108 protein-coding genes, 1 tRNA gene and 1 pseudogene (2 of these 110 cut by a window edge) are annotated in these 112,601 nt (G+C 64.2%); 60 read left to right on the top strand and 50 right to left on the bottom strand.

The window, feature by feature from the left end; all coding sequences use genetic code 11:
* From EEB11_RS08580 to EEB11_RS08605, 6 genes are all read left to right on the top strand, one after another.
* Positions 1-365, top strand: the 3' portion of a protein-coding gene (locus EEB11_RS08580; protein WP_135430286.1) for a F0F1 ATP synthase subunit delta. Its footprint begins 196 nt before the window's first position; 365 of the gene's 561 nt are visible here — the last part of the coding sequence; the start codon falls outside the window, past its left edge; its stop codon occupies positions 363-365.
* On the top strand, positions 365-1,903 hold the full coding sequence (atpA, locus tag EEB11_RS08585) for a F0F1 ATP synthase subunit alpha (protein WP_135430288.1): 1,539 nt from the start codon (positions 365-367) through the stop codon (positions 1,901-1,903). The genes EEB11_RS08580 and atpA overlap by 1 nt, the downstream gene beginning before the upstream one ends.
* Positions 1,904-1,923: 20 nt before the next feature.
* Positions 1,924-2,790 carry a F0F1 ATP synthase subunit gamma gene (locus EEB11_RS08590; RefSeq protein WP_135430290.1) on the top strand — a complete coding sequence of 289 codons (867 nt, stop codon included), beginning with the start codon at positions 1,924-1,926 and terminating at the stop codon, positions 2,788-2,790.
* A 17-nt stretch (positions 2,791-2,807) separates the two neighbouring features.
* A complete protein-coding gene (gene atpD / locus EEB11_RS08595; protein WP_135430292.1) occupies positions 2,808-4,250 on the top strand; it encodes a F0F1 ATP synthase subunit beta in 1,443 nt (480 codons plus the stop codon).
* A gap of 10 nt (positions 4,251-4,260) precedes the next feature.
* Positions 4,261-4,647: a F0F1 ATP synthase subunit epsilon gene (locus tag EEB11_RS08600; protein WP_135430294.1), complete on the top strand. Its 387-nt coding sequence runs from the start codon at positions 4,261-4,263 to the stop codon at positions 4,645-4,647.
* Positions 4,648-4,754: 107 nt separating this feature from the next.
* Complete coding sequence (locus EEB11_RS08605) at positions 4,755-5,105, top strand: H-type lectin domain-containing protein (RefSeq protein ID WP_135430296.1); 351 nt, start codon at positions 4,755-4,757, stop codon at positions 5,103-5,105.
* A 9-nt stretch (positions 5,106-5,114) separates the two neighbouring features.
* Here the strand turns inward: EEB11_RS08605 and EEB11_RS08610 are convergent, their stop codons facing one another.
* Positions 5,115-6,473, bottom strand: a complete 1,359-nt coding sequence (locus EEB11_RS08610) for a methyl-accepting chemotaxis protein (RefSeq protein ID WP_167852705.1) — start codon at positions 6,471-6,473, stop codon at positions 5,115-5,117.
* A 138-nt stretch (positions 6,474-6,611) separates the two neighbouring features.
* Positions 6,612-7,631, bottom strand: a complete 1,020-nt coding sequence (locus EEB11_RS08615; RefSeq protein WP_135430300.1) for a ribose-phosphate pyrophosphokinase — start codon at positions 7,629-7,631, stop codon at positions 6,612-6,614.
* 92 nt (positions 7,632-7,723) lie between these two features.
* Between EEB11_RS08615 and EEB11_RS08620 the strand changes: the two genes are divergently transcribed.
* A complete protein-coding gene (locus EEB11_RS08620) occupies positions 7,724-8,317 on the top strand; it encodes a 2-hydroxychromene-2-carboxylate isomerase (protein ID WP_135430302.1) in 594 nt (197 codons plus the stop codon).
* Between the two features lie 4 nt (positions 8,318-8,321).
* On the opposite strand, the gene EEB11_RS08625 is transcribed toward EEB11_RS08620, so the two are convergent.
* The 7 genes from EEB11_RS08625 to EEB11_RS08655 form a co-directional block, all read right to left on the bottom strand.
* On the bottom strand, positions 8,322-9,338 hold the full coding sequence (locus EEB11_RS08625) for a threonine aldolase family protein (protein WP_135430304.1): 1,017 nt from the start codon (positions 9,336-9,338) through the stop codon (positions 8,322-8,324).
* Positions 9,338-9,781: a YcgN family cysteine cluster protein gene (locus EEB11_RS08630; protein ID WP_435531101.1), complete on the bottom strand. Its 444-nt coding sequence runs from the start codon at positions 9,779-9,781 to the stop codon at positions 9,338-9,340. The genes EEB11_RS08625 and EEB11_RS08630 overlap by 1 nt, the downstream gene beginning before the upstream one ends.
* Before the next feature lie 22 nt (positions 9,782-9,803).
* The gene (locus EEB11_RS08635; protein ID WP_135430308.1) at positions 9,804-10,727 is read right to left on the bottom strand and encodes a bifunctional riboflavin kinase/FAD synthetase; all 924 of its coding nucleotides are present in this window, start codon (positions 10,725-10,727) and stop codon (positions 9,804-9,806) included.
* 28 nt (positions 10,728-10,755) lie between these two features.
* Positions 10,756-11,199: a MaoC family dehydratase gene (locus tag EEB11_RS08640; protein ID WP_135430310.1), complete on the bottom strand. Its 444-nt coding sequence runs from the start codon at positions 11,197-11,199 to the stop codon at positions 10,756-10,758.
* A 127-nt stretch (positions 11,200-11,326) separates the two neighbouring features.
* Positions 11,327-12,202 (bottom strand): TIGR01459 family HAD-type hydrolase, encoded by an 876-nt coding sequence (locus EEB11_RS08645; RefSeq protein ID WP_135430312.1) that lies wholly within the window; start codon positions 12,200-12,202, stop codon positions 11,327-11,329.
* Positions 12,203-12,314: 112 nt separating this feature from the next.
* Positions 12,315-13,235: a manganese-dependent inorganic pyrophosphatase gene (locus EEB11_RS08650; RefSeq protein WP_135430314.1), complete on the bottom strand. Its 921-nt coding sequence runs from the start codon at positions 13,233-13,235 to the stop codon at positions 12,315-12,317.
* A gap of 161 nt (positions 13,236-13,396) precedes the next feature.
* Positions 13,397-14,389 (bottom strand): TraB/GumN family protein, encoded by a 993-nt coding sequence (locus EEB11_RS08655; protein ID WP_135430316.1) that lies wholly within the window; start codon positions 14,387-14,389, stop codon positions 13,397-13,399.
* A gap of 186 nt (positions 14,390-14,575) precedes the next feature.
* Here EEB11_RS08655 and EEB11_RS08660 point away from each other — a divergent pair, with 186 nt between their 5' ends.
* From EEB11_RS08660 to EEB11_RS08675, 4 genes are all read left to right on the top strand, one after another.
* Positions 14,576-14,863: a co-chaperone GroES gene (locus EEB11_RS08660; RefSeq protein WP_118149858.1), complete on the top strand. Its 288-nt coding sequence runs from the start codon at positions 14,576-14,578 to the stop codon at positions 14,861-14,863.
* 66 nt (positions 14,864-14,929) lie between these two features.
* Complete coding sequence (gene groL / locus EEB11_RS08665) at positions 14,930-16,573, top strand: chaperonin GroEL (RefSeq protein WP_135430318.1); 1,644 nt, start codon at positions 14,930-14,932, stop codon at positions 16,571-16,573.
* A gap of 136 nt (positions 16,574-16,709) precedes the next feature.
* Complete coding sequence (locus tag EEB11_RS08670) at positions 16,710-17,861, top strand: glycosyltransferase (RefSeq protein ID WP_135430320.1); 1,152 nt, start codon at positions 16,710-16,712, stop codon at positions 17,859-17,861.
* 87 nt (positions 17,862-17,948) lie between these two features.
* Positions 17,949-20,237: a glycosyl hydrolase family 28-related protein gene (locus tag EEB11_RS08675; RefSeq protein WP_135430322.1), complete on the top strand. Its 2,289-nt coding sequence runs from the start codon at positions 17,949-17,951 to the stop codon at positions 20,235-20,237.
* Positions 20,238-20,273: 36 nt separating this feature from the next.
* On the opposite strand, the gene EEB11_RS08680 is transcribed toward EEB11_RS08675, so the two are convergent.
* Positions 20,274-20,759 carry a HugZ family pyridoxamine 5'-phosphate oxidase gene (locus EEB11_RS08680; protein ID WP_135430323.1) on the bottom strand — a complete coding sequence of 162 codons (486 nt, stop codon included), beginning with the start codon at positions 20,757-20,759 and terminating at the stop codon, positions 20,274-20,276.
* A 74-nt stretch (positions 20,760-20,833) separates the two neighbouring features.
* Here EEB11_RS08680 and EEB11_RS08685 point away from each other — a divergent pair, with 74 nt between their 5' ends.
* The 9 genes from EEB11_RS08685 to EEB11_RS08725 all read left to right on the top strand — a co-directional run bounded on the left by EEB11_RS08685 (position 20,834) and on the right by EEB11_RS08725 (position 32,661).
* Entirely contained in the window at positions 20,834-22,492 is a 1,659-nt protein-coding gene (locus EEB11_RS08685) for a SulP family inorganic anion transporter (RefSeq protein WP_135430325.1), read from the top strand.
* Between the two features lie 354 nt (positions 22,493-22,846).
* Positions 22,847-24,811, top strand: a complete 1,965-nt coding sequence (gene acs / locus EEB11_RS08690; protein ID WP_135430327.1) for an acetate--CoA ligase — start codon at positions 22,847-22,849, stop codon at positions 24,809-24,811.
* 15 nt (positions 24,812-24,826) lie between these two features.
* Positions 24,827-25,498 carry an adenylate kinase gene (locus EEB11_RS08695; RefSeq protein ID WP_167852706.1) on the top strand — a complete coding sequence of 224 codons (672 nt, stop codon included), beginning with the start codon at positions 24,827-24,829 and terminating at the stop codon, positions 25,496-25,498.
* 60 nt (positions 25,499-25,558) lie between these two features.
* Positions 25,559-25,816: a DUF4212 domain-containing protein gene (locus EEB11_RS08700; protein WP_135430331.1), complete on the top strand. Its 258-nt coding sequence runs from the start codon at positions 25,559-25,561 to the stop codon at positions 25,814-25,816.
* Positions 25,817-25,826: 10 nt separating this feature from the next.
* A complete protein-coding gene (locus tag EEB11_RS08705; protein WP_135430333.1) occupies positions 25,827-27,773 on the top strand; it encodes a sodium:solute symporter family protein in 1,947 nt (648 codons plus the stop codon).
* A gap of 59 nt (positions 27,774-27,832) precedes the next feature.
* Positions 27,833-29,656, top strand: a complete 1,824-nt coding sequence (locus EEB11_RS08710; protein WP_135430334.1) for a DUF294 nucleotidyltransferase-like domain-containing protein — start codon at positions 27,833-27,835, stop codon at positions 29,654-29,656.
* A 3-nt stretch (positions 29,657-29,659) separates the two neighbouring features.
* Positions 29,660-30,181, top strand: coding sequence for a hypothetical protein (locus EEB11_RS08715; protein ID WP_135430336.1), 522 nt, complete (start codon positions 29,660-29,662; stop codon positions 30,179-30,181).
* Positions 30,182-30,193: 12 nt separating this feature from the next.
* Complete coding sequence (locus EEB11_RS08720; protein WP_135430338.1) at positions 30,194-30,586, top strand: response regulator transcription factor; 393 nt, start codon at positions 30,194-30,196, stop codon at positions 30,584-30,586.
* A 2-nt stretch (positions 30,587-30,588) separates the two neighbouring features.
* Positions 30,589-32,661 carry a 3'-5' exonuclease gene (locus tag EEB11_RS08725; protein ID WP_135430340.1) on the top strand — a complete coding sequence of 691 codons (2,073 nt, stop codon included), beginning with the start codon at positions 30,589-30,591 and terminating at the stop codon, positions 32,659-32,661.
* A 39-nt stretch (positions 32,662-32,700) separates the two neighbouring features.
* Here the strand turns inward: EEB11_RS08725 and EEB11_RS08730 are convergent.
* Positions 32,701-32,776 (bottom strand) — tRNA-Ala (locus EEB11_RS08730).
* A 117-nt stretch (positions 32,777-32,893) separates the two neighbouring features.
* On the bottom strand, positions 32,894-33,226 hold the full coding sequence (locus EEB11_RS08735) for a TIGR02300 family protein (RefSeq protein WP_135430343.1): 333 nt from the start codon (positions 33,224-33,226) through the stop codon (positions 32,894-32,896).
* 135 nt (positions 33,227-33,361) lie between these two features.
* Here EEB11_RS08735 and EEB11_RS08740 point away from each other — a divergent pair, with 135 nt between their 5' ends.
* Together EEB11_RS08740 and EEB11_RS08745 are read left to right on the top strand one after the other, a co-directional pair.
* Positions 33,362-34,060 (top strand): M48 family metallopeptidase, encoded by a 699-nt coding sequence (locus EEB11_RS08740; RefSeq protein ID WP_135430346.1) that lies wholly within the window; start codon positions 33,362-33,364, stop codon positions 34,058-34,060.
* A gap of 33 nt (positions 34,061-34,093) precedes the next feature.
* Positions 34,094-34,744, top strand: coding sequence for a GntR family transcriptional regulator (locus EEB11_RS08745; RefSeq protein WP_118156012.1), 651 nt, complete (start codon positions 34,094-34,096; stop codon positions 34,742-34,744).
* A gap of 18 nt (positions 34,745-34,762) precedes the next feature.
* Here the strand turns inward: EEB11_RS08745 and lpdA are convergent, their stop codons facing one another.
* From lpdA to mdh, 10 genes are all read right to left on the bottom strand, one after another.
* Complete coding sequence (gene lpdA, locus EEB11_RS08750; RefSeq protein ID WP_135430348.1) at positions 34,763-36,151, bottom strand: dihydrolipoyl dehydrogenase; 1,389 nt, start codon at positions 36,149-36,151, stop codon at positions 34,763-34,765.
* Between the two features lie 72 nt (positions 36,152-36,223).
* A complete protein-coding gene (locus EEB11_RS08755; protein WP_135430350.1) occupies positions 36,224-36,619 on the bottom strand; it encodes an MAPEG family protein in 396 nt (131 codons plus the stop codon).
* Between the two features lie 91 nt (positions 36,620-36,710).
* Positions 36,711-37,925, bottom strand: a complete 1,215-nt coding sequence (odhB, locus tag EEB11_RS08760) for a 2-oxoglutarate dehydrogenase complex dihydrolipoyllysine-residue succinyltransferase (RefSeq protein ID WP_245298834.1) — start codon at positions 37,923-37,925, stop codon at positions 36,711-36,713.
* Between the two features lie 87 nt (positions 37,926-38,012).
* A complete protein-coding gene (locus EEB11_RS08765) occupies positions 38,013-40,973 on the bottom strand; it encodes a 2-oxoglutarate dehydrogenase E1 component (RefSeq protein WP_135430353.1) in 2,961 nt (986 codons plus the stop codon).
* Between the two features lie 251 nt (positions 40,974-41,224).
* Complete coding sequence (gene sucD / locus EEB11_RS08770; protein ID WP_135430355.1) at positions 41,225-42,109, bottom strand: succinate--CoA ligase subunit alpha; 885 nt, start codon at positions 42,107-42,109, stop codon at positions 41,225-41,227.
* Between the two features lie 16 nt (positions 42,110-42,125).
* Positions 42,126-42,665 (bottom strand): hypothetical protein, encoded by a 540-nt coding sequence (locus EEB11_RS08775; protein ID WP_135430357.1) that lies wholly within the window; start codon positions 42,663-42,665, stop codon positions 42,126-42,128.
* A 42-nt stretch (positions 42,666-42,707) separates the two neighbouring features.
* A complete protein-coding gene (gene sucC, locus EEB11_RS08780) occupies positions 42,708-43,901 on the bottom strand; it encodes an ADP-forming succinate--CoA ligase subunit beta (RefSeq protein WP_135430359.1) in 1,194 nt (397 codons plus the stop codon).
* Between the two features lie 200 nt (positions 43,902-44,101).
* On the bottom strand, positions 44,102-44,791 hold the full coding sequence (locus tag EEB11_RS08785; RefSeq protein ID WP_135430361.1) for a class I SAM-dependent methyltransferase: 690 nt from the start codon (positions 44,789-44,791) through the stop codon (positions 44,102-44,104).
* Between the two features lie 25 nt (positions 44,792-44,816).
* Complete coding sequence (gene pepT / locus EEB11_RS08790) at positions 44,817-46,058, bottom strand: peptidase T (protein WP_135430363.1); 1,242 nt, start codon at positions 46,056-46,058, stop codon at positions 44,817-44,819.
* A 613-nt stretch (positions 46,059-46,671) separates the two neighbouring features.
* Complete coding sequence (mdh, locus tag EEB11_RS08795; RefSeq protein WP_135430365.1) at positions 46,672-47,634, bottom strand: malate dehydrogenase; 963 nt, start codon at positions 47,632-47,634, stop codon at positions 46,672-46,674.
* A 157-nt stretch (positions 47,635-47,791) separates the two neighbouring features.
* On the opposite strand from mdh, the gene EEB11_RS08800 reads away from it, so the two are divergent.
* A complete protein-coding gene (locus EEB11_RS08800; protein WP_135430367.1) occupies positions 47,792-48,547 on the top strand; it encodes a sulfite exporter TauE/SafE family protein in 756 nt (251 codons plus the stop codon).
* 75 nt (positions 48,548-48,622) lie between these two features.
* Here EEB11_RS08800 and EEB11_RS08805 read toward each other — a convergent pair whose 3' ends face one another.
* Together EEB11_RS08805 and EEB11_RS08810 are read right to left on the bottom strand one after the other, a co-directional pair.
* Positions 48,623-48,814: a CsbD family protein gene (locus EEB11_RS08805; RefSeq protein ID WP_135430369.1), complete on the bottom strand. Its 192-nt coding sequence runs from the start codon at positions 48,812-48,814 to the stop codon at positions 48,623-48,625.
* A gap of 94 nt (positions 48,815-48,908) precedes the next feature.
* Positions 48,909-49,220, bottom strand: coding sequence for a hypothetical protein (locus tag EEB11_RS08810; protein WP_135430371.1), 312 nt, complete (start codon positions 49,218-49,220; stop codon positions 48,909-48,911).
* A 192-nt stretch (positions 49,221-49,412) separates the two neighbouring features.
* On the opposite strand from EEB11_RS08810, the gene EEB11_RS08815 reads away from it, so the two are divergent.
* The 10 genes from EEB11_RS08815 to EEB11_RS08860 all read left to right on the top strand — a co-directional run bounded on the left by EEB11_RS08815 (position 49,413) and on the right by EEB11_RS08860 (position 56,512).
* Entirely contained in the window at positions 49,413-50,267 is an 855-nt protein-coding gene (locus tag EEB11_RS08815; RefSeq protein ID WP_135430373.1) for an HpcH/HpaI aldolase/citrate lyase family protein, read from the top strand.
* Positions 50,268-50,301: 34 nt separating this feature from the next.
* Positions 50,302-50,847 carry an NnrU family protein gene (locus tag EEB11_RS08820; protein WP_135430375.1) on the top strand — a complete coding sequence of 182 codons (546 nt, stop codon included), beginning with the start codon at positions 50,302-50,304 and terminating at the stop codon, positions 50,845-50,847.
* Between the two features lie 13 nt (positions 50,848-50,860).
* Positions 50,861-51,064, top strand: coding sequence for a DUF1737 domain-containing protein (locus tag EEB11_RS08825; protein ID WP_135430377.1), 204 nt, complete (start codon positions 50,861-50,863; stop codon positions 51,062-51,064).
* Positions 51,065-51,163: 99 nt separating this feature from the next.
* Complete coding sequence (locus tag EEB11_RS08830) at positions 51,164-52,216, top strand: MaoC family dehydratase (protein ID WP_354002092.1); 1,053 nt, start codon at positions 51,164-51,166, stop codon at positions 52,214-52,216.
* Between the two features lie 202 nt (positions 52,217-52,418).
* A complete protein-coding gene (sdhC, locus tag EEB11_RS08835) occupies positions 52,419-52,805 on the top strand; it encodes a succinate dehydrogenase, cytochrome b556 subunit (protein ID WP_135430381.1) in 387 nt (128 codons plus the stop codon).
* A gap of 12 nt (positions 52,806-52,817) precedes the next feature.
* Positions 52,818-53,189 (top strand): succinate dehydrogenase, hydrophobic membrane anchor protein, encoded by a 372-nt coding sequence (gene sdhD / locus EEB11_RS08840; protein ID WP_135430384.1) that lies wholly within the window; start codon positions 52,818-52,820, stop codon positions 53,187-53,189.
* A gap of 10 nt (positions 53,190-53,199) precedes the next feature.
* Entirely contained in the window at positions 53,200-55,002 is a 1,803-nt protein-coding gene (gene sdhA / locus EEB11_RS08845; RefSeq protein ID WP_135430386.1) for a succinate dehydrogenase flavoprotein subunit, read from the top strand.
* Between the two features lie 122 nt (positions 55,003-55,124).
* Complete coding sequence (locus EEB11_RS08850; RefSeq protein ID WP_135430388.1) at positions 55,125-55,439, top strand: hypothetical protein; 315 nt, start codon at positions 55,125-55,127, stop codon at positions 55,437-55,439.
* Positions 55,436-55,732, top strand: coding sequence for a hypothetical protein (locus EEB11_RS08855; RefSeq protein WP_135430390.1), 297 nt, complete (start codon positions 55,436-55,438; stop codon positions 55,730-55,732). Before EEB11_RS08850 ends, EEB11_RS08855 begins: the two co-directional genes overlap by 4 nt.
* Positions 55,733-55,735: 3 nt before the next feature.
* Positions 55,736-56,512, top strand: a complete 777-nt coding sequence (locus EEB11_RS08860; RefSeq protein WP_135430392.1) for a succinate dehydrogenase iron-sulfur subunit — start codon at positions 55,736-55,738, stop codon at positions 56,510-56,512.
* On the opposite strand, the gene EEB11_RS08865 is transcribed toward EEB11_RS08860, so the two are convergent.
* Positions 56,481-56,951: a hypothetical protein gene (locus EEB11_RS08865; protein WP_135430394.1), complete on the bottom strand. Its 471-nt coding sequence runs from the start codon at positions 56,949-56,951 to the stop codon at positions 56,481-56,483. The two genes, EEB11_RS08860 and EEB11_RS08865, sit on opposite strands and share 32 nt — an antisense overlap.
* A 121-nt stretch (positions 56,952-57,072) precedes the next feature.
* Here EEB11_RS08865 and EEB11_RS08870 point away from each other — a divergent pair, with 121 nt between their 5' ends.
* The 4 genes from EEB11_RS08870 (at position 57,073) to EEB11_RS08885 (ending at position 59,650) form a co-directional block, all read left to right on the top strand.
* Positions 57,073-57,468 (top strand): BLUF domain-containing protein, encoded by a 396-nt coding sequence (locus EEB11_RS08870; RefSeq protein WP_135430396.1) that lies wholly within the window; start codon positions 57,073-57,075, stop codon positions 57,466-57,468.
* Between the two features lie 3 nt (positions 57,469-57,471).
* Positions 57,472-57,663 (top strand): hypothetical protein, encoded by a 192-nt coding sequence (locus tag EEB11_RS08875; protein ID WP_135430398.1) that lies wholly within the window; start codon positions 57,472-57,474, stop codon positions 57,661-57,663.
* A gap of 127 nt (positions 57,664-57,790) precedes the next feature.
* Entirely contained in the window at positions 57,791-58,765 is a 975-nt protein-coding gene (locus tag EEB11_RS08880; RefSeq protein ID WP_135430400.1) for a glutathione S-transferase family protein, read from the top strand.
* A 24-nt stretch (positions 58,766-58,789) separates the two neighbouring features.
* Positions 58,790-59,650, top strand: a complete 861-nt coding sequence (locus tag EEB11_RS08885; RefSeq protein ID WP_135430402.1) for an urea carboxylase-associated family protein — start codon at positions 58,790-58,792, stop codon at positions 59,648-59,650.
* A 71-nt stretch (positions 59,651-59,721) separates the two neighbouring features.
* On the opposite strand, the gene EEB11_RS08890 is transcribed toward EEB11_RS08885, so the two are convergent.
* The 4 genes from EEB11_RS08890 to EEB11_RS08905 form a co-directional block, all read right to left on the bottom strand.
* Complete coding sequence (locus EEB11_RS08890; RefSeq protein WP_135430404.1) at positions 59,722-60,705, bottom strand: aldo/keto reductase; 984 nt, start codon at positions 60,703-60,705, stop codon at positions 59,722-59,724.
* A gap of 12 nt (positions 60,706-60,717) precedes the next feature.
* Positions 60,718-62,031, bottom strand: a complete 1,314-nt coding sequence (gene glyA / locus EEB11_RS08895) for a serine hydroxymethyltransferase (RefSeq protein WP_135430406.1) — start codon at positions 62,029-62,031, stop codon at positions 60,718-60,720.
* Positions 62,032-62,034: 3 nt separating this feature from the next.
* Entirely contained in the window at positions 62,035-62,736 is a 702-nt protein-coding gene (deoD, locus tag EEB11_RS08900; RefSeq protein ID WP_135430408.1) for a purine-nucleoside phosphorylase, read from the bottom strand.
* A 261-nt stretch (positions 62,737-62,997) separates the two neighbouring features.
* Complete coding sequence (locus EEB11_RS08905; protein WP_135430410.1) at positions 62,998-64,968, bottom strand: protein meaA; 1,971 nt, start codon at positions 64,966-64,968, stop codon at positions 62,998-63,000.
* A 189-nt stretch (positions 64,969-65,157) separates the two neighbouring features.
* On the opposite strand from EEB11_RS08905, the gene EEB11_RS08910 reads away from it, so the two are divergent.
* The 6 genes from EEB11_RS08910 to EEB11_RS08935 all read left to right on the top strand — a co-directional run bounded on the left by EEB11_RS08910 (position 65,158) and on the right by EEB11_RS08935 (position 71,893).
* Positions 65,158-66,504, top strand: coding sequence for a 1-acyl-sn-glycerol-3-phosphate acyltransferase (locus tag EEB11_RS08910; RefSeq protein ID WP_135430412.1), 1,347 nt, complete (start codon positions 65,158-65,160; stop codon positions 66,502-66,504).
* Positions 66,505-66,646: 142 nt separating this feature from the next.
* Positions 66,647-67,939, top strand: coding sequence for a crotonyl-CoA carboxylase/reductase (gene ccrA / locus EEB11_RS08915; RefSeq protein WP_135430414.1), 1,293 nt, complete (start codon positions 66,647-66,649; stop codon positions 67,937-67,939).
* Between the two features lie 259 nt (positions 67,940-68,198).
* A complete protein-coding gene (locus EEB11_RS08920; protein ID WP_135430416.1) occupies positions 68,199-69,743 on the top strand; it encodes an ATP-dependent DNA helicase in 1,545 nt (514 codons plus the stop codon).
* Positions 69,744-69,799: 56 nt separating this feature from the next.
* Complete coding sequence (locus tag EEB11_RS08925) at positions 69,800-70,036, top strand: Lrp/AsnC ligand binding domain-containing protein (protein ID WP_135430418.1); 237 nt, start codon at positions 69,800-69,802, stop codon at positions 70,034-70,036.
* Between the two features lie 98 nt (positions 70,037-70,134).
* Positions 70,135-71,316, top strand: a complete 1,182-nt coding sequence (locus tag EEB11_RS08930) for a glutathionylspermidine synthase family protein (RefSeq protein WP_135430420.1) — start codon at positions 70,135-70,137, stop codon at positions 71,314-71,316.
* A 4-nt stretch (positions 71,317-71,320) separates the two neighbouring features.
* Complete coding sequence (locus EEB11_RS08935; protein ID WP_135430422.1) at positions 71,321-71,893, top strand: DUF1190 domain-containing protein; 573 nt, start codon at positions 71,321-71,323, stop codon at positions 71,891-71,893.
* Between the two features lie 78 nt (positions 71,894-71,971).
* On the opposite strand, the gene EEB11_RS08940 is transcribed toward EEB11_RS08935, so the two are convergent.
* Entirely contained in the window at positions 71,972-73,450 is a 1,479-nt protein-coding gene (locus EEB11_RS08940) for an NAD-dependent succinate-semialdehyde dehydrogenase (protein ID WP_135430424.1), read from the bottom strand.
* Between the two features lie 117 nt (positions 73,451-73,567).
* Between EEB11_RS08940 and EEB11_RS08945 the strand changes: the two genes are divergently transcribed.
* Entirely contained in the window at positions 73,568-74,347 is a 780-nt protein-coding gene (locus tag EEB11_RS08945) for a hormone-sensitive lipase (protein WP_135430426.1), read from the top strand.
* Between the two features lie 16 nt (positions 74,348-74,363).
* Here the strand turns inward: EEB11_RS08945 and pufQ are convergent.
* From pufQ to ubiA, 3 genes and pseudogenes are all read right to left on the bottom strand, one after another.
* Positions 74,364-74,720 (bottom strand): annotated as a pseudogene (gene pufQ / locus EEB11_RS08950) (cytochrome PufQ); the annotation flags it as partial.
* Between the two features lie 14 nt (positions 74,721-74,734).
* Positions 74,735-76,750 (bottom strand): OmpA family protein, encoded by a 2,016-nt coding sequence (locus tag EEB11_RS08955; RefSeq protein WP_245298835.1) that lies wholly within the window; start codon positions 76,748-76,750, stop codon positions 74,735-74,737.
* A 113-nt stretch (positions 76,751-76,863) separates the two neighbouring features.
* A complete protein-coding gene (gene ubiA, locus EEB11_RS08960; RefSeq protein WP_245298847.1) occupies positions 76,864-77,850 on the bottom strand; it encodes a 4-hydroxybenzoate octaprenyltransferase in 987 nt (328 codons plus the stop codon).
* Positions 77,851-77,880: 30 nt separating this feature from the next.
* Here ubiA and EEB11_RS08965 point away from each other — a divergent pair, with 30 nt between their 5' ends.
* The 3 genes from EEB11_RS08965 to EEB11_RS08975 all read left to right on the top strand — a co-directional run bounded on the left by EEB11_RS08965 (position 77,881) and on the right by EEB11_RS08975 (position 80,633).
* Positions 77,881-78,615, top strand: a complete 735-nt coding sequence (locus EEB11_RS08965) for a 16S rRNA (uracil(1498)-N(3))-methyltransferase (RefSeq protein WP_135430432.1) — start codon at positions 77,881-77,883, stop codon at positions 78,613-78,615.
* Positions 78,612-79,178, top strand: coding sequence for a hypothetical protein (locus tag EEB11_RS08970; RefSeq protein WP_245298836.1), 567 nt, complete (start codon positions 78,612-78,614; stop codon positions 79,176-79,178). The genes EEB11_RS08965 and EEB11_RS08970 overlap by 4 nt, the downstream gene beginning before the upstream one ends.
* Positions 79,179-79,286: 108 nt before the next feature.
* Positions 79,287-80,633 (top strand): glutamate--cysteine ligase, encoded by a 1,347-nt coding sequence (locus EEB11_RS08975; protein ID WP_135430434.1) that lies wholly within the window; start codon positions 79,287-79,289, stop codon positions 80,631-80,633.
* A gap of 129 nt (positions 80,634-80,762) precedes the next feature.
* Here EEB11_RS08975 and plsY read toward each other — a convergent pair whose 3' ends face one another.
* Genes plsY through EEB11_RS09000 form a run of 5 tightly spaced genes read right to left on the bottom strand, consistent with a single transcriptional unit; the run spans position 80,763 to position 84,566 of the window.
* The gene (plsY, locus tag EEB11_RS08980; protein ID WP_135430436.1) at positions 80,763-81,368 is read right to left on the bottom strand and encodes a glycerol-3-phosphate 1-O-acyltransferase PlsY; all 606 of its coding nucleotides are present in this window, start codon (positions 81,366-81,368) and stop codon (positions 80,763-80,765) included.
* 6 nt (positions 81,369-81,374) lie between these two features.
* Positions 81,375-82,646 carry a dihydroorotase gene (gene pyrC, locus EEB11_RS08985; RefSeq protein ID WP_135430771.1) on the bottom strand — a complete coding sequence of 424 codons (1,272 nt, stop codon included), beginning with the start codon at positions 82,644-82,646 and terminating at the stop codon, positions 81,375-81,377.
* 26 nt (positions 82,647-82,672) lie between these two features.
* Complete coding sequence (locus EEB11_RS08990; protein WP_135430438.1) at positions 82,673-83,086, bottom strand: hypothetical protein; 414 nt, start codon at positions 83,084-83,086, stop codon at positions 82,673-82,675.
* The gene (locus tag EEB11_RS08995; protein ID WP_135430440.1) at positions 83,083-83,607 is read right to left on the bottom strand and encodes a hypothetical protein; all 525 of its coding nucleotides are present in this window, start codon (positions 83,605-83,607) and stop codon (positions 83,083-83,085) included. Before EEB11_RS08995 ends, EEB11_RS08990 begins: the two co-directional genes overlap by 4 nt.
* Positions 83,604-84,566, bottom strand: a complete 963-nt coding sequence (locus EEB11_RS09000) for an aspartate carbamoyltransferase catalytic subunit (RefSeq protein ID WP_135430773.1) — start codon at positions 84,564-84,566, stop codon at positions 83,604-83,606. Before EEB11_RS09000 ends, EEB11_RS08995 begins: the two co-directional genes overlap by 4 nt.
* 112 nt (positions 84,567-84,678) lie before the next feature.
* Here EEB11_RS09000 and EEB11_RS09005 point away from each other — a divergent pair, with 112 nt between their 5' ends.
* The 4 genes from EEB11_RS09005 (at position 84,679) to EEB11_RS09020 (ending at position 90,993) form a co-directional block, all read left to right on the top strand.
* Entirely contained in the window at positions 84,679-85,500 is an 822-nt protein-coding gene (locus EEB11_RS09005) for a uracil-DNA glycosylase (RefSeq protein ID WP_135430442.1), read from the top strand.
* Positions 85,497-86,039, top strand: a complete 543-nt coding sequence (gene moaB / locus EEB11_RS09010; RefSeq protein WP_135430444.1) for a molybdenum cofactor biosynthesis protein B — start codon at positions 85,497-85,499, stop codon at positions 86,037-86,039. Before EEB11_RS09005 ends, moaB begins: the two co-directional genes overlap by 4 nt.
* 94 nt (positions 86,040-86,133) lie before the next feature.
* On the top strand, positions 86,134-87,627 hold the full coding sequence (locus tag EEB11_RS09015) for an efflux RND transporter periplasmic adaptor subunit (protein WP_135430446.1): 1,494 nt from the start codon (positions 86,134-86,136) through the stop codon (positions 87,625-87,627).
* A gap of 3 nt (positions 87,628-87,630) precedes the next feature.
* Positions 87,631-90,993 (top strand): efflux RND transporter permease subunit, encoded by a 3,363-nt coding sequence (locus EEB11_RS09020; protein WP_135430448.1) that lies wholly within the window; start codon positions 87,631-87,633, stop codon positions 90,991-90,993.
* 12 nt (positions 90,994-91,005) lie between these two features.
* On the opposite strand, the gene EEB11_RS09025 is transcribed toward EEB11_RS09020, so the two are convergent.
* Positions 91,006-91,803: a protein-disulfide reductase DsbD domain-containing protein gene (locus tag EEB11_RS09025; RefSeq protein WP_135430450.1), complete on the bottom strand. Its 798-nt coding sequence runs from the start codon at positions 91,801-91,803 to the stop codon at positions 91,006-91,008.
* A gap of 129 nt (positions 91,804-91,932) precedes the next feature.
* Here EEB11_RS09025 and EEB11_RS09030 point away from each other — a divergent pair, with 129 nt between their 5' ends.
* A complete protein-coding gene (locus EEB11_RS09030) occupies positions 91,933-92,487 on the top strand; it encodes a YqgE/AlgH family protein (RefSeq protein ID WP_135430775.1) in 555 nt (184 codons plus the stop codon).
* Positions 92,488-92,489: 2 nt separating this feature from the next.
* Here EEB11_RS09030 and EEB11_RS09035 read toward each other — a convergent pair whose 3' ends face one another.
* The 10 genes from EEB11_RS09035 to EEB11_RS09080 form a co-directional block, all read right to left on the bottom strand.
* Positions 92,490-94,829 (bottom strand): aldehyde dehydrogenase family protein, encoded by a 2,340-nt coding sequence (locus EEB11_RS09035; protein WP_135430452.1) that lies wholly within the window; start codon positions 94,827-94,829, stop codon positions 92,490-92,492.
* A gap of 4 nt (positions 94,830-94,833) precedes the next feature.
* Positions 94,834-95,826 carry a deoxyribose-phosphate aldolase gene (deoC, locus tag EEB11_RS09040; RefSeq protein WP_435531103.1) on the bottom strand — a complete coding sequence of 331 codons (993 nt, stop codon included), beginning with the start codon at positions 95,824-95,826 and terminating at the stop codon, positions 94,834-94,836.
* 118 nt (positions 95,827-95,944) lie between these two features.
* The gene (locus tag EEB11_RS09045; protein ID WP_135430454.1) at positions 95,945-96,343 is read right to left on the bottom strand and encodes a Na+/H+ antiporter subunit G; all 399 of its coding nucleotides are present in this window, start codon (positions 96,341-96,343) and stop codon (positions 95,945-95,947) included.
* Positions 96,344-96,348: 5 nt separating this feature from the next.
* Complete coding sequence (locus tag EEB11_RS09050) at positions 96,349-96,618, bottom strand: K+/H+ antiporter subunit F (protein ID WP_103334721.1); 270 nt, start codon at positions 96,616-96,618, stop codon at positions 96,349-96,351.
* On the bottom strand, positions 96,618-97,109 hold the full coding sequence (locus tag EEB11_RS09055; RefSeq protein ID WP_135430456.1) for a Na+/H+ antiporter subunit E: 492 nt from the start codon (positions 97,107-97,109) through the stop codon (positions 96,618-96,620). The genes EEB11_RS09050 and EEB11_RS09055 overlap by 1 nt, the downstream gene beginning before the upstream one ends.
* Position 97,110: 1 nt before the next feature.
* On the bottom strand, positions 97,111-98,622 hold the full coding sequence (locus EEB11_RS09060) for a monovalent cation/H+ antiporter subunit D (protein ID WP_135430779.1): 1,512 nt from the start codon (positions 98,620-98,622) through the stop codon (positions 97,111-97,113).
* A complete protein-coding gene (locus tag EEB11_RS09065; RefSeq protein ID WP_135430458.1) occupies positions 98,622-98,975 on the bottom strand; it encodes a Na+/H+ antiporter subunit C in 354 nt (117 codons plus the stop codon). The genes EEB11_RS09060 and EEB11_RS09065 overlap by 1 nt, the downstream gene beginning before the upstream one ends.
* Positions 98,975-101,839, bottom strand: coding sequence for a monovalent cation/H+ antiporter subunit A (locus tag EEB11_RS09070; protein ID WP_135430460.1), 2,865 nt, complete (start codon positions 101,837-101,839; stop codon positions 98,975-98,977). Before EEB11_RS09070 ends, EEB11_RS09065 begins: the two co-directional genes overlap by 1 nt.
* Positions 101,840-102,008: 169 nt before the next feature.
* Positions 102,009-103,241: an ROK family transcriptional regulator gene (locus tag EEB11_RS09075; protein WP_135430462.1), complete on the bottom strand. Its 1,233-nt coding sequence runs from the start codon at positions 103,239-103,241 to the stop codon at positions 102,009-102,011.
* Positions 103,238-103,672: an RbsD/FucU family protein gene (locus tag EEB11_RS09080; protein WP_135430464.1), complete on the bottom strand. Its 435-nt coding sequence runs from the start codon at positions 103,670-103,672 to the stop codon at positions 103,238-103,240. The genes EEB11_RS09075 and EEB11_RS09080 overlap by 4 nt, the downstream gene beginning before the upstream one ends.
* 240 nt (positions 103,673-103,912) lie before the next feature.
* On the opposite strand from EEB11_RS09080, the gene EEB11_RS09085 reads away from it, so the two are divergent.
* The 4 genes from EEB11_RS09085 (at position 103,913) to EEB11_RS09100 (ending at position 107,489) form a co-directional block, all read left to right on the top strand.
* Positions 103,913-104,902, top strand: a complete 990-nt coding sequence (locus EEB11_RS09085) for a sugar ABC transporter substrate-binding protein (RefSeq protein ID WP_245298849.1) — start codon at positions 103,913-103,915, stop codon at positions 104,900-104,902.
* A gap of 132 nt (positions 104,903-105,034) precedes the next feature.
* A complete protein-coding gene (locus EEB11_RS09090) occupies positions 105,035-106,108 on the top strand; it encodes an ABC transporter permease (protein ID WP_135430468.1) in 1,074 nt (357 codons plus the stop codon).
* Positions 106,108-106,884: an ATP-binding cassette domain-containing protein gene (locus EEB11_RS09095; protein ID WP_135430470.1), complete on the top strand. Its 777-nt coding sequence runs from the start codon at positions 106,108-106,110 to the stop codon at positions 106,882-106,884. Before EEB11_RS09090 ends, EEB11_RS09095 begins: the two co-directional genes overlap by 1 nt.
* Entirely contained in the window at positions 106,881-107,489 is a 609-nt protein-coding gene (locus EEB11_RS09100; RefSeq protein ID WP_135430472.1) for a nucleoside triphosphate hydrolase, read from the top strand. Before EEB11_RS09095 ends, EEB11_RS09100 begins: the two co-directional genes overlap by 4 nt.
* A 56-nt stretch (positions 107,490-107,545) precedes the next feature.
* On the opposite strand, the gene EEB11_RS09105 is transcribed toward EEB11_RS09100, so the two are convergent.
* Positions 107,546-108,466, bottom strand: coding sequence for a DMT family transporter (locus EEB11_RS09105; RefSeq protein ID WP_135430781.1), 921 nt, complete (start codon positions 108,464-108,466; stop codon positions 107,546-107,548).
* A 133-nt stretch (positions 108,467-108,599) separates the two neighbouring features.
* On the opposite strand from EEB11_RS09105, the gene ade reads away from it, so the two are divergent.
* The 4 genes from ade to EEB11_RS09125 all read left to right on the top strand — a co-directional run.
* The gene (gene ade / locus EEB11_RS09110) at positions 108,600-110,312 is read left to right on the top strand and encodes an adenine deaminase (RefSeq protein ID WP_135430474.1); all 1,713 of its coding nucleotides are present in this window, start codon (positions 108,600-108,602) and stop codon (positions 110,310-110,312) included.
* A gap of 142 nt (positions 110,313-110,454) precedes the next feature.
* The gene (locus EEB11_RS09115; RefSeq protein WP_135430476.1) at positions 110,455-111,345 is read left to right on the top strand and encodes a LysR family transcriptional regulator; all 891 of its coding nucleotides are present in this window, start codon (positions 110,455-110,457) and stop codon (positions 111,343-111,345) included.
* A gap of 92 nt (positions 111,346-111,437) precedes the next feature.
* Positions 111,438-111,908 (top strand): formate dehydrogenase subunit gamma, encoded by a 471-nt coding sequence (locus EEB11_RS09120; protein WP_135430478.1) that lies wholly within the window; start codon positions 111,438-111,440, stop codon positions 111,906-111,908.
* On the top strand, positions 111,905-112,601 hold the 5' portion of the coding sequence (locus tag EEB11_RS09125; protein WP_135430480.1) for a formate dehydrogenase beta subunit. 821 nt of this gene lie beyond the right edge of the window; the window shows 697 of its 1,518 coding nt (coding positions 1-697); it begins with the start codon at positions 111,905-111,907; its stop codon lies beyond the right edge, outside the window. The genes EEB11_RS09120 and EEB11_RS09125 overlap by 4 nt, the downstream gene beginning before the upstream one ends.

A 112,601-nucleotide genomic window follows, 5' to 3' on the forward strand; every position in this document is an offset into this window, starting at 1 on the left:
CCATTGCTGCGATTGCCGCCAAGATGGGACTGTCGGACCTGACCGCCAAGACGCTGCAACTGATGGCGGCCAAGCGCCGGCTGTTCGTGTTGCCGCATGTTCTGTCGCGGCTCGCGGCCATGATCGCGGAAGAAAAGGGTGAAGTGACGGCAGAGGTTACCTCGGCCACCGCCCTGTCCGATGAACAGGCAAATACCCTTGCCGCCACGCTGAAAGCGCGCGTGGGCAAGGATGTGAAATTGAAAACCGCTGTCGATGAAAGTCTCATCGGCGGTCTTGTCGTCAAGCTCGGCTCCACCATGATCGACACCTCGGTCAAGGCAAAGCTCGCAGCTCTCCAGAATGCAATGAAAGAGGTTGGGTGATGGGAATTCAGGCTGCTGAGATCTCTGCGATCCTGAAAGAGCAGATCAAGAACTTTGGCATGGATGCCGAAGTGGCCGAAGTGGGCCGGGTTCTTTCGGTAGGTGACGGGATTGCCCGTGTGCATGGGTTGGACAATGTCCAGGCTGGCGAAATGGTGGAATTCCCCGGTGGTATCCGCGGGATGGCGCTGAACCTTGAAGTCGACAACGTCGGTGTGGTGATCTTCGGGTCTGACCAGGACATCAAGGAAGGCGATACCGTCAAGCGCACCAAGTCCATCGTGGACGTGCCTGCGGGCAATGCCCTGCTGGGCCGTGTCGTGGATGGTCTGGGCAACCCGATCGACGGCAAAGGCCCGATCGCGGCAACCGAGCGTCGGATCGCCGACGTCAAGGCCCCCGGCATCATCCCCCGCCAGTCGGTGCACGAGCCGATGGCAACCGGTCTGAAGGCCGTTGACGCCATGATCCCGGTTGGTCGCGGTCAGCGTGAGCTGATCATCGGTGACCGTCAGACCGGCAAGACTGCTGTGGCGCTGGACACCATTCTGAACCAGAAGTCCTACAACGAGGCGGCTGGCGACGACGAGTCGAAGAAGCTGTACTGCATCTACGTTGCCATCGGCCAGAAACGCTCGACCGTGGCGCAGTTGGTGAAGAAGCTGGAAGAAACCGGCGCGATTGAATACACCATCGTGGTGGCTGCCACCGCGTCTGACCCGGCCCCGATGCAGTTCCTGGCACCCTATTCGGCAACCGCGATGGCCGAGTTCTTCCGCGACAACGGCCGTCATGCGCTGATCATCTATGATGATTTGTCGAAGCAGGCTGTTGCCTACCGTCAGATGTCGCTCTTGCTGCGCCGCCCGCCAGGCCGTGAAGCCTATCCGGGCGACGTGTTCTACCTGCACTCCCGCCTGCTGGAGCGGTCCTCGAAGCTCAACGCCGATTTCGGTTCGGGCTCGCTGACGGCGCTGCCGATCATCGAAACCCAAGGCGGCGACGTGTCAGCCTTTATTCCGACGAACGTGATCTCGATCACCGATGGCCAGATCTTCCTTGAGACCGAACTGTTCTACCAGGGCATTCGCCCGGCTGTGAACACCGGTCTGTCGGTGTCGCGCGTTGGCTCTTCGGCACAGACCAACTCGATGAAGACCGTGGCTGGCCCTGTGAAGCTGTCGCTGGCGCAGTACCGCGAGATGGCGGCCTTCGCGCAGTTCGGGTCCGACCTCGACGCCTCGACCCAGCAGCTGCTGGCCCGTGGCGCGCGCCTGACCGAGCTGATGAAGCAGAACCAGTACTCGCCGCTGACCAACGCGGAAATCGTCTGCGTGATCTATGCAGGCACTGCAGGCTTCCTCGACAAGGTTGCGGTCAAGGATGTGGGCCGGTTTGAAGCCAGCCTGCTGTCCTTCCTGCGCAACCAGCGCAAGGATATCCTGGACTGGATCACCACGGCTGACCCGAAAATCAAAGGCGCAGATGAGCAAAAGCTGAAAGACGCTATCGCTGAATTCGCCAAAACCTTCGCTTAAGCGTCTGAAAGGACAGGGATATGCCCAGCCTTAAGGACTTGAAAAACAAGATCGCGAGCGTGAAGAACACGCGCAAGATCACCAAGGCGATGCAAATGGTCTCGGCGGCAAAGCTTCGCCGGGCCCAGGACGCTGCCGAAGCGGCACGGCCCTATGCCGAGCGGATGAATGCCGTCATGGCAGGTCTGTCCGCATCGGTGGGCACATCGGAAGGCGCGCCCCGGCTGTTGGCCGGGACGGGCCGTGATCAGGTGCATCTGCTGGTCGTGATGACAGCGGAACGCGGCTTGTGCGGCGGCTTCAACTCGACCATCGCGCGGCTTGCCCGCGTGCGGGCGAACGAGCTGTTGGCGCAAGGCAAGACGGTCAAAATCCTGACGGTCGGCAAAAAGGGTCGCGAACAGCTGCGTCGCGATCTGGAAAGCAACATGGTGGGCCACATCGACCTGAGCGATGTGAAGCGCGTCGGCTATGCCAATGCCCAAGGTATTGCGCGCGACGTGCTGGCCCGGTTTGACGCGGGTGAATTCGACGTCGCGACGATCTTCTACAACCGGTTCCAGTCGGTGATCAGCCAGGTGCCGACGGCACAGCAGATCATTCCGGCCAAGTTCGAAGGGGCCACCACCGGTGCCCTGTACGACTATGAGCCGAGTGAGGAAGCCATTCTGGCTGACCTGCTGCCCCGGGGTGTTGCAACGCAGATCTTTACCGCTCTGCTGGAAAACGGTGCCTCGGAACAGGGGGCGCGGATGAGCGCGATGGATAACGCAACGCGCAACGCAGGCGATATGATCAAGAAGTACACCACGATCTACAACCGCTCGCGTCAGGCTGCGATCACCAAAGAGCTTATCGAAATCATTTCGGGCGCTGAAGCGCTCTGAGGAACTGGAGAAACGACATGGCACAAGCACCGAAAGCAGCTGCCGCGGCGGGCAAGGTGACGCAAGTTATCGGCGCCGTCGTGGACGTGCAGTTCGAAGGCGAACTTCCCGCAATTCTGAACGCGCTGATCACCGACAACAATGGCAAGCCGCTGGTTCTGGAAGTGGCACAGCATCTTGGCGAAAGCACGGTTCGCGCCGTCGCAATGGACGCGACCGAAGGTCTGGTGCGCGGTGCCCCCGTGTCCGACACCGGCAAGCCGATTCAGGTTCCGGTCGGCCCGGCGACGCTGGGCCGCATCATGAACGTGATCGGCGAGCCGGTTGACGAACGTGGCCCGGTCAATGCGGCCGAAACCCGGTCGATCCACCAGCCCGCCCCGACCTTTGCGGAACAGGCCACCGAGAGCCAGATCCTGGTGACCGGCATCAAGGTGATCGACCTTCTGGCCCCCTATACCAAGGGCGGGAAAATCGGTCTGTTCGGCGGTGCCGGCGTGGGCAAGACCGTTCTGATCATGGAACTGATCAACAACATCGCAAAAGTGCACTCGGGTGTGTCGGTGTTCGCCGGTGTGGGTGAGCGGACCCGTGAGGGCAACGATCTTTATCACGAGATGATCGAGTCGGGCGTTATCGATCTGGAAGACCTGACCAAATCGAAAATCGCACTGGTTTATGGCCAGATGAACGAGCCTCCGGGCGCGCGGATGCGGATCGCCCTGTCGGGTCTGACCATGGCCGAACAGTTCCGCGATGAAACCGGCGCAGACGTTTTGTTCTTCGTCGACAACATCTTCCGCTTTACCCAGGCCGGTTCCGAAGTGTCGGCTCTGCTGGGCCGGATCCCGTCTGCCGTGGGCTATCAGCCAACGCTGGCCACCGACATGGGCGCGATGCAGGAGCGCATCACCTCGACCAAAAACGGCTCGATCACGTCCGTGCAGGCCGTTTACGTGCCTGCCGATGACTTGACCGACCCTGCGCCAGCCACGTCCTTTGCCCACCTTGACGCGACGACGGTTCTTGACCGCTCGATCTCGGAAAAAGGGATTTATCCGGCTGTGGACCCGCTGGGTTCCACGTCGCGTCTGCTGGACCCGCTGATCATCGGCGACGAGCATTACACCGTGGCGACCGACGTGCAGAAGGTGCTGCAGCGCTACAAGTCGCTGCAGGACATCATCGCCATTCTTGGCATGGACGAACTGTCGGAGGACGACAAGCTGGCCGTCGCTCGTGCGCGCAAGCTGGAGCGTTTCCTGTCGCAGCCGTTCGACGTGGCGAAAGTATTCACCGGGTCTGATGGTGTGCAGGTTCCGCTGGAAAAGACCATCGCGTCCTTCAAGGCCGTGGTTGCCGGTGAATATGACCACCTGCCGGAAGCCGCCTTCTACATGGTCGGCGACATCGAAGACGTGAAAGCCAAGGCCGCCAAACTCGCTGCCGCTGCGGCGTAAGGGGGGGATCATGGCATTCCAGTTCGACCTCGTCAGCCCGGAGCGGCGCCTTGCTTCGGCGAACGCCACCGAGGTGCAGATCCCGGGTGCCGAAGGTGACCTGACGGCGATGGAGGGGCACGCCCCCACCATCACCACCTTGCGCCCCGGCATTCTGAAGGCGGTCGCCGCTGATGGCACCAAAGCCTTTGTCGTGACCGGTGGCTTTGCCGAAATCACGGCGACCGGCGTTTCGGTTCTTGCCGAACGCGCGGTCCCGGTGGAAGAGGCAACGCCCGCCGTGATGGAAAGCCTGATGGCTGAAGTCCGCGTGGCCGCTGGCGCTTCTGACGACAAGGATGCCGTCGACAAGGCCGTTGCTGACATGATGGCAGCGCGCAGCGCCATCGGGCAATAGCGCGTCGACCCCCGTTGAATTCTGAACAGGCCCCGGCGTAAGCTGGGGCCTGTTCCGCTTTCAGTGGCATTTTTTCAGGGTTTGCGCGCGTCAGAAAGGCCATTTGCATGAAACGGTTTCCATCCGGCAGTATCGGTATCGCTCAGGGGTCTTGCGTGCTGTTTTCCGATTTTGCCGATGGTGGCGTGATGTGGACAGGGGAGGGAGACCGGGAAAGCCGCCATTCTGTGGCGTTTCCACAAGAGTTTCGGCTGCCCCCGGCCGTTCAGGTCAGCATTTCGATGTGGGACACGGATCACCAGACCAATGCCCGCGCTGATCTGACCGCCGAAAATATCTGCCTTGCCGGTTTTGATCTGGTTTTCAAAACCTGGGGGAACACGCGGGTCGCGCGGATCCGGGCGGATTGGATGGCGATTGGTCAGGTGCGCGATGACGACGACTGGGAGATTGACTGATCGGTGCGCCTAGAACCGATAGGCCAGCCGAAGCCCGCCCCAGTGGCGACCTTTGACGCTGATCGGGGCAGAAACATCTTTCATCATCACGAAGTTGCCCCCACCCATATCACGCCGGTAAATCTGCATCAGGAAAGGTGCCGTGGACGTCCCGGCCCCCAGACCTACGCGGTCATCGAAAATGCGTCGATTGCGGCAATTCGCGGCATTCCAGACCGGATCATTGCCCTGAGGGGCCGAAAATTTCCGGTTGTGGGTTGGCAGATAGCCGTCACGCGCCACCGCTGCGCAAAAGACGACCCTTGGGTCTAGCGTCAACATCGATTCTTGCACGGGGGGGAACAACCGGTCGGTCAGACTGGTGTAGGGGGCCATGACCTGGGTCGGGTTGCTGCCGAGGATTGGCCGATAGTCAGACGAAAACAGCATTTGTTGACTGATCTCGCCACCGTCCACGGCGTGTTCCAAGACCTCGCCCAGGCGGGTTGCAGCCACCATTACCGCGTCGATCAGCGGACGGTCTTCCGAGGAACCGCCCAGTTCGAACATGTGTTGCACCATGCGCTCGCTCAGCGTGATCAGGTTTGACACGCGGTGGCGCGCGTCATTTATCATCTGGGTCTGGTCGATGACACCTTTGTAAAGCGACAGGAACGTTGGGCCGAATCCCTGCATGACGCTGCGCATCTGTTGTACACCATTGCCCATTGCGGCAAGTTCCGATCCCGCCACGCTGGCCTGTGTGCCAAGATGCTCCAGCGCCGATCCGGCCGAGGCAAGGTCACGCAATCCGGTTTCGGTCTGACCGACAACACCGTCGGCCTCGGCCCGTAAGGCGGCGATTTCACTGGCCAGAGATCCCACCGTTTCCGAAATCACCCGCGCGGCATTTGTGGTTTGTGCCGAGAGTGCATTGACCGCATCTGCCACCACGGCAAAGCCGCGCCCCCGGTCGCCGGCGCGGGCAGCCTCGTTCTTGGCGTTCATCGCAAGCATATTCACTTCGCGTGCGATGTCGAGGATGCGCGAGTTTGACGCCTGTGTTGCGCGCATCGCCTCATCAATCCGGGCGAGTTGGCCGCCCACACCGCTGACCCAGCCCATGACCTGCTGGCTTGCCCCGATCGCATGATGCAATTGCGCAGTGGATGCCGCCAGCACGTCGATCAGGCTTCCCATCACCGTAGACAGGCGTTCGGTCGTTCCGACCATGGAGGCAGACGCCTGCGACACGCTGCGGGCGCTGTCGCGCACTTCTGTCAACCGTGTGACTTGTTGGGCCGCGGCATCATCGACGCCGTCGAAGAACCCCACCACATCAACGATGTCATGGCCAAGCTGCACAGAGGCGGTGACCATTTCATCCATGATTTTGTCAACACCCCGCCGGGCGGGATGATCGAGGGGCGGCAGAGGAGGACGGTCCTTGATAGGTGCGGCAGTTTCCATGGTGTCCTCGCGGCCAGGGGGCAGATTGCACTCTGACCGATGCCTGTTTCGGCGAGGTTAACCGCGCTGGTACATCCCCTCATAGATCGGAACCAGCGTTTCCGTCTCGAACAGGCTGGACACACTGGTGCCATTCCAGATGTTCAGGATCGCCTGCGCAAACATGGGTGCGGTGGGAACGATGCGGATGTTGGAGGCTGCTGTTGCAGCGGCGCTTTGCTCGATGGAATCGGTGATGACCAGTGATTTCATGACAGAATTCTTGATCCGCTCCACCGCTGGGCCCGACAATACGCCGTGGGTAATGTAGCTGTGTACCTCGGTCGCGCCGTTTTCCATCAGCACTTCGGCGGCCTTGCACAGGGTGCCCGCAGTGTCGCAGATGTCGTCGACGATGATACATTTCTTGCCGGTCACATCACCGATCACGTTCATTTCCGCAATCTCGCCCGCCTTTTCGCGGCGCTTGTCAACGATGGCCAGCGGCGCGTTGATCCGCTTGGCCAGTTCGCGGGCGCGGGCCACACCGCCCACGTCGGGCGAAATGACCATCAGCTGATCCATCTGGCCCTTGAAGTGATGCTCGATATCCAGTGCAAAAACCGGGCTGGCGTAGAGGTTGTCCACCGGAATGTCGAAAAACCCCTGAATCTGCGCGGCGTGCAGGTCAAGCGTCAGCACCCGGTCAACGCCGGCACTTTCGATCAGGTTGGCCACCAGCTTGGCCGAAATCGGGGTGCGGGCCTTGGCGCGACGGTCTTGCCTGGCATATCCGAAATAGGGGATCACGGCGGTGATCCGGCTGGCCGAGGACCGACGCAGCGCATCGACCATGATCAGCAGTTCCATCAGGTTGTCATTGGCCGGGTTCGAGGTTGGCTGGATGACATACATATCCTCGCCACGCACATTCTCGAACACTTCGACAAAGATTTCCTGATCATTGAAGCGTTCGATCCGGGCGTCGACCAGCCCGACGGACATGCCGCGATGCACAGACATGCGGCGGGCGATGGATTTGGCAAGCGGCATGTTTGCATTGCCGGAAATCAGCTTGGGTTCGGTGATGGCGGGCATGGTTGGTCTCCGGGGCCACGGAATCGGATCGTTGACACCGCTTATCACCCGACTAGGGTCTTGCAAACCGATGCAGGGGAAGACTTCGTCAAATGACACAAATCGATTACTTTTTCGCAACCATGTCGCCATATTGCTATCTTGCCGGAACCCGTCTGGAAGAGATTGCCACGCGTCATGGGGCAACAATCTCTTACAAGCCGATCAATCCGATGGCCCTGATGCCGCGCACAGGCGGTCAGGTGCTGGCTGACCGGCATGAAAGCCGTCGTGCCTACCGCCTGCAGGAGTTGCGGCGGCTGCCGCTCAAGCTGGGAATGTCGCTGAACCTGAAGCCTGCCTATTTTCCGACGAATGCCGCCCCGTCTTCCTATGCGATCATCGCTGCGGCGGCGACGGGTGCGGATGTGGGGGCTCTGGTGCATGCGTTTTGTCGTGCGGTCTGGGCGGAAGACCGGGACATCGGCGATGATGCGGTGGTGAAGGACATTCTTGGTGCCAACGGGTTTGACCCCAAGCTGGCTGATTCTGGCCTGTTGATCGGGGCCGAAACCTACGGTGCCAATCTGGAAGAGGCGGTCGCGCGCGGGGTGTTTGGCGTGCCGTTCTATCTGGTGGGTGAAGAGGCGTTCTGGGGGCAGGACCGGCTGGCCGATCTGGATCTGTATCTCTCGGGCAAGCTTTGACGCCTCAGCCGCGAAACGCGGCGAGCAGGGCATCGACATCCCCTGTCGTCGTGGACCACGCGCAGACAAGGCGGCACAAAGAGTCGTCACTCTGGCTGTAGACCGCCCCCGCCGCTTTTGCGCGGGCGTGGGCGGCCGCGGGCAAGCGGGAAAAGATCATGTTGGCGGGGGTTGGGTGCAGGATTTCGGCTGCGGGAAGCTGCGCCAGACCTTTGGCCAGCCGGGCAGACATGGTGTTGGCGTGGCGGGCCATATCAAGCCACAGGTCATCGTGAAACCAAGCCTCGAACTGAGCCGCGACAAAGCGCAGCTTGGAATTCAGATGGCCGGCGCGTTTGCGGCGCAGTTCGGCTTCCCACGCGTGTTTGGGCTTGAACAGCACCACGGCCTCTGCCCCCATCAGCCCGTTCTTGGTGCCGCCAAGGCTGAGCACATCAATGCCCGCGCGCCAGGACAGCTCGGCGGGTGTGGCCCCTGTGGCGGCGAGCGCATTGGCAAACCGCGCGCCGTCCAGATGGGTGGGCAGGTCGTGGCGGCGTGCCACTGCCGTCAGGGCAGAAAGCTCGGCGGCGGTGTAAAGCGTGCCGGCCTCGGTCACATTGGTCAGGCTGACCGCGCCTCGTTGAGCCACGTGGACCGAGCCACCGGTCTGGGTGATGGCCTGTTCCAACGCATCCGGGCTGAGCTTGCCGTGCGGGCCATCAATCAGCGTCAGCTTTGCGCCGCCTGAGAAAAACTCTGGCGCGCCGCATTCGTCTTCGGCGATGTGGGCGTGGCGGTGGCAGAAGGTGGTGGCCCAGGGTGGGGTCAGCAGCGACAGGGCAATGGCATTGGCGGCGGTGCCGGTGGTCAGCAACAGCACTTCGGCCTCTGGGGCTTCGAACAGCACGCGGATGCGGTCGCGCAGGGCATGGGTCGCGGCGTCGTTGCCGTAGGACAGCGCATAGCCCGCATTGACCCGCTCCATCGCGGCAAAGACCGACGGGTGAACCGGCGCGCCGTTATCCGAGGCAAAAAACATCAGGGGGTTTCCTCGATGGTATAATCTTCCCAGTCATCCTCCGACACCTCGAATTCCGGGATCGTCCAGCCCCGTACAGAGGCCCCGGCGGTGTGCGTGCTTTCCGGGTCACCGGTGATCAGCGGGTGCCAGTCGGGCAGGTTTTTGCCTTCATGCAGAAGGCGGTAGGCGCAGGTGCGGGGCATCCAGTAGGCGATCTTCGGCAGGGTCTTGGGCGACAGTTGCACACAGTCTGGCACGAATTGCTTGCGGATCGGGTATTGCATGCAGCGGCAGGTCTCGCCGTCCAGCAGGCGGCAGGCGACGCGGGTGTATTCCACCTCGCCGGTGTCTTCGTATTCGATCTTGTTCAGACAGCACTTGCCGCAGCCGTCACACAGCGCCTCCCATTCCTGAGGCGTCATTTTCGTCAGCGGGATGGTTTCCCAGAACTTCGGACGCATTGGGGGGCCTTGGGGCAAAGGGTTACAGGGCGGCAAGAATGGTGCGGGCCTTATCGCAGTCGGCGGCCATCTGGGTGATCAGGGTGGGCAGGCCGTCGAACTTCAGCTCGGGGCGCAGGTAATCGACAAAGGCGATGGACAGGTGGGTGCCGTAAAGATCACCTTTGAAATCAAAAAGGAAGGTTTCAAGGTTGGGCTGGTTTACGCCGAACATCGGGCGGATGCCAAGACTGGCGGCCCCGTTATAGCTGCCTTTGTGCGGGCCGGACAGCACATCTGCCTTCACCGCATACACGCCATGTTTGGGCAGGTGCAGCCCCGCAACCGACATGTTGGCGGTGGGATAGCCCAGCTCGCGCCCGCGCTTCTCGCCGTGGATCACCTCGCCCTCGATCCGGTGCCAGTGGCCCAGCATCGCCGCCGCGTCGCGCGGGCGGCCGTCAGACAGGGCCGTGCGGATGGCCGAGGAAGAGATCGGCTGGTCGGCGCTAGTGATCAGATCGGCGATGGTGGTCGCAAAACCATGAGCTTTGCCAAGGCTTTGCAGATCACGCGCCATTCCTGCGCGGGCCTTGCCAAAGCAGAAATCGGCGCCCACAACGACATGGCTGATGCCAAGACCCTGCGCCAGCACCTCGCGCACAAATTCCTCGGGGGTCAGCGCCGCAAGGGCTTTGTCAAAGGGGAGTTCATACAGATGCTGCACGCCCAGCTTTGCCAGCCGGTTCAGCCGCGCCTCGGCGTTCATCAGGCGGAAGGGGGGGGCGTCGGGGGCAAACACCTCACGCGGGTGCGGCTCGAAGGTGATGATGCCAAGGGGCGCGGACCCACGCGCAAGGTCGATCACCGCCTGATGCCCCAGATGTACGCCATCGAAATTGCCCATGGCACAAGATGCGCCACGGGCGGATGGGGGAAGCCCCTGCCAGGATCGGTGGATCTGCATTCTACCCCGGTCTGGGGCAGGTGCCCCGTCAGTCGAACTTGCGGCTTGGTGCCAGTACCAGCGCTTCGCCCTTTAGCACCACCGTTTTACCCACAGAGCAATGGGTTTCAAGGGTCACCCGGCGTTTTGCATGGTCGATTGCCGTGACCGTGACCACCGCGTCGACCACATCACCGGGGCGGACCGGGGCCATGAAGCGCAGGGACTGGCCCAGATAGACCGTGCCGTGGCCTGGAAGCTGTTCGCCGATGACGGCAGAGATCAGCCCGGCAGTCAGCATGCCATGGGCGATGCGCCCCGCAAATATGGTGTCCTGCGCGTAGGCATCATCAAGATGTACCGGGTTGCGGTCGGTCGAGACTTCGGCAAACAGCTCGATATCGCGGTCGGTGATCAGCTTTGAAAGGCCGCGGGACATGCCGATTTCAAGGTCTTCGATGCAGATGGTGCCGCGGGGCATATTGTCCAACATCTTGCGATTCCCGTGATTGTGCTGCTATGACATTAGCAAATGCCGCAGTGCAGCGCAATTCCGTTGCGCAAGTTATTTTCGATTATGTCGCATCCGGCGCAATTATGTTACCGTCTTGATCGCGGTGTCAGCGCAGATAGCCGATGGCATAGGTGGCGGAAAGCTGGTGACCGTCCAACCATTTCAGCAGCAAGTCATCGTTCGGATTGTGAAAATCAGGTCCAAATTCCGTCGCGGCGATGCCGCCTGTCACAAATAGCGTGTCCAGCCCTTCACCCAAGCCGCCCTGCACATCGGTATGGACCCCGTCGCCGATGCACAGGATGCGGGCGTCTTCCATCCCCAGCCGTTTGCGGGCCAGATCGTAGATTGGCGGGTGGGGTTTGCCGTAATAGAGCGCCTCGCCCCCCATCTCCTCGTATTCTTTCGCCAAAGCGCCTGCGCAATAAAGCCGCTTGTCGCCCATATCGACGATGATATCGGGGTTTGCGCAGAGCATTTTCAACCCTTTTGTCTTTGCCATCAGCAGCTTGGCCCGGTAATCGTCAGGCGTCTCGGTCAGGTCGTCGGCCAGCCCGGTGCAGACGATGCCGGTGGCCTGGTCCAAGGGCACGCGGGTGATGTCCGCTGTTGCGGTCAGATGGGCCAGATCATCTTCGAAATCGGTAAAGAAGGGTTCATCCCTGGGTGCGCCGATGTGGTGCACGCGCGGCCCCGCGGCACCCGAAAGCATCGCGGCCTGTGTCGCGTCGCCGGAAGAGGCGATGTCATCCCAGGTGTCGCGGGGCAGGCCCATGCCGTCCATCTGCTTGAGAACACTGGATTTTGGCCGGGGCGAGTTGGTGACCAGAATGACCTTGCCGCCCTGCGCGCGGAAGGTTTGCAGCGCCGCGACGGCGGCCGGAAAGGGGGTCACGCCGTTGTGCAGGCAGCCCCAGAGGTCACAGAACAGGGCGTCGTAGCGGCCTGACAGATCGGCAAGGGAGCGGATGATCTGGGTCATTCGGGCGGGGCCTTTCCGGGGGAATCGAAGGTATGATCTGCGTCTGGTTTGCGTATGGCAAACGTATGGCAAGCGTCGGGCTGTGTGTGCGCGACGCCTGCCAGACGTATTTTCAGAGCTTGAGCGCCGGAATGATCTGTTTTTTGCGGCTCATCACGCCGGGCAGCACGACGGTGTCGCCGGTGACGGTGCAGCCGAAGGAGGCTTCGGCCATCTGGCTGACCAGATCGTTGGGCACCAGCAGCGTGGCTTCTTCGCGCAGGATGTCGACGACGAACAGCAGCACCTGATCGGCGCCGTCTTCGCGGGCCACGCCTTCCATCGCGGCCATCAGGCTGGCCTTGCGGTCGAGCACGATTTTCGGCGCGGTGGTTTCCAGCACCGAGACGCGCAGCTCTTTGCCCGCGACAGAGTACTCTTTCGAATCCATCCGCAGCAGTTCGGCATCGGTGAAGGCCGAGACGTCGGATTTGGCTTCGAACATCGCGGTGGCGAGGTCAGAGATCGACACGCCCAGATCGGCGGCCAGCGCCTCGGCCACGGCGCGGTCATGCGCGGTGGTGGTGGGCGAGCGGAATTCCAGCGTGTCGGACAGGATGCACGACAGCATCGCGCCCTTGATCTCGCGCGGGGCCGAGGCGACCGCGTCGCCCATCAGGTCGTGCAGGATGGTTGCGGTGCAGGCCAGCGGGCGGATGGTGATGTCGATCGGGGATTTGGTCTTCAGGCCGCCGACCAGCATGTGGTGGTCGATGATGCCGATGATCTGCGCGTCATTGATCGAGGGCGGCAGTTCGGCGGGGTTGTTGGTGTCGACGATCACCACTTTGTCGGCGGCGGTGACATCGGCGATGATTTCGGGCTTGGTCAGGTTCCAATGGGTCAGCATGAAGGCGGCTTCGGTATTGGGTTCGCCCAGCAGAACCGGTTTGGCCGGGGTATTCTGCACGTTGGACAGATACCACGCCCAGATGATGGGCGAGCCGGTGGAATCGGTGTCGGGGGATTTGTGGCCGAAAACGAGCGTGGTCATGGGGCACCTATGCGCATGGAGTTGGGGCGGCTTATAGGGGGCTGCGCACGGGTTGTCACGGGGTTGACGGTCTGGGGTGCGTGTCTGATCGGGGGCTTGGGTAGGGCGGGGTTCACCCCGCCTTGTGCGTGAAGAATGGCGGGGTGAACCCCGCCCTACCGCTACCGGATCGGGGTCACGGTCCAGCCTTGTTTCTCCAGCAGAAAGGGGATGCCGTGTTGCCCCGGCAGGTGCAGCGCGCCGAAGGCGGCGAGGGTGGGGCCGCGGGCGGCGGCGGCCTCGATCACCGCAATCCAGTTCTGGTTGCGGGTGATCAGCAGGGCCTGTTCCATTCTGGCCAGATCCGCATCGACCTGTTCGGGGGTGTAGCCGGGCATCTGCAGCGAGATGTCGCGCATCAGCTCCCAGATCAGCCGCGATTCGCCTGCGAAATAGGTGTCGGCGAGGGTGGTGATGTAATCTTCGGCCTGATCCTCGATGGCGAGCGAGGCGCGCAGCATGGCGATCTGATCGGCGCGCGAAAAGGTGTCGAACAGGGTGAAGACGGTGTCATGGGGTTCCAGACCCTGCACCGGGATACCGCGCTGTTCTGCGGCGGCGATGATCAGTTTGTCGAGCCCGAGGCTGGTTTGCGCCTGCACCTCGGCCATCATGCACGGGGGCACGGCCAAGAGGACGCTGATGTACCACGGCTGGAACTTTGCCGCCATGAAGCCGGGCATGCCGCGCCGGGTCATGGCCGTGGACAGGGCATCCCATTCGGCAGGCTCCATCAGTTCGGGCAGGGTGCTGTCTTGCATGATGAACAGGCTGGGGTCCTGGGCCACTGCGGCCATCAGGGCGGCCTCTTCTTCGGGTCCGGCTTCGACCAGCAGGGTGGTGGCGGTGTCGAGATGGGGGGTGATGGCGGCGAGCATCTGGTCATGGCGCGGGTCGCCAAGGTGATAGGTGCCGACAAGGGTGATCTGCTGGTCGCCCTTGGTGGCGCGGAACAGGTTGCCCTGATGGAAGGGCTGAAGGGCTGCGGCCTGTTCCAGACGGCTGCGGTCTTCGGCGGGCATTTGCGCAAGCAGGTTGGTGCCGTTGCACGCGGCATGGGCGGGCAGGGCGAGGGGCGCGGCCAGAAGGCACAGCAAGGTCAGTAGGATACGCATGATCTTTCCTTCGGATTTGGCCAAAGGGTGGCAGGCGGGGACGGGGATGCCAAGTAAAAATGCGGGCATCGGGCGGGCGCGCTGTGGTTGACAGGCGGCGCGGTTCCCCCTAGATAGACGTCGTTAGCACTCGCCTTGAGTGAGTGCTAAACGATTTAACCTGGAACCTAAAGGGAGTGTTACCAGATGGCTTTCAAACCGCTGCATGACCGCGTGCTCGTCCGTCGCATCCAAGGCGAAGACAAGACCAAAGGCGGCCTGATCATCCCGGATACCGCCAAGGAAAAACCAGCTGAGGGCGAAATCGTCTCGGTTGGTGAAGGCGCGCGCAAGGATTCGGGCGAGCTGATCGCACCGTCCGTCAAGGCTGGCGACCGCATCCTGTTCGGCAAATGGTCGGGCACCGAAGTGACGCTGGAAGGCGAAGAACTGCTGATCATGAAAGAAAGCGACATCCTCGGCATCATCGCCTGAGGGATGGGTGGCGGGGTGAACCCCGCCCTACCGCTTATCTGTTCAACCCATTGAAGGAGCTACAAAATGGCTGCTAAAGACGTACGTTTTGACACCGATGCCCGCGACCGCATGCTGCGCGGCGTGAACATCCTTGCTGACGCTGTGAAAGTCACGCTGGGCCCCAAAGGCCGCAACGTGGTGATCGACAAATCCTTCGGCTCGCCCCGCATCACCAAGGACGGTGTGACGGTTGCCAAGGAAATCGAACTGGCTGACAAGTTCGAGAACATGGGCGCCCAGATGGTGAAGGAAGTCGCTTCCCGCACCAATGACGAGGCTGGCGACGGCACCACCACCGCGACCGTGCTGGCACAAGCCATCATCAAGGACGGCCTGAAAGCCGTTGCCGCCGGTATGAACCCGATGGATCTGAAGCGCGGCATCGACCTGGCTGTTGTCAAGGTTGTGGCGGCGATCAAGGCTGCTTCGCGTCCCGTCAAGGACAGCGCCGAAGTCGCTCAGGTCGGCACCATCTCGGCCAATGGCGAAGCGGAAATCGGTCGCCAGATCGCTGATGCGATGCAGAAAGTCGGCAACGAGGGTGTGATCACCGTCGAAGAGAACAAGGGTCTGGAAACGGAAACCACCGTTGTCGAAGGCATGCAGTTCGACCGTGGCTACCTGTCGCCTTACTTTGTCACCAACGCTGACAAAATGATCGCCGATCTGGAAGACGCCTACATCCTGCTGCACGAGAAGAAACTCTCGTCGCTGCAGCCGATGGTGCCTTTGCTGGAAGCCGTGATCCAGTCGCAGCGCCCGCTGATCATCATCGCGGAAGATGTTGAAGGCGAAGCCCTTGCCACGCTGGTCGTGAACAAGCTGCGCGGCGGTCTGAAGATCGCTGCTGTCAAAGCCCCGGGCTTTGGCGATCGCCGCAAGGCGATGCTGCAGGACATCGCCATTCTGACCGGTGGTCAGGTGATTTCCGACGATCTGGGCATGAAGCTGGAAAATGTCGGCATCGACATGCTGGGCCGTGCCAAGAAAGTCACGATCAACAAAGACAACACCACCATCGTTGATGGTGCTGGCGACAAGGCCGAGATCGAAGCCCGCGTGGCCCAGATCCGTGCGCAGATCGAGGAAACCACCTCGGACTACGACCGTGAGAAGCTGCAAGAGCGCGTGGCCAAACTGGCTGGCGGTGTTGCCGTGATCAAGGTTGGCGGCATGACCGAAGTCGAAGTCAAAGAGCGCAAGGACCGCGTTGACGACGCGCTGAACGCAACCCGCGCTGCCGTCCAAGAAGGCATCGTGGTTGGCGGCGGTGTGGCGCTGATCCAGGCTGGCAAGGTTCTTGAAGGCCTGACCGGTGCAAACAGCGACCAGAACGCCGGTATCGCCATCGTGCGCCGCGCGCTGGAAGCCCCGCTGCGCCAGATTGCTGAAAACGCTGGCGTCGATGGCGCTGTCGTGGCTGGCAAGATCCGCGAATCCAACGACGTGACCTTTGGCTTCAACGCTCAGACCGAAGAATATGGCGACATGTTCGCATTTGGTGTGATCGACCCGGCCAAGGTGACGCGGACCGCTCTGGAAGATGCAGCTTCGGTTGCGTCGCTTCTGATCACCACCGAAGCCATGATCGCTGACAAACCCACCAAGGAATCGGCTGGCGGCGGCGGCGGCATGGGCGGAATGGGCGGCATGGACGGCATGATGTAAGCTGCGGCTTCCATCATCTGACACGTCGTTTCCGTCAGGAAACGAGGGGCGGTCCGCAAGGGCCGCCCCTTTTTCTTTGTCCGGCCTTGATCTGGCCGGAAAGCCGGGGGATGAAAGCGCGGTTGCCGGAGGTTTGATGGCCCATTTGCTGATGCTTGCGCCCGCGCCTGTGATCCGCCTGAAAGGTGGGCGGCTGCGGCTGGATGTGAAGTATGTCGAGGGCATGCGGGCGCATGACGCGCTGTGGGACGGGGCGGTGTCGGCGGTGGTCTGGGAAGGCGCCGGGGCGGTGCCCTTTGGGGCCGATTATGCGCCGGAGGATCTGGGGTTTGACCTGACGGTGCTGCCTGCGGGGGCACTGGTGCCTGTGGCGGGGGCCGATCTGATTGCGGCGCCTGCCGATATGGCCGGAGTCCTGGCGCTTGCGGGCGGGCCGGTGCCGGTGGTGTTTGTGGTGGAATACACGATTGGCACGCGGCTGCGCATCGTGGCGCTGGACCGCGACCGGGGGCTTTTGCGCAAGGGCTGGTCTGCGCTGTGGAATCTGGCGGTGGAGGCGCGGCGGCGGGCGGCGTTCCGGCGGGCGGCGGGGGTGCAGTGCAATGGCTATCCGGCGTTTGACGCCTATGCGGGCCTTAATGCACGGACCATGCTGTATCTGGATGGTCGGATGCGCACGGCGATGATGGCCACGCCGCAGGAGATGGCGTCACGCGCGGCTCATTGTGGCCCGCTGCGACTGGTGCATTCGGGGCGGCTGGAGCCGATGAAGGGCGCGCAGGATCTGGTGCCGGTGGCGCGCGGGTTGGTGGCGCGTGGGGTGGATTTCACGCTGGATGTGTTTGGGACCGGTGCGCTGGAGGCGGAACTGCGCGCGGGGGCCGAGGGACTGGGCGGACGGTTGCGCCTGCATGATCCGGTGGATTTTGAAACCGTGCTGGTGCCGTGGATGCGGGGAAATGCCGACCTGTTCCTGAGCTGTCACCGGCAGGCGGACCCGTCCTGCACCTATCTGGAAAGCCTTGGTTGCGGGGTGCCGGTGCTGGGGTACGCCAATGAGATGTGGGGACGGATGGCGGCGGAAAGCGGCGGCGGCTGGGCGGTGCCTTTGGGCGACCGGGGTGCGCTGGTCGAGCGGATTGTGCAGCTGGCGGGCAGGCGCGAGGCTGTGACCGCTGCCGCGCGATCGGGGCTAGCGTTTGCGCAAGGCCATGGATTTGAAACGGAATTCGCCCGCCGCATGGCGCATTTCGCGGCCTGTCTGCCGCCGCAGCGTACGGTGGTCTGAGGCCGCATTAACCCATTGTTGATAGCCCTGTCCCTCGCATGGCCGGGGGAAACCGCTGGCCGCTGGGACCAAGCGAGGGTTTAGAACATGAACAAGGCGATTACCGACGGGCTGGTGCTGATGCCGCCGCCATTCTCTGCGGGGTTGAACCTGTGGTCGCGCGAAGACGGGCAGCCGGGGCAGGGGTCTTATGCCGGGCAATCCAACGCGGCTATCGTTCCGGCGGATCAGGATTTCGGCGGCGCGCTGGAGCTGCAAAAGACACAGGCGACGCAGAAGCTGCGCTGCTTTCAGCAGATTCCGATGCAGCCGGGTCTGTATCTGCGGGTGACGGTGCGGATCAAGGGGATTTCAGGGGCCTTGCCCTCGGTGCGGATCGCGGGCTGGGCGGGGCGGTCGAACGGCACCAATGTGCCGGGGGTGGTGCAGACCGGGCCATCGGTGGCGCTGACGCAATACGGGCAGGTGGTGGAGGTGACGGCGATCATCGGGGCGGGGGGCCGTGGTGGCGTGACGATGGCCTGGGGGGCGAGTGCGACCTATGGCCATATCGGGCTGGACCTGACCGGGCCGAATGGTGGGGTGGTGCGGATTGACGATATCGAGATCGAGGATGTCACCGGGATTTACCTGCGCGACATTTTCGATGCGGTGGATGTGCGCGATTTCGGGGCGCGCGGCGATGGGGTGGCGGATGACACGGCGGCCTTTGCCGCCGCCGATGCGGCGGCGCAGGGGCGCACGGTGACGGTGCCCGCGGGCACCTATCTGATCGCGGGGAACCTGACGATCAACAACCCGATCCGGTTTCAGGGCACGCTGACCCAGCCTGCCAATGTGCGGCTGGCGCTGACGCGGAACTATGATCTGGACACCTATACCAGTGCCTTCGGGAATGAGCTGCTGGGCTTTCGCAAGGCGTTGCAGGCGTTGTTCTATTTTACCGATCATGTGGCGCTGGACCTGTCGGATCGCCGGATTGATCTGGTGGAGCCGCTGGATGTGGCGGCGATTGCCGGGCTGACCACATTCGCGCAGCGCCGGTTCCTGACCAACGGCCAGCTGAATGCCGTTGCCGGGCCGGGATGGGATACGGTGGAGGTGACATCGGGGGCCACCTATACCCCGGCCAATCCGAATGCGCTGACGGCAGTGGCCAATATCGCCGCCATTCCGGTGGGGGCGCGGGTCAGCGGCACTGGCGTGGGGCGTGAGGTCTATGTGACCGACAGGAATATCGGCACCAATACGCTGACGCTGAGCCAGCCGCTGTGGGGCGGGGCGGGGACGCGGGTGCTGACCTTTACCCGCTATAAATATCTGCTGGATTTTTCGGGGTTTGAGGATCTGTCGCGGTTCGAGCTGGACCGGCTGGACCTGAACTGCAACGGGCTGTGTTCGGCGGTTATGCTGCCCCGCATCGGGCTGACGCTGACCATCAAGGATTGCGTGTTCAACCGCCCCAAGGATCGCGGCATCACCTCGACCGGGACCGGCTGTCAGGGGCTGATCGTGGATGGCTGCCAGTTCTGGTCGAACGAGCAGCCGATGCTGGCGCAGGACCGCACCACGATTGCGCTGAACGTGAACGCCAACGATGCCAAAATCCGGTCCAACCGGGTGGTGCGCTTTGCGCATTTCATGGTGGCGAATGGCGGTGGCCATCTGATCAGCGGCAACCACTTCTTTCAGGGCGACAACGCGCCCTCGGGCATCCGGCGTGCGGGACTGATCATCACCCAGACGAATCCGCGTGTGACCTTCACCGGAAACTACGTCGACAACTGCTTTATCGAATGGTCGAACGAACATGACGCGGACCCCGATTTCACCACCGGGCTGGGGTTTGGCAACCTGTCGATTGCGGGCAACCATTTCTATGCCAGCGGTGTCGCGCCGTGGTTCCGCTGGATCGTGATCGCGCCAAAGGGGACGGGGCATTTCGTGCAGGGCCTGACCATTTCGGACAACACCTTCCGCGCCGTCAATGGCGCGGTGGACCGGGTAGATGCGGTGGATACCACCCATGCCACACTGGATTTCAGCCGGTTCCGCAATGTGAGTTTCGGGTCGAATGCGTTCAACGGCGTCAGTCAGATCGCGATGAACCCGCTGACGATTCTGCACACGCAGAACACCGAGGCTGCGACATGGGTGGTGGATGGCGGGGCGTTCATGCCGTTCGGGGCGCGGGTGCGCAACACGCAAAGTCTGGTGGCCGATGGCGCGATCACCAATGCGGCGGGTGTGGCGCAATATGTGATGCCCTATGTGCAGAACGAGCAGGGGGCAGACCGCAATCTGGCGCATCTGCGCTGGCCCGTGGCGGTGAAGGGCAAGGTGCTTGCCACGCTGCGCTGCGACAACCCGACCTGAGGCACGGTTCGGGGCGGCCTGCCGGGCCGCCCCGGTTTACACCAGATCGGCGGGCACCAGCCGGAAGGCCCGCCCAAAGCCGCCGTTCAGCACGGCAGAGACCGGGTGCAGCCGCACAAAGGCAAAATCGGCAAAGTCGATGTAGAGTTTTGATTTCGGGTGCCGTGCCAGCCAATGATCGCGCAAGGCGGGGCGATCGGGGGCATCTGGGGCGACAAAGTCCGCCCGGGCCTGCAGCATCAGCCTTGGGTGGGTCAGGGGGTCACCCTTTGCGCCGGGTTCGCCCAGCAACACTGCGCAGGCAGGGTTTGCGCGCAAGCCTGCGGTGTGCGGTGCGAGCGCTGAGATCAGCGTCATCGGCACGCCATCGGGGTCAAGGCCGAAGGCGATGCGGCTGATGCCGGGCGCGGCGGTTTCAGCCTCCAGGTAAGACAGCGCGGCATGGGGCGTGGCCAAAAGGTCGCGCGACAGCGTGCGTCCGGCGTCGTCCACCGGCAGAACGGGATCGGGTCTTGTGGCCATTTTCAGCTCCAACGCAATTGACAGGGTGGGTTGTGAGGCGCTTGCATGCAGCAAGCAAGGGGCCGGACGAAAAAATGAACGACAAGACGATGCAGACCGAGACGGCAGGGCAGACGTCCGAATTCATGCCAAAACTGGTGACGGTGCTGCGCGAGGGCTATACGGGCCGCGATTTGCGTGCCGATGTGCTGGCGGGGCTGACCGTGGCGATTGTTGCCCTGCCGCTGTCGATGGCGATTGCGATTGCCAGCGGGGTGGGGCCGGAGCGGGGGCTTTACACCACAATCATCGGCGGATTTCTGGTCTCGGCGCTTGGTGGCAGCCGGTTTCAGATCGGCGGGCCGGCGGGAGCGTTCATTGTGCTGGTGTCGGCCTGTGTGATGCAGATCGGGATTGAGGGGTTGATTCTGGCGACGTTCTTGTCGGGCCTGTTTCTGATGGTGGCGGGGGCGTTGCGGCTTGGCACTTATATCAAGTTCATTCCCTATCCGGTGACGGTGGGGTTCACTGCGGGGATCGCGGTGATCATTTTTGCCAGCCAGATGAAGGATCTGTTCGGGTTGAACCTTGCAGGGCCGGAGCCTGCCGAGATTGTGCACAAGGTGGGGGCCCTGTGGGCGGCGCGCGGCACGGTGACGCCGGTGGCGTTTGTGGTCGCACTGGCCACCATTGGGCTGATCCTGGGGGTAAAGCGGCTGCGGCCGGGTTGGCCCAATCTGCTGATTGCGATTGTGACGGCGGCAACGGTGGTGGCCGTGATGGGCCTGCCGGTGGAAACGATCGGGTCGCGCTTTGGCGCGTTGCCGCGCTTGCCGCCCATTCCCGCAGTGCCGCAGATCAGCACCGGGGCGGTGATGGCGGCGCTGCCCTATGCGGTCAGTTTCACGCTGCTGGGGGCAATTGAATCGCTGCTGTCGGCGGTGGTGGCCGACGGGATGAGCGGGCGGCAACACCGCAGCAACATCGAACTGGTGGCGCAAGGCGTGGCCAATGTGGGGTCGGCACTGTTTGGCGGGTTTTGTGTGACGGGCACCATTGCGCGCACCGCCACCAACGTGCGCGCGGGCAGCCGGGGGCCGGTGTCTGGCATGCTGCATGCGCTGTTCGTGCTGGGGTTCATGCTGGTCGCGGCGCCACTGGCCGCGTTCATTCCGCTGGCGGCGCTGGCCGGGTTGCTGGCCGTGGTGGCGTGGAACATGGCCGAGAAGGAAGAGTTCTGGGCGCTGGTGAAATCGTCGAAGGGCGATGCGATGGTGGTGATCGTCACCTTCCTGCTGGTGGTGTTCCGCGACCTGACCGAAGGCATTGTAGTGGGCTTTGCGCTGGGCGGGTTGGTGTTCATCCGGCGGATGTCGGATGCGGCGGAGGTCGAGGCCGCGTCTGTGCCCGACCAGCCAGAGCGCGGCGGCGGCGATCGTGACAGGGTGGTGTACCGTCTGCACGGGCCGTATTTCTTTGGGGCGGCGGCGCGGCTTGGGACAGTGCTGGACCGGATCGCCGATTACCCGCGCGCCTTTGTGGTCGATTTCAGCGATGTGCCGTTCATCGATTCCAGCGGTGCCCGGTCGTTCGAGCTGTTGGCGCACAAGGTGGCGCGCAAGGGCGGGCAGCTGTACCTGATCGGTACCCGGCCCGAGGTGCGCCTGACACTGCTTGCGCAGGGGGCGTATGAGCCTTTGGTGCAGTTCGCCGCTGATCTGGACGGTGTCGACGCGGCAGAGGCCGCACGTTAGCGCAAGCATGATTCGTGGGCCGCGCCAGCGATTCGCACGCCCCGCACTCTGTGCAGGCGGGGCGGGGGCGGCCGCACATTTCCCTTGGGTCATCCGGCCCGGGGTGATCACTGGTCCGTGAACAGGCATGCGGTTGAAAAACCTTGTCAAATTTTGGCCACTTTTCGGAAATTTTCACAATTAACAGCAGTTGTGAAAATTTTTTCACAAAAAAATCCATTCAACAAAAGGGGTTACATTAAAATTATCCACGCGTTACACTCCGCTTGGGTTGGAGATGTCTTTGAGGCGGCGTTGTCGCTATCAAGGTACAGGAAGCGGGCATTGGCCTGTCCGCATTGGAGGAAAAGCCACATGTCAGATCAGGGTTCAGCACCGGGCGTCTATCACGCATCCGCTGATTTCATCGCAAATGCGCATATTGATGCAGACGGTTATGCACGGATGTATGAAGCATCTGTCGCAGATCCGGATGCCTTCTGGGCCGAACAGGCGCAGCGCATTGACTGGATCAAGCCTTTCACCAAGGTCAAGAACAGCACCTTTGACTACGGCAATGTGTCGATCAAATGGTTCGAGGACGGCACGCTGAACGTCAGCGCCAGCTGCATTGACCGCCACATGCTGACCCGTGCCGACCAGACCGCCATCATCTGGGAGCCGGACAATCCGGCGACGCCATCGCTGCACATCACCTACCGCCAGCTGCTGGAAAACACCTCGCGCATGGCGAATGTGCTCAAGGCGCAGGGTGTGGGCAAGGGCGACCGGGTGGTGCTGTATCTGCCGATGATCCCGGAAGCGGCCTATGCGATGCTGGCCTGCGCGCGGATCGGGGCCATTCATTCGGTGGTGTTCGCGGGCTTTTCGCCCGATGCTCTGGCCAACCGGATCAACGATTCCGAAGCCAAGGTGGTGATCACCGCCGATTTCGCCCCGCGCGGCGGCAAGAAGACGGCGCTGAAATCCAACACCGACAAGGCACTGTTCGATTGCTCGGACCGGGTGAAATGTCTGGTGGTCAAGCACACCGGCGACCAGACCACCTGGATCGAGGGGCGCGACGTGGATGTGAAGGCCGAGATGGCCGCCGCCAAGCCCTATTGCGCCTATGTCGAGGTGGGTGCCGAAGACCCGCTGTTCATCCTGTACACATCAGGCTCGACCGGGCGGCCCAAGGGGGTGGTGCACACCTCGGGCGGCTATCTGGTCTATGCGGCGATGACGCATCAGTACACCTTCGATTACCATGACGGCGATGTGTTCTGGTGCACCGCCGATGTGGGCTGGGTGACCGGGCACAGCTATATCATCTATGGTCCGCTGGCGAATGGCGCGACCACGATCATGTTCGAGGGCGTGCCGACATTCCCCGATGCCGGGCGGTTCTGGGAGGTCTGTGCCAAGCACAAGGTCACCCAGTTCTACACCGCGCCGACCGCGATCCGCAGCCTGATGGGCATGGGCACCGACTGGGTGGAAAAGCACGATCTGTCTTCGCTCAAGCTGCTGGGCACCGTGGGCGAGCCGATCAACCCAGAAGCGTGGAACTGGTACAACACCCATGTCGGCAAAGGGAAGTGCCCGATTGTCGATACGTTCTGGCAGACCGAAACCGGCGGCCATCTGATCACGCCGCTGCCGGGGGCCATCGGGCAGAAGCCGGGGGCGGCGACCAAGCCGTTCTTTGGCATCAAGCCGCTGGTGCTGGACCCCGCCAATGCCGAGGTACAGACAGAGACGGCTGCCGTGGGGGTCTTGTGCATCACCGACAGCTGGCCGGGCATGATGCGCACCCTGTGGGGCGATCACGCGCGGTTTGAAGAGGCGTATTTCAGCCAGTACCGGGGGTACTATTTCACCGGCGACGGTTGCCGCCGGGACGAGGATGGCGACTACTGGATCACCGGGCGAGTCGATGACGTGATCAACGTCAGCGGCCACCGGATGGGCACCGCGGAAGTGGAATCGGCGCTGGTGGCGCATGAAGCGGTGGCCGAGGCGGCGGTGGTGGGCTACCCGCATGACATCAAGGGGCAGGGCATCTATGCCTATGTCACGCTGATGAACGGGGTCGATCCGACCGATGCCCTGCGCAAGGAGCTGGAGGTCTGGGTCCGCACCGAGATTGGCCCGATTGCCAAGCCCGATCTGATCCAATGGGCACCGGGCCTGCCGAAGACGCGGTCGGGCAAGATCATGCGCCGTATCCTGCGCAAGATTGCCGAGAACGATTTCGCAGCCCTTGGCGATACCAGCACGCTGGCCGATCCTTCGGTGGTCGATGATCTGATCGACAACCGGATGAACCGGGGCTGAGGGGGCATGCGCGACATGACAACCCCGACCGTTCTGATCCTGCTTGGGCCCCCGGGCGCGGGCAAAGGCACGCAGGCCCGCATTCTGGAAGAGGACTTCGGTCTGGTGCAGCTGTCGACCGGCGATCTGTTGCGTTCAGCCGTTGCCTCGGGCAGTGCCGCGGGCCAGCAGGCCCGCGCGGTGATGGAGGCAGGCGGGCTGGTCAGTGACGAGATCGTTCTGGCCATCCTGAAAGACCGGATGAACCAGCCGGATGTGGCAAAGGGCATCATCCTCGACGGCTTTCCGCGCACCGACCGGCAGGCCGCCGATCTGGACGCGTTGCTGGCGACATCGGGTCAGCGTGTCAACGCCGCCATCAGCCTTGAGGTCGATGACGAGGCGATGGTGGGCCGTGTTGCGGGCCGTTACACCTGCGGCGGCTGCGGCGAAGGCTATCACGATACATTCAAACAGCCCGCGACAGCGGGCGTTTGCGACAAATGTGGCGGCACGGCGTTCAAGCGCCGGGCTGACGACAACGCCGAAACTGTGCGGGAACGGCTGAAAGCCTACCACGCGCAGACGGCACCGCTGATCACCTATTACGAGGGCAAAGGCGTTCTGCAACGGATCGACGCGATGGGTGACATCGCGGCCATCCGGCAGACACTGGGCGGCATCGTGGCAGGTGTGTCAGCGCATTAAGGGGGGCTTGCATCCCGGACGGGGTGCGGGTGTGGAGAAAAAACTCAGGGAGTAGCTTTCATGGCGGACAAATCTTCGTCCAGCGCCTATTGGGCAGCAAACCTGCGGGTGATTTATATTTCGCTCGCAATCTGGTTCATCTGCTCGTTCGGCATTGGCATCCTGCTGCGGCCAGCCCTTTCGGGCATTTCGATCGGCGGCGCCGACCTTGGTTTCTGGTTCGCCCAGAACGGGTCGATCTACGTGTTCCTCGTGTTGATTTTTGTCTATGCGGCAAAAATGAACAAGATCGACCGCGACCACGGCGTAGAAGAATAAGGGGGGGCAAATGGATCAGTTTACTCTCAACCTTATCGTCATCGGCCTGTCGTTCTGCCTTTATTTCGGGATCGCCTTCTGGGCTCGCGCCGGAACAACCGCAGAATTCTATGCGGCTGGCCAGGGCGTTGGCCCCGTGGTCAACGGCATGGCAACGGCGGCTGACTGGATGTCGGCGGCATCGTTCATTTCGATGGCCGGTCTGATCGCCTTTGGCGGCTACAACAACTCGGTCTTCCTGATGGGCTGGACCGGCGGCTATGTGCTGCTGGCGCTTCTTCTTGCCCCTTATCTGCGCAAATTCGGCAAGTTCACCGTGCCGGAATTCGTGGGCGACCGCTTCTACTCGACGTCGGCCCGCATGGTTGCCGTGATCTGCCTTCTGGTGATCTCGATCACCTATGTGATCGGGCAGATGGTTGGCGTGGGCGTGACCTTTGCCCGCTTTCTGGAAGTGTCGACCACAACCGGCCTTCTGATCGGTTCGGCAGTGGTGTTCGCTTATGCCGTGTTCGGCGGCATGAAGGGCATCACCTACACGCAGGTGGCGCAGTATGTGGTGCTGATCTCGGCCTATACGGTTCCGGCGATCTTTATCTCGCTCAGCCTGACCGGCAACTTCGTGCCGCAGCTTGGCCTGATCGGCGGCTATGCCCCAACCGGTGGCGATACGTATTTCCTGGACAAGCTTGACCAGGTTGTGACGGATCTCGGCTTTGCCGCCTATACTGCAGACACGACGAACATGCTCAACATGTTCCTTGTGACCATGTCGCTGATGATCGGCACCGCGGGTCTGCCGCATGTGATCATCCGCTTCTTTACCGTGGCCAAAGTGTCCGATGCCCGCATCTCCGCTGGCTGGGCGCTGGTGTTCATCGCGCTGCTTTACACGGTTGCTCCGGCAGTCGGGTCGATGGCGCGTCTGAACATCACCACCACCTTCTGGCCTGGCGCTGTTCAGGGCGAAACGTTCAGCCAGCCAGCCCTGTCGATCGCTGAAATCGACAGCAATCCTGATCTGGCCTGGATCCGGAACTGGGAAAAGACCGGACTGCTGTCGTTCTCTGACCGCAACGGGGATGGCCTGATCCAGTACTTCAATGAGCCTGCACCTGTGGCTGCCGCCAACAAGGCCGTGACAGATGCAAATGCCGCCCTGACCGCCGCTGCCGCCGATGCCGACAAGGCACCGCTGGAAGCTGCTGTTGCCGCCGCCATCACCGCGCGCGACGCGGTTCTGGCCGAGACCATGCTGGGTGGCCGTTCCTTGGCTGAACAGGGCTTTGTCGGCAACGAACTGACAACCGTCAACAACGACATCATGGTTCTTGCGAACCCTGAAATCGCGGCTCTGCCGGGTTGGGTGATTGCCCTTGTGGCTGCAGGCGGTCTTGCTGCCGCGCTGTCCACCGCTGCGGGCCTGCTGCTGGCCATTTCTTCGGCCATCAGCCACGACCTGATCAAGGGCGCCCTGCGTCCGGACATCAGCGAAAAGGGCGAGCTGCTGGCAGCCCGCATCTCGATGGCCTTTGCCATCGTGCTGGCGACCTGGCTTGGTCTGAACCCGCCCGGCTTTGCCGCGCAGGTGGTGGCACTGGCCTTCGGTCTGGCGGCTGCCACGATCTTCCCGGTGCTGATGATGGGGATCTTCTCGACCTTTGTGACCAAAGAGGGTGCGATTGTGGGCATGCTGGTCGGTCTGGTTTCGACCGCCCTGTATATCTTCATCTACCTTGGGTTCTTCTTCGTGCCCGGCACCAACTGGTTGCCGAACACGCCGGCGGCACATTGGATGGGAATCTCTCCGGCGGCGTTTGGTCCAATTGGCGCCCTTCTGAACTTCGTGACCGCCTATCTGGTTTCGATGATGACGAAAGCCCCGCCACAGGACGTGCAGGATCTGATCCAGTCGATCCGTGTGCCGAAAGGTGCAGGCGCGGCGCAGGCCCACTAAGCCAATCGCACGCGCCCCCGGGTCATCCGGGGGCGCGTGCCCTAACAGGGGCAACAGTCATGGACCACCCGATCGAGGCGATCATCGGCTTTCTGCAATCGGTCCACCCTTACGATACCCTGCCGCAGGACGAGTTGGCGCGTGTCGCCACTTCCTTCAGCCGCAGAGAATATGCCGCCGGCGAAGAGGTGTATCACTCTGGCGAACCGCTTCGCGGCCTTTACCTGATCAAGCGCGGCTCGGTCGAGGTGCAGGAACCTTCGGGTCAGGTGATCTCGCTGCTTGGCCCCCGCAACAGCTTTGGCGAACGGGGTCTGGCGCGCGACGGGCTGGCGGTGACATCTGCACGGGTGACCGAGGAGTCCGTGCTGCTGCTGCTGCCGGTGCCGGAATTTCGCTGGCTGATTGCGACCTTCCCCGCCTTTGAACGCTTTTTCAGCCGCGGACGCGGGCATGACACGCGCGGTGCCGATCTGACCACGCAAAAGGTCGGCGATCTGATGGCGCGCAAGCCGGTGGTCGTCGGCCCGCACGAAACGGTCCGGGCGGCGGCGCGGCTGATGCGCGATGCCAGGGTGTCCTCGCTGGGCGTGGTCGAGGACGGGCGCTTTCTGGGCATTGTCACCACGCGCGACATGACAAACCGGGTGCTGGCCGATGGGCTTGACCCGTCAACCGGGGTGGCCGAGGTGATGACGCCGGACCCGATCAGCCTGCGGCCCGAGTCGCTGGGGTCGGATATTTTGCACATCATGCTGGAACACCGGATCGGGCATCTGCCGGTGGTCGAGGGCAACACATTGGTGGGCATGATCACCCAGACCGACCTGACCCGGTTTCAGGCCGTCAGCTCGGCGCAGCTGGTGCGCGATGCCGCCACTGCCGATTCGGTGGCCGAGATGGCGGCGGTCACCGCCCGCATCCCGCGCCTGCTGGTGCAGTTGGTGGGCGGCCACAACGCGCATGAGGTGGTGACCCGCCTGATCACCGACATCGCCGATACCGTCACCCGCCGCCTGCTGGCGATGGCCGAGGCACAGCTTGGCCCTGCGCCGGTGCCTTACCTCTGGCTTGCCTGCGGAAGCCAGGGACGGCAGGAACAGACCGGGGTGTCGGATCAGGACAACTGCCTGATGATCGACGACGGCGCAACCGATGACGACATGGCGTATTTCCAGGCCCTGGCAAAGATCGTGTCCGACGGGCTGGATGCCTGCGGCTATGTCTATTGCCCCGGTGACATGATGGCGACCAACCCGCAATGGTGCCAAAGGGTGGGGGTCTGGCGCAGCTATTTCCGCAAATGGGTGCAGACCCCGGACCCGATGGCGCAGATGCTGGCAAGCGTGATGTTCGACCTGCGCCCGATTGGCGGGCAGGCCAGCCTGTTCAGGGATCTGCAGCAGGAAACGCTGGAAATGGCGTCGCGGAATTCCATTTTCGTCGCCCATATGATCAGCAATAGCCTGAAGCACACGCCCCCCCTTGGCCTGTTGCGCGGCTTTGCCACCATCCGCTCGGGCGATTACAAGAACCATATCGACATGAAGCTGAACGGGGTGGTGCCGGTGGTGGACCTTGGCCGCATCTATGCGCTGATCGGCCAACTGGAACCGGTGAACACCCGCGCCCGGCTGGAGGCTGCGGAAGGCGCGGGGGTGATCAGCGTGTCTGGCGCCCGCGATCTGATGGAGGCCTATGACCTGATCGCACAGACCCGGCTGGAAAGTCAGGCCCGGCTGGTGCGCTCAGGGCGCAAGCCCGACAACTTCCTGGCCCCGTCGGATATGTCCGATTTCGAACGAAGCCACCTGCGCGACGCTTTCGTCGTGGTGCGCACCATGCAATCAGCCGTGGGACAAACCCGCGGCGCCCGGAGTTGATGAATGGCCTTTGAACTTCTTGCCGCCCTGATCGCAGCTGTCGCCTTTGGTGCCATGGTGCATCTGCTTCGCCGGGTGACCGGGTCGATCCTGCCCAGATGGACGGTGATGGCCGCGGCCGCCGCCGGCCTGATCGGCACGACGATCTGGCTGGAATACGACTGGTTCAACCGCGTCAGCGCCGAATTGCCCGACGGGGTCCGGGTGGTGTGGCATGCCGAAGAGGTCATGGCCCTGCGGCCCTGGACCATGATCACGCCGATCACCACCCGCTTTGTCGCGATGGACACGCGCGACATCGCCCAGCACCCAAACAACGCCGATCTGCGGATGGCCAAGCTGTTCAACTTTGCCCGCTGGCAGCCGATGACCGATGCGCTGATGGTTTTTGATTGTGCGCAACGCAGGCAGGTTCTGGTGGCGGAAGGTGTCGCGATTTCAGCTGACGGCAGTCTGCAAGGGGCGGAATGGGTCAGCGCAACGGATGGGGACGGTTTTCAAGCAGCGGCCTGCGCGGCCGCCTGAGGAGGGACTGTGATGACGGCCGAAGGGGGGAGACGGCACCGCGTCCTCGTGGTCGAGGATGAGGACAATATTGCCATTGCGCTGGATTATCTGATGACCCGCGAAGGCTATGACCATGACCGCATCGCCAACGGGGCCGATGCCTTGTCGCGCATCCGCCACACGCACCCCGATCTGGTGCTGCTGGATGTGATGCTGCCAGAGGTGTCGGGGTATGAAATCTGTCAGGGCGTCCGGCAGGACCCAAGCCTTGATCATGTGAAAATCCTGATGATGACTGCGCGCGGATCGGCAATTGAACGGCGCAAGGGGCTGGCGCTGGGGGCGGACGGGTTCATCTCGAAGCCCTTCGAGCTGAAGGAATTGCGCGACGAGGTGCGCCGTCTTCTGATTGCGGAGGGCTAGGGGTGCTGCTGAGGCTGTCGCTGCGGTTGCGGATCTTTCTGCTGTTTGCAGCGCTGGCAGCGGCTGCGATGGGGGCCGTCACGGCCGGGCTATGGCTGGGGTATCAGCGTCTGGGTGACCCCCAGACGCTGAATGCCTTTGTGCAGGGCGGCGTTATCGCCGGTTTTGTCATTCTGGGGGTGGTGGCCTGGGTCTGGTATCTGTTCGATGTGAACGTGGCGCGTCCCATAGACGCGCTGGCCGGGGCGTTGCGGGCGCGGGCGCATGCCGATGTGACCGGCGGCATTGACGGAAAAATCGCGAGCTACCTGGGGGATCTTGCCCCCGCCGCGACGGCGGCTGCGGCATCTCTGTCCGAAACCCGCAATGCCCTGGCCGAAGCGGTGGCGCGCGAAACCACCCGGCTGACGGTTGAAAAATCGCGGCTGGAGGCCCTGTTGTCTGACGTCGATGCCGGGGTGATCCTGTGCTCGGGTGATCACACGCTGGCGTTCTACAACGGGCAGGCGGTTGATCTGATGGGGGCGGGCATGGCCGCGCCGGGGCTGGACCGCCGCCTGTTCGACTACCTGCGTGAAGGCCCGATTCTGCTGGCCCACGCGCGCCTGATTGCCACCGGCGACCGCGACGCCGCGTCAGACCTGCTGTGTGCGACGCTGACGGGAAGCAGGGTCCTGTCGGCCCGGATGCGGCTGATGGCGGCAGATAACGGCTCTGTGCCCGGCTATGTGCTGACCCTGCGCGACGTGACCGCCGACCACGCCACCCACACCCGGCGCGAGGCGTTGCTGGCCGAAGTGTTTGACCGCGTGCGCCGCCCTGCCGCCAATCTGAGCACGCTGATGGCGGCCATTCCCGAGGGTGCTGCCGCCCCCGGCAAGCTGGACACAGCCTTGCGCGAAGAGGTGGCGGCCCTGGCCGCCGCCGTCACCGACCTGAGCCAGCGGCATGACGCAGGCCGGGAAGGCTGGTCGCTGACCATGACCCGCGCATCCGACCTGCTGGACGGTCTGCGCGCCCGCATGGAGGGCGAGGGTCTTGCCGCCGAGACCACGGCAGATGCCATGCTGCTGGGCTGCAACGGGTTTGAGGTGATCGCGCTGCTGGCGGGCCTGACCGAGGCCATGGCGCGCGAGGGCATCGCGCGCAGCTTCCGGCTGCAGATCGAGGAAGAAGGCACCGGCGCGCTGATCCGGCTGGTCTGGCAAGGGGCCGCGCTGCCGGTGGCGCGCTTGGAGCACTGGCTGGATGCGCCGCTGGAGCCGGGCATCACCTCGGCACCGCGCCGGTCTGTGCTGGCCACGCATGGCACCGACATCTGGCCCGAGGCGGTCGGGATGGGCGCGCACAGTCTGTGCATGCCGATCCCGCAGGCCCGCCGCGTGGTGCGCCGCCCGGCCCCGATTGCGCGGCCTGTGGTTTATGACTTCGATCTTTTGTCCAAGGCACGCAGCGCCGCAGTTCAGGATGCGCGGCTGCTGGACCTGACCTATGTGGTGTTCGACACCGAAACCACCGGGCTGTTGCCGGGGCAGGGTGACGAGATCGTGCAGATCGCCGCCGTGCGGATCGTCAATGGCCGTCGGGTCGAAGGCGAGGTGTTCAACACGCTGGTCAACCCGCGCCGCCCGATCCCGCTGAGTTCGACCGAGGTGCATGGCATCACCGACGCCATGGTGCAGGATGCGCCCCATGTCGAAGAGATCGCCATCCGCTTCCACAAATTTGCCGAAGGTGCGGTGCTGGTGGCGCATAATGCACCGTTTGACATGGCCTTCCTGCGCCGGCTTGAGCCCGCAATCGGCTTGCAGTTCGACAACCCGGTGTTCGACACCGTCCTGCTGTCCGCCGTGGTATATGGCCAGCACGAGGTGCACAGCCTGGACGCGCTGTCGCACCGGCTAGGCATCACCATTCCCGAAGAGGCGCGGCACACGGCCATTGGCGACACCATTGCCACGGCCGAGGCGTTCCTGAAACTGTTGCCGATGGTGCAGGGCCGTGGTTTTGCCACCTTTGGCGCGGTTCTGTCGGAAGTGCGCCGCCACGGGCGGTTGCTGAAGGATTTGAACTGAGCGCAAACAAAAAGCCGCCCGAGGGCGGCTTTGTTGAAGTGGTGGAGCCACGCGGGATCGAACCGCGGACCTCTTGAATGCCATTCAAGCGCTCTCCCATCTGAGCTATGACCCCACCGGGTACCCAAGCGTTTCCGCTTCGATGGCCGGTATTTAGGCGAGGGCGTGGGGGGGTGCAAGTGGTTTTTTGCACCCTGTCCCGCGCCCCCGCAAATTCTCGGGCCGCAGAGTCTCAGGCCTCGTCTTCATCCCCGGCCACATCGGCCAGTTCGTCCAGCGAGACGTTGTCATCTGCGTCATCTTCCAGCAGATCATCGTCCAGATCCGCGTCATCGGTCGCGGTTTCCAGCAGATCGTCATCGGCTTCCAGATCATCGACCAGAACCTCTTCGTCCTTTTCAGGCACGACGCGGGCGATGACCGATGCCGCCATCTTGCGGCGGGCAGATTCGATATCCACGACCTCGCCCGTGTAGGGGCTGACGATCGGGGAGCGGTTCAGGTCATAGAAGCGTTTGCCGGTGGTCGGGCAAATACGCTTCGTACCCCATTCTTCCTTGGGCATGGTGGTTCCCTTAAGGCTGTGGAAATGCAGTGACGGCGTCGCTTGCCACAAGGGCCCGCGTCTGTCAAAGGCTTTTGGCCCCATTGCGGCCATTGTCAAGGTGGCTATGCTGTAACGGCCCTGCAAGAGCGACAAATGCCCCAGCTTCCCGGTTCTCCGCCCGTTGACATCACCCTGCGCCGGTCCGCCCGCACGCGGCGGTTTTCCTTGCGGGTGTCACGGCTTGACGGGCGGGTGACCCTGTCGATGCCGCTGCGCGCGCGCGAGTCCGAGGCGTTGCGGTTTGCGGCGGAACAAGAGGGCTGGATCCGTCAGACGCTGGCGCAGATGCCGGGGCGGCGGGTGGTGGGTTTGGGCGATGTGATTCCGGTTGAAGGGCAGATGCGGCTGCTGGTGGCGGGCAGCGGGCGGTCTGTGCGGCTGGAGGGCGATTCGCTTTGCGTGCCGGGTGATCCGGCGCAGGCGGGGGTGCGGGCAGGGGCCTTCCTCAAGCTGATGGCGCGGGACCGTCTGGCCGCCGCCTGCGACCGCCACGCATCGCGCCTTGGCCGACCCTACACCCGGCTGACGCTGCGCGATACGCGGTCGCGCTGGGGGTCTTGTGCGCATGATGGCGCGCTGATGTTTTCCTGGCGGCTGATCATGGCACCGGTGCCGGTGCTGGATTACGTGGCCGCCCATGAGGTTGCGCATCTGGCCCAGATGAACCACTCGCCCGCCTTCTGGGCGGTGGTCGATCAGCTGTTTCCCCGCTGGCAGGTACAGCGCGGCTGGCTGCATGCCGAGGGCCAAGCGCTGCATGGCTATGTCTTTGGCCCGCAAAGCGGGGATTGACCCCGGCGCAAAAGCGGTGCTTGGCTGGGCATCATGCCGATCACACCCCGCCTGACTGACCCGAACGCTGCCGCGCACGAGCGGCTGTACCGCAGCCTGCGCCAACAGGTGATGCATGGCGAGGTGCCGCCTGGTCAGCCGATGACCCTGCGCGGGCTGGCCAAGGACTATGGCGTGTCGATGACCCCGGCGCGCGAAGCGATCCGGCGGCTGGTGGCCGAGGGGGCGCTGACCATATCCAGCTCTGGCCGTGTCTCGACGCCTGAACTGACGCCGGAGCGGATTGAGGAGTTGGCCGCGATCCGTGCTCTGCTGGAACCCGAGATGGCGGCCCGCGCGCTGCCGCGCGCGCATTTCGCGCTGATCGACCGGCTGGCTGCGATCAATGCGTTGAATGCCGAAGCGGTGCAGCGGCAGGATGCGGTTGCCTATGTGCGGACCAATCTGGAATTTCACCGCACACTTTATCTGCGCGCGCAGGCCCCGGCGATGCTGGCGATCTGCGAGACGGTCTGGCTGCAGCTGGGGCCGACGATGCGCGCGCTTTATTCAAGGCTGCGCCGAAAAGAGCCGCCGCAATACCACCGTCTGATCCTCGCCGCCCTGAAAGCGGGCGACGAGCCGGGGTTGCGGCTGGCGGTGCGCACGGATGTGACGCAAGGGTTGCGGCATCTGGCGGGGTAAAGCCCCCGCCAGAAGGGGTCAGGCGTGGATGGCACCGTCGCCGCAGGCGAGGGCAGCTTCGCGCACAGCTTCACTATATGTCGGGTGTGCGTGACACGTCAGCGCCAGATCCTGCGCTGATGCCCCGAATTCCATCGCGACGCAGACCTCGTGGATCAGATCGCCGGCCATGGGGCCGATGATATGCGCGCCCAGAATGCGGTCGGTGTCCTTGTCAGCGAGGATCTTCACAAAGCCTTCGGCCTGGAACACCGCCTTGGCGCGGGCGTTGCCCATGAAGCTGAACTTGCCGACCTTGTAGGCGTGGCCCTTTTCCTTCAACTGCTCTTCCGTCGCCCCGACCGAGGCGACTTCGGGGGTGGTGTAGACCACGCCGGGGATCACGCCGTAGTTCACATGGCCATGCTTTCCGGCCATGATTTCGGCCAGTGCCATGCCTTCATCCTCGGCCTTGTGGGCCAGCATCGGGCCGATGATCGCATCGCCGATGGCGTACAAGCCTTTGATATTGGTGGCGAAATGATCATCGGTCTTGACCTGCCCGCGCGGCAGCATCTCGACCCCCAGCGCCTCCAGCCCCAGACCGTTTACATAGGGTTTGCGCCCGGTGGCGACCAGAACCACATCGGCCTCGATCTCATGCGCCGAGTCGTCCTTGCGCAGCTTGTAGGCAACCTTTGCGCCGGATTTGCCAGCCTCGGCCCCCTGCACGGCGGCGCCCAGAATGAACTTAATGCCTTGTTTCGTCAGGATTTTCTGGAACGCTTTCGCCACCTCGGCATCCATGCCGGGGGTGATGGCATCCAGATATTCCACCACCGTCACCTGCGTGCCAAGGCGGGCGTAGACCGATCCCATTTCCAGCCCGATCACACCCGCACCGATGACCACCATCGACTTGGGCACCGCCCCCAGCGTCAGCGCGCCGGTGGAGGTGACGATAATCTGCTCGTCCACGGTCACACCGGGCAGCGAGGACGGCTCGGAACCCGTTGCAATCACTATGTTTTTTGCGGTGTGAGCCTCGTCACCCACCTTGACCTGACCGGCGGCCGGGATGGTGGCCCAGCCTTTCAGCCAGGTGACCTTGTTCTTTTTGAACAGGAATTCGATGCCCTTGGTGTTGCCGTTGATGACATCATCCTTGTAGGCCAGCATCTTGGCCCAATCGACCGTGGGGTTCGCGCCCATCAGGCCCATTTTCTCAAAGTTTTCATGGACTTCGTGCAGGTGATGCGTGGCGTTCAGCAGCGCCTTGGACGGGATGCAGCCCACGTTCAGACAGGTGCCGCCAAGCGCGCCGCGCCCCTCGACACAGGCCACTTTCAGCCCCAGCTGTGCCGCGCGGATCGCACAGACATAGCCGCCGGGGCCTGCGCCAATGATGATCACGTCAAACTCTGCCACGGTCTTTCCTTTCGGCAATCGCGGGTCTGGCCCGCGTATGGTTCATGTATGGCTGACGTATGGCTTACAGCCCTACGTCAGTGCAGCCACAATCATCGTGATGGTGGCGGCGAAACCGATGCCCCAGACGACCGAGCGCCAGGGGCGCAGGCCAAGGGCATAGGCGGGGATATAGAGGACGCGGGCGGCCAGATAGACCCAGGCGGCGGTCTGCGTGACCGGGGTGGATTGCTGGCCGAGGGTGACGACCACGACGGCGAGGGTGAAGAGGATCAGTCCCTCGAAATGGTTGTTCAGCGCGCGCTGCATCCGGGCGGTGCGGGTGGAGAGCTGGCGCGATGGCGGCTTGTCGCGGGCGGACGAGGTGTAGCCGGTGCCGAGCTCCATATTCGCGGGGACCGCGAAGAAGAGGAACTGCACGGCTTGCAAGAGGCCCGCGAGGGCGAGGACGGTGAGTTCGGGGGTCATGGTGTCAGCACTCCGAAAGGGTGGCGGGGTGAACCCCGCCCTACACACAACGACTCGACCGGGTGTAGGGCGGGGTTCACCCCGCCGCGCATCACAGATCCATCAGCAACCGGCGCGGGTCTTCCAGCGCTTCCTTGACGCGGACGAGGAAGGTCACCGCACCTTTACCGTCCACGATCCGGTGGTCGTAGCTGAGCGCCAGATACATCATCGGGCGGATGACGATCTGGCCGTTCACCACCACGGGGCGGTCCTGAATCTTGTGCATGCCAAGGATGCCCGATTGCGGCGGGTTCAGAATGGGTGACGACATCAGCGAGCCATAGACGCCGCCGTTGGAGATGGTGAACGACCCGCCCTGCATTTCCGCCATGCTCAGCTTGCCGTCGCGGGCGCGCAGACCAAGTTCGGCGATTTTCTTCTCGATCTGGGCAAAGCCCATCTGGTCGGCGTCGCGCACCACCGGAACCACCAGCCCGTTGGGGGTGCCCACGGCCACGCCCATGTGGACGTAATGCTTGTAGATCACATCGCCGCCGTCAATCTCGGCATTGACCTCGGGCACTTCTTTCAGCGCATGGGTGCAGGCTTTGACGAAGAACGACATGAAGCCCAACTTGACGCCGTGCTTTTTTTCGAACGCGTCTTTGTATTCGTTGCGCAGGCCCATGATGCCCGACATGTCCACCTCGTTATAGGTGGTCAGCATGGCGGCGGTGTTCTGCGCGTCTTTCAAACGGCGCGCGATTGTGGCGCGCAGGCGGGTCATCTTGACGCGCTCTTCGCGGCTGGCGTCATCGGTGCTGACCGGGCCGCGCGGCATGGCGGCGGGGGCCGGGGCGGTGGCGGCGGGCGCAGGGGCCTTGGCCACGTCTTCCTTCATCACGCGGCCATCGCGGCCGGAGCCCTGAACCTGATCGCGCGTGAGGCCCGCTTCGGCCATGGCTTTCTTGGCGGACGGCGCATCTTCGACATCCTTGCGCTCGGTCAGCGTCTCTGGCCCGGCACCGGGGGAGTTTACCGCCTCGGCCTTTGCGGCCTTGGGTTCGTCTTTGGTGGCGGGGGCGGCGGCGCCTTCGGTGATGATGCCAAGCCGGGCGTTGGCGGCGACGGTTTCGCCTTCCTGAACCAGAATTTCGGCCAGCACGCCGGAGGCCGGGGCGGGAACCTCTACCGACACCTTGTCGGTTTCAAGCTCGCACAGCATCTCATCCTGCTTCACCACATCGCCGACCTTTTTGAACCAGGTCGAAACGGTGGCCTCGGAGACCGATTCACCAAGGGCGGGAACCATTACGTCAGTCATCTTCGTCTTCCTCCACGCCGCTTGGGGCGTATGTGTCAGGGGCGGGCGGGGCCGGTTGGCGGCCCCGCGGCGGTCAGAATGTTGCGGTCAGAGTGTCAGCGCTTCGGAGACCAGCGCCTCTTGTTCCACCTTGTGCCGGCTGGCCAGACCCGTGGCGGGCGAAGCCGAGGCGGACCGGCCGACATAGCGCGGGCGCGACTGGGTGGCGCCGATCTTGCTCAGCACCCATTCGATGTTGGGTTCGACAAAGGTCCAGTAACCCTGATTCTTCGGCTCTTCCTGACACCAGATGATTTCGGCCCCCTTGAAGCGTTCCAGTTCCTTGGACATGGATTGAACCGGGAAAGGGTAGAACTGTTCCAGCCGCAACAGGTAAATGTCATCGGCACCACGCTTGTCGCGTTCGGCCAGCAGGTCGTAGTAGACCTTGCCCGAGCACAGCACGACGCGCTTGATGTCGGCGTCGGGCTTCAGCACCAGGTCCGAATGGCCCTTTTGCGCATCATCCCAGAGCACGCGGTGGAAGTAGGACCCGGTGGTGAAATCGGCCGCATCCGACACCGCCATCGGGTGACGCAGCAGCGATTTCGGCGTCATCAGGATCAGCGGTTTGCGGAAACTGCGGTGGATCTGACGGCGCAGGATGTGGAAATAGTTCGCCGGGGTCGAGACGTTGGCAATGATCCAGTTGTCATTTGCCGACATTTGCAGGAACCGTTCGGGCCGGGCCGAGGAGTGTTCCGGCCCCTGACCTTCATAGCCATGCGGCAGCAGGCAGACGAGGCCCGACATGCGCAACCATTTGGATTCGCCCGAGTTGATGAACTGGTCGAACATGATCTGCGCGCCATTGGCGAAATCGCCGAACTGCGCTTCCCACAGGGTCAGCGCGTTGGGTTCAGACAGCGAATAGCCATATTCGAACCCGAGCACTGCATATTCCGACAGCATCGAGTCGATCACCTCATACCGCGCCTGGCCTGCGCGGATGTGGTTCAGCGGGTAGTAGCGTTCCTCGGTCGACTGATCGACGAGGCCCGAGTGGCGGTGGCTGAAGGTGCCGCGGGTACAATCCTGCCCGGACAGACGCACCGGGGTGCCTTCGGTCACAAGGCTGCCGAAGGCCAGCGCCTCAGCCGTGGCCCAGTCAAAGCCTTTGCCGTCGGCAAACATTTTGGCCTTGTTGTCCAGCAGGCGACCAACCGTTTTGTGTAGGTCGAAATTGTCCGGCGCGCGGCTGAGCGCCGCCCCGATGTCGGCCATGGTTTCCGGTTTGATCGCGGTCTCGCCGGCCTGATACTCATCGCGCTCACGTTCGAACCCCGACCAGCGGCCATCGAGCCAGTCGGCCTTGTTGGGCTTGAAGCTGCGGCCTGCGTCGAACTCCTCATTCAGGCGGGCCTGGAAGGCGGCCTTCATGTCTTCGATCTCGCCTTCCGGGATCAGCCCGTCCTTGACCAGACGCTCGGTATACAGCTGCAAAGTGGTCTTGTGCTTCTTGATCTCGGTATACATCGCCGGGTTGGTGAACATCGGCTCGTCGCCTTCGTTGTGACCAAAGCGGCGGTAGCAGAAGATGTCGAGCACCACATCCTTGTGGAACTTCTGGCGGAATTCGATGGCGACCTTGGCGGCATGCACCACAGCCTCGGGGTCATCGCCGTTTACGTGGAAGATCGGCGCTTCGACCATCAGGGCGATGTCGGTGGGGTAGGGGCTGCTGCGCGAGAACGATGGCGCGGTGGTGAAACCGATCTGGTTGTTCACCACGATATGGATGGTGCCGCCGGTGCGGTGGCCTTTCAGCCCCGACAGGCCGAAGCATTCGGCCACAACGCCTTGGCCCGCAAAGGCCGCGTCGCCGTGCAGCAGCACGGGCAGAACCTTGGTGCGGTCGGCGTCGCTCAGCTGGTCCTGCTTGGCGCGGACCTTGCCCAGCACCACCGGATTGACCGCCTCAAGGTGCGAGGGGTTCGCGGTCAGCGACAGGTGGACCTTGTTGCCGTCAAACTCGCGGTCAGACGAGGCACCAAGGTGGTACTTCACGTCGCCCGAACCATCGACATCTTCGGGCTTGTACGACCCGCCCTGAAATTCGTGGAAAATCGCGCGGTAGGGTTTGCCCATCACATTGGCCAGCACCGACAGACGGCCCCGGTGCGGCATGCCGATCACCACATCCTGCAGGCCCAGCTGGCCGCCACGCTTGATGATCGCCTCCATCGCCGGGATCAGCGCTTCGCCGCCATCAAGGCCGAACCGCTTGGTGCCCATGTATTTGACGTGCAGGAATTTCTCGAAACCCTCGGCCTCGACCAGCTTGTTCAGGATGGCGCGGCGGCCTTCGCGGGTGAACTGGATTTCCTTGCCGTAGCCTTCGATCCGTTCTTTCAGCCAGCTGGCTTGCTCCGGGTCGGAAATATGCATGTATTGCAGCGCGAAGGTGCCGCAATAGGTGCGTTTCACGAGTTCCATGATCTGCCGCATCGACGCGACCTGCAGGCCCAGCACATTGTCGATGAAGATCGGGCGGTCCATATCGGCTTCGGTAAAGCCGTAAGAGCGCGGGTCAAGCTCGGGGTGCGGGGTCTTGTCGCGCATGTTCAGCGGATCGACATCGGCGATCAGGTGGCCCCGGATGCGGTAGGCGCGGATGATCATCAGGGCGCGGATACTGTCCAAGACGGCGCGCTGCACCTGCGTGTCGGACAGCGACACGCCTTTTTCTTCGGCCTTGGCGGCGATTTTTGCCGCCGCCGCGCGGCCTTCCTTTGCCGGGGCTGCGACCGGCCATTCACCGGTCAGCGCGGCTGTCAGATCATCGACGGGCTGGGGCGGCCAGTCGGCGCGTGCCCAACTTGGGCCTGCAGCCGCTGCCTTGGCATCGGTTTCGCTTTCGCCAAGGTCGCGAAAAAATGCGGCCCATTGCGCATCTACCGACGCAGGGTCGTTGGCATGGCGGGCCTGCAACTGGTCGATGTAATCGGCATTGGCCCCGTCAAGGAAAGAGCCTGCGCGGAACTGGCTGTTGGGGGATTGCTCGGTCATGGGGTAACCTCATCTGGGTTGGGACCGTATCGGTTGGCAGAGCGGTCAGAGGGGACGAGACGCATCCCTGATATGGAGGCTGCGGCGCCGGATGAAACCGGCAGGTCGTTGAAAAACAACAGGCCCAACCGCAAAACGGTGCCCGGGAAGCGGGGGCTTCCGGTCACATCGGTGCGATTGGCCTGTGTCAGTCCCATTTCGGGCGCGTTCCTGTGTTGGGGGCTGCGGGACGACCCGCAGCCCCGGGTCTGTTATTTGCCGATGGCTTTCATCACGGCCTCGCCCAGCGTGGCCGGGCTGTCGGCCACGATGATGCCGGCGCTGCGCATGGCTTCGATCTTGGATTCCGCGTCGCCCTTGCCGCCCGCGACAATTGCCCCGGCATGGCCCATGCGACGGCCCGGAGGGGCGGTGCGCCCGGCGATGAAACCGGCGGTCGGCTTCCAGCGGCCACGCTTTTTCTCATCGGCCAGGAACTGTGCTGCCTCTTCTTCGGCCGAACCACCGATTTCGCCGATCATGATGATCGAGTGGGTTTCGGGATCGGCCAGGAACATTTCCAGCACGTCGAGGTGTTCGGTGCCCTTGATCGGGTCGCCGCCGATGCCGACGGCGGTGGACTGGCCAAGGCCGAGGTCGGAAGTCTGCTTCACAGCCTCATAGGTCAGGGTGCCCGAGCGCGAGACGACGCCGACGCTTCCGCGACGGTGGATGTGGCCCGGCATGATGCCGATCTTGCAGGCATCAGGCGTGATCACGCCGGGGCAGTTCGGCCCGATCAGCCGCGATTTCGACCCTTGCAGCGCACGTTTGACCTTCATCATGTCCAGCACCGGGATGCCTTCGGTGATGCAGATGATCAGCTCGATCTCGGCATCAATCGCCTCGAGGATCGAGTCGGCGGCAAAGGGTGGCGGCACATAGATCACAGAGGCGTTTGCTTCGGTCATGGCTTTCGCTTCATGCACCGAATTGAAGACCGGGAGGTTAAGGTGGCTGGTGCCGCCTTTGCCGGGGGTCACACCGCCGACCATCTTGGTGCCGTAAGCGATTGCCTGTTCGGAATGGAACGTGCCCTGGCTTCCGGTGAAGCCCTGGCAGATCACTTTGGTGTTTTCGTTGACGAGGATGGCCATGGTGGTCCTTCTTTTCTTAAACGCGGGAGCTGCTGAAGATCAGGCTGGTGCCATTGTCGACACAGCCCTGTTCGGTGGAGGCACCGACAACATGTCCAATCTCGTTGGACGGGTCTTCATAGCGCACGCAGGTTGCGGGTTGGCCCGACGGGCCGATGGGCCCAATTTCGACCTTGCGGACGTAGGTCGGATAGAGTTTCGGGATGAGGTCATCGAGAAGCTGCGAGGCGAGGGTCACGCCCAGGTGGGCGGATGTGACCCGGCAGTCTTCCGGCATCTCGCCGTAATACAGCTCCACCACCACGGAGTCCGCGGGGGCGGTGAAATAATGGGTGGTGTCGCTGTTGGTGCTGCTGCGCTCCACCCATTCGGAAAAGCCGGTGTCGCGGAAGGTCTGCGCCTTCGCGGTCATGTCGTTCGTCCGGGTCTCGCACAGCTGCACGGCCACGGCCATGTTGGCCCAAGCCGCCTCGGTCATGGTCTGGGCATGGGCAGGGGGGGCTGCAAGCAGAAGTAGAACCCCTGCGCAGATCTGCAGTTTTCGGGTCAAACGCATCTTTTCGCCCCCCCTGTCATGGCCCGGACCTGTCCTGCGCCCTCAGCCCTTGACCGCTTTCACGATCTTCTGGGCACCGTCTTTCAGGTCGTCCGCCGCGATGACGTTCAGGCCCGAGTTGCGGATGATGTCCTTGCCAAGCTCCACATTGGTGCCTTCCAGACGCACCACCAGCGGCACCTTCAGGCCAACCTCTTTCACCGCCGCGATCACGCCTTCGGCGATGATGTCGCAGCGCATGATGCCGCCGAAGATGTTGACGAGGATGCCTTTGACGTTCGGGTCAGAGGTGATAATCTTGAACGCCTCGGTCACCTTTTCCTTGGTGGCGCCGCCGCCGACATCAAGGAAGTTCGCGGGTTCGGCACCGTAGAGCTTGATAATGTCCATCGTGGCCATCGCGAGGCCCGCGCCGTTGACCATGCAGCCGATTTCACCATCCAGCGCGATGTAGTTCAGGTCGAACTTCGACGCGGCCAGTTCCTTGGGGTCTTCCTCGGACTCGTCGCGCAGGGCGGCGATGTCGGGGTGGCGGTACATGGCGTTGCCGTCGAAGGCCATCTTGGCATCCAAGAGCTTCATGTTGCCGTCTTTCATGACGACAAGCGGGTTGATTTCCAGCATGTCCATGTCCTTGTCGACGAACAGCCGGTACAGGTTCTTGACGATCTGGCCGCACTGCTTGATCTGGTTGCCGGTGAGGCCCAGGGCAAAGGCGACGCGGCGGCCGTGGTAATCGGAATAGCCGGCTGCGGGATCAACGGTGAAGGACAGGATCTTTTCTGGCGTATCATGCGCCACGTCTTCGATGCTCATCCCGCCTTCGGTCGAGCAGACGATGGAAATGCGGCTGGACTGACGGTCGATCAGCAGGGCAAGATACAGTTCGCGTTCGATGTCGGAACCGTCTTCGATGTAGATGCGGTTGACCTGCTTGCCTTCTTCGCCGGTCTGCACTGTCACAAGGGTGCGGCCCAGCATCTGGCGGGCGAATTCAGCGGCCTCTTCAACCGAGCGGGCCAGGCGGACGCCGCCCTTTTCACCGGCCTCGGCCTCTTTGAATGACCCTTTGCCGCGACCCCCTGCGTGGATCTGCGCCTTGACCACCCAGAGCGGGCCGTCCATTTCACTGGCAGCGGTCTTCGCCTCTTCGGCACGCAACACAATGCGCCCGTCTGAAACGGGAACCCCGTAGGCCCGCAGAAGGGACTTGGCCTGGTATTCGTGGATGTTCATGAGCAGCGTCCTCTGGGTCGTGAATTTTGACGCGTCATGCCACGAATGGGGGCGGTAACCAAACGCGTTTGTGTGTGTTAGCGCAAAATGTCGGTAAATTCCGGCATTTGTGATCACACTCTTCAACCGTGTGATCACAGAAATCCGGGCAGTGATCACGCAGCCTTGGTTTCCCCGGAATCACGGGCTTGCCGACCGGATCACGGGTGATTCGCGGCGTCGGAACCGGCTGGCGTTGCCCTGAAAAGCACCTGTCCTCTGGGCAGCATGAGGTCTGACTGTGTTGCCGTCCAACCCGTCTCGCGGCAGGTGCGGTCGATGTCGGTCTGGTAGAAATGATAGGGCGGGCGGTCAGGATGGGTGACCACGCCATCGGCCTGACGAAAGGGCCGGACCGGGCCTTCCGGTGCGAGGAACACGGTAAAGAAGAAGCACTGGACCGATGCCAGACGGGGGCGCAGATGCTTCAGAGCGGCAGTGAGCACCGGCAGCGGCAGGTGGGTGAAGACGCCGAAGGCGATGGCAAAATCAATGTCATCCGGCACGCCGGGCAGGGCGAAGGTGCTGTCCTCGATCAGGTGATCCTCGGGCAGACGCTCCGGCTCGGGCAGTTCCACCGCGCGGCCCCGCAGCATCAGCGCGCGGCTGGCATCGGTGGCCCAATAGTGGCCGGGATCAAGGAAGGGCACCGCCTTGCAGCCCAGCCGCAGGCTGCCGGCCCCGATGTCGAGCAGGCGGTGGTGCGGCTGCAGCCCCGCGCCTTGCAGGATCTGCATCTGGATGCGCCCGGTTTCGTCCCACCGCCCGCCGACGATGTCGCGGTGGCGGCCTTTGGCCAGAGCGGTATCGTAGAACCCGGGCTTGAGGTATGGGGAGACGGGGTGGGCCATGCCGCTCAGGCCTTGCGCGCGCGGGTCATGGCTTGGGGGCCGCCGCTTCCTGCACCAGCGCAAGCAGCAGGCCGGTCGCCTGCGCCATATCCTGCACCGAGACCCATTCCAGCGGGCCATGGATGTTCTGCATGCCGGTGAACAGGTTGGGGCAGGGCACGCCCATTTCAGTCAGCCGCGAGCCATCGGTGCCGCCGCGGATGGGCACCGACACCGATTCCACACCGATCCGCGCGCAGGCGCGGCGGGCGAGGTCGACCGGGGTCATGTCATTTTCCAGCCAGTAGCGCATGTTGCGGTACTGGGGGGTGATGGTGCAGGTGATCTCGGCGCGGGGGTCGGTGGCCTGCACGGCCTCGCAGACCCGGCGCAGGATCTCGCCCTTTTGCGCCAGCCCGTCGCGTTCAAAGTCGCGCAGGATGAAGTGCAGCGTCATTTCCGACGCGCCGCCGGTCATGTCGGTGGCGTGGATGAAGCCATCGCGGCCTGATGTGGTTTCAGGCGTCATCGTGGCTTGTGGCAGGGCGGTGATGATCTTGGACGCGAGGGTGATCGCGTTGACCAGCCTGCCGGTGGCGGCACCGGGGTGGATCGACACGCCCTTGACCGTGACGACCGCGCCATCGGCGGAGAAGCTTTCAAATTCCACCTCGCCCACCGCACCGCCGTCGAAGGTATAGGCGAAGTCGGCGGCCAGATCTGCGGGCAGGCGCGCGTCGACGCCGCGGCCGATTTCTTCATCAGGGGTGAAGGCGATGCGGATGGGGCCGTGGGGGATGTCGGGGTTTTCCAGCAGGTGCCGGGCGGCGGTCATGATGATGGCGACGCCGGCCTTGTCATCGGCGCCCAGCAGGGTGGTGCCCGAGGCGGTGATGATCGTGTGGCCCTGTTTGGTGGCGAGGTAGGGGAACTCGGACGGCGACAGGACGAGGCCGGGCGCGTCTGGAAAGGTGATGTCGCCGCCGTTGTAGCCGGGAATCGTGCGGGGTTTGACGCCGGTGGCGTTGAACTGCGGGGCGGTGTCGACGTGGGCGAGAAAGCCTATGGTGGGGCCTGCCACTGTTGCCGGGATGGTGGCCAGCACGGTGCCGTAGTCGGTCAGGGTAACCTCGGCCGCGCCGATGGCGGTCAACTCGTCGGCCAGCAGGCGCAGGATTTGCCACTGGATTTGAGTGGAGGGGCCGGTGGGGGAAGCGGCGTCGCTCTGGCTGTCGAGGGTGGCGTAGCGGGTCAGTCGGGTTTCCAGCTCGGCATCGAAAAGGGTCATCTTTGGCTTCCTTGGGGGTCTGGCGGAGTTGGCAAGACCTGCGGGGGGAAGTCAAGGGAGGGAAGGGTATCCACTGTGTTGCAAGGGGGTGGGGTCAGGGAAATCAGTGGGTTAGGGGGGGTGGGATTGAGGGGTTGGCAAGGGTCGAGACGCGTTGATCATAAAATCCTCAGGATAGTCTTTACTCGCTATTTCTGAAAAGGAGCACTTTGCTGAAATTTGCAGGAGCACTGATCGCCTGGCGATCGCCAACCACAGGCGTTCGATTATTTCCTCTGTTTACGCTCGGTTTTTCACCGCACAGGACCGCGCCCGACCTTGGGATGGCGCGCCGACGCTGGTTCCGGGCGGTTTTTGGTTCAGCACCTCCCCCCGGAGTTCTAGGCGCAGATGTTGCAAAGCGCCCTCCCGGGGGGGAGGTCCCCTCTCGGCGATTGTGAAGGACAATCGCATGGCGGGCGGCGGGGCGCGGCCCGGCGGCGCTTCGCGCTTTTAGTCCGGGCCAAATGAGATTTGGCTGGTGGGTTTGATTTATAGAAGAAAATGGAATGCATGAATGCAAAACGCGCGCCCCACTTGGGGACGCGCGTTTTTATCAGATTTTTTCAGTCGATCACGCCAGCGACGGATCAATCGCCTTGCAGGCCTCGACCAGACCTTTCACCGCGTCGACCGATTTGTCGAACATCGCTTGTTCGTCCTTGTTCAGCGTGATGTTGACCACACGCTCCACCCCGCCGGCACCGATGACGGTGGGGACGCCGACGTACATGCCGTTCAGGCCGAGCGCGCCGTCAACGTAGGCTGCGCAGGGCAGGAGGCGTTTCTGGTCTTTCAGGTAGGCTTCGGCCATTTCAATCGCCGAGGTGGCGGGCGCGTAGAAGGCGGAGCCGGTTTTCAGGAGGCCCACGATCTCGGCACCGCCATCGCGGGTGCGCTGCACGATGGCGTCGAGCTTTTCCTGCGTGGTCCAGCCCATCTGCACCAGATCCGGCAGCGGCACGCCGCCTACGGTGGAATAGCGGGTCAGCGGCACCATCGTGTCGCCGTGGCCGCCCAGCACGAAGGCGGTGACGTCGCGCATCGACACTTCGAATTCCACCGACAGGAAATGGCGGAAGCGGGCAGAGTCGAGCACGCCTGCCATGCCGACCACCTTGTGGTGCGGCAGGCCCGAAAACTCGCGCAAGGCCCAGACCATCGCGTCAAGCGGGTTGGTGATGCAGATCACGAAGGCGTCGGGGGCGTGCTGCTTGATGCCTTCGCCGACCGATTTCATCACCTTGAGGTTGATGCCCAGCAGGTCGTCGCGCGACATGCCCGGCTTGCGCGGCACGCCTGCGGTGACGATGCAGACATCGGCCCCGGCGATATCGGCGTAGGTGTTGGTGCCCTTCATCACGGCGTCAAAGCCTTCGGACGGGCCGGACTGCGCGATGTCGAGCGCTTTGCCCTGCGGGGTGCCTTCGGCGATGTCGAACACGGTGATGTCGCCGAGTTCCTTGATCGCGGCGAGGTGGGCGAGCGTGCCGCCGATCTGTCCGGCGCCGATGAGGGCGATCTTGGGTCGTGCCATGGGTATTCTCCCGTCTGGTGATGAGTCGCGCCATGGGGTAGCCCCTTGCGGCGAGTCTGGCAAGCGCTGCTTGGCGCTGATTGTATGCGATTGTGTGCCGTTTGGATGGCGAGACAGTGGTGTTTGCGCTAGCAGTTGGCGCAAAGGGGAGGCGTGCGTGGAAGGTTGGGCGTTCTGGGTGGCGGCGGTGACCGCCTCGATGCTGGTGGGGATGGGCAAGGGCGGCCTGCCTGCGGTGGGCATGCTGGGGGTGCCGGTGCTTGCGCTGGTGATTAACCCGGTGACGGCGGCGGGATTGCTGCTGCCGGTTTATGTGCTGTCGGACATGTTCGGGCTGTATGCCTATCGCCATGCCTTTGACCGCCGGGTGCTGGCAATTCTGGTGCCGGGCATGGTTGCCGGTGTGGTGTTTGGCTGGGCCACGGCCACGCTGGTGCCCACATGGGCGGTGACGGCGTTGGTGGGGGCGATCGGGGTGGTGTTCGCGCTGAACCTGCTGCTGCGGCGGCGCGGGCCGGTGCAGCCGCGCGCAGCCCGGGTGGGGCCGGGGCTGTTCTGGGGGGCGGTGACCGGGTTCACCAGCTTCGTCAGCCATTCGGGCGCGCCGCCCTATCAGGTGTACACCCTGCCTTTGGGGATGACGAAGGTGGTGTTTGCGGGTACGTCGACCATCGCCTTCGCGATCCTGAATGCGGTGAAGCTGGTGCCCTACTGGCATCTGGGGCAGCTGAGCCCGGCCAACCTGAAGGTGGCGGTGGTGCTGATGCCGGCGGCGGCATTGGCGGTGTATGCCGGGGTGAAACTGGTGAAATGGTTGCCGGAGGCCGCGTTTTTCCGCTTTGTCACCTGGGCGCTGCTGATCTTGTCGGTCAAGCTGGTGTGGGATGGGGTGTCGGGCGGGGTTGGCGCATAGGGGCGTGCGCATAAGAAAAGGGTGCCACGAGGGCACCCTTTTCCGGCCTTGAGGAAAGCCTTTCGAACGTCGACGTTATGCTTTGTCGACGGTCTTCTTTACTGCGGCCTTGGCATCGCCAAGAGCTTGCTGGGCTTCGCCCTTGCGCTCTTGTACGAAGCCTTCGCCTTGCAGTTTGGGGTTGTCGGTCGCTTTGCCGACGGCTTGTTTCACGTTGCCAGCGGCTTCGTTGGCCATGCCTTTAGCCTTGTCTGTCGTGCTGCTCATGGTTCATTCCCTCCATAAGTGTGACGTCGTATGAGTATCCAACGCGGGCTTTGGGCGGGTGGTTCCATGCGGTTGCAGAAATAATCGGATGGCGTCAGATCTTTTGCCCCTTGGCCGGCAATTCAGTGGTCGAGGCCTGGTAGCCCTGACCGGAGGCGACAAGGCACATGCGGCCGTCGGGCAGGGTTACGGTGATGGTCCAGCTGCCAGAGCTGGGGGAGGCATACACCTCCATCACGCTGTTGTTGTTGGCCATGCCCATGCCATGCAGGGTTTCGCCGTATTTTTCCGTCAGTTGACCAAGCACCAGGGCGCGGGTGCCGCATTGCGGGGCAGCGTGCGTCTGGCTGGCGGCGAGGAGGAGCCCGGCGGCGCCGAGCGAGAATGCGAGAAACGTCTGGGTCATGGCGTGCCTTTCCGGTGGGGGTTGCATTTTGGCGGGTCGGGAACTTGCCAGAAAGGCTGCGCCCGGAGTGCGTAGAATTGATTAACGGCGCGCGCTGCAGCCGTGCGGATGCTGCGATGCGGCAAATTTATGCTTGCGATTTGTGACGAAGTCGGAGCTTCTGGCGCAAGATTATTGCTTGAGGTCGAATCAATGCCGAAGCCCGCCCGCCCCTTCCGCTCTGTCTTGTATATCCCCGGCTCGAAAGAGCGGGCGCTGGAAAAGGCGCAAGGGCTGGCTGCAGATGCGATCATCTTTGATCTGGAAGATGCGGTGGCGCCTGAGGAAAAGGCGCGCGCGCGCGCGGTGCTGGCGCAGGCCTTGCGGGCTGATTATGGGCCAAGGGCGCGGATCGTGCGGATCAACGGGTTTGATACCGGCTGGGGCCGCGAGGATGCGGCAGTGTTTGCGGGCCATCCGGGGGTGGATGCGGTGCTGATCCCCAAGGTCAGCACACGCGCCGATCTGGATGCGGTGGCGGAGATTGTGCCGGGAAAGCCGCTGTGGGCGATGATGGAAACCGCGCTGGGGATGCTGAATGCGGCAGCGATTGCGGCGCATCCGGCGTTGCAGGGCATGGTGATGGGCACCAATGATCTGGCGCGTGAGCTGGGTGCGCGCACGCGTGCCGACCGGCTGCCGATGATGGCGGGGCTGGGGCTGTGCCTCCTCGCCGCCAAGGCGCATGACCGGGTGATTGTGGATGGCGTCTATAACGCCTTCAAGGATGATGACGGGTTGCGGGCGGAATGCGAACAGGGCCGCGATATGGGTTTTGACGGCAAGACGCTGATCCACCCGTTGCAACTGGAGATCGCCAACGCCGCCTTTGCGCCGAGTGAGGCCGAGCTTGATCTTGCCCGCCGCCAGATTGCGGCCTTTGACGCGGCGCTGGCAGAAGGGCAGGCGGTGGCGGTGGTGGATGGCAGGATCGTGGAGAACCTGCACATTGTGACCGCCAAGGCCACACTGGCGCGGGCAGATGCGATTGCGGGTCTCGTCGTTTGAGGCCATGGTACGGCCAGGCAACCGGAGGTGACCCATGACAATCCTTATCCTTGGTGTGGCGCTCTGGTGGGGCGCGCATTTCTTCAAACGGCTGGCCCCCGAAGCACGCGCCCGTATGGGCGAGGCGGGCAAGGGTGCGGTGGCCGTTGCCTTGGTGATCAGTGTCGCGCTGATGTACTGGGGGTATGGTCTGGCCGAGGGGCCGGTCTGGTGGGGGCGGTCGGCTGCACTGGTGGGCATCAACAACCTGTTGATGGTGCTGGCGATCTATTTCTACGCGGTGTCGGGGTCGAAAACCTGGCTGGCGCGCAAGGTGCGGCACCCGCAGCTGACCGGGTTCAAGCTGTGGGCCGTGGCGCATTTGCTGGTGAACGGCGATCTGCGCAGCTTTGTGCTGTTTGGCGGCTTGCTGGCCTGGGCGGTTGTGTCGGTGATCGTGATCAACCGGGCGCAACCGGAATGGGTGCCGCCCGCGCCGCGCCCGGTGGTCAAGGAATTCGTGGCGATCGGGGCGACGGTTGTGGTGACGCTGGTGGTGATGCTGATCCACAACTGGCTGGGTGTGCAGCCCTGGGGCTGAGGGGGGCAAGGCAATGAAACTGTACCGGTTTTTGACGGATGATGACACGTCGGTGTTCTGCCACAAGGTGACGGCGGCGCTGAACAAAGGTTGGGTGCTGCATGGCGCGCCGACCTATGCCTTTGACGCCGCGCGCGGCGTGATGCGCTGCGGGCAGGCGGTGGTGAAGGAGTCGCTGGGGGAATACACGCCCGAGACGAAGCTGGGCGATCATTAGCCTGCGTCTGCGCCAACGGGACCCATCGAACCGGGGGGCGAGCCCCGCCGCCGCCGGCTTTTCGGACCGGTGGCTTATCCGGTGGCGGCCCCCCGCGATATGTTTGAACAGATGAAGGAGATGGCCGTGAAAACCAACCCGGGGCGCTTTTTCGAGGATTACCGGCTGGGTGAAACCATTGCCCATGCGGTGCCGCGCACCCTGTCGGGCGGCGAGCGGGCGGTGTATCACGCGCTCTATCCGGCGCGGCATGCGGTTTATTCGTCGGATCAGTTTGCGCAAGGCTGCGGGCTGCCCGCGTCGCCCATGGATGATCTGGCGGCGTTCCATACGGTGTTCGGCAAGACCGTGCCCGATATCAGCCTGAACGCGATTGCCAATCTGGGCTATGCCGAGGGGCGCTGGCTGCAGCCGGTGTATCCGGGCGATACCCTGCGGGCGCAGAGCACGGTGATCGGGCTGAAGGAAAACTCCAGCGGGACATCGGGCGTGGTCTGGGTGCGCACGCGCGGCTTCAATCAAGATGACGCGCCGGTGCTGGACTATGTACGCTGGGTGATGGTGCGCAAAGGCCGGCTGGACGCGCCCGCGCCGACGGCGGTGGTGCCGCAGCTGGCGCCGGTGGTGGTACCAGAGGATCTGGTGCTGCCAAAGGGGCTGGATTTCACCCGCTATGATTTCGCACTGGCCGGCGAGCGGCACCGTTGGGGCGATTACACGGTGGGCGAGCAGATCGACCATGTGGACGGCGTGACGGTGGAAGAGGCCGAGCATATGCTGGCCACGCGGCTGTGGCAGAACACCGCCAAGGTGCATTTCGATGCGACGGTGCGGACCGATGGCAAGCGGCTGATCTATGGCGGGCATATCATCAGTCTGGCGCGGGCGCTGTCGTTCAACGGGTTGGCCAATGCGCAGATGATCGTGGCGCTGAATGCAGGTGCCCATGCCAACCCTTGTTTTGCAGGCGATACGGTGCGGGCCTGGTCCGAGGTATTGGACCGCGCGGAAACCAGCGCCCCCGGCGTGGGCGCGGTGCGGTTGCGGCTGGTGGCGACGCGCGGGGCGGCCTTTGACCTGCGCGGTGCGGATGGCAAGTATATGCCCGAGGTGCTGCTGGATCTGGACTATTGGGCGCTGATGCCGCGGTAGGGGCGTGTTGTGATCACAGCTGGAAAATTCGTGATCACAAAGCCGGAATATTTCCGATGTTATCGCTAAAATGCTGCGGATGCGGCATTGCAAGACGTGACAGGCCGGAAAAAAGCGCTATTCAGTAAGTGATCAACCGAAGCGCGCCCCGGACCGGACCAGTTGACGGACCCGGGACCAGCCAGCGACGAAGGAAACCGAGATGGCGAACGTCAAGCAGGCCAAGCGGCCGCTTTCCCCGCATTTGCAGATTTACCGGCCGCAACTGACCTCTATCACCTCGATCCTGACGCGGATCACCGGAAACGCGCTGATTGTGGGCACGATGCTGGCGGTGTGGTGGCTGTTGGCGGCGGCAACCTCTGCAGACATGTTTGCAACGGCAGATGCGGTGGCGACCAGCTGGTTCGGGGATCTGGTGTTTACCGGATCGCTCTGGGCGGTGTGGTATCACTATCTGGCGGGTCTGCGGCATCTGTATTTCGATGCGGGCAAGGGCCTGGACATACCGACAGCGGAAAAGCTGGGCTGGGGTGTCATCGGTGGGTCGGTCGTGCTGACCGTGATCACAATTATACTGGTTCAGTAAGGGGCGAAGCAGATGCGGTATTTGACCGATCGTAAGCGGGCCGTTGGCAAGGGGGCTTCGGGCACCGGGACCGAGCATCATTGGGCGATGCAGGTGTCGGCGGTGGGGCTGGCGCTGCTGATGCCGGTCTGGCTGTATGTGTTCGGCTCGGCGCTTGGCGGCACGCAGGCAGAGGTGGTGGCCACCTTCTCGCGCCCGTTCCCGGCGATCCTGACGGCGCTGTTGCTGGTGGCGGGGATGAAGCACTTTGCCAGTGGCGCGCAGATGATGATTGAAGATTACGCCCAGGGGACTGCGCGGAAAGTGGCGGTCATTCTGGTGACCTGTCTGGCGTGGGTCGTGGCGGCGACGGGGCTGTTTGCCCTGGCGCGCATGGCGTTGTGAAGGAAAGAACATGACGGCTTATCCTTATGAAGTGCACGACTATGATGTGGTTGTGGTGGGCGCGGGTGGTGCTGGCTTGCGCGCCACGCTGGGCATGGCAGAGCAGGGGCTGCGTACGGCCTGCGTGACCAAGGTGTTCCCGACCCGCAGCCACACGGTCGCCGCACAGGGCGGCATCGCCGCGTCTTTGGGCAATATGGGCCCGGACAGTTGGCAATGGCACATGTACGATACCGTCAAGGGTTCGGACTGGCTGGGCGATACCGATGCGATGGAATATCTGGCGCGCGAAGCCCCCAAGGCCGTGTACGAGCTTGAACATTACGGCGTGCCGTTTTCGCGCACCGAAGAGGGCAAGATCTATCAGCGCCCGTTCGGCGGCCATACGACCGAGTATGGCGAAGGCCCGCCGGTGCAGCGCACCTGTGCGGCGGCTGACCGCACGGGGCATGCGATCCTGCACACGCTGTATGGGCAATCGCTCAAGAACAATGCGGAATTCTATATCGAATATTTCGCGCTGGACCTGATCATCACCGATGGTCGCTGCACCGGCGTGGTGGCGTGGAAGCTGGATGACGGCACCATGCATGTGTTCAACGCCAAGATGGTGGTGCTGGCCACGGGTGGCTACGGCCGGGCGTATTTTTCTGCGACGAGCGCACACACTTGCACCGGTGACGGTGGTGGCATGGTGGCGCGGGCGGGTCTGCCGCTGCAGGATATGGAATTCGTGCAGTTCCACCCGACCGGCATCTATGGCTCCGGCTGTCTGATCACCGAAGGTGCCCGCGGCGAGGGCGGGTATCTGACCAATTCCGAAGGCGAGCGATTCATGGAACGCTATGCCCCGCATTACAAGGATCTGGCACCGCGCGATTACGTGTCGCGCTGCATGACGCTGGAGATTCGCGAAGGCCGGGGCGTGGGGGCGAATGGCGACCATATCAGCCTGCACCTGAACCACCTGCCGAAGGAAACGCTGGATCTGCGCCTGCCGGGGATTTCCGAAAGCGCGCGCATCTTTGCCGGCGTTGACCTGACCAAGGAACCGATCCCGGTGCTGCCGACCGTGCACTACAACATGGGCGGCATCCCGACGAATTACTGGGGTGAGGTGCTGAACCCCACTGCGGATAACCCCGATGCGATCTTCCCCGGCCTGATGGCCGTGGGCGAGGCGGGCTGTGCAAGCGTTCATGGCGCGAACCGGCTGGGGTCGAACAGCCTGATCGACCTTGTGGTGTTTGGCCGCGCGGCGGCCATCCGTGCCGGCAAGGTGGTGGACCCGGAGGCGGCGACACCGGCGACCAACGTGGCCGAAGTGGACCGGGCGCTGTCGCGCTTTGACGGGTTGCGCCACGCGAACGGCGCGATCGGCACGGCCGAACTGCGGCTGGACATGCAAAAGACCATGCAGGCCGATGCAGCGGTGTTCCGCACCGACAAGACCCTTGCGGAAGGCGAGCGCAAGATGACCGAAATCGCCGGTCGTGTGGCGGATCTGAAGGTCACCGACCGCAGCCTGATCTGGAACAGCGACCTGATGGAGACGCTGGAACTGACCAACCTGATGCCGAATGCGCTGGCCACCATCTATGGCGCGCATGCCCGGACCGAAAGCCGCGGCGCCCATGCGCATGAGGATTATCCGACGCGCGATGATGCCAACTGGCGCAAGCACAGCCTTGCGCATGTCGATGGCGCATCGGTGAGGATGAGCTATCGGGCCGTGCACACCGACCCGCTGACGACGGAAGCCGAAGGCGGCATCAGCCTCAAGAAAATCGCCCCGGCAGAGCGGAAGTTCTGATGCACCAGCGCCCGGCACATCGGCCCGTTTCCGCCGCTGCACGCAAATGTGCGGCGCCGGGGGCTGGCGTGGCGGGGCCCTTGCGTCATCCTGTGCGCGGAAACGTGCAAAGGGTGGTGCAGATGCGTTGGATTGTATTGTCGTCTTTGATGCTGCTGGCAGCCTGCGATCCGCAGCAGGTGGCCGATCAGGCCGGGCGGCGCCTTGCCGCCACGGTGGTGTTGCCGGTGGTGCAGCTGGACATGCCGACACCGCTGGCGCAGCGGGCCACCGATTGCATCGTGCGCAATGCAACGGCGGCAGAGGTGCAGGCCCTGGCGCGGGATGTGGCGGTGGTGGCGGGGTCGTCGACCAAGGCCACGATCCGCGGCATCGCCTTGCGCCCCGAGGCCGGTGCCTGTTTTGCCGCCAACGGCGTGCCACAGGTGCGGACATGAGGCGCGTGCTGGTTATGGGGCTGCCGCTCATGCTGCTGGCCTGTGGGCCAGTCCCTTTGCCGCAGGCCGAGCGGGAGTGTCTTCAGCGCGCCCGGCTGGCGCAACAGCCGCGTGGTGAGGTTGCGGCGGGTGTCGGCACTGGCGGGAGGGCCGTCGGGCGCATCAAGCTGGAGGTCACGTCCGATTTTATCATGGGGCGTGATCCGTCTGCGGTTTACGACTCTTGCGTCTATCAGAAATCCGGGCAGGCCCCCAGCCGCCCGCTCTATTCATTTCCCGAATGGAAGGGATAAACCATGGTTCAATTCACGCTTCCCAAAAACAGCACCATCCGCACCGGCAAGACCTGGCCGAAGCCGGAGGGCAAGAATGTGCGGAAATTCCAGATTTACCGCTGGAACCCGGATGACGGGAAAAACCCGCAGGTCGACACCTATTTCGTCGATATGGACAGCTGCGGCCCGATGATTCTGGACGCGCTGATCAAGATCAAGACCGAGATTGACCCAACGCTGACCTTCCGCCGGTCGTGCCGTGAGGGGATCTGCGGATCTTGCGCGATGAACATCGATGGCATCAACACCCTCGCCTGCATCTATGGCCTGGACGAGGTGAAGGGCGATGTGAAGATCTATCCGTTGCCGCATCTGCCGGTGATCAAGGATCTGATCCCCGATCTGACGCATTTCTATGCCCAGCATGCCAGCATCATGCCCTGGCTGGAAACCAAGACCAACCGGCCCGCGAAAGAGTGGCGCCAGTCGATCGAAGACCGCGAAAAGCTGGACGGTTTGTACGAATGCGTGATGTGCGCGTCGTGCAGCACGTCTTGCCCATCGTATTGGTGGAACGGCGACAAGTATCTGGGGCCTGCGGCCTTGCTGCACGCCTATCGCTGGATCATCGACAGCCGGGATGAGGCGACGGGCGAGCGTCTGGATGATCTGGAAGATCCGTTCAAGCTGTACCGGTGCCACACCATCATGAACTGCGCCAAGACCTGCCCCAAGGGGCTGAACCCGGCCAAGGCGATTGCCGAGATCAAGAAGATGATGGTCGAACGGGTGGTGTGACCCACGCTGATTGCAAAACGGCCCCGGTAGATCCGGGGCCGTTTTGCATTTCGGTGACCATGCGGTGGAAAGTGGTATCCGGTCCATCGGGCGGGGAGAGGCGCACCACAGACGTGGCCCCAAGCGCCGAAAGGGCGCTGGCCTGTGCGAGAGAGATGTGGGCATCTGGCATGATCGCCGACCGGCCACCACTGTCACCTGCCGACGGCGTGGTGCGGGTGGCGAGCGCCTCTGCGGTGCGGGCATAATGCAGCAGCTTTTCCAGCCCTTTTGCAGCCTGGGACTGTTCAACCGCGATACTTTTGGCGTCTGGCGGAACCTTGGCCGCCGCGACCTGTGTTTGCAACAGCATGACAGCCGAACGCATGGAAATTGTGGGAGGGGGCAATGAAATTTTTGGCAGCATGGTCCTTTCCTTTCCACTCAGCGCTGCGGGCAAGATACCAAATGCTGCAGGCAAGATATGAAGGATCCGTAAACGGCGTCGGCCCGGGTGCCTTCGCTCTGGTTCTCGCACAATCATCCGGCTAGCATCCGTGCAAAGATACAAGGAACGCTCCATGCCGCTGTTACAACTTGTCTATGCCTCGCGGCCCTTTGGCTTTGACCAGCCGACGCTGACCGCCATTCTGTTCGATGCCCGGCGCTGCAACACGCGCGATGACATTACCGGCGCGCTGATCTGCCGGGACGATGTGTTCTTGCAATTGCTCGAAGGTCCGGCTCCGTTGGTCGAGGCGGCCTATGCGCGCATCCGCAAGGATGACCGGCATCTTGAGGTGCGCGAATTGCTGTGCCGGGTGATCGCGGATGATCAGCGCATGTTCGCAGGCTGGGCGATGAAGGACGACCCGGCGACCAGCCTGATCTGGTCGCGCGAAGAGGTCGCGGATGGGGTGCCCGAGCGCGCGGATGAGGCAGCGGTGCTGGCGGTGTTTGCGCAACTGGTGGGTTGAGGCGTGCCGCTGCTGCTGCTGATCCTGCTGCTGTCGGTTCTGGCCTACATGTGGATCACAAGGCGCACCTCGACGCTGACGCGTGCCTGCAGGTGGCGGCAGGAACAATCGGCGGGCCAGTGGCGTTGTGTTGCCTGTGGGGCTGTGGTGCCGGGTGCAGTGGAGCCACGCGATTGCCTGCGGCCAAAGGCATAGACGCCACCGTGCCCGGCTTCGTGCAAGGTCTTGTGCGTCAGCGCAGGGCCAGAGCCCGGATAACGCGTGGCCGCACGGGGCCGGGGGTGTTAGCATTTGCGTCCGGAGCAGACATAAAGGGAGTGGTATGGGACAGTTGGTTGACGGGGTCTGGCATGACGAGTGGTATGATACGGCCAAGACCGGCGGCGCGTTCGAGCGCAATGAATCGCGGTTTCGCAACTGGGTGACGGCGGATGGTTCGGCCGGGCCATCGGGGACCGGCGGGTTCAGGGCGGAAAGTGGGCGCTATCATCTGTATGTCTCGCTTGCCTGTCCTTGGGCGCATCGCACGCTGATCTTTCGCGCGCTGAAGGGGCTGAGCGACCATATCCCGGTTTCCGTGGTGCACCCCGACATGCTGTCGGATGGCTGGACCTTTGATACCGATTTTCCCGGCACCACCGGGGACCGGCAGTTTGAATTGCCTTTCCTGCGCGATGTCTATCTGCGCGACACGCCCGATATGTCGGGACGGGTGACAGTGCCGGTGCTGTGGGACACGCAGACGGGCCGGATTGTCAGCAACGAATCTGCCGAGATCATCCGCATGTTCAATTCCGCCTTTGACGAGGTGACCGGAAATGCCGATGACTACTGGCCCGAAGCGCTGCGTGACGGGATCGAGGCGATCAATGCCCGCGTGTACGACACGGTGAACAACGGGGTCTACAAGGCCGGGTTCGCCACCACGCAACATGCCTATGACAAGGGCGTGGGGGCGCTGTTTGACAGCCTTGACTGGCTGGAGGCGCATCTGGGGGCCAACCGGTACCTGATGGGCGACAGGCTGACCGAGGCCGACTGGCGGCTGTTTCCGACGCTGATCCGGTTTGATCCGGTGTATCACCTGCATTTCAAATGCAATCGTCGTCGGATCATTGACTACCCGAACCTGTTGGGGTTCACGCGTGAGCTGTATCAGGTGCCAGGCGTGGCCGATACTGTGCGGGTCGATCATTTCGTGCGGCATTATCATTACAGCCATGACACCATCAATCCGAACCGGATCATTCCGATCAATCCGGTGCTGGATTACACTGCGCCGCACGGGCGCGGCTGACGTGCCTTTTTCAGGAGCTTTCGTGTGAAACCAGACCTGCCCGCCCATGCGGCCCCCGAAGATGCCGCCGCGCGCCGGGCGGTGAAGCCGGTGATCTGCTATCCGGTGGAGGGGTTGCCCGCACCCGGCCTTGGCCCCTATATCGCGGCGCGCGACGGGTGGGAGATGGTGGCCGAGGTGCTGGTGCCCGCGCGCGAGGCGCGGTGCTTTGATGTGCCTGCGGGGCATTTCTTTCGCATCACAAGCGTGGAAGGGCCGCAGGTCGGCGATCTGAACCTGTGGAACGCGCATGATCTGCATGAGCGGTTTTACAGCGGCAAAACAAGGGCTTTGCACGGCACGCATCTGAGCGCGGGGGACAGGATGTGGTCAAACCTGCCGTACCTGCGGGAAATGGCGCTGATCACCGAGGATACGCTGGACTGGTACGGCTTTGATGATTTCGGCGGTGGGGTGCATGATGTGATCGGCACCCGCTGCGACCCCTATACGCACAACCTTCTGGCGGGCGGGCAGTACCACCATTGCTGCCATTCCAACCTGACGCGTGCCTTGGCGGAGCGGATGGGGATGCCGCTGGCCGAGGCAGAGTTGCATGTGCATGATGTGCTGAACGTGTTCATGTGCACCGGGTTTACCCGCGATACCGGGCAGTATTTCATGAAGGCCAGCCCGGTGCGGCCGGGTGATTTCATTGAATTCTTTGCCGGGATGGACCTTTTGGGCGGGTTGTCAGCCTGTCCGGGTGGGGATTGTTCGACTGTTCATTCGTCGGACCGGGCCGCGTGTTATCCGCTGCTGGTGCAGGTGTTCAAGCCGCATACCGCGCTGCTGGGCTGGCAGGTGAGTGCGGCGAATGGCTATGACCGGACACACGGGCTGTAACCGGTGAGGGGGGCTGTCTGCCCCCCGCGCGTGCCGCGCCCCCCCGAGGATATTTCTGAACAGATGATGGATCAGCTATACCGCTCGACCGAGGATGCCATCGCGTCGTTGTAGCGGTCGCCGGCGGCCCAGCCGACGGGGAGCGTGGTTTCGATCTGGTGCAGATCGGCGGCGGAGAGCGTGATGTCGGGGGCCTGCGCCCACGCGGCGAGGTGGGAGGCGGTGCGGGTGCCGGGGATCGGGATCAGGTGATCGCCCTTGTGCAGGCACCATGCCAAGGCCAGCGCCGCGGGGTTATGGCGCATGTCGGCGGCAAGCTGTTGGAAGGCCAGCAGTTTTGGTTTGTTCAGCGGCCAGTATTCCGGGCTGAACCGGGGGATCTGGCTGCGGAACGGGCCAAGGTCGCATTGGTCGGGGTCTGCCATCGGGGTGCCGAACGCCCCGCGCGCCAGCGGCGAGAACGGGATGAAGGACACGCCGAGGTCGGCGCAGGTCTGGATCATCCCCAGTTCGGGCTGGCGGGTCCAGAGCGAGTATTCGTTCTGCACCGCCATCACCGGATGCACCGCATGGGCGCGGCGCAGGGTGTAGGGCGCAACTTCGGACAGGCCATAGCCACCGATCTTGCCCTCAGTCATCAGTGTCGCCATGGTCTGCGCCACCTCTTCGATCGGCGTGCCGGGGTCGTGGCGATGCAGGTAGAACAGGTCGACATGGTCGACGCCCAGCCGTTTGAGCGAGCCTTCAAGCTCGGCGCGCAGGTGGGCTGCGCTATTGTTGATGCCACGGGTTTCGCCCTGAACAATGGCGGCTTTGGTCGCGATCACCGGGCGGTGTTTGCGGGTGCCAAGCCACTCACCGATCACGCTTTCCGACACGCCGTTGCCATAGATGTTGGCGACGTCGAGGAAGGTGATGCCATGGTCCCAGGCGGCATCAAGGCAGGCGAGGGAGGCGTCAGTGGTGGTGCCCCCGAAGATCCCGCCAAAGGACAGGCAGCCCAGACCGATTGCAGAGACACGGGGGCCATTGGCCCCAAGGTGGCGGTGTTTCATGGCGGTCTCCGGTCAGGGGGTGATGTAGTGCAGCCCGGTAAAGCGGGCCCGCAGCGCCCTGGTGCGCGGGGCGAGGGTTTCGGGCGCGTTGGAGCGCAAGGCGTCCGCGATCAGGGCGGCCAGCGCCGGGGCGTCGGCGGGGGTGACGCCCCGGCGCACCAGTTCCGGCGTGCCGATGCGCAACCCGTTCATGTCACCGGGGACATCTGCAATCGGCAGGCCGATGCCACAGGCGAGGAACCCGGCCTTGCGCAGTGTCTTTGAGGCTGCCTGCCCGCCGCCGAAGCCTGCGGCTTCAATCGCGAACTGGTGGGTTTGCGTGGCCCCCCGGTCGGCGGCAAAGACCGGCAGGCCGAGGGCGGCCAGGTCGCGGGCGAGGGCTTGCGACAGGGCGACCATGGCTTGGGCATAGGCTGCGCCATGGTCGCGCCAGTCGAGAAGAGTGATCGCGAGGGCGGCTGATTTGGCGGCGTCAAAATTGGCAGTCATGCCGGGAAAGGCAATCTGTTCAAGACGTTGGGCGATGGCGGCATCATTGGTGACGATCAGGCCGCCCGCCGGGCCGCCGAGGGATTTATAGGTGCTCATCGTCATCAGATGCGCGCCCATGTGCAATGGATTGCCCCAGGTGCCCCCGGCGATGATGCCGCATTGATGGGCGGCGTCGAACAGGACGTATGCGCCGACCTCATCGGCGATGGCGCGGATTTCGGCGACAGGGTGGGGGAACAGGTTGAGGCTGCCGCCGATGGTGATGATTCTGGGGCGGGTCTGTTGGGCGAGGGTGCGCAAGCCAGCCAGATCAATGGTATAGCCATCGGGGTTGACCGGGGCGGGATGGGTTGTCAGGCCATAAAGGCCCGCGCAGCCGGCGGCATGGTGGGTGACGTGGCCGCCGATGCTGCCGGGTGGCGCGATGATGCAATCGCCGGGTTTGGCCAGTGCCATGAAGCCGTAGAGGTTGGCCAGCGCGCCCGACCCGACGCGGATTTCGGCGTAGGAGGCCCCGAAGATTTCGCAGGAAAGTTCGGCGGCGATGACCTCTATTTCCTCGATCGCCTCCAGCCCCATTTCGTACTTATCGCCGGGATATCCGAGGCTTGGGCGACTTCCCAGCCCGCGCGACAAGGCGGCTTCGGCGCGCGGGTTCATCACATTGGTGGCGGGGTTGAGGTTGAAGCAATCCTCGTCGTGGATCTGCAGGTTCTGCGCGATCAGTGCCTCGATCCGCGCGTTCACCTGCGGTGAGGGGGCGGCGACGCGGGCGGCGAGGGACTGGATATAGGCATCGGTCGGCACCCAGGGGCGGGGGGCTTGGTGGGGCATCGGCTATCCTTGGGCAAAGGCTGCGTGCAGGGCCATGTGGATCATATCGGCAAAGCTGGTTTCACGCTCGGCGCTTGGCAGGGCGGCGCGGGTCAGGATGTGGTCGGACACGGTGAGGATGGCCAGCGCGCGGCGCTGGTACCGGGCGGCCAGGGTGTAAAGCTCGGCCGTTTCCATCTCTACCGCGAGGCAGCCGTGGCGCTGCAACTGGTCGCTCAGGTCGGTGCGTTCGTCGTAGAACGTGTCGGAGGTGAAGATGCCACCCACATGCACCGGACCAGTGGCGGCGGCGTAAGCCTTTGACAGCAGGCCGAAATCGGCAACGGGGGCAAAGCGCATCTCGCGGAAGATGCTGGAAGAAGGTGAGCCGATGGTAGAGGCGGCCTGTGCCAGGACGATGTCGCGCAGGGCGATATGCGGCTGCATAGCCCCGCAAGAGCCGACGCGGATCAGGGTCTGCACATTGTAATCGCGGATCAGCTCATTGGCGTAGATAGAGATCGAGGGCATCCCCATGCCGGTGCCGTGAAGGGTAACCGGGTTGCCCCGCCAGGTGCCGGTATAGGCCAACATGCCGCGGGTTTCCGACACCAGCCGGGGGGCGTCCAGAAACCGTTCGGCGGCCCAGCGGGCGCGGTAGGGGTCGCCGGGCAGGAGGCAGGTTTCGGCGATCTCGCCCGGCTTTGCGCCGATGTGAAAGGTCATGTTGGGCCCTTTGGATGCATCTGGCCAAGTTGTGCTTGGTTCGGCTGGCGAGGGCAAGCGTGATTGCGGAGCGGCGCTTGGGGCCACTTTTCCGCTCCCTTTCCCTGAGGTGGCGGGGGCGGGGTGTTTGCGGGGGCAAGGGACTGAAAAGGTGGAGTATTTCAGGTATGTGTCTGGTCTGGCCCGCGTGTGGTTCGTGTATGGCTTATGTCATGACGTTTGTGCGGGTCTGATGTGCCAGTTCCGGGCGCTGGCCGCGCCCTATTCGGCGGCGATGGGGGCGGCATCTACCAGCCCGACGATGTCGAGCATGATGCGGTTCAGCTCGAAATCCTTCGGCGTGTAGACCGCCGCCACGCCCAGCGCGCGGAGCTGTGCGGCGTCGGCTTCGGGGATGATGCCGCCGACGACCAGCGGGATGTGCGCAAGGCCCGCTGCCCGCATCAGGGCGAGGGTTTCGGTGATCAGGGGGATGTGGCTGCCCGACAGGATCGACAGGCCGACGACGTGGGCCTCTTGATCCACAGCGGCGGCGACGATTTCGGATGGGGTCAGGCGGATGCCTTCGTAATGGATGTCCATCCCGCAATCGCGGGCGCGGGCGGCGATCTGTTCGGCGCCGTTGGAATGGCCGTCGAGGCCCGGTTTGCCGACGAGGAATTTCAGCGGGCGGCCGAGTTTTGATGACAGGGTGGCCACAGCCTCGCGGATCGGCTCCAGCCCTTCGGTGCGGTTTGACGGGTTGCGGCTGACGCCGGTGGGGGCGCGGTATTCGCCAAAGGCCCGGCGCACCACCGCGCCCCATTCGCCGGTGGTGACGCCGGCGCGGGCGCATTCGATGGAGGCGGGCATGACGTTGGTGCCATCTTTGCAGGCGGCGGCCAGTGCGGCGAGGGCGGATGTGACGGCGGCGGCATCACGCGCGCTGCGCCATGCCTGCAGGCGGGCGATCTGGTCGGCCTCGGCCTTGGGGTCGGCGGCCATGATGCTGCCGTCGCCGGTGGTGAGCGGCGACGGCTCGGTCGTGGTGAAGCGGTTGACGCCGACGACGGTGGTTTCCTGAGATTCAATGCGGGCGATGCGGTCGGCATTGGCCTCGACCAGACGGGATTTCATATACTCGATGGCGGCGACGGCACCGCCCATGGCGTCGATCTGCGCCAGTTCGGCGCGGGCACCTTCCTTGAGAGCTGTCACCTTGCGGTCGATGGCCGGGTTGCCGTCGAACAGGTCGTCATATTCCAGCAGATCGGTTTCATAGGCCAGGATCTGCTGCATGCGCAGCGACCATTGCTGATCCCACGGGCGGGGCAGGCCCAGCGCTTCGTTCCACGCGGGCAGTTGCACGGCGCGGGCGCGGGCGTTTTTCGACAGGGTCACGGCCAGCATCTCTATCAGGATGCGGTAGACGTTGTTTTCGGGCTGCGGTTCGGTGAGGCCCAGCGAGTTGACCTGGACGCCATAGCGGAAGCGGCGGTATTTGGCGTCGGTGATGCCGTATCGCTGTTCAGTGATCTCGTCCCACAGGTCGACAAAGGCGCGCATCTTGCACAGCTCGGTCACAAAGCGGATGCCCGCGTTGACAAAAAACGATATTCTGCCGACCATATTGGGGAAATCTTCGGCCGAAACTTTCCCTTTCAGATCATCAAGCACCGCGCAGGCGGTGGCCAGCGCAAAGGCCAGTTCCTGTTCGGGCGTCGCCCCCGCCTCTTGCAGATGGTAAGAGCAGACGTTCATCGGGTTCCATTTGGGCAGGTGCTTCTGCGTGTAGGCGGCGACGTCGGTGATCATGCGGAGCGACGGTTTGGGCGGGCAGATATAGGTGCCGCGCGACAGGTATTCCTTGATCAGGTCATTCTGCACGGTGCCGTTGAGCGCCGCCACATCGGCCCCCTGTTCCTCGGCCACCGCGATATAGAGCGCCAGCAGCCAGGGTGCTGTGGCGTTGATGGTCATCGAGGTGTTCATTTGGGTAAGCGGGATGGCATCGAACAGCGCGCGCATGTCGCCAAGGTGCGCGACGGGGACGCCGACCTTGCCAACCTCGCCGCGGGCCAGTTCGTGATCGGAGTCGTAGCCGGTTTGCGTGGGCAGGTCGAAGGCGACCGACAGCCCGGTCTGCCCCTTGGACAGGTTGTTGCGGTAGAGCGCGTTGGAGGCAGAGGCGGTGGAATGCCCGGCATAGGTGCGGAACAGCCAGGGCGCGTCTTTTTGGGTCTGGGCGGTCATTTTGGCCTCCATCGCGCGACTCATCTGCGCAATATTGTTTCGCTTTGTGCCAGATAGGGGAAATATTCTGGCGTTGTCAATTCGCTGCGTTGCGGCATTTCAGGGGAGGGCGCGGTGCGCGCCCGGTGCGGTGCGCTCGGACAGCCGCAATTCATTTGCGCGGGCGCGGGGTTTGGGTAGGGTTGGGGGATGTTTCAGACGATCGAGATCCCTGTATGGCTGGTGGTGGTGCTGTTTGCGCTGCCCGGAGTTGCGGCCCTGGACCGCGTGATCGGGCCGGGGGTGCGCTGGTTTTTCCGGCGCAGGCTGGAGCGGTTGCTGGCACGGGTTAATGCACGGCTGGAGCGCAAGATCGAGCCGTTCAAGCTGATGCGGCGGCAGGATATGGTGGTGCGGCTGCTGTATGACCCCGCCGTGCTGGAGGCGGTGGCGGAACATGCGGCGGCGACCGGCGTGCCGGGTGAGGTGGCGCTGGAAGAGGCACGCGACTATGCGCGCGAGATTGTGCCGGGGTTTTCGGCGCTGTTCTATTTCGGCTTTGCCACACGGGCGGCGCGGGCCCTGTCGGCAGTGTTCTTCCGGGTGCGGGTGGGCGTGGTGGCCGAGGCCGCGCGCACGATTGATCCGCGCGCCACGGTGATTTTCGTGATGAACCATCGCAGCAACATGGATTACGTGCTGGTGACCTGGCTGGTGTCGGGGCGGGCCGCGATTTCCTATGCGGTGGGGGAATGGGCGCGGGTCTGGCCGCTGAGCCGCCTGATCCGGGCGATGGGGGCCTATTTCATCCGGCGGGGCAATCACAACGCGCTCTATCGCCGGGTGCTGTCGCGCTATGTGCAGATGACAACGGCGGAAGGCACCACGCAGGCGGTGTTTCCCGAAGGACGGCTGAGCCTGACTGGCTGCGTGGGCGCGGCGCGGATGGGGCTGCTTTCGTATATCTGGGCGGGGTTTGATCCGGCCGGGGTCGAAAAAGGCGGGCGCGATGTAGTGTTTGTGCCGGTGGGGCTGGCCTATGACCGGGTGCTGGAGGATGCGCTGCTGGTGCGCGCCGCGCGCGAGGGCGGGCGGCGGTTCCGCGCGCCGCTGCTGCGGGTGCTGTGGGAGGCGCTGCGGGTGGGGGTGAAGCGCGCGGGCGGCAGCCGGTTTCTGTTCGGCACGGCGGCGGCGGGGTTTGGCGCGCCGGTCAGCTTGCGCGACCATCAGGCGGCGGGGGGCGATCTGGAGGGCCTAGGCGTGCGGCTGATGGGCGAGGTGGAGCGGGTGGTGCCGGTGCTGGCGGTGCCGCTGGTGGCGGCCTCGCTGGTCATGGGGGTGTCGGTCGCCGATCTGGTGGTGCGGCTGGAGGCGGTGGGGGCGGTGATGCGTTTGCCGCCCGCGGGGGCGGTGCAGGCCGAGGCGGAGGGACGGGCCATGCTGCGCAGGCGCGGTATTCTGGACGCCGGTGGCGCAGTTGTGCCGGAGATGCAGGATTTGCTGGCGTTTTATGCGGCACCGGTGCGGCAGCGGTTGCAGGCTTCGGCCTCTGATTAGGTTTTTCTGCGACGCAGCAGACATAAAGTTACAAAAAACGCCATCAGACTATTGCAATGTTGCGCGATGCTTCATAATCCTTGGGTCATATCCGCGCCGATTCTGCAGTGCGGCATATCTGAACCCCTGGATGGAGGCCCCAATGGCTCTGGACACCCAACCCGCCATCGCCGCCTATGAGGCGCCACGGAAAGACCTGTACGAGATGGGCGAAATGCCGCCCCTGGGCCATGTGCCCCGCCAGATGTATGCCTGGGCGATCCGCCGCGAACGGCATGGCGAGCCGGAGGTGGCGATGCTGCAGGAGGTGGTGGACACCTGGACCATCGACAGCAACGAGGTGCTGGTGCTGGTGATGGCGGCGGGCATCAATTACAACGGCGTCTGGGCGGGCCTTGGCCAGCCGATCAGCCCGTTTGACAGCCACAAGCAGCCCTATCACATTGCCGGGTCGGACGCGTCGGGCATTGTCTGGGCGGTGGGGGACAAGGTCAAACGCTGGAAGGTTGGCGATGAGGTGGTGATCCACTGCAATCAGGACGACGGCGATGATGAGGAATGCAACGGCGGCGACCCGATGTTTTCCACCAGCCAGCGGATCTGGGGCTATGAGACGCCGGATGGGTCATTCTCACAGTTCACCCGGGTGCAGGCGCAGCAGCTGATGCCGCGGCCCAAGCACCTGACATGGGAGGAGTCGGCCTGCTACACGCTGACCCTTGCCACCGCCTACCGGATGCTGTTCGGGCATGAGCCGCATGACCTGAAGCCCGGGCAGAATGTGCTGGTCTGGGGGGCGTCGGGAGGGCTTGGGTCTTATGCGATCCAGCTGATCAACACGGCGGGGGCCAATGCGATCGGCGTGATCAGCGACGAAAGCAAGCGCGACTTCGTGATGTCGATGGGCGCCAAGGGCGTGATCAACCGCAATGACTTCAAGTGCTGGGGTCAGTTGCCGAAGGTGGGCAGCCCGGAATACGCCACGTGGTTTGCCGAGGCGCGCCGGTTTGGCAAGGCAATCTGGGACATCACCGGCAAGGGTGTGAATGTCGACATGGTGTTCGAGCATCCGGGCGAGGCGACGTTTCCGGTCAGCAGCCTTGTGTGCAAGAAGGGCGGCATGGTGGTGATCTGCGCGGGCACCAGCGGGTTCAACTGCACCTTTGACGTGCGCTATATGTGGATGCATCAGAAGCGCTTGCAGGGCAGCCATTTTGCGCATCTGAAACAGGCGGCGGCGGCCAACAAGCTGATGGTCGAACGGCGGCTGGACCCCTGCATGTCGGAAGTGTTCCCCTGGGCCGATCTGCCCAAAGCCCATACCAAGATGCTGCGCAACCAGCACAAGCCGGGCAATATGGCCGTGCTGGTGCAGGCGCCGGTGACGGGGCTGCGGACGTTTGATGATACGCTGGAGGCCAGCCGGCGGGGCTGAGACGGCGGGTGCGCGGGGGTGTTTGGGGGGTGTGGCGGGGTGAACCCCGCCCTACCGCCTGGTGAAGGCGGGCGCGCGTTCTGGTGGGGCTGAGACGGCGGGTGCGGGGTGAGACCCGGATTGCGCGGGAGTGTTTGGGGGGTGTGGCGGGGTGAACCCCGCCCTACCGCCTGGTGAAGGCGGGCGCGCGTTCTGGTGGGGCTGAGTTTTGCCGCCCGCCCTCTGGTGCAGGGCGGGGCTTGGCCTTATGGTCGCGCGCATGAACACGCTCGCACGCGCCCCGGCCTTGTTGACCCTTTCCGACGATCAGGCCGAAGCGCATGACCGGGTGGCGGCTGATCTGTTGGCGGCGGGGATTGATCTTGTTCACGGTGGGCTGACGCCGCCGGGGGAAGGGAAATCGACCGTGCTGGCCGTGATGGGCAAGGCGGGGTCGGGCAAGACCATGCTGCTGGCGCAGTTGACGCGGGCGATGATCGACGCGGGCGTCGAGATTGTCTCGGGCGATTATGAGGGCAAGCGCAGGCGCGAACGGCGCACTTTGGCGGTGCTGGCACCGACCAACAAGGCGGCGTCGGTGCTGCGGATGCGCGGGGTTCCGGCGACGACCATTCACCGCATCCTCTATACGCCGCTTTATGACCCGCAATATGAGAAGATTGCCGAATGGCTGACCGGGGTGGGCGACCGCCCGGTGATCGAGGATCTGCCCGATCTGGCGCTGGACCGGGCCTTTGCGTTTTATCAACAAATCGCCTCGATTCCGGGGGCCCTGGCCGCAGCGGGCTTGCGCGGGTCTGACTTCATCAAGGGTTGGAAGCGGCGCGAAGAGCCGCTGGATGTGGGGTTCATCGACGAATCCTCGATGCTGGATGAGCGGCAGTTTGACGACCTGCGCGAGATTTTTCCGACGCTGGTTCTGTTTGGCGACCCCGCACAGCTTGCGCCGGTGGGGCAGTCGGGCAGCATGGTGTTTGACCGGCTGGGGGATACCAAGAAGCTGATGCTGAGCCGGGTCCACCGGCAGGCGCAGGACAACCCGATTCTGGATCTGGCGCATGCCTTGGCGGACCCGGATATCGGGTTCGATGCGTTCGAGCGGATGGTGGAGGACGCATCAAAACGCGATGAGCGGGTGGTCTGGGCGGAGCGGGTGGATGCCGACATGATGGCACGCTCGCCCGCGCTGGTGTGGCGCAATGCGACGCGGATCAGGTTGATCACCGCGTTCCGGGCAGCGCATGGTGCGCCCGACGATGCGCTGCTGCCGGGCGAGCCGCTGATCTGCGACGGGATCGAGCTGCCGCTGAAGCATCGGAAAAAGCGCATTGATCTGGAGGCGCGGGGGCTGATCAAGGGGGCGCAGGTGATTTACCTTGGCCCCGGCAACCGGCCCGGCTTTGCCAAGATCCATGTGGTGGGGGCCGAAGACCCGCAGGTGTCAGCCGCCAGCATCATCAAGATTGAACGCCCCGATGAGGATGAGCCGTTCATTGCGTCGGCGGCCACGATGGGGGCGGCGTTTCTGCACGGGGCGGCGGTGACCATTCACAAGGCGCAAGGGTCGCAGTGGGAGAATGTGCAGGTGTTTGCGCCCGATCTGTTTGCGGCAGCCCAAGCGGGGCGGAGTGAGGCCGGATTGCCGCTGTGGAAGCGGCTGGCCTATGTGGCGATCACGCGGGCGGAAAAGCGGCTGTTCTGGGTGGTGCGGGCGCGGTTGGCGCGGCCTTTGGGGCCGCTGGTGGTGGATGATCTGAAGCCTGCCACGGTGCCGCTGAGGTTGACCACGCAAACCGACGGCTGACCCTTTTCCAAGGGCGTGCCGCGCGCTAGGGTGCGGCACAACGACAGGAGGCCCCCATGCGCTGCGTATTCGTTCAGTTCCGCTGCACCCCCGGCAAGACCTATGAGGTGGCCAGTGCCATCTGGGACCGCGAAGTGGTGTCAGAGATGTATTCGACCAGCGGCGAATATGACCTGATGGCCAAAGTCTATATCCCCGACGAGGAAGATGTGGGCCAGTTCCTGAACACCGCGCTGTTCGACATTCCGGGCATCAGCCGCACCCTGACAACCATGACGTTCCGGACGTTCTGACCACGGGTTCTGGCCGGACATATCGACACGGATGCGTCAGTCGCGGTTGCCTTGTGGCCACTGCGCCGCCATATGAATGGCGACCAGAGGAGAGAGATTTGGACCGTATCACCTTGCCCGAACGCCCCGACTGGCGTGCAAAGGCGGCAGAGCTTGGCTTTACCTTCGCCGATATGCATGGCGAGCCCTATTGGGACGAAACCTCGGCCTATGCGTTTTCGCTGGAGGAGATCGAGGGCCGGGTTGAGGACCCCTGCACCGAATTGCACGCCATGTGCCGTGAGGCGGTGGGCAAAGTGCTGGCCGATGAGGCGCTGATGGAGCGGATGGGGCTGCCGCGCCTGCGGTGGGAGTTCATCCGTGACAGTTGGGAGGCGGGGGAGCCGGAGGTTTATGGCCGGTTCGATCTGGCCTATGATGGCAAGGGCCCGGCCAAGCTGCTGGAATACAACGCCGATACGCCGACATCGCTGTATGAAAGTGCCAGTTTCCAATGGCTTTGGTATGAGGATCAGCTGGCAGCAAGGGTGCTGCCCGAGGGGTCGGACCAGTTCAACCGGCTGCACGAGGCGCTGGTGGAGCGGTTTGCCGAGATTTTCCCCGCCGACACCGATCTGCATTTCGCCGCCATGTCCGGCGCGCCCGAGGATTACGCCACGGTGGAAACCATGGCCTGGGCCGCGCGCGAGGCTGGGATGGGGGCGCATTACACCGACCTTGAGAAAATCGGGATCAGTGAGGACGGGCAGTTCACCGATGCCGACGACCGGGTGATCGGCACGCTGTTCAAGCTGTATCCGTGGGAAGACCTGTTTGCCGATGAATTCTCGGCGCATCTGGCAAGCGCACAGTGCCGGTTCATTGAACCGCCGTGGAAGGCGCTGGTGTCCAACAAGGCAATCCTGCCGGTGTTGTGGCAGATGTTTCCGGGCCATCCGAACCTGCTGCCATCATTTTTTGCCGATGATACCAAGGGGCTGGCCGATGCGGCGCATCTGATGCTGGCGGGGCATGTGACCAAGCCTATCTTCTCGCGCGAGGGGGCGTCGGTGACGATCACCACGCAGGGGCGGGTGCTGGAGCGGGCGACGAACCGCGAATACGACCGGCATCCGATGATCGTGCAGGCCTATGCGCCCTTGCCGGTGATGGGCGGATTTCGCCCGGTGATCGGGGCCTGGGTTGTCGGGGAAACCTGCGTGGGGCTGGGCGTGCGCGAAGACCGCGCCCTGATCACGCAAGACCTGTCGCGGTTCAAGCCGCATTTCATTGAGGGGTAGAGCCATGAAACGATCACGCGCGGTATCGCTGGGGATTCTGGGGGCAGCGGCCTTTGGGCTGGCCGCCTGCCAGCAGGAAGAACAGACCGATGCGGCGGCCTTTCCGGATATCGAAAGCTGCACGGCGGCGGCGGCGCAGGGTGGCTGGTTCACCCGCGAAGATTGCGAAACCACCTTTGCCGACGCGCAGGCCGTTCATGCCGAAACCGCGCCGCGTTATGAAAGCCAGGAGTTGTGCGAGCAAGAGCACGGGGCCGGGAATTGCGGGGGCGATACAGTGGCCGGGTCGGGCGGCGGCGGCAGCATCTTCATGCCGCTGCTGGCTGGCTATCTGATCGGGCAGGCGCTGGGCGGCGGGCGCGCGATGGCGCAACCCGTGGTGCCAAAGGCCGGGGGCGGCTATGCGACGCCGACGGGCGGCACCCAGCTTTCACGGCTGAACTCGACCGGCAAGATGGGTGCTACGGCCTTTGCCAAAGGGCCAACCACCGCAGGGCAGCCCCCGATGAGCCGGGCCGCCGTGGCCAGCCGGGGCGGTTTTGGCGGATCAGCGGCAACGCGGTCGGTTGGCAGCTGAAGAAAAAGGGGGCGCTTTGCCCCCTTTTTGTCACTGCAGGCGCAGCCCGGTTGACGGGCCGCCCTTTCGCTTTGCCGGTCAGATCGACAGGCAGACGTATTTCAGCTCCATGTAGTCATCCATGCCGTGGTGGCTGCCTTCGCGGCCAAGGCCGGATTGCTTGACGCCGCCAAAGGGGGCGACTTCCGTGCTGATGATGCCGGTGTTGACGCCGACAATGCCGTATTCCAGCGCCTCTTGCACGCGGGTGATGCGGCCGATCTCGCGGCTGTAGAAATAGCTGGCAAGGCCGAAGATGGTGTCATTGGCCTTGGCCACGACTTCCTCTTCGGTGTCGAACTTGAACAGGGGTGCCAGCGGGCCGAAGGTTTCTTCGGTGGTGACCATCATGTCATCGGTGACGCCGGTGAGGATGGTGGGTTCAAAGAAGTTGCCGCCCAGCGCGTGGCGTTTGCCGCCGGTTTCGATCTTGGCGCCTTTGGCGGTGGCGTCGGCGATGTGTTCCTCGACCTTGTCAATCGCGGCGGCATTGATCAGCGGGCCGAATTGCACGTCTTCGGACAAGCCATCGCCCACGCGGGTTTTTGCCACGGCGGCCTGCAGCTTTTCGGCAAAGGCATCGTAAACCCCGGCCTGCACATAGATGCGGTTGGCGCAAACACAGGTCTGGCCGTTGTTGCGGAATTTCGACATCATGGCACCGGCGACGGCGGCATCCAGATCGGCATCGTCAAACACGATGAAAGGCGCGTTGCCGCCCAGTTCCATCGAGCATTTCATCACCTGCTCTGCCGCCTGCCGCAGCAGGATGCGGCCCACCTCGGTCGATCCGGTGAAGGTGAGTTTGCGCACGACCGGGTTTTCGCAGAACTCCTTGCCGATGTCGGAGGATTTCTTTGAGGTGATGATCGACAGGATGCCCTTGGGCAGACCCGCGCGTTCGCCCAGCACCGCCATGGCGAGGGCGGAGAGCGGGGTTTCTGCTGCAGGGCGGGCGACGAAGCCGCAGCCTGCGGCAAGGGCCGGGCCGGCCTTGCGGGCGATCATGGCGTTGGGGAAGTTCCATGGGGTGATCGAGCCCACCACGCCGATGGGTTGCTTGAGCACCGTGATGCGCTTGTCGCGCTGGTGGCCGGGGACGGTTTCGCCGTAGACGCGCTTGGCCTCTTCGCCGAACCATTCGATGAAGGATGCACCATAGGCGACTTCACCCTTGGCTTCGGCAAGGGGTTTGCCCATTTCTGCGGTCAGGATCTTGCCCAGATCGTCCTGATTTTCCATCATCAGGTCGAACCATTTGCGCAGCACGACGCTGCGTTCCTTGCCGGTGCGGGCGGCCCAGTCTTTCATCGCGACATTGGCGGCGGCGATGGCGCGGGCGGTCTCGGCCCGGCCAAGGTTGGGCACGCGCGCGATTTCGTCGCCACGGGCCGGGTTCACCACGGCGAAGGTGTCGCCATCATCGGCGTCGATCCAGTCGCCTGCGACATAGGCCTTGGATGCGAGCAGCGTCGGGTCTTTCAACAGCGACGCCAGATCGGTCACGGAATCGAGCATGTGGGGTCTCCCATTTCGGTTTGACCCATGCAAAGCATGCGCGGCGCGGGCTGTCCAGTTCTGTCGGGCGGCAGGGCGGGACATCGCCGAAATTTTGATCAAATCGGGGCGGAACGGATGGAATTTGCAAGCGAAGCCGACCGGGCCTATGCCAATGGTGCGTTTATTGCGGGCGCTGATCAGTTTGTGCCGCGCTGGCGCGCGGCTGCGGCTGGGTTCCGGGCGGGCATGCGCGGAGAGCTTGGGCTGGTGTATGGGCCGGGAGCGCGGCAGCGGTTGGACCTGTTCCTGCCGGATGGCCCGGCGCGCGGCGTGCTGGTGTTTGTGCATGGCGGCTACTGGATGGATTTTGACCGGGCGGACTGGTCGCATCTGGCGGCGGGGGCGGTGGGGCGGGGCTGGGCCTGTGCGGTGCCGTCCTATACGCTGGCGCCCGAGGCGCGGATTGCGCAGATGACGCGCGAGGTGGCGGCGGCGGTGCGGGCGGTGGCCGCGCGGGTGGCGGGGCCGGTGGTGGTGACGGGGCATTCGGCGGGGGGGCATCTGGCGGCGCGGATGGCCTGCGAAGGCGGGCCGAAGGTGGCGCGGGTGGTGCCGGTGTCGCCGCTGGCCGATCTGCGGCCGCTGCTGGCGACCGGGATGAATGCCACGCTGCGGCTGGACAGCGCGGAGGCTGTGGCGGAGAGTCCGGCGCTGCTGCGCCCGCGCGCGGGGGTGGGCTGCCATGTCTGGGTCGGCGGGCAGGAGCGGCCCGCGTTTTTGTGGCAGGCGCGGGTGCTGGCTGAAGACTGGGCCTGCCCGTGGACGGTTGAGGCGGGGCGGCATCATTTTGATGTGATTGACGGATTGGCGGACCCGGAGTCTGCGCTGATGGCGGCCTGTCTGGATGGGCTGTAGGCGGCAAGGAACCCGGTCAGGAGTTGGCGTTCATCCGTTCGATATAGGCGCGCATTTCTTCGGCCTCGTGCCTTGCGTCGCGAAGGCCCCCCATGGCGGCGCGCAGTTCCGCCTCGGTCTGGGCGATCTGGTTCATCAGCTCGGCTTCGCGCTGTTCCAGATAAATGATCGCCTGATCGCGGGTTTCTTCGGCATCGTGCAGCATGGTCGAGAGGCGGTCCATCTCGCCCATGTCGCCGCCCGGGACGCGGGCAAAGCGGTGCATGATCCAGTGCGAGAACCACCCCAGCGCGAAGGCAGCCATCAGGATGATCGCCGTGACGATGATGAATTCGGTGCGGTTCATGCGGTCTGCTTCATGGGTGGCAAGGGCCTGGCATGTTTGGCCTAGCCGTCACGCGCCGGGCGCGCAAGGGGGCGGCGGGTCTTTTCTGTGGGGGCGACCGAGGGGCTGTCTTCATCGTTCACGCCCGGTATGGCGCTGACCTGTGCGCTGGCCGGATTGCCTGCGGTTGAAGCGGATGGCGCGCCGGGTTGATCGAGCAGCACGAATTCGATCCGGCGGTTCGCTTCGCGCCCCGCCTCGGTGGCGTTGTCGGCAATCGGGTTCGCCTCGCCGTAACCGGTGGCTTTGAGCGCATCGATTGTGACGCCGCGCCCTTGCAGCGCCAGCAGAACCGCATCGGCGCGGGCCTGACTGAGCGCCAGATTGCCGCTGTCGGAGCCCTGGCTGTCGGTATAGCCCGCGATTTCCATCTGCACGGTGGGGCAATCTTCCAGCACCTCGGCAAGGGCATCCATGATGCCCACGGTCTGGCCGTCGATTTCGGCAGAACCGGGGGGGAAGGTGATCTTGCGCGCGGCCAGAACGGCGGTCACATCGGCGGCACATTCCTGCGGGGTGGGCAGGGCGGCGAGGGGATCAAGCTCTTCATCATAGCGGACAGACACCTTGAAGGTCTGGCCCTGCCCCAGTTTGTCGGACAGCACCTGCGAGATGCGGCTGCGTGCGATCTGCGACCCGGTGACGCCTTCGACCTCGACCGTGTCGGCGCGGACCAGCAGGCGGCCTTCGGCAAGTTCGCCCAAAGCCTCGAGCCCGGCCAGCACGCGGACCGGCCAGCCATCGGGCAGGTCATTGTCGAGCCGTGTGGCGGAATAGACCTTGCCCACGCCGAAGCGGGCCTTGGCATAGCTGGTGGTGGCGTTGCGCAGCAACTCGTCCGTGACGCGCCCCCGCAACTCGACCCGGCCATCGGCGGACAAGGTGGCGGTGAATTCGGCAGGCCCAAGGGCCGCGTCGGTGGCGCGTTCCAGCGTGGCGGTCAGCGAGAACACCTCGGGCAGGGCCGAGTCCAGCTCGCCTACGATGCGGTCGAAGTCGGACTGTGACACAGAGTCGGCGGCGACCAGCGAGACATCGGCATCGGAAAAGGTGATGGTCGCGGCACCAAGCGACGTGACGGCGGTGATGGCGGTGGCAACGGCATCGGCCCAGCTGGGGGTGGGGACGCCAAGGCCGACGATGCAGCTTGGCCGGCCCGGCACACCGGCGGCCATGCCTGCGGCAATGATGCGGGCGCGGGCGCGGTCGGTGTCGGCGGCGCAGGCATCAAAGCGCGCACCCTGTTCATCGAGCACGAAGCGCAGGGTAAAGGGGGTCAGCACCGGACGCGGGGCCGAGATGTCGATGGACACCTGCAGCCCTTCGGGCCGGGCGTTGTTCAGCTCGTTCGTCAGGCGGCGCTGCTCTTCGGCGCTGGTGGCGATGGCAGTGACGCTGACCCGGCCCGCCGCGACCGAGACCTTGGACCGCGGCAGGCGTTTGACCGCCTCCATCCCGAAGGCAAAGGCTGCGTCCCAGCCTTCGGGCGCGGGATAGGCGGCGGTTTCCAGCATGTCGGAGATGGCGCCGTCAGACCGCAAGGCGCGCGCTTCGGTCAGCAGCGCCTCGGCGGAATCGCTGGTGGGCAGCAGGCCGATCAGCTGGATGCCATCATCATTGCGCAGCATTTCGACCGAGAACTTTGGGGCCTCGATCGCCTTGACCGGGGTGACATCCAGCATGTCGCGCACGCGCGAGGCGTCGATGACGGTGCCCGCCAGATTGACGGCGCGGAAGCGCGCGGCCTCATTCGGGGCGGTGCCGATCAGGTGCAGTTGCAGACCGTCGGCCTCTGCCGCGGCCCAGGTGATGCCAGCATCGAGCAGGCGCGAGGTGACGAGCTGTTCCGAGCGGGATTCGATCCACAGGGCCGAGGCCCAGGCGGCGAAGGCGGCCACCACACCGGCCCCCGAGACCGCAGCAAGGGCGATGACGCCATGCGGCAGGTGGCCGCTGTCAAGCTGCGCCCGCGTGGTGGACATCAGGGCGGTGGTGCGAAGAAGCAGGCGCTTGGGCAAGGCTCGGTTCCTGACTGAAGATCCTGACCGGGCCTTGGCCGACGGGCAGGGAGGCGCGGCCAGTTGACCGGTGATTCCCTTGCCGGTTTAAAAGCCGCAGCCGCCGTGATCAATCAAAGTGCGGCGGCGGCGGCAAGAAACAGCGCAACGATCAGCCCGGCGTCGCGGTTCGCGCGGAACTGGGTCAGGCAGGAGGCAGGGTCATCGACGCGCAGCCGCGCCATCTGCCGCACCATATGCCAGCCAAAGGCCCAGACCCCGCCAAGGGCGAGCGCCAGCTGCAACGGATCGCGCGTGGGCAAAAGGGCGAGGATCACCGCCAAGGCCATCAGCGCCACGGTGGAGAGCAGGAACAGCTTCAGCCACCACGCCGTATGGGTGCCAAACAGCCGGGCGGTGGATTTGACGCCGATCAGGGCATCATCCTCGCGGTCCTGATGGGCATAGATCGTGTCGTAATAGAGCGTCCATGTGATGCCGGACGCATAGAGCACCACTGCCGCCGGCGGCACCGTGCCTGCATGGGCCGCCCAGGCCAGAACCGCGCCCCAGTTGAACGCGAGCCCCAGAAACAGCTGCGGCCACCATGTGAAGCGCTTGGCAAAGGGGTAGATCGCCACCAGGGCCAGCGAGGCGATGCCAAGGCCGATGGCCAGCCAGTTGTAGCTGAACAGGATGAGCGCGGCGAGGGCCGCCTGCACCGCCATCCAGATCAGCGCCTGGCGCACCGAAACCTGACCCGAGGGAATCGGGCGCGACCGGGTGCGGGCCACTTTCCCGTCGATGTGGCGGTCGGTGATGTCGTTCCAGGTGCAGCCCGCGCCGCGCATGAGGAACGCCCCGGCGCCGCAGCTGACCGCCAGCCACAGATCCCAGAGGCGGTAGCCATCCACCGCCGCGGCAAGCGCGATGCCCCAGAAGCAGGGGATCAGCAAGAGCCAGGTGCCGATGGGCCGGTCCGCGCGGCTGAGCCGAAGGTAGGGACGGGTGGGGGGCGGCGCGTAGAGGTCGACCCAGTTGTCCTTTGGCGCGTCGGCTACAGGGCCGGAAGATTGGCCGGAGGATGGTCCGGGCGATTGGCTGTGCGCCACCTCTGGCATTTCCGGGAATTGGGTCATAGCGTGGGGCCTATGGATACAAAGGTCAGACTCTATGTAGATCAGCCCTTGGGCGCGGGGCAAGCCGTGGCGGTCGGCCCCGAGCAGGCGACCTATCTGTTTGCGGTGATGCGTCTGGCCGTGGGGGCAGGGGTGTTGCTGTTCAACGGGCGGGATGGCGAATGGCTGGCGCGGGTGGTGGATGCGGGCAAGCGGCGCGGGGCCCTGGTGTGCGAAGCGCAGACCCGGGCCTTGCAGTTGCCGCCCGACCTGTGGCTGCTGTTTTCGCCGGTCCGCAAGGAGCGCACCAATTTCATCGTGGAAAAGGCGGTGGAGCTGGGGGTGTCGCGGCTGATGCCGGTGACCACGCGGTTCACGCAAAGCGAGCGCTGGCGGCAGGACAAGCAGCTGGCCCATGCGATCGAGGCGGCCGAGCAATGCGGGGCCACATCGGTACCACAGGTGGGCGATGTGCAGCCGCTGGAGCGCGCGCTGGCGGGCTGGCCCGAGGGGCGGGTGCTGATCTGGGCCGATGAGGCGCTGGCGGGGTCCGGGACGGGCGCTGCGGCCCTGACGGGCGTTGACGCGGGTACCCAAGGCGCGATTCTGATCGGGCCGGAGGGTGGGTTTTCCGACGACGAAAAGGCGCTGCTGCGCGGCCTGCCCTTTGTGCGGCCCATCAGCCTGGGTCCGCGCATCCTGCGTGCCGAGACAGCGGCGGTGGCGGCGCTGGTGTTGTGGCAGATGGCCGCAGGGGACTGGCGATGATCCGCCCCGAGGCGCAGGCCGCGCTGTGGCGCTGGCGCGAGGTGGCTGTGGGCGTGGCGGTGCTGGGCTTTGGCCTGTGGCTGATGCGGCTGGGGGGCTATCTGTTGCTTCCCTTGGGCGCGGCGGTGGGCCTGGGCGGCGTGGCTCTGGGCGTGCTGGCCTGGCGGCGGCTGCGCTTTGTGCCGGTGGGCGAGGCCCCGGGCGTGGTGCAGGTGGATGAGGGGCAGGTCAGCTATATGGGCCCGCAGGTGGGCGGCTTTGTGTCGTTGCGCGATCTGGCAGAGCTGCGGCTGATTTCGATGCGCGGGCGGCGGCTGTGGCGGTTGAAGCAGACCGACGGGCAGGCCCTGCTGATTCCGGTCGAGGCGGCGGGGGCCGAGGCGCTGTTCGACGCGTTTTCCAGCCTGCCGGGGTTGTCGAGCGCCGATCTGCTGGCGGCGCTGGCCCCAGTGCCCGGCACTGGCAGCCGCGCAGTGATGGCGGGTGGCGAAAACCGGGTGGTCTGGCGCAGGGCCGGGCGCGGGGTGGTGGCGCAAGGCGGCGCGCGCCCGGCGGACCAATAACGTTTTGTGATATGTCGCCGCTGCTGCATCGCGCCGTCTTGACTCGGGCCACGGCGCAAGACACCTGTGAGGCGCAAACCCAGTGACCACAGCCGGAGCCTGAAGCCCATGTCCATTCCACAATCCGGCGGCGGTCAGATCGAGTCTTTTCATCAGCTGGCAGAGCTGATGGAATCGGGCAACAAGCCGAAATCCGACTGGCGCATCGGCACCGAGCATGAAAAATTCGGCTGGCTGGAGGGCAGCCATGCGCCCTTGCCTTATGCGGGCGACCGTTCAATCTCGGCCCTGTTCGCGGGCCTTGAGGCGCGCTTTGGCTGGACTCCGGTGCGCGAGGCCGGCAATGTGATCGGCCTGCACCGCAACGGGGCCAATATCAGCCTGGAACCCGGCGGGCAGTTCGAATTGTCGGGGGCCATGATGTCCGACATGCACGAGACGGCGGCAGAGCTGCGCCTGCATCTGGACGAGGTGGCAGAAATTGCCGGGCCGATGGGTGTGCGCTTCATGGGGATCGGCGCCGCGCCGGAATGGACCCATGCGCAAATGCCGGTGATGCCCAAGGGCCGCTACCGGCTGATGACCGATTACATGGGCCGCGTCGGCACCCATGGCACGCAGATGATGTACCGCACCTCGACCGTGCAGGTGAACCTCGACTACGCGTCTGAGGCGGATATGGTGAAAAAGCTGCGGGTGGCGCTTGCGCTGCAGCCGGTGGCGACGGCGCTGTTTGCGTCCAGCCCGTTTTTTGATGGCAAGCCCAATGACCACCGCAGCTGGCGCAGCCGGATCTGGCGGGGGCTGGATGACAGCCGCACGGGGATGCTGCCGTTTGCCTTTGATGAGGGCTTCGGCTTTCAGGCCTATGTCGACTGGGTGCTGGATGTGCCGATGTATTTCGTCTACCGCGACGGGACGTACATCAACGCTTTGGGCCAGTCGTTCCGCGATTTCCTGAAAGGTGAGTTGCCGGCGCTGCCGGGCGAATTGCCCACCCTGTCGGACTGGGCTGACCATATGACCACGGTGTTCCCCGAGGCGCGTGTCAAGAAATACATCGAAATGCGCGGGGCCGATTGCGGGGATGAGGCGCATATCAACGCGCTGCCCGCCTTCTGGCTGGGGCTGATGTATGACCAGTCTGCGCTGGATGCGGCGTGGGATCTGGTCAAAGGGTTTGATGCGGCCACCCGCGAAGGCTTGCGCGTTGCAGCCTCGGTCTCTGCCCTGAAGGGCGAGGCGGATGGGGTGCGGCTGGAGGCGCTGGCACGCGCGGCGGTGGCGCTGTCGCAGGCGGGGCTGGTGGCGCGTGGGCTTGGCGAAGAGATCTATCTTGGGCCTTTGCACCGGTCGCTGGCTGAGGGCGAAGTGCAGGCAGACCGCTGGCTGCGGTTGTATGAAACGGAATGGGATCGCTCACTGACCCCGATCTATCAGGCGGCCAGCCTCTGAAGGGGGCCAGCCCCCCGTGTGGAACGCATTGCCGAGGAGACGCGGCGCAGCCCGCGCGACGAGATAAAAACAACGCGGCGCAGCCGCTCTATCGGATCAGCTGTCGAAGGCGGGCACGGCGGTAGGGGGTTATTTCTTGCCGATCCTTGGCTCGGTGCCCCGACGCAGGCGCGCGATGTTGGTGCTGTGGCGGGCGAAGATCAGCGCACCCAGGATGATGGACAGCAAGGTCATCTGCGGGTAGCCCAGCACCGCCAGCCAGACCGGGGCCAGGGCGGCGGCGACCAGTGCCGAAAGCGACGAGATGCGGCTGATGGCGGCCGTCACCGCCCAGGTGGCGCAGGCGGCAAGGCCGACGGGCCAGGCGAGTGCCAGCAGCGTGCCGAGGAAGGTGGCCACACCCTTGCCGCCCTTGAACCCCAGCCAGACCGGGAACAGGTGGCCAAGAAAGCTGAACAACGCCGCCACCTGAGCAGCATCCGGCCCCACCACCGCGCGGGCGATCAGCACGGCGATGCCGCCTTTGCCCGCGTCCAGCAGCAGGGTGGCAAGGGCCGCAGGTTTGTTGCCGGTGCGCAGCACATTGGTGGCCCCGATATTGCCGGAGCCTATGGCGCGCAGATCGCCCAGACCGAACAGGCGGGTGATGACCACGCCAAAGGGCACCGAGCCCAACAGATAGGCAAGGGCGGCGGTCAGGGCCAGCACCAACGGCGCAGAGGTGAAGTCGGGCATTTCGCTTTAGGCTCCGTAAACCTGATGGCCGGCGACAAAGGTTGCCAGAACCTTACCCTCCATCCGTGTGCCGTCAAAGGGCGTGTTTTTCGATTTCGACTGGAGGGTGAAGCGGTCAAGCACGAAGGGCGTGTCGGGGTTGAACAGGACAAGGTCAGCAGGGGCACCCTCCACCATACGGCCCTGCGGCAGGCCAAGGCGGCGGGCGGGGTTCAGCGACAGGGCGCGGAACAGTTGTGGCAGTGACAGTTGGCCCGCGTGCAGCAGGCGCAGGGCGGCGGGGAGCAGGGTCTGCAGGCCCACGGCGCCGCTGGCGGCGTCTTCAAACGGCAGGCGTTTGGATTCTTCGTCTGCGGGCGTGTGGAAGCTGCCGATCACGTCGATCAGACCGCTTGCCACCGCGTCGATCATCGCCAGACGGTCATCTTCGGAGCGCAGGGGCGGGGTGAGCTTGAAGAAGGTGCGGTAATCGCCCACGTCGAATTCGTTCAGCGTCAGATGGTGGATCGACACGCCTGCGGTCACGTCCAGCCCATTGGCCTTGGCGCGTTCCAGCGCGGGCAGGCTGCGGGCGGTGGTGATCTGGTCGGCGTGGTAGCGCGCGCCTGTCATCTCGATCAGGCCAAGGTCGCGGTCCAGCCCGATGCGTTCGGCCATCGGATGCACCGCCGGGATGCCGCGCAATGATGCGAACTTGCCGCTGGTGGCGGCGGCCCCGTGCGACAGCCCCGGTTCCTGCGGGTGGCCGATGACCAGTGCGCCCAGGCTGCGGGCGTAGGTGAGGGCGCGCGACAGCACCTTGGGGTCGGTGGTGACGCGGGTGGCGTCGGTGAAGGCGATGGCCCCGGCGTCGAGCAGAAAGCCGATCTCGGTCATTTCGCGCCCGTCGCGCCCCTTGGTCAGGGCCGCCATATGGCGGATGCGCACCGGCGACGCCTCTGCCGCGCGGCGGGTGACGAATTCCAGCACCTCGGGCGTGTCGATGGCGGGCGTGGTGTCGGGGCGGGCGATGATCGTCGTGACGCCGCCCGCCGCTGCCGCAAGACCGGCGGAGCGGAAGGATTCCTTGTGCCGTTCGCCAGGTTCGCCGATCTTTACGCCCCAGTCGATAATGCCTGGGGCAAGGCAGGCCCCGCCGCAGTCGATGACCTGCGCGCCCTTGGGGGCCGAGGCCGCGCCGATGGCGGCGATCTGACCGGCGTCGATGATCACATTGCCTAAGATGATGGTATCGCCTTCGGGGTCGATGATGCGGGCGTTTTCCAAAAACAGGGTCATCGGCGGGCCTTTGTGCAGCAGAGGGGTCATCGCAGTCCTTCCGTCAGGCGGGCCGCATCGTCGGCGGGGGAGGCGAGGTATTTGATCAGGTGCTTGTCACCCGTGGTGGTGGTGACCTGGACCGAGCCGAAGAAGGGCCGCGCGGTCTTGATCTGGACGCGCGGCACGGTCAGCCCGCGCGGGCCGATCAAGCGGTGCGAGGTCAGATACCACAGATCGGTCAGCGCTTCGGAGGCGACGTAGGCGGCGCGGGCGGCGATGGCGAGGGCCGCGCCGATGGGGCCCATGACCGGATAGGGGTTGCCCTGCCACAGCAGCCACAGGCCGACCGCTGCACCCAGCACGACCGCCATGATCAGATGCGCGCGCCAGTAGGTCAGGCGGTCGGGGGTGAAGGTGGCCAGAAGCGTTTCGCCTTCGTTGAGGACAGGCGCTGTCATCCGGCCCCCCAGATGAACAGGGCGACAAAGATCGCCAGCAGGATCAGCACCACCGTGGCCACCCGGCCCGACATCGCGGCGTCAGAGGGGCGTTTGGCGGTTTGGACCGGGAGAATGTCGGCTTCGGGGTTATAGGGGGCCATGCCGATGCGGGCGGGGGAGGGCACCTCGTCATACCGCCCGATCAGTTGCAGGGGCGGGCGGGGCGACAGGCTGCCCTGGCCAAGCGCGGCGCGGAAGACCAGCAGCAGCGGGCCGCGCAGGGCATCAAGGGTGGCTGCGTCGGCGGCGAGGCTTTCCTCGGCGATGCCCTGACCTTCGGCCAGATAGCGCGACAGCCCATATTCGGTGAAGGCGTCGGCGTCGAGCAGTTCGGTGTGGGCGGGGTCGACCGCGTTGACGCCCATGGCATCCGCCAGCGGGCCGCGCGCGAAGGCTTCGGCTTCGCTTTCGGGCAGGTTGATGGCGAAGACCCAGACGCAACGCTCAAAGCCCGGGGGGATGGTGAGTGTATCGGTCATGCCATCACCCCCGCAGCCTTGGCCCCACGGTCGGCGCGCAGGTTGCGGGCCAGAAGGTCCATGCAGGCCATGCGCACGGCGACGCCCATTTCGACCTGTTCCTGAATGACCGATCGGTTGATGTCATCGGCCAGTTCGCCGTCAATCTCGACCCCGCGGTTCATCGGGCCGGGGTGCATGACGATGGCATCGGGCTTGGCGTGGGTCAGTTTTTCGGCGTCCAAGCCATAGCGGTGGTAGTATTCGCGTTCCGACGGGATGAAGCCGCCATCCATCCGTTCGCGTTGCAGGCGCAGCATCATCACCACATCGGCGCCTTCCAGACCTTTGCGCATGTCGTCAAACAGCTCGCAGCCGAACTCACCCACGCCGGCGGGCATCAGGGTGGGGGGGGCAATCAGGCGGATGCGGTTTTCCATCTTGCCCAGCAGGATCAGGTTTGACCGCGCGACCCGGCTGTGCGCGATATCGCCGCAGATGGCCACGGTCAGGCGCTGGATGCGGCCCTTGGCGCGGCGGATGGTGAGGGCGTCGAGCAGGGCTTGGGTGGGATGTTCATGCCGCCCGTCGCCTGCGTTCAGCACCGCGCAATTCACCTTTGACGCCAGCAGGTTGACCGCGCCGGAAGACCCGTGCCGCACCACCAGCAGATCGGGGTGCATGGCGTTCAGCGTCATGGCGGTGTCGATCAGCGTCTCGCCCTTTTTCACGCTGCTTTGCGCGACCGACATGTTCATCACATCTGCCCCCAGCCGTTTGCCCGCCAGCTCGAAACTGGCCTGCGTGCGGGTGGAGTTTTCAAAGAACATGTTGATCTGCGTCATGCCCGCCAGCGCGTCGGATTGTTTGACGGTGCGGCGGTTCAGATCGACATAGCGGTCCGCCAGATCGAGGATGGCGAGGATTTCCTGCGGCGAGAGATGCTCGATTCCCAGCAGATGGCGTGCGCGGAACATCAGGGTCTCCTTACGACTGGCTGCGGGTTTGGGGTGCTTATGCCAAAGGGGCGCGCAATGGGCAACGGTGATCCGTCCCTTGCGGGCGCGGGGGCGCGGGCCTACCCTTTGCGGCATGGGAATCGCACAAGACATTCTGTCGGACTGGCATGCCGCGCAGGCGGCGCTGCTGTGGCAGGTGGATCTGGGCATTGACGAATGGCTGCTGGATGACCCGCTGAACCGCTATGACCTGCCCGAGGCCGTGAAACCTGCGCCGATGGTGGCCCCGGCGGGGGCGGCCCCCCCGGTGGCGCGTGTGGCCGCCACGGTGGTGCTGCCCGAGGCCGTGAAGGTGGATGCCGTGGCCGAAGCTGCGGCACTGGCCGCGCGGGCGGCGACGCTGGACGATTTGCGCGCCGCGATGGCCGGCTTTGAGCATTGCGAGCTGCGGCGGGGCGCGCGCAACATGGTGTTTGCCGATGGTGTACCCGGCGCGCGGGTGATGATTTTAGGCGAGGCACCGGGGGCGGAGGAAGACCGTGAGGGACGGCCTTTTGTGGGCCGTGCCGGGGCTTTGCTGGATGATATGTTCGATGCGATCGGCCTGTCGCGCAGTGCCGAGGATGCGCAGGCGGGGCTGTATCTGGCGCATGTGCTGCCGTGGCGCTGTCTGGGGGGTGGCGCGCCTTTGGCAGAGGATGTTGCCATGATGCGGCCGTTTGTGATGCGTCATATCGAGCTGGTGGCCCCGGAAGTGATTGTGGTCATGGGCAACACGCCTCTGTCTGCGCTTACGGGTTTGCAGGGCATCGCACGGCTGCGGGGGCAGTGGCAGACGTTCGGGGGGAAGGCGGTTTTGCCGATGATCCATCCGGACGGCCTGTTGCGCACGCCCATGGCCAAGCGCGAGGCATGGGAAGATCTGCTGGCGCTGGAGGCGCGGTTGGTAAAATGAGCCGGATTGACGAGACCAAGGACTTTATCCCGGTGCGGATCGCGGTGCTGACCGTGAGCGACACCCGCACCGCGGCCGATGACCGGTCGGGCGATACGCTGGTGGAACGGATCGCGGGCGCGGGGCATGTGCTGGCGGCGCGGGGGATTGTGAGCGATGAACGGGCGCTGATTGCGGCGCAGTTGCGCGACTGGATCGCGGATGCGGCTGTCGATGTCATCCTGACCACCGGGGGCACCGGCCTGACGGGCCGCGATGTGACGGTCGAGGCGCACCGCGATGTCTATGAGAAAGAGATCGAGGCGTTCGGCACGGTGTTCACCATCGTGTCGATGCAAAAGATCGGCACCTCGGCCGTGCAAAGCCGCGCCTGTGGTGGTGTGGCGGGCGGCACCTATCTGTTTGCGCTGCCGGGCAGCCCGGGGGCCTGCCGCGACGCCTGGGACGAGATTTTGCGCTGGCAGCTGGATATCCGGCACCGGCCCTGCAACTTTGTCGAGATCATGCCCCGGCTGGACGAACATCTGCGCCGGAAATAGCGACGGAACGGCCCGCCCGGAGCGTAACAGCCTTGTGGCTGGACGCGAACCCTTGCCGCGTTACTATTTTAATGTCCTTTGACCCGGAGCTTTCATGCGATTTCTGGCGCGTTCCCTGACCGGCCTGTTTCTGGCCGCCCTGACATTGGGGCTGCTGGCAATTGGGGCCAGTCTGATCGCGGGGGCGCTGTCGGAAAGGCTGTCGACCGAACGGCCCGCGCAGCCCGCGCGCGAACGGGTGTTTTCCGCCAATGTGCAGACGGTGACGCCGGGTGTGCTGACCCCGCAGACGGTGGCCTTTGGCGAGATCCGGTCGCGCCGCACGCTGGAACTGCGTGCGCCAAGGGGTGGGCGCGTGCTGGAGATAGCGGACGGGGTCGAGGACGGGGCCACCGTGACCCAAGGGCAGGTGCTGGTACGGCTGGACCCGGCGGATGCTACATCGGCCCGCGATCTGGCACAGGCGGGGGTGAGCGAGGCCGAGGCCGAGGTGCGCGACGGCGACCGAGGCCTGCTGCTGGCGCGTGACGATCTGGCGGCGGCGGACGCACAGGCAAACCTGCGGCGTCAGGCGCTGACCCGGCAGGAGGATCTGCTGGCCCGGGGTGTGGGATCGGCGGCGGCGGTGGAAACGGCGGCGCTTGCGCTGTCATCGGCAGAGCAGGCGACCTTGTCGCGCCGGTCTGCGCTGGCGCAGGCCGAGGCGCGGGTGGATCAGGCGGCGTCCGGTCTGACCCGGGCGCGCATCGCGCTGGCCGAGGCAGAGCGCGCGCTGGATGATACCGTGATCCGCGCCAGTTTCACGGGTCGGCTGAACGGGGTGACCGTGGTGGCGGGCGGGCTGGTCGGGGCCAATGAACGGCTGGCCGAACTGATCGACCCGGACCGGCTGGAAGTGTCGTTCCGCCTGTCGACCGCGCAGTTTTCGCGGCTGCTGGATGATCAGGGCAGCCTGATTGCCGCGCCGGTTGCGGTGTCGCTGGATGTGCTGGGGGCCGAAATTGCGGCCGTGGGCCGGGTCGATCGGGTGGGCGCCGCTGTGGGCGAAGGCGCAACGGGGCGGCTGATCTATGCCGCGCTGGACGCGGCGCGTGGTTTCCGGCCCGGTGATTTTGTCACCGTGGCGATTGCCGAGCCCGAGGTGGCGGGCGTGGCGCTGTTGCCTGCCACGGCGGTGGACAGCACCGGCGGCATTCTGGTGGTCGGGGCCGAAGACCGGCTGGAAGTGCAGGTGGTGCCGGTTCTGCGGCGGCAGGGTGATGATGTGATCGTCGATGTGCGCGGCATTGCCGGGCGCGAGGTGGTTGTGGAACGCTCGCCGTTGCTGGGGGCGGGGATCAGGATCAACCCGATCCGCCCGGGGTCCACCGCAACTGACGCGTCACCGGATGCCCGCGCGCAGGTGCAGCCCGCCGCATTGACCGAAACCATCCAGCTTACCCCCGAACGGCGGGCCGGGCTGATTGCCTTTGTCGAGGGCAATGCCCGGATGCCGGATGAGGCCAAGGCGCGGATGCTGGAGCAGCTGGCGCAGGATCAGGTGCCCGCGCAGGTGGTGACGCGGCTTGAAGACCGGATGGGGGGCTGAGGCATGGCAAAGCCTATCCCGGCCAGCGGTGGCGGTCTGATTTCCTATTTCACCCGGCACCGGACGCTGGCGAACCTGCTGTTGGTGTTGATGATCGTGGCCGGGCTGGTTTCGGCCTCGCGCATCCGGGCGCAGTACTTTCCCGATGTCATCATCAGCCAGATCGACGTGTCGGTGGCCTGGAGCGGGGCCGGGGCCGAGGATGTGGACCGCGCCATCGTGCAGGTGCTGGAATCGGCGCTGCTGACGGTGGATGGCGTGGCCGACATCGAATCCCGCGCGAATGAGGGGTCGGCCCGGATTTCGATGGAGTTCGAGCCGGGCATGGATTTGGCGCAGGCGGTCGAGGATGTGCAGACGGCGGTCAATTCGGTGTCGAACTTGCCGGATGAGGCCGAAGAGCCGGTGATCCGCCGCAGCCAGTGGCGCGATCAGGTGACGGATGTGGTGATCACGGGGCCGGTAGGGGTGGATCAGCTGGGACGGTTTGCCGATGAATTCGTGGGCCGGCTGTTTCAGGCGGGGGTGACGCGCACCACGATCCGCGGCATGGCGGACCCCGAGACCGTGGTCGAGGTGCCTTCGGTCGCGCTGATCCGGCATGACATCACCATGCGCGAGATTGCCACGGCGATTGGCGCGGCGGTGCAGACCAACCCGGCGGGCAATGTCGGCGACGGGTCGGCGCGGGTGCGGACCGGGTCGGAACGACGCTCGGCGGCCGAGATCGGCAGCGTGGTGCTGCGCAGTCTGCCGGATGGCACCAAGCTGACGGTCGGCGATATTGCGACCGTTACCGCCATCGGGGCCGATTCCGGGCGGGCGAGTTTTGTCGGTGTGAACCCGGCGATGACCGTGCGGGTGGACCGCAATGCCGACGGCGATGCCATCCGCATGCAGGCCAGTGTCCAGGATGTGGCGGATGAACTGCAGCTGACGCTGCCACCGGGGGTGACGGTCGATCTGGTGCGGGCGCGGGCGGAACAGATTACCGACCGATTGTACCTGCTTTTGGACAACGCGCTGAGCGGGCTGGCGCTGGTGGTGGTGCTGCTGTTTTTGTTCCTGAACGCGCGGACGGCGCTGTGGGTGGCGGCCGGGATTCCGGTGGCGATGCTGGCGGCGGTGGCGGTGATGTATGCGGCCGGGCTGACGCTGAACATGATGTCGCTGTTTGCGCTGATCATCATGCTGGGGATCGTGGTGGATGATGCCATCGTGGTGGGCGAACACGCCGATTATCGCGGCCGGACCTTGGGCGAAGATCCGGTGGTTGCCGCCGAACGCGGAGCTTTGCGGATGGCGCAGCCGGTGGTGGCGTCGAGCCTGACCACGGTGATCGCGTTCTTTGGGCTTGTGGCGATTGGTGGGCGGTTTGGCGATCTGATCAGCGATATTCCATTCACGGTGATTGCGGTGCTGATCGCATCGCTGGTGGAGTGTTTTCTGATCTTGCCCAACCACATGGCGCATGCCATTGCGGCGGCGCGGGTCGAAAAGTGGTATGACTGGCCGTCGCGGCAGGTGAACCGGGGCATGGTCTGGTTGGGCCGGCATGCTGTCAGACCGCTGATGCGGCTGATCCTTGTGGCGCGCTATCCGGTGCTGGCGGGGGCGGTTTGTCTGCTGGCCGCGTCGGCTGCGCTGTTCATTCGGGGCGATCTGCCATTCCGGTTTTTCAACGCGCCGGAACAGGCGTCGGTCACCGGCAATTTCTCGATGCTGCCGGGGGCAGCGCGCAGCGATACGCTGGAGATGATGCGCGAGGTGCAGCGCGCGGCGGAGGCGGTGGGTGCGCGGTTTGAGGCCGAACATGGTATGAACCCGATCACCTTTGCCATGGCCGAAATCGGCGGGTCTGGCGGGCGCGGGCTGGCCAGTGCCGAGGGCAAGGATGCCGACCAGCTGGGCAGCATCTCGATCGAGCTGATCGACCCGGATTTGCGCCCCTATTCCAGCAATGTGTTCGTGCAGGCCCTGCAGGAAGAGGTGCGTGGCCATCCGTTGATGGAAGAGCTGTCGTTCCGGGGCGGGCGCTTTGGCCCGGGCGGCGATGCGCTGGCGGTTGATCTGTTCGGGGCCGAGGCGGGCGAGCTGAAGGCCGCAGCCGAAGCGTTGAAAACCCGGCTGGCGGTTTATCCGGAAGTGTCGGCGCTGGAGGATTCGCTGGCCTATGACAAGGAAGAGCTGATCCTGAACCTGACCCCGCTGGGGCAATCGCTGGGATTCACGATTGATGAGCTGGGCCGCACCTTGCGCGACCGGCTGAACGGGATCGAGGCGGCCACCTATCCCGATGGGCTGCGGTCGGTGTCGATCCGGCTGGAACTGCCCCGCCATGAGCTGACGGCGGATTTTCTGGACGCCACGCTGATGCGCACCCCCAGCGGCAACTATGTGCCTCTGGCCGATATCGTGACGGTGGAACAGATGGCCGGGTTTTCCACCATCCGCCGCGAGAACGGGTTGCGGATCGTGTCAGTCTCCGGCGATCTGGCCGAAGATGACCCGGCGCGGGCGGCAGAGATTCAGGCGACCATCCGCGAAACGATCCTGCCCGAGATCGAGCAGCAATTCGGGATTGAAAGCCGTCAGGGCGGGTTGGTGCAGCAACAGAACGAATTCCTGAGTGATGCCGGGTCTGCCGTTATTCTGTGCCTGCTGGGGATTTACCTGTGCCTTGCCTGGATCTTTGCCAGCTGGACCCGGCCCTTGGTGGTGATGTCGGTGATACCCTTTGGCCTGATCGGGGCGATGTGGGGGCATTTCCACTGGGGGGTGCCGCTGTCTCTGTTCTCGGTCGTTGGGCTGATCGGGATGTCGGGGATCATCATCAACGATTCTATCGTGCTGGTGTCGACGATTGACGAGTATTCCGAAAAGCGTGGGCTGTTCCCGGCGATTGTCGACGGGGTGGCAGAGCGGTTCCGCGCCGTGCTGCTGACCACCTTGACCACGGTGATCGGGTTGTCGCCGCTGCTGTTCGAGGGCAGTTCGCAGGCCGAATTCCTGAAACCTACGGTGATCACGCTGGTTTACGGACTGGCCTTTGGCATGTTTCTGGTGCTGATCATGGTGCCCGCGCTGATGGCGGTGCAGGCGGATATCGCAAAGATGTTCCGGGCGCTGTCACGGGGCTTGCGTGCGGATACGTCGCGGGGGCCGCGCGGGGTGCTGATGGGGGCGGGGGCGGTGCTGGGGGTGCTGTTTGCGATCACGTTGGCCCCGGCGCTGCTGGATGGCTGGTTGGGCGGTGCCCTGCCTGCGATGCCGGTGGGCACGGCGTTTGGCCTCTTTGCGCTGGGGGCGGCGGTGGTGAGTTTTGCGGCGTTCTGGCTGGCCCGTCTGGTGCCCGCAAAACGCTAGCGGAACACGCCTTCAGCCCGCCGGGCAGCCGCGGATTTCCACCGCGCGGCCCTGACCACCGATCACGGTCACCACCATGGCAGAGCGGTTCAGCGCGAAGGGCTGGCCCGAGGGTGGGACCATTTCGGCCGTGGCCGTCAGGCTGCGCCCATCACGGCTGACCTGTGCTTCTGACACCCAGACATTGGCGATGCCCGATTCGAACACCACCGCCTCCTGGCGTCCTTGCACCGGAAGCTCCATCCGGGCGGTGACGCGCATGCCATCGCGGATCGGTTCGATCTGGCAGGTGATGCGGGTCAGCCCTGCCTCGGCCGCAGTGGCGGGGCGGGCGCGCAGGGCGGCGTTGATGGTGCCGTCAGACTGCCCGGGCGCGGCCAGTGCGCTGCCCAGCAGCAGCGTGGTCGGAATGCAGATGTCCTTGCACACGCCCAGATCTATCGACGCCTGCAGCCGGACCGGCTTGCGCGGGTCTTTCGGGGTGACCTCGATCGGCAGCACCAGCTCGTCATGGTAGCCGACGGTCTGCATGCCATTGGTGCGGAACACGTCGGGCGCAGGCCAATGAAATCGTACCGAGCCCACGTTTTCCGATCCGGTCCAGTCAAACTGCGGCGGTATGCCCGCGTCGCCCGGCGCGCGCCAATAGGTTTTCCAGTCGGGGGCCAGTTGCAGATGCAGCGCCGCCATATGGGTGCCGGTCGCGGTTTGCCAGCCAGAGCGGAACTCGCCGCGCACCACGTCGGATTGCACCTGCGCGAAACCGGCGGTGGGGGCGAGGGCGAGGCAAAGGGCAAGGGCTTTTATCATGGATCGGAAGATAAGCACTGGCCCCGGAATGGGAAGTCACAAAGACGGGAAGGCATTGTAGCACTTGGCTCTTGAGACACTGCTGCATCCGGCTCATGTTGAACAGAGTGACAGGTGGGAGTGGCGAAGATGGATCTTGGCGGCAAACTGTTGATTGCGATGCCCGGCATGGGGGATGCGCGCTTTGACCGCAGCGTCATCCTGATCTGCGCCCATTCCGACGATGGTGCGATGGGGCTGATCGTGAACAAACCGACCCCGGATCTGAACTTTGCCGGGCTGCTGGATCATCTGGACATTTCGCGCGCGCCGGAAGGGCGCGACATCCGCGTGCATTTTGGTGGCCCGGTGGAGCGGGGGCGGGGCTTTGTGCTGCATTCCCCTGATTATCCGCGCGGGCCTGCGACGATGGCGGTGCCGGGCGGGTTTCTGATGACCGCTACGCTGGATATTCTGGAATCGCTGGCGCGGGGCGAGGGGCCGGATGCGGCGCTGCTGGCGCTGGGCTATTCCGGCTGGGGGCCGGGGCAGCTGGAGGATGAGATTTCGCGCAATGACTGGTTGCTGGCGGATGCGCCCGCCGATCTGATCTTTGCCGCCGATGACAGTGCGAAGTGGGTCAAGGCGTTGAAAACGCTTGGCATCGACCCGCTGACGCTGTCTGCGACAGCGGGGCATGCCTGAGGTTATTCGCCGTAGGGCACCCAGACGGTTTTCACCGCCGTTGCGTGGCGCAGAAAAGCGCGGCCCTCGGCATCGGGCGCGAACCAGTCGCGGGCGCGGGTGTTGTTGACCCAGGTGCGTTTGAGGTTGGTGGCGGATTCGGCCTCGATCATCTGCGAGATGTCGGAGGACGAAAAGCTCCAGACCGCGTCGATATCCATGTGGCCCGCCAAGGGTTTGGCAAGGTCGGTATGGGGGCCGGTGACGATGTTGACCACGCCTGCGGGCAGGTCAGAGGTTTCCAGCACCTGATAGAAATCGGTGGCCGACAGCGGGAAGGGGTGGGATGGCACCAGCACGCAGGTGTTGCCCATGGCGATCGCCGGGGCCATCACCGAGATCAGGCCCAACAGCGGGGCCTCATCCGGGCACAGGGCACCGATCACGCCGCAGGGTTCGTTCATCGCCAGGGCCACGCCGCGGAGGGGTACGGATTTCACCGCGCCGTCGAATTTGTCGGCCCATGCCGCATAGGTGAACAGCCGGGCAACGGCGGCCTCGACCTCTGCCGTGCCGGAGCTGCCGGTTTGTGCCTTGATCCGGGCGGCGAATTCTTCGGCGCGGGCTGACAGGTTTTCGGCGATGTAGAACAGGATCTGCGCGCGGGTGTGGGCGGTGCTGCGGGCCCAGCCTTTGGCGGCCTGCGCCGCCTCGACCGCGTTGCGGATGTCCTTGCGGTTGCCAAGGCCCACATGGCCCAGCAGCGCGCCTTTGGCGCTGTAGACCGGGGTGGAATAACCGCCATCGGGCCGGGCCTGCTTGCCGCCGATGAACAGCTTGGCGGTGCGGTCGAGGGTATCGACCGTGGCGGATTTGGGTGCGGGCATCGGGGCGACGGGTTTGAGCGCCGCCGCCTTGCCCTTGGGGCGCAGGTATGCAAGCAGCCCTTCCCAGCCGCCCTCACGCCCGAAGCCGCTTTCGCGCACGCCGCCGAAGCCTGCGGCGGCGTCGAACATATTGGTGCCGTTCACCCAGACCACCCCGGCCCGCAGCTTGGGCGCGATGTCCAGCGCAAGGTTCACATTTTCGGTCCAGACGGTGGCGGCAAGGCCATAGCGGGTGTTGTTGGCAAGCTCTACTGCTTCGGCCGGGGTGCGGAAGGTCATGCTGACCAGCACAGGGCCAAAGATTTCTTCCTGCATCAGGGTTGAGGCGGCTGACAGGCCGGTGATCAGGGTGGGCGGGTAGAAGCAGCCCTGCGGCAGGGGCGTGTCGGCGGTGTATTTTTCGCCATCCGAGGCATCGACCAGCCGGGTGATGGTGGCCAGTTGCACCGGGTCGACCACGGCACCCACGTCGATGCATTTGTCGAGCGGATCGCCGATGCGCAACCCATCCATCCGGCGTTTCAGCCGTGCGTGGAAGCGGTCGGCCACGCCTTCTTGCACCAGCAAGCGGCTGCCCGCACAGCAGACCTGCCCGCCGTTGAACCAGATGGCATCGACCAGCCCCTCGACCGCCGAGTCGATGTCTGCGTCGTCAAACACGATGTAGGGGGATTTTCCTCCCAACTCCAGCGTCAGGGCCTTGGCCGTTCCGGCGGTGGCGCGGCGGATGGCCTTGCCCACGGCGGTGGACCCGGTAAAGGCGATCTTGTCGACGCCCGGGTGTGCCACCAGTGCCGCCCCGGTGTCGCCATCGCCGGTGACGATGTTCAGCACGCCGGGGGGCAGGCCCGCCTCACGGCTGATGTCTGCAAACAGCAATGCGGTAAGCGGGGTGTATTCGGCGGGTTTGAGCACCACCGTATTGCCCGCTGCCAGTGCGGGGGCCACCTTCCACGCAAGCATCAGCAGCGGGAAGTTCCACGGGATGACCGCGCCGCAAACGCCCAAAGGCTCCATCCCCGGCAGCTCAGACGGGGCGAGCTGTGCAAGGCCCGCGTGATAGTAGAAATGCCGCGCGACGAGGGGCAGGTCGATGTCGCGGGATTCGCGGATGGGCTTGCCGTTGTCCATCGTTTCCAGCACTGCCAGCAGGCGGGCGTGTTTTTGTACCAGTCGGGCGAGGGCATAAAGGTATTGCGCGCGTTTATGGCCGGGCAGCCGCGCCCATTTGGGCTGCGCGCGGCGGGCAGCGGCGACAGCCGCATCAACGGTGGCGGCAGAGCCTTGGCTGACCTGCGCCAGCAGGGTGCCGGTGGCGGGGTTTTTCGTGTCAAACACCGCATCGGGCGTGGTGAAGCTGCCATTGATGAAGTGGCCAAAGCGCCGATCGCGCCGGGCCAGCCAATCCAGCGCTTCGGCATTGGATTCGGGGGCGGGGCCATAGGACATGGTGTCGAAGATTTCTTTGATTGTCATGGCCTTATCCCATCGCGTGGCGGTTGGCGGCGGAGTAGTGGCCGGTCAGGTGGTGATCCAGCTGGCGTTCGATATCGCCCAAGAGGCTGGAGGCCCCAAAGCGGAACAGGTCGGGTTGCAGCCAGGGGTGGCCGAGTTCATCCTTCATCAGCGCCAGATACAGCAGCGCATCCTTGGCCTTTGATATCCCGCCCGCAGGTTTGTAGCCGACCTTGATGCCGGTACGGTCCTGATAATCGCGGATGCAGCGGATCATGGTCAGGCTGACGGGCAGGGTGGCGTTCACGCCTTCCTTGCCAGTAGAGGTTTTGATGAAATCGGCACCTGCCATCATGCAGATCAGCGACGCGCGCGCGACGTTGCGCAAGGTGCCAAGCTCGCCGGTGGCGAGGATGGCTTTGACATGGGCATCACCGCAGGCGGCGCGCATTTCGCGCATCTCGTCGTACAGCGCCTGCCAGTTCTGGGTCAGCACATGGCGGCGCGAGATGACGATGTCGATTTCGGCCGCGCCGGCGGCGACGCTTTCGCGGATTTCCTGCACCCGCAGGTGCCACGGCGACAGACCTGCCGGAAAGCCGGTTGAAACGGCGGCGACGGGTATGGCAGTGCCTTCCAGCGCGCGGACGGCGGTTTCGACCATATCGTGATAGACGCAAACCGCACCCACCGTCAGCCCCTCCATCCCCAGTGCTTGCAGGGTTTCTGCCCGCACGGGCTGGCGGGCCTTGGCGCACAGCCGCTGGACGCGGCCGGGGGTATCATCGCCCGACAGGGTGGTCAGGTCGATCAGGCTGATAGCCTTGAGCAGCCAGGCGGCCTGAAAGTCCTTTTTGACCGACCGTCTGCCGCCCAATGTCGCCGCGCGCCGCTCGATCGCCGAGGTATTGGCCTGTACGCCTGCGACCCAATCCAGATCCAGCGCCATGCCGGGGTTGCGGTCATGGGGGGCGTGTGTGGGGGAAAGGTGCACAAGCTGGGTGGTTGTGGGGGGCACGTCGGGGGAAGGCGCGGTCACGGCAAGCCCTTTGCTGCGAAGGATTTCGCGTAATGTGGCACGGGTACTGCGACCGGACAAGTCTGACGCTGCGCGTATTTGACCTGTTGGTCAGAAATCAGTCCGGCTCGCGGTCGTGGATCAGGGTGGGGCCGACCGCTTCCACCTCGGGGTCGAAGGTTGCCCATTGGGTGCCCACCCCGGTGGGCGGCAGGTCTTCTGCCTTCACGGCAAGATGCAGCTGCGCCTTTGCGATGAAATTCGCGGTGATCGGTGCGGTCAGGAACAGGAACAGCGTGATCATCAGCTCGTGCCAGCTGACCGTGTCTTCGTAAAACCAGAAGTACGCCATGGATGCAATCAGCGCCGAGCCCACGCCGATGGTGGTCGCCTTGGTGGGGGCGTGCAGGCGCTGCATCGTGGTGGGCAGTTTCAGCAGGCCAAAGCTGCCGACGATGGCAAAGACGCCGCCGATGACCAGCAGGGCTGCAAGAATGTATTCGACAATCAGGTCCATGCCATTCACTCGATGATGTCGCCGCGCAGGACGAATTTGCAATAGGCCACGGTCGAGACAAAGCCGGTCATGGCAAAGAGCAGCGCCGCTTCGAAGTTCACGCCAGACCCGGTGCGGACCCCGTAGAGCACGATCAACGCCAGAACATTGATGACCATGGTATCCAGCGCAAGAATGCGGTCGGGCACGCCGGGGGCGCGGAACACGCGGTACAGGTTCATCGCCAGCCCGAGGCCAAAGCACAGGAAGGCGAAATCAAGAGCATAATTCAGGATCATTCGAATATCCTTTTCAGCCGGTCTTCGTAGCGGGTCTTGATGTCGTGAATGATGGCGTCAGGGTCTGGTGCATGCAGGGCGTGGATCAGCAGCACACGGCCGCAGGATGACATGTCAGACGTCACTGTGCCCGGGGTCATGGTGATGGTGCCGGCCAGAACGGTGATCGCCTCGGGCGTTTTCAGGTCGATCGGGACGGCGATCCAGCCGGAGCGGATGTTTTCATTGCGCATGAACAGGACGATCCGCGCGACCTCGATATTGGCTTTGACGATGTCCCACATCACCACAAGGACATAGGCGGCGAAGGCCGGTATGTTTTTCAGCGGCGGGCGGTTCGGCCAATAGGGCGCGGTCAGCTTGGGGATGGCGATGGCCAGGATCAGGGCCATCGCCAAGCTGCCGATCTTGAACTGGTTGACCAGCAGGATCCAGGTCGCAAACAGCAAAAGCGACAGCAGCGGGTGGGGAAAGAGGCGGCGCAGCATCTTACTTCACCTCGGGCAGTTGGTTGGCATTGATATAGGCGCTGGTGTCAAACAGGCCGGCGGATGTCACCTCAAGCCAGGCGATGACCGGGCCGGCGAAGATCGTCAGCCCGACCAGGCCCGCAAGGAGCCCGCCCACGGCGACAAAGGACAGCGCTTGGGCCGGGTGGCTGGGCGCATCGCCGTCGGGGGCTGAGGCATGGGCCTTCCAGAACAGGGTCGATCCGGCGCGGGCAAAGCCCATAATCATGATCAGCGAGGTCACAAGGATGACCGACCACACCAGCGCGGCAGAGTCGCGCAGCGCATCAAGCACCAGAAGCTTGCCGATAAAGCCCGACAGCGGCGGCATGCCTGCGGTGGCGATGGCCGAGACCATGAACAGGGCCGAGATCAGCCCGGCCTGCGCAATCGGGGGCAGGGGGATGTGCAGGCTGTCATGCGCGCGACGGTCGACCACCAGATCGACGATCAGGAACAGCGCCGCACCGGCCAGGGTGGAATGAACCATATAATACAGTGCGGCCGCCGTGGACGCCGGGGTGAAGGCCGAGATGGCGATGAATGCGGTGCCCATCGAGGCCACGGCGGCAAAGGCCGCCAGCCGCGACAAGGTGGTGGCGCCAAGGATACCCAGCGCGCCGATGACCAGCGTCAGCAGGGCGGCAGGCAGCATCAGATCGGCGATCAGCGTGCCGGTGATGGGATGACCCGGCGGCAGCACCAACACGCCAAAGCGGATCACCGAATAAGCGCCGATCTTGGTCATCACCGCAAACAGCGCCGCCACTGGGCCGGGGGCGTTGGAATAGGTGCCGGGCAGCCAGAACTGCAAGGGCACAAGCGCCCCCTTGATGGCAAAGACCATCATCAGCATCACGGCGGCCACGCGGAACAGGGCGGCGTCGCCTTCGGGCAATGCTGCGGCCTTGACCGCCAGATCGGCGATGTTCAGCGTGCCGGTGATCGAATAGATCGCCGCCAGCGCAAACAGGAACAGCGACGAGCCGACAAGGTTGAAAGCCACATATTGCACGCCTGCGCGAAGCCGGTCGCGGCCGCCCGAATGGATCATCAACCCATAGGACGCAATCAGCAGCACCTCGAAGAACACGAACAGGTTGAAGGCGTCACCGGTCAGGAAAGCGCCGCAGATGCCCATCAGCTGAAACTGGAACAACGCATGGAAATGCCGCCCGCGCGTATCCCAGTTGGTGCCGATGACGTACAGCTGGACGCAGACCGCCAGCACCGCCGTCAGGGTGACCATCATCGCCGACAGCCGGTCGAGCACCAGCACGATGCCAAAGGGCGCGGGCCAGTCGCCAAGGCGGTACACCTCGGGCGCGTCAGAGCTGGTGGCGATCAGCAGGGCAATGCTGACGGCAAGCAGACCGAAACTGGCCAGCAGCGAGAACACGCGCTGCAACAACAGGTCGTTGCGCATCAGCAGCACAATCAGCGCACCGATGATGGCCGGCAGCAGAACCGGCGCTGCGATCCAGTGATACATCATTTCTGGCCCCCATCGGCCGGGGTGTCGTCGTCGTTCATATCCACCTTGTCATGGCCTGCTTCGAGAAACGCCCCCAGCGCCATCATCACGATCACCGCTGTCATGCCGAAGGAAATGACGATGGCGGTCAGCACCAGCGCCTGTGGCAGCGGATCGGCATAGCCCGGCGCACCGGTGCCATAGATCGCGGGAACATTGGTGGCCAGACGGCCGGACGTGAACAGGAACACGTTGACCGCATAGGTCAGCAGCGTCAGCCCGACAATCACCGGGAATGTGCGCTGACGCAGCATCAGATAGACCCCGGCGGCGGTCATCATGCCGATTGCGGATGCGACAAGAGCCTCCATCAGCGGGCCTCCTCGGATTTCAGGGTCCGGCCTTCGGACGGGTCGATGTCAAACGGCTGGGTGTTCACGGTTTCTCCGGCGCGCAGCCCGATCCGCGACAGCGAGGCCAAAGCCAGCATCACGGCGCCAAGCACGGTCAGGAACACGCCAAGGTCGAACAGGGCGGCGGTGGCCAGTTCGAACTCTTCCAGCGGCCAGATGGTCACGTAGCCGAAGGCCGAGGTCAGGAAGGGCAGGCCGTTGAACCATGCGCCGATGCCGGTTGCGGCAGCGATCAGCACGCCGGCAGCGATCAGCGCGTGATAGTCTACCTTTTGCCGCGCCGCCGTCCAGGCAAAGCCCGAGGCCATGTATTGCATGATCAGCGCGATGGCGACGATCAGGCCCGAGATGAACCCGCCACCGGGAAGGTTGTGGCCGCGCAGGAAGATGAACACGCCCACCATCATCGCAATCGGCAGCATGACCCGCGTGGCGACCACCAGCATCATCGGATGCCGGTCGCCCGCGCGGCGCTGGTCGGGCCGCCAGGCCAGAAGGCGGTCATTGGCCGGGCCCGCACGCAGCAGGGCTTCGGTCAGGGCAAAGATCACCAGTGCGGCAATGCCCAGCACGATGATCTCGCCAAAGGTGTCATAGCCCCGGAAATCCACCAGAATGACGTTGACGATATTGGTGCCGCCGCCGCCGGTTTTGGAATTGGTGACGTGGAAGTCGGAAATCGTCTGGAAAGCCGGGTTGCGCGTCATCAGCGCATAGGCCAGCGCCGCGATGCCGACACCGGCGATCACCGCGATGGCGGCGTCCCACGTCCGGCGCAAAGGGGCGCTTTCAATCGGGGTGGTCTTGGGCAGGAAGTTCAGCGCCAGCAGCATCAGGATGATGGTCGCCACCTCGACAGAGATCTGGGTCAGCGCAAGGTCGGGGGCCGAGAAGTAGGCAAAGGCGACCGAGACCATCAGACCGATGATCCCCACAAGAACCAGCGTCAGCAGCCGGTTGCGGTGGAAGATCACGATGGCCACGGTTGCCAGCACCAGTGACAGCCAGGCCAGCGCCGGAACCGGGGGGATGGGCATCAGATCGCGCGTGCCGATGGCATGGGTGCCGGTGTCAAAGGCGTAATAAGACGCCGCCGCGATCGCCAGTGTGCCGATGGCGATATAGCGGGTGAGCGCACCGTCATGCAGGCTGTTGGCGATGCGCCCGGCCAGCGTGGCAAAGGGTTCCATCAGGCCGTCAAAGATCCGCTTGGCCTCGGGCCGGGGGGTGGCGTTCCAGAATGCCATCAGGCGCGGGTGCAGGCCCAAGAGCAGCAGGCCGCCGCCGATTGCCGCCAGCGACATCCACAGGGCAGGCGCATAAAGTCCGTGCCAATGGGTGATCTTGACCGCGATCACTTCGCCGGTCACGGCACTTGCCGCCGCGTTCACCAGCCATGAAGCGGTCAGCATCGGGAACAGGCCGATCAGGATGACAAGGCAGGCCAGCAGGGCGGGGGCCGCCCAGAGGCCAAAGCCCGGATCATGCGGTTTGCCGGGGTAATCGGTGCGCACCGGGCCGAGGAAGGCATGCGCGATGAAGCGAAAGCTGTAGGCGACCGAAAACAGCGCACCAATGGTGGCAAGCACGCCCAGCAGCCAGGGATTTGCCATCCATGCCGTATGTGCGGCCTCTTCCAGCATCAGTTCCTTTGACAGGAACCCGTTCAGCGGCGGGATGCCCGCCATCGACAGCGACGCGATGGTGACGATGGTGAAGGTGATTGGCATCAGGGTGCGCAGGCCGCCAAGGCGTTTCAGATCGCGGGTATGCGCCTCATGGTCCACAATGCCTGCCGACATGAAGAGGGCGGCCTTGAAGGTGGCGTGGTTGATGATGTGGAACACGGCCACCGTGGCCGCCTCGGCAGTTCCAAAGCCCAGCAGCATGGTGATCAGGCCCAGATGCGACACGGTGGAAAACGCCAAAAGCGCCTTCAGGTCATCCTTGAACAGGGCGATCTTGGCAGCCATGACCATGGTGATCAGACCGGTGGTCGCGACGATGTAGAACCATTCCGGCGTGCCCGACAGCACCGGCCACATGCGGGCCAGCAGGAACAGCCCGGCTTTGACCATGGTGGCCGAATGCAGATAGGCCGAAACGGGTGTGGGGGCTGCCATGGCATGCGGCAGCCAGAAGTGGAACGGGAACTGTGCCGATTTGGTGAAAGCACCCAAGAGGATCAGGATCAGCGCGGGCAGATACCAGTCCGACGACTGGATCGCCTCTTTGTTTTCCAGAATGACCGACAGGTCATAGCTGCCGACGATATTGCCCAGAATGAGCATGCCCGCGATCATCGCAAGGCCACCGCCACCGGTGACGGTCAGCGCCATGCGGGCACCCTGGCGGCCTTCGGGCAGGTGTTTCCAATAGCCGATTAAAAGGAAGGACGATAGCGAGGTCAGCTCCCAGAACACCAGCAAAAGCAGGATGTTGTCGGACAGGACGATGCCCACCATCGCACCCTGAAACAGCATGAGGTAGGTGTAGAACTGCCCCATCGGGTCCGATTTCGCGAGGTAGAACCGCGCATACAGGATGATCAGCAGGCCGATGCCAAGGATCAGCCCCGCAAACAGCAGCCCCAGACCGTCAAGGAAGAAATTGGCGTTCAGGCCAAGCGACGGGATCCATTCGATCCGGGTCTGCACCACCTCGCCGCGCAGGACGGCGGGGGCGTTCAGGCCCAGCATCAGCAGCGCGAGGGCGGTGACCGACCCTGTCACCAAGGCACAGGCATTCTTGCCTGCGCGGATCATCAGACCGGGAAGAAGCGCACCAAGAAAAGGCAGCGCAGCAATCAGGGCGAGTGACATGAAACGGGCGTTCCCTCGTCGTGGCGTGGCGTTTTTGCGTCGTTATCGTCGCGGCGGGTTTTTGCCGATCAAAGATCTTGCGAAAACATTTTCAAGACCTTTAGGGCCCAGAACCGGTGACGGAAAGCATTTTCGGTACTCAGATCCCCCGAAACCCGCAAAAACGCGGCTAGGCGTCGCGGCCCGACGCATTCTGGTCGATAAGATACCGTTGAGACAGCGGGATCGCCGCCGCGCCAAGCACGCGCGCATTGGCTCCGACCGTGCCCTGACGGATGGCGGGCGGATCGATCCCGGCCAGATCCAGCGCGTGCAGTGCTGCATGGGTGCGCGCTGTCAGTTCGGCCCGGATGCCGACGGGCATCCAGCCGTCGATCAGCACCGCCTCCAACTCGATCAGGGCGGCGGCGGACAGGATGGCATGGGCCAGCCCGCGCGCGGCCCCGTCGATCCAGACCTCCAGCACGGCGGGGCTGACCCGCCATTCCAGATGCTGGGCCCACAGGTGGTCCGACGATTCCCCCGCCGCCTCCATGGCGTCGGCCAGCACCGACATCGAGGCCACATCCAGCAGCCGCCGGGTCTGGCCATCAGGGCCCGGCACCGGGATCGGACCCACGCCAGCGGCATTGCCGCTGCGCCCGGTGAACAGCTGGCCGTTCAGGACCAAGCCGCCGCCGATGAAGGTGCCGAAGTAGAAGTAGAGAAAATCCTTGGGCCGCTCACCCGTGCCGAACACCAGTTCTGCCCCGCAGGCGGCGGTGGCATCGTTCTGCACAAACACCGGCAGCCCGGACAGCGCGGCCAGTTCGGCCTGAATGTCGCGGTGCCGCCAGGCATCCATCTCGGACTGCGGCGCGCCGAGCGAGGTCACCCAGTTCCACAGCTGAAAGGGCATGGCTACGCCCAGTCCCCCGATGCGCCCGCGCAAGGGGGCTGGCAGATCTGCGATCATCCGGGGCAGGGTGGCTGAGACGAAATCCACCACGGCACCCGGCGTGGGATAGCGGTAGACCTGCCGTTCCAGCCGCTGCACCTGGCCAAGGAAATTCACCAGCGTCAGATCGGCAGAGCGGCGCCCGATCTTGAGCCCGAAGAAAAGCGCGCCGTCAGGGGCCAGCGACATCGGGATAGACGGCTGCCCGATGCGGCCACGCTGCGGCGTGCCACGTGCGAGCAACCCATCCTGTTCCAGCGCGCGCATGATGACCGACACGGTCTGCGCCGACAGGCCGGTGATGCGGGCAATGTCGGATTTTGCCAACGCCCCGTGCTGGCGCACCAGCGTCAGAACCAGCCGTTCATTCTGGGCGCGCATGCCGGACTGGTTGGTGCCCCGCAGGACCGGATCATCGGTGCTGCCACGGTCTGCAACGGCTGCGCCTTCGCTCAGTGGTATCATCCGTCGCCCCTGATCACACCTTTACGCAGAATGACATTGGCATAGAGTGCAGTTTCACTGCTGGCAATGATGGTATGTGCAGCGCGGATGCGCGGATACAGATCATCGCCTGCCATCGCCTGCACGGCATAGCCCGGCTTCATGGAGCCACAGAGCGCCTCGATCTGGTGATGGATTTCGCCGGTTTGGTCCGGATCGTTGTGCAGGCTGGCGCGGCCGATTGCGAAGGGCGCGTCGTCATCGAGTGGCAGCACGGTCAGGATCGCCTGCAACAGCGGCAAAAGCCCGTGGCCATCGGCGCGCACCAGGCGGCGGGCATGGTCTTGTGCGGGATAATTGCCATCGACAATGGCGATTTCATCGCCATGCCCCATGGCGCGCAGGGTGGCCAGAAGCTCTGGTCCCAGAATGGATGGAATACCGATCAGCATGTCGTGTGTCGCCCCCCGGCACCGGGCCGGAGCGCTTCCTCCCCAGGTTCAGGTTGACGGCGATTCCGCCAGTCTGTCAATATTAAATCACTCTTATTTATTTATATTGACGCGAAGTCCCGAATCGGGTTTTGTGCCCTCACCGCAGCAGGAGGAACGGCTGCGAAATATGATTGCAGCAGGGGCAAATCCCCTGCCATCCTTGGGAGGAACCGCATGAAACACTCATTGACAGTCCTTATGGGCTCGGCTGCGCTTGCGCTGATGGCGACCACCGCCACCGCACAGACCAGCGCCTGCCTGATCACCAAAACCGATACCAATCCGTTCTTTGTGAAGATGAAGGAAGGTGCCGAAGCCAAGGCGGCCGAACTGGGTGTGACCCTGAAATCCTATGCCGGTCGGATTGATGGCGACCATGAAAGCCAGGTCGCTGCGGTAGAGGCCTGCGTGGCTGATGGTGCCAAGGGCATTATGATTGCCGCGTCGGACACCAAGGCGATTGTGGATTCGGTTGCAGCCGCGCGTGCCGCAGGTGTGCTGGTCATCGCGCTGGATACCCCACTTGACCCGATTGACGCTGCTGACGCGACCTTTGCGACCGACAACTTTCAGGCCGGTCTGCTGATCGGGCAGTGGGCGAATGCCACGCTGGGGGCAGAAGCCGCCAATGCCAAGATTGCGCTGCTGGATCTGTCGATTTCACAGCCGTCGGTTGATGTTCTGCGCGATCAGGGCTTTTTGCAGGGCATGGGCATTGATCTGGCCGACCCGAACAAATGGGGTGATGAAACCGACCCGCGCATCGTGGGCAACGAAGTCACCTCGGGCAACGAAGAAGGCGGCCTGAAGGCGATGGAATCGCTGCTGGCCAAAGACTCGGATATCAACCTAGTCTATACCATAAACGAGCCATCGGCTGCCGGCGCGTTCGAGGCGCTGAAAGCGGCGGGCAAGGAAGGCGTGCTGATCGTGTCGGTCGACGGCGGCTGCCCGGGTGTGCAGGACGTCAAGGACGGCGTGATCGGTGCGACCAGCCAGCAATATCCGCTGCAGATGGCGGCTTTGGGGGTCGAGGCGATTGCACAATTCGCGGCAGATGGCACCAAGCCCGCCCCGACCGAAGGCAAGGCGTTCTTTGACACCGGCGTGGCGCTGATCACCGACAAGCCGGTCGATGGCGTCGAATCGCTCGACACCACCAAAGGCATGGAACTGTGCTGGGGCTGATCCCAGCATGACGGAACACCGCTGTTGATTTGCGGGGTTGCTTGACCAAAGACTAGCGCAAGGGCGGCCATCGCGCCGCCCTTGTCATAACCATCGCACAGCCACGACCGCTGCGCCGGGGAGGGGAACGACATGGCATCAGATGCAAAGACGGCGTCCAGCTTTGAAGAGGGCCTGAAAGGCGCCTCGGAAAAGGTGGCCGAGTTTCACGAAGAACAGAGCTTTCTGAAAAGGCTGCAGCACTGGCTGCACCAGACACCTTCGGCGGTGCCGCTGATTGTTCTGATGGTGGCGCTGCTGGTGTTCGGCGTGCTGGCCGAGAATTTCTTCAAGGCGGGAACCCTGTCGGTGGTTCTGCAGCAGATCGCCATCGTTGGCATTCTGGGCTGCGCGCAAAGCATCGTGATCCTGACCGCAGGCATCGACCTGTCGGTCGGCGCAATCGCGGTGTTTTCGTCGGTGTTGATGGGGCAGGCGACGTTCCGCTATGGCGTCCCGGCAGAACTGGCTATCGTGATCGGCCTGATCCTTGGCACCGCCATGGGGGCGATGAACGGGCTGCTGATCGCCAAGATGAAACTGCCTCCCTTCATCGCCACGCTGGGCACCTGGCAGATTTTGCTGTCGGCCAATTTCATTTTTTCTGCGAACGAAACCATCCGGTCCTCTGATATCGCCGAACGCGCGGCCGCCCTGCAGTTCTGGGGCGGGTCGATCCAGCCGGGCGGGATCAAGATTCTGTATGCGGTGTTCCTGATGATCGCGCTGGTCGCCATCATGTCCTATGTCCTGCGCTCCACCGCCTGGGGCCGGCATGTCTATGCGACCGGTGATGACCCGCAGGCGGCGGAACTGGCCGGGGTGCCGACTGGCAAGGTGTTGATACAGGTCTATGCGCTGGCCGGGTTTTTCTGTGCTGTGGCGGGCTGGGTGATGATCGGGCGTTTCGGGTCAGTCTCGCCCACGGCATCGACCGGGCAGCTGGGCAATATCCAGTCGATTACGGCTGTGGTGATCGGGGGCATCTCGCTTTTCGGCGGGCGCGGGTCGGTTGTCGGTATGTTCTTTGGCGCGCTGATCGTGGGCGTGTTTGAAATGGGTCTGCGGCTGGTGGGGACAGATCCGCAATGGACGTTCTTCCTGATCGGCGTGCTGATCATCTTTGCAGTTGCCGTGGACCAGTGGATCAGAAAGGTGGCAAGCTGATGGAACCGCTTCTGAAAGGCACAAACCTCGTCAAGCGCTATGGCAAGGTGACCGCGCTGGACCATTGCGACTTCGATCTGTACCCCGGCGAAATTCTGGCGGTGATCGGCGACAATGGCGCAGGCAAATCCACGCTGATCAAGGCGATTTCCGGCGCGGTCATCCCGGATGAGGGAGAGATCACGCTGGAAGGCAAGCCGATCCGGTTTTCCAACCCAATCGAGGCGCGGGCGGCGGGGATCGAAACGGTGTACCAGACCCTTGCCATGTCGCCCGCCCTGTCGATTGCCGACAACATGTTCATGGGCCGCGAATTGCGCGCGCCCGGCATCATGGGGTCGGTGTTTCGCAAGCTGGACCGCCCCCGGATGGAGAAGTTCGCCCGCGAAAAGCTGAACGAGCTTGGCCTGATGACGATCCAGAACATCAATCAGGCGGTGGAAACCCTGTCCGGTGGTCAGCGTCAGGGGGTCGCGGTGGCGCGGGCGGCGGCGTTCGGGTCGAAGGTGGTGATCCTGGATGAACCCACCGCCGCGCTGGGCGTGAAGGAGTCGCGCCGGGTGCTGGAGCTGATCCGCGACGTGCGCGCCCGGGGGATTCCGATCATCCTGATCAGCCACAACATGCCGCATGTGTTTGAAGTGGCGGACCGTATCCACATCCACCGCTTGGGCAAACGGTTGTGCGTGATCAAGCCGGGCGAGCATTCGATGTCGGATGCGGTGGCCTATATGACCGGGGCAAAGCTGCCCGAAGGTGTGGCGGAACCGGTATGACACCCGACAGGCTGGCCGATCTGATCCGTCAGCGCGCAGAGGGGCAGGGTAGGTTTCTGACCGCCCTTGCCGGCCCCCCCGGCGCGGGGAAATCGACCCTTGCCGAAGCGGTTGTCGCGGCGCTTGGGGCCGGGGCGCGCGTGGTGCCGATGGATGGCTTTCATCTGGACGATGCAGTGCTTGACCGGATGGGCCTGCGCGCCCGCAAGGGTGCGCCGGAAACATTCGACGTGGCGGGCTTTGCCCATCTGATCCACCGTCTGCGCGAAGAAGACGAGGTTGCGATCCCGGTCTTTGACCGCAGCATGGAACTGTCGCGGGCCGCCGCCGATATGGTGCTGGCGGATGACCAGTTTCTGGTGATCGAGGGCAACTACCTGCTCCTGAACGATCCGCCATGGTCGGCCCTTGCCCCGGCCTTTGACCTGACGGTGTGGATCGATGTGCCCGAAGCGGAACTGGACCGGCGCCTGATGCAGCGCTGGTTGCACCATGGCAAAACGCCCGAAGCCGCGCGGGCCTGGATTGACGGCAATGACATGCCCAACATCCGCCGCACCATCGCAAGGTCACGTCCGGCGGATGTCGCGATCCGCTGGCTTTAGACCAGCCTGAAGTGGGCTATGTTTCCGCGACCGGCGCGCTGTGCGGGGCAGACCGGTTATGACCCCGGTGGCATCGCCTTGCGTTGGCGGGCGCGTTCGATGCCCAGTTTGCGCTCGCGCCAGATGATCAGCACCCCGGCGCTGATCACCAGCGCGGCCCCGGCCAGCATGGTCACGGTCGGCACCTCGGAAAAGAAGAACCAGCCGAACAGCAGGGCAAACAGCATCGACGCGTAATCGAAGGGTGCTACTACCGACGCATCGGCACTGCGGTAGGACGAGGTCAGGAAAATCTGGCCAAGCCCGCCGAGCAGACCCGCGGTTACCAGAAGGGCCGCCTCGGCCCCGGTTGGAATGACCCAGCCATAGGGCAGGGTGATCAGGGACAGCAGCGTGGCGGTGACCGAAAACCAGAACACGATGGTTCCGGTCTGTTCGGCCTGCACCAGTTTGCGCACGAACACCTGCGCCAAGGCGGCAAAGACGGCACTGCCCAGCACCATCATTGCCCCCAGCGCCTCGGTCGGGTTGGCGCCCCCGTTCAGCACGCTCAGCCGCGGTGAGACGACGATCAGCACCCCGACCATCCCCAGGATGACACAGCTGATCCGAAAGGCGCGCACCTCTTCGCCCAGAAACATGGCGGCAAAGATGACGGTCAGCAAAGGGGCGGTGTAGCCGATGGCCGTCACTTCGGGCAGCGGCAGGTAGGCCAGGGCGGCAAAGCCCAGGCCCATGGCCGTGGTGCCCATCAGGCCGCGCCAGAAATGGCCGAACGGGTTGCCGGTGCGCAGGCCGGTCGACAGTTCACGCCGCCAGGCAAGCCAGATCAGGATGACCGGAATGGCAAAGAAAGACCTGAAAAACACCGCCTCGCCCGGAGGAACATGGGCCGAGGTGGCCTTGATCATCGCCGACATCGTGATGAACAAGAGGACCGAGATGAGTTTGAGGGCAATGCCGCGCAACGGGTTCATGATGCGGGCATGGTGGCGGCGATGGCCCAGCGCCGCAAGGGGCGCGATTGTCCCCGGCACAATCGAGCCGGGCGCAATCGTGGCTTCCCTGTCGGCGGCAGGTCTGATTTGCTGACACGAAAGGAGTCGTCCCATGCCGCACATCGCCCCCAAAGCCCCACTGTCAGACCGGATCACCCAAGGCCGGGGTCAGCAGCCTGCCGATCTGGTGCTGAAGGGGGGGCGGGTGTTTGACCTGATCACCGGCGATCTGGTCGAGACCGATGTGGCGATCTGCGGCGATACGATTGTGGGCGTGTTTGGTGAGTACAGCGGGAAGCGGGAGATTGGTGTTGCGGGCAAGATTCTGGTGCCGGGATTTATCGACACCCATCTGCACATCGAATCCTCGCTGGTGACCCCGTTTGAATTCGACCGCTGCGTCACCCCGCGCGGGGTGACGACGGCGATCTGCGATCCGCATGAGATTGGCAATGTCTGTGGCATTGCCGGGGTGAATTACTTTCTTGAAGCATCGCTGCATTGCCTGATGGACATCAGGGTGCAGCTGTCGTCCTGCGTGCCGTCTACCCATATGGAAACGGCCGGCGCTCGGCTTGAGGCGGCGGACCTGTTGCCGCTGATCGACCATCCGCGCGGGATCGGGCTGGCGGAGTTCATGAACTTTCCCGGTGTGCTGATGCAGGATGCGGGGGTGATGGCCAAGCTGCAAGCGTGGCAGGGCCGCCATATCGACGGGCATGCACCGCTGCTGCGCGGCAATGACCTGAACGGCTATATCAGCGCCGGAATCCGCACCGAACATGAGGCGACCACGGCCGAAGAGGGGCTGGAAAAGCTGCGCAAGGGCATGCGGGTGCTGATACGCGAAGGATCGGTCAGCAAGGATCTGCACGCGCTGGCCCCGCTGCTGACCGAACGCCACGCACCCTATCTGTGCCTGTGCACCGATGACCGCAACCCGCTGGACATCGCCGAACATGGCCATCTGGACTACATGATCCGCACCCTGATCGCCCTTGGCTGCCCGCCGCTGGCCGTTTACCGCGCGGCAAGCCTGTCGGCGGCAGAAGCGTTCGGGTTGAAGGATCGCGGGTTGATCGCGCCGGGCAAACGCGCCGATATTGCAGTGATTGATACGCTGGAGGGTTGCAATGCCAGCATGGTGCTGGCGGGCGGCGTGGTGGCCGACGCGGCGGCTTTTGCCGCGCGTGGCACGGTTGAGCCTGTGGCGCGACAGTCTGTCAAGGCGCGGCGGGTTGCGGCGCAGGATTTCCGCACCGGCGGCAACCGGATTGAGACGCCGGTGATCGGTATCCTGCCGGGCAAGATCATCACCGAACATCTGACGTATCAGATCGCCCCTGTCGATGGCGACAAGCGCCCGGACATGGACCGCGATCTGGTCAAGATCGCGGTGATCGAGCGGCACGGGGTGAATGGCAACATGGCCACCGGCTTTGTGAAAGGCTTTGGGCTGCAGCGCGGGGCCATAGCCTCGACCGTGTGCCATGACCATCACAACATTGCCGTGGTCGGTGCGGATTATGCCGATATGGCGCTGGCGGCCAACCGGCTGGGCGAGATCGAGGGCGGGTTCGTGGTGGTTTGTGACGGCAAGGTGCTGGCCGAGCTGGCGCTGCCGGTGGCAGGGCTGATGAGCCTTGAGCCATTCGAGGTGGTGCGGGATGCGCTGATCGGCTTGCGTGCGGCGGCGAAGGGGCTGGGGGTCGCGCTGGAAGAGCCGTTCCTGCAACTGGCCTTTTTGTGCCTGCCGGTGATTCCGCATCTGAAGATCACCGATATGGGGATGGTGGATGTGGACCGTTTCGAGGTGATGCCGTGATCTGGGGCGGGGGCGGCCTCGGGGGGCATCGAGCCCCCGCTCGGCCGCGCTGCCGCGGAAGGGTGCCGGGCGCCGCGCGGGCGGCTGGCCGGGGCCTCCGGCGGGAGTATTTGGCAAAGGTGCAAGTCATGGTCCCGGGCCAGTGATTGACAAGCTGGAGATGTTCATCGCCCTCGCCCGCGCCGGGCATTTCGGGCGGGCGGCGGAGGCCTGCGGGGTGACGCAACCCTCGCTGTCGGCGGCGATCAAACAGCTGGAGGAGCAGCTGGGGGTGCAGCTGGTGTTTCGCGGTGCGCGCTATCAGGGGCTGACGCCCGAGGGGCAGCGCGTGCTGGACCGCGCCCAAGGGATTGTTGCCGAGGTGCGGGTGCTGCGCGACGAAATGCGCTCGGTCCGCAAGGGGCTGGCGGGCAAGCTGCGGATCGGCGTGATCCCGACCGCCTTGCCGATGGTGGCGCAGGTGACGACGCCGCTGATCCGGCGGCATCCGGCGGTGTCGGTCACCATTCTGTCGCGCACCAGTGCCGAGATCCTGACCGGGATCGAGCGGCTGGAGCTGGATGCGGGCATCACCTATCTGGACAATGAGCCGTTGGGGCGGGTGCTGAGCCTGCCGCTGTATGCCGAGTTCTACCGGCTGATCTGTGCGCCGGGGACCGCAATGGCGGACCGGGCGCAGGTGCGCTGGGCCGATCTGGCGGGTTTGCCGCTGTGTCTGCTGACCGGCGACATGCAGAACCGGCGCATCGTGAACCAGCATCTGGCCGAGGCCGGGGTGCGCACGGCACCGGGGATCGAGAGCAATTCCACCATTGCCCTGCTGGCGCATGTTGTCACCGGGCAGTGGGTGTCGGTCCTGCCCAAGGCCCTGGCTGATCTGTTCGCCCAATCGGGCGCGGTGCGGGCGGTGCCGATTGTGGAACCGGAGGCCGAGCATCTGGTCGGGCTGATCGCAGCGCGGCGTGATCCGCCGACGCCGCTGATCGAGGCGCTGCTTGAAGCGGCACGGCGGATGGCGGAAGATCAGGTGTGATAGGTTTTGTCTATCACTTGACGGGAAATCGATATTGATTTGCCTGTCATGCCGGGTAGACACTCTCGTGGAGCAAAGCCACAGGAGAAGCCATGCTGGACGATCAGGCCATCCTTTCGCGCGCGACGGAAATTGTTCAGGCGCATCAGGGTGTTGAGGGTGCGCTTTTGCCGATGTTGCATGCCGTGCAGGCAGAGTTTGGTCATGTGCCGCAAGCGGCGATGCCAGCGCTGGCCGACGCGGCAGGGGTGACGCGGGCGGAATTGCACGGGGTTGTCAGCTTTTATCACGATTTCCGCGAGGTGCCGGCCGGGCAGGTGATGGTGCGCCTGTGCCGGGCCGAGGCCTGTCAGGCGATGGGCGGCGACAGGGTAGCGGCGCAGGTGCAGGCGCGGCTGGGGCTGGACTGGCACGAGACCAGCGCCGATGGCGCGGTGACGCTGGAGCCGGTGTTCTGCCTTGGGTTGTGCGCCTGCGCGCCTGCGGCACAGGTGAACGGGCGGCTGATCGGGCGGGCAGATGCGGCGCGGGTTATGGCGGCTGTGGCCGGGGGGCAGGCATGAAGGTCTTTGTGCCGCTGGACGCCGCTGCCCGGGCGCTTGGGGCGGATGAAGTTGTGGCGGCCTTGCAGACCGAGGCCGCGCGGCGCGGGATTGAGTTGACGCTGGTGCGCAATGGCAGCCGGGGGATGGTCTGGCTGGAGCCATTGGTCGAGGTGGAGACACCGGACGGGCGTGTGGGGTTCGGCCCGATGGATGCGGCATCGGTGGCACAGGTGTTCGATGGCGGGCCGTTATCGCTGGGGCCGGTGGAAGATCTGCCGTGGATGAAGGCGCAGACCCGGCTGACATTTGCGCGCTGCGGGGTGATTGATCCGCTGTCGGTTGACGATTACCGCGCGCATGGCGGCTGCGCCGGGCTGATGCGCGCGCTGGGCATGGATGTGGAAGGGCGGCTGGCGGAAGTGACCGCATCGGGTCTGCGCGGGCGGGGCGGGGCGGGGTTTCCCACGGGCATCAAGTGGCGCACGGTGGCGGGGGCTGTGGCGGACCGCAAATATATCGTCTGCAACGCCGACGAGGGCGACAGCGGCACCTTTGCCGACCGGATGATCATGGAAGGCGATCCGCTGTCGCTGATCGAGGGCATGGTGATTGCCGGGATCACGGTGGGGGCCACGAAGGGCTTTGTTTACCTGCGCAGTGAATACCCCGATGCGATTGCCATGATGAACCGGGCAGTCCTGGTGGCGCGCA

Source organism: Pseudotabrizicola sediminis, from assembly GCF_004745575.1.
Classification (GTDB): domain Bacteria; phylum Pseudomonadota; class Alphaproteobacteria; order Rhodobacterales; family Rhodobacteraceae; genus Pseudotabrizicola; species Pseudotabrizicola sediminis.

Bases quoted from the DNA above. Each gene is read 5' to 3' on its own strand.
- atpA (WP_135430288.1), top strand. From the start codon at position 365: ATGGGAATTCAGGCTGCTGAGATCTCTGCGATCCTGAAAGAGCAGATC.
- EEB11_RS08590 (WP_135430290.1), top strand. From the start codon at position 1,924: ATGCCCAGCCTTAAGGACTTGAAAAACAAGATCGCGAGCGTGAAGAAC.
- atpD (WP_135430292.1), top strand. From the start codon at position 2,808: ATGGCACAAGCACCGAAAGCAGCTGCCGCGGCGGGCAAGGTGACGCAA.
- EEB11_RS08600 (WP_135430294.1), top strand. From the start codon at position 4,261: ATGGCATTCCAGTTCGACCTCGTCAGCCCGGAGCGGCGCCTTGCTTCG.
- EEB11_RS08605 (WP_135430296.1), top strand. From the start codon at position 4,755: ATGAAACGGTTTCCATCCGGCAGTATCGGTATCGCTCAGGGGTCTTGC.
- EEB11_RS08610 (WP_167852705.1), bottom strand. From the start codon at position 6,473: ATGGATGAAATGGTCACCGCCTCTGTGCAGCTTGGCCATGACATCGTT.
- EEB11_RS08615 (WP_135430300.1), bottom strand. From the start codon at position 7,631: ATGCCCGCCATCACCGAACCCAAGCTGATTTCCGGCAATGCAAACATG.
- EEB11_RS08620 (WP_135430302.1), top strand. From the start codon at position 7,724: ATGACACAAATCGATTACTTTTTCGCAACCATGTCGCCATATTGCTAT.
- EEB11_RS08625 (WP_135430304.1), bottom strand. From the start codon at position 9,338: ATGTTTTTTGCCTCGGATAACGGCGCGCCGGTTCACCCGTCGGTCTTT.
- EEB11_RS08630 (WP_435531101.1), bottom strand. From the start codon at position 9,781: ATGCGTCCGAAGTTCTGGGAAACCATCCCGCTGACGAAAATGACGCCT.
- EEB11_RS08635 (WP_135430308.1), bottom strand. From the start codon at position 10,727: ATGCAGATCCACCGATCCTGGCAGGGGCTTCCCCCATCCGCCCGTGGC.
- EEB11_RS08640 (WP_135430310.1), bottom strand. From the start codon at position 11,199: ATGTTGGACAATATGCCCCGCGGCACCATCTGCATCGAAGACCTTGAA.
- EEB11_RS08645 (WP_135430312.1), bottom strand. From the start codon at position 12,202: ATGACCCAGATCATCCGCTCCCTTGCCGATCTGTCAGGCCGCTACGAC.
- EEB11_RS08650 (WP_135430314.1), bottom strand. From the start codon at position 13,235: ATGACCACGCTCGTTTTCGGCCACAAATCCCCCGACACCGATTCCACC.
- EEB11_RS08655 (WP_135430316.1), bottom strand. From the start codon at position 14,389: ATGCGTATCCTACTGACCTTGCTGTGCCTTCTGGCCGCGCCCCTCGCC.
- EEB11_RS08660 (WP_118149858.1), top strand. From the start codon at position 14,576: ATGGCTTTCAAACCGCTGCATGACCGCGTGCTCGTCCGTCGCATCCAA.
- groL (WP_135430318.1), top strand. From the start codon at position 14,930: ATGGCTGCTAAAGACGTACGTTTTGACACCGATGCCCGCGACCGCATG.
- EEB11_RS08670 (WP_135430320.1), top strand. From the start codon at position 16,710: ATGGCCCATTTGCTGATGCTTGCGCCCGCGCCTGTGATCCGCCTGAAA.
- EEB11_RS08675 (WP_135430322.1), top strand. From the start codon at position 17,949: ATGAACAAGGCGATTACCGACGGGCTGGTGCTGATGCCGCCGCCATTC.
- EEB11_RS08680 (WP_135430323.1), bottom strand. From the start codon at position 20,759: ATGGCCACAAGACCCGATCCCGTTCTGCCGGTGGACGACGCCGGACGC.
- EEB11_RS08685 (WP_135430325.1), top strand. From the start codon at position 20,834: ATGAACGACAAGACGATGCAGACCGAGACGGCAGGGCAGACGTCCGAA.
- acs (WP_135430327.1), top strand. From the start codon at position 22,847: ATGTCAGATCAGGGTTCAGCACCGGGCGTCTATCACGCATCCGCTGAT.
- EEB11_RS08695 (WP_167852706.1), top strand. From the start codon at position 24,827: ATGACAACCCCGACCGTTCTGATCCTGCTTGGGCCCCCGGGCGCGGGC.
- EEB11_RS08700 (WP_135430331.1), top strand. From the start codon at position 25,559: ATGGCGGACAAATCTTCGTCCAGCGCCTATTGGGCAGCAAACCTGCGG.
- EEB11_RS08705 (WP_135430333.1), top strand. From the start codon at position 25,827: ATGGATCAGTTTACTCTCAACCTTATCGTCATCGGCCTGTCGTTCTGC.
- EEB11_RS08710 (WP_135430334.1), top strand. From the start codon at position 27,833: ATGGACCACCCGATCGAGGCGATCATCGGCTTTCTGCAATCGGTCCAC.
- EEB11_RS08715 (WP_135430336.1), top strand. From the start codon at position 29,660: ATGGCCTTTGAACTTCTTGCCGCCCTGATCGCAGCTGTCGCCTTTGGT.
- EEB11_RS08720 (WP_135430338.1), top strand. From the start codon at position 30,194: ATGACGGCCGAAGGGGGGAGACGGCACCGCGTCCTCGTGGTCGAGGAT.
- EEB11_RS08735 (WP_135430343.1), bottom strand. From the start codon at position 33,226: ATGCCCAAGGAAGAATGGGGTACGAAGCGTATTTGCCCGACCACCGGC.
- EEB11_RS08740 (WP_135430346.1), top strand. From the start codon at position 33,362: ATGCCCCAGCTTCCCGGTTCTCCGCCCGTTGACATCACCCTGCGCCGG.
- EEB11_RS08745 (WP_118156012.1), top strand. From the start codon at position 34,094: ATGCCGATCACACCCCGCCTGACTGACCCGAACGCTGCCGCGCACGAG.
- EEB11_RS08755 (WP_135430350.1), bottom strand. From the start codon at position 36,619: ATGACCCCCGAACTCACCGTCCTCGCCCTCGCGGGCCTCTTGCAAGCC.
- odhB (WP_245298834.1), bottom strand. From the start codon at position 37,925: ATGACTGACGTAATGGTTCCCGCCCTTGGTGAATCGGTCTCCGAGGCC.
- EEB11_RS08765 (WP_135430353.1), bottom strand. From the start codon at position 40,973: ATGACCGAGCAATCCCCCAACAGCCAGTTCCGCGCAGGCTCTTTCCTT.
- sucD (WP_135430355.1), bottom strand. From the start codon at position 42,109: ATGGCCATCCTCGTCAACGAAAACACCAAAGTGATCTGCCAGGGCTTC.
- EEB11_RS08775 (WP_135430357.1), bottom strand. From the start codon at position 42,665: ATGCGTTTGACCCGAAAACTGCAGATCTGCGCAGGGGTTCTACTTCTG.
- sucC (WP_135430359.1), bottom strand. From the start codon at position 43,901: ATGAACATCCACGAATACCAGGCCAAGTCCCTTCTGCGGGCCTACGGG.
- EEB11_RS08785 (WP_135430361.1), bottom strand. From the start codon at position 44,791: ATGGCCCACCCCGTCTCCCCATACCTCAAGCCCGGGTTCTACGATACC.
- pepT (WP_135430363.1), bottom strand. From the start codon at position 46,058: ATGACCCTTTTCGATGCCGAGCTGGAAACCCGACTGACCCGCTACGCC.
- mdh (WP_135430365.1), bottom strand. From the start codon at position 47,634: ATGGCACGACCCAAGATCGCCCTCATCGGCGCCGGACAGATCGGCGGC.
- EEB11_RS08805 (WP_135430369.1), bottom strand. From the start codon at position 48,814: ATGAGCAGCACGACAGACAAGGCTAAAGGCATGGCCAACGAAGCCGCT.
- EEB11_RS08810 (WP_135430371.1), bottom strand. From the start codon at position 49,220: ATGACCCAGACGTTTCTCGCATTCTCGCTCGGCGCCGCCGGGCTCCTC.
- EEB11_RS08815 (WP_135430373.1), top strand. From the start codon at position 49,413: ATGCCGAAGCCCGCCCGCCCCTTCCGCTCTGTCTTGTATATCCCCGGC.
- EEB11_RS08820 (WP_135430375.1), top strand. From the start codon at position 50,302: ATGACAATCCTTATCCTTGGTGTGGCGCTCTGGTGGGGCGCGCATTTC.
- EEB11_RS08825 (WP_135430377.1), top strand. From the start codon at position 50,861: ATGAAACTGTACCGGTTTTTGACGGATGATGACACGTCGGTGTTCTGC.
- EEB11_RS08830 (WP_354002092.1), top strand. From the start codon at position 51,164: ATGTTTGAACAGATGAAGGAGATGGCCGTGAAAACCAACCCGGGGCGC.
- sdhC (WP_135430381.1), top strand. From the start codon at position 52,419: ATGGCGAACGTCAAGCAGGCCAAGCGGCCGCTTTCCCCGCATTTGCAG.
- sdhD (WP_135430384.1), top strand. From the start codon at position 52,818: ATGCGGTATTTGACCGATCGTAAGCGGGCCGTTGGCAAGGGGGCTTCG.
- sdhA (WP_135430386.1), top strand. From the start codon at position 53,200: ATGACGGCTTATCCTTATGAAGTGCACGACTATGATGTGGTTGTGGTG.
- EEB11_RS08850 (WP_135430388.1), top strand. From the start codon at position 55,125: ATGCGTTGGATTGTATTGTCGTCTTTGATGCTGCTGGCAGCCTGCGAT.
- EEB11_RS08855 (WP_135430390.1), top strand. From the start codon at position 55,436: ATGAGGCGCGTGCTGGTTATGGGGCTGCCGCTCATGCTGCTGGCCTGT.
- EEB11_RS08860 (WP_135430392.1), top strand. From the start codon at position 55,736: ATGGTTCAATTCACGCTTCCCAAAAACAGCACCATCCGCACCGGCAAG.
- EEB11_RS08870 (WP_135430396.1), top strand. From the start codon at position 57,073: ATGCCGCTGTTACAACTTGTCTATGCCTCGCGGCCCTTTGGCTTTGAC.
- EEB11_RS08880 (WP_135430400.1), top strand. From the start codon at position 57,791: ATGGGACAGTTGGTTGACGGGGTCTGGCATGACGAGTGGTATGATACG.
- EEB11_RS08890 (WP_135430404.1), bottom strand. From the start codon at position 60,705: ATGAAACACCGCCACCTTGGGGCCAATGGCCCCCGTGTCTCTGCAATC.
- glyA (WP_135430406.1), bottom strand. From the start codon at position 62,031: ATGCCCCACCAAGCCCCCCGCCCCTGGGTGCCGACCGATGCCTATATC.
- deoD (WP_135430408.1), bottom strand. From the start codon at position 62,736: ATGACCTTTCACATCGGCGCAAAGCCGGGCGAGATCGCCGAAACCTGC.
- EEB11_RS08905 (WP_135430410.1), bottom strand. From the start codon at position 64,968: ATGACCGCCCAGACCCAAAAAGACGCGCCCTGGCTGTTCCGCACCTAT.
- EEB11_RS08910 (WP_135430412.1), top strand. From the start codon at position 65,158: ATGTTTCAGACGATCGAGATCCCTGTATGGCTGGTGGTGGTGCTGTTT.
- ccrA (WP_135430414.1), top strand. From the start codon at position 66,647: ATGGCTCTGGACACCCAACCCGCCATCGCCGCCTATGAGGCGCCACGG.
- EEB11_RS08920 (WP_135430416.1), top strand. From the start codon at position 68,199: ATGAACACGCTCGCACGCGCCCCGGCCTTGTTGACCCTTTCCGACGAT.
- EEB11_RS08925 (WP_135430418.1), top strand. From the start codon at position 69,800: ATGCGCTGCGTATTCGTTCAGTTCCGCTGCACCCCCGGCAAGACCTAT.
- EEB11_RS08935 (WP_135430422.1), top strand. From the start codon at position 71,321: ATGAAACGATCACGCGCGGTATCGCTGGGGATTCTGGGGGCAGCGGCC.
- EEB11_RS08940 (WP_135430424.1), bottom strand. From the start codon at position 73,450: ATGCTCGATTCCGTGACCGATCTGGCGTCGCTGTTGAAAGACCCGACG.
- EEB11_RS08945 (WP_135430426.1), top strand. From the start codon at position 73,568: ATGGAATTTGCAAGCGAAGCCGACCGGGCCTATGCCAATGGTGCGTTT.
- ubiA (WP_245298847.1), bottom strand. From the start codon at position 77,850: ATGCCAGAGGTGGCGCACAGCCAATCGCCCGGACCATCCTCCGGCCAA.
- EEB11_RS08965 (WP_135430432.1), top strand. From the start codon at position 77,881: ATGGATACAAAGGTCAGACTCTATGTAGATCAGCCCTTGGGCGCGGGG.
- EEB11_RS08970 (WP_245298836.1), top strand. From the start codon at position 78,612: ATGATCCGCCCCGAGGCGCAGGCCGCGCTGTGGCGCTGGCGCGAGGTG.
- EEB11_RS08975 (WP_135430434.1), top strand. From the start codon at position 79,287: ATGTCCATTCCACAATCCGGCGGCGGTCAGATCGAGTCTTTTCATCAG.
- plsY (WP_135430436.1), bottom strand. From the start codon at position 81,368: ATGCCCGACTTCACCTCTGCGCCGTTGGTGCTGGCCCTGACCGCCGCC.
- pyrC (WP_135430771.1), bottom strand. From the start codon at position 82,646: ATGACCCTGTTTTTGGAAAACGCCCGCATCATCGACCCCGAAGGCGAT.
- EEB11_RS08990 (WP_135430438.1), bottom strand. From the start codon at position 83,086: ATGACAGCGCCTGTCCTCAACGAAGGCGAAACGCTTCTGGCCACCTTC.
- EEB11_RS08995 (WP_135430440.1), bottom strand. From the start codon at position 83,607: ATGACCGATACACTCACCATCCCCCCGGGCTTTGAGCGTTGCGTCTGG.
- EEB11_RS09005 (WP_135430442.1), top strand. From the start codon at position 84,679: ATGGGAATCGCACAAGACATTCTGTCGGACTGGCATGCCGCGCAGGCG.
- moaB (WP_135430444.1), top strand. From the start codon at position 85,497: ATGAGCCGGATTGACGAGACCAAGGACTTTATCCCGGTGCGGATCGCG.
- EEB11_RS09015 (WP_135430446.1), top strand. From the start codon at position 86,134: ATGCGATTTCTGGCGCGTTCCCTGACCGGCCTGTTTCTGGCCGCCCTG.
- EEB11_RS09020 (WP_135430448.1), top strand. From the start codon at position 87,631: ATGGCAAAGCCTATCCCGGCCAGCGGTGGCGGTCTGATTTCCTATTTC.
- EEB11_RS09025 (WP_135430450.1), bottom strand. From the start codon at position 91,803: ATGATAAAAGCCCTTGCCCTTTGCCTCGCCCTCGCCCCCACCGCCGGT.
- EEB11_RS09030 (WP_135430775.1), top strand. From the start codon at position 91,933: ATGGATCTTGGCGGCAAACTGTTGATTGCGATGCCCGGCATGGGGGAT.
- EEB11_RS09035 (WP_135430452.1), bottom strand. From the start codon at position 94,829: ATGACAATCAAAGAAATCTTCGACACCATGTCCTATGGCCCCGCCCCC.
- EEB11_RS09045 (WP_135430454.1), bottom strand. From the start codon at position 96,343: ATGGACCTGATTGTCGAATACATTCTTGCAGCCCTGCTGGTCATCGGC.
- EEB11_RS09055 (WP_135430456.1), bottom strand. From the start codon at position 97,109: ATGCTGCGCCGCCTCTTTCCCCACCCGCTGCTGTCGCTTTTGCTGTTT.
- EEB11_RS09060 (WP_135430779.1), bottom strand. From the start codon at position 98,622: ATGTATCACTGGATCGCAGCGCCGGTTCTGCTGCCGGCCATCATCGGT.
- EEB11_RS09065 (WP_135430458.1), bottom strand. From the start codon at position 98,975: ATGGAGGCTCTTGTCGCATCCGCAATCGGCATGATGACCGCCGCCGGG.
- EEB11_RS09070 (WP_135430460.1), bottom strand. From the start codon at position 101,839: ATGTCACTCGCCCTGATTGCTGCGCTGCCTTTTCTTGGTGCGCTTCTT.
- EEB11_RS09075 (WP_135430462.1), bottom strand. From the start codon at position 103,241: ATGATACCACTGAGCGAAGGCGCAGCCGTTGCAGACCGTGGCAGCACC.
- EEB11_RS09080 (WP_135430464.1), bottom strand. From the start codon at position 103,672: ATGCTGATCGGTATTCCATCCATTCTGGGACCAGAGCTTCTGGCCACC.
- EEB11_RS09085 (WP_245298849.1), top strand. From the start codon at position 103,913: ATGGGCTCGGCTGCGCTTGCGCTGATGGCGACCACCGCCACCGCACAG.
- EEB11_RS09090 (WP_135430468.1), top strand. From the start codon at position 105,035: ATGGCATCAGATGCAAAGACGGCGTCCAGCTTTGAAGAGGGCCTGAAA.
- EEB11_RS09095 (WP_135430470.1), top strand. From the start codon at position 106,108: ATGGAACCGCTTCTGAAAGGCACAAACCTCGTCAAGCGCTATGGCAAG.
- EEB11_RS09100 (WP_135430472.1), top strand. From the start codon at position 106,881: ATGACACCCGACAGGCTGGCCGATCTGATCCGTCAGCGCGCAGAGGGG.
- EEB11_RS09105 (WP_135430781.1), bottom strand. From the start codon at position 108,466: ATGAACCCGTTGCGCGGCATTGCCCTCAAACTCATCTCGGTCCTCTTG.
- ade (WP_135430474.1), top strand. From the start codon at position 108,600: ATGCCGCACATCGCCCCCAAAGCCCCACTGTCAGACCGGATCACCCAA.
- EEB11_RS09120 (WP_135430478.1), top strand. From the start codon at position 111,438: ATGCTGGACGATCAGGCCATCCTTTCGCGCGCGACGGAAATTGTTCAG.